At 46.7% G+C, this 115343-nt stretch carries 84 protein-coding genes and 1 pseudogene; 48 read left to right on the top strand and 37 right to left on the bottom strand.

Translation table 11 applies throughout. From position 1 onward, the window contains the following. Window positions 1–213: 213 nt before the first annotated feature. Window positions 214–4269 (bottom strand): hybrid sensor histidine kinase/response regulator transcription factor, encoded by a 4056-nt coding sequence (locus CFT61_RS02470; RefSeq protein ID WP_089542905.1) that lies wholly within the window; start codon window positions 4267–4269, stop codon window positions 214–216. A gap of 248 nt (window positions 4270–4517) precedes the next feature. Here CFT61_RS02470 and CFT61_RS02465 point away from each other — a divergent pair, with 248 nt between their 5' ends. After that, a complete protein-coding gene (locus CFT61_RS02465; protein ID WP_142990533.1) occupies window positions 4518–5255 on the top strand; it encodes a hypothetical protein in 738 nt (245 codons plus the stop codon). A gap of 98 nt (window positions 5256–5353) precedes the next feature. Here the strand turns inward: CFT61_RS02465 and CFT61_RS02460 are convergent, their stop codons facing one another. Continuing rightward, window positions 5354–5605 carry a type B 50S ribosomal protein L31 gene (locus CFT61_RS02460; protein WP_089542903.1) on the bottom strand — a complete coding sequence of 84 codons (252 nt, stop codon included), beginning with the start codon at window positions 5603–5605 and terminating at the stop codon, window positions 5354–5356. A gap of 385 nt (window positions 5606–5990) precedes the next feature. Between CFT61_RS02460 and CFT61_RS02455 the strand changes: the two genes are divergently transcribed. The 3 genes from CFT61_RS02455 to udk are packed head-to-tail and all read left to right on the top strand — an operon-like array spanning window position 5991 to window position 8262. Continuing rightward, window positions 5991–7055 (top strand): endonuclease/exonuclease/phosphatase family protein, encoded by a 1065-nt coding sequence (locus CFT61_RS02455; RefSeq protein WP_089542902.1) that lies wholly within the window; start codon window positions 5991–5993, stop codon window positions 7053–7055. A 2-nt stretch (window positions 7056–7057) separates the two neighbouring features. Then, window positions 7058–7633 (top strand): uracil-DNA glycosylase family protein, encoded by a 576-nt coding sequence (locus CFT61_RS02450; RefSeq protein WP_089542901.1) that lies wholly within the window; start codon window positions 7058–7060, stop codon window positions 7631–7633. 5 nt (window positions 7634–7638) lie between these two features. Then, on the top strand, window positions 7639–8262 hold the full coding sequence (gene udk / locus CFT61_RS02445; protein ID WP_089542900.1) for a uridine kinase: 624 nt from the start codon (window positions 7639–7641) through the stop codon (window positions 8260–8262). A gap of 92 nt (window positions 8263–8354) precedes the next feature. On the opposite strand, the gene CFT61_RS02440 is transcribed toward udk, so the two are convergent. After that, window positions 8355–8960: a DUF308 domain-containing protein gene (locus CFT61_RS02440; RefSeq protein WP_089542899.1), complete on the bottom strand. Its 606-nt coding sequence runs from the start codon at window positions 8958–8960 to the stop codon at window positions 8355–8357. A 225-nt stretch (window positions 8961–9185) separates the two neighbouring features. On the opposite strand from CFT61_RS02440, the gene CFT61_RS02435 reads away from it, so the two are divergent. Together CFT61_RS02435 and CFT61_RS02430 are read left to right on the top strand one after the other, a co-directional pair. Beyond that, window positions 9186–9764 carry a histidine phosphatase family protein gene (locus tag CFT61_RS02435; protein WP_089542898.1) on the top strand — a complete coding sequence of 193 codons (579 nt, stop codon included), beginning with the start codon at window positions 9186–9188 and terminating at the stop codon, window positions 9762–9764. Between the two features lie 23 nt (window positions 9765–9787). Then, the gene (locus CFT61_RS02430; RefSeq protein WP_089542897.1) at window positions 9788–10540 is read left to right on the top strand and encodes an SDR family oxidoreductase; all 753 of its coding nucleotides are present in this window, start codon (window positions 9788–9790) and stop codon (window positions 10538–10540) included. A gap of 50 nt (window positions 10541–10590) precedes the next feature. Here CFT61_RS02430 and CFT61_RS02425 read toward each other — a convergent pair whose 3' ends face one another. Further along, window positions 10591–12207, bottom strand: a complete 1617-nt coding sequence (locus tag CFT61_RS02425) for a DUF6377 domain-containing protein (protein WP_089542896.1) — start codon at window positions 12205–12207, stop codon at window positions 10591–10593. Window positions 12208–12832: 625 nt separating this feature from the next. Between CFT61_RS02425 and rfbD the strand changes: the two genes are divergently transcribed. The 8 genes from rfbD (at window position 12833) to CFT61_RS02385 (ending at window position 23026) form a co-directional block, all read left to right on the top strand. Further along, window positions 12833–13705, top strand: coding sequence for a dTDP-4-dehydrorhamnose reductase (rfbD, locus tag CFT61_RS02420; protein ID WP_089542895.1), 873 nt, complete (start codon window positions 12833–12835; stop codon window positions 13703–13705). Between the two features lie 23 nt (window positions 13706–13728). After that, window positions 13729–14862: a dTDP-glucose 4,6-dehydratase gene (locus CFT61_RS02415; RefSeq protein WP_089542894.1), complete on the top strand. Its 1134-nt coding sequence runs from the start codon at window positions 13729–13731 to the stop codon at window positions 14860–14862. Window positions 14863–15058: 196 nt separating this feature from the next. Continuing rightward, window positions 15059–16021, top strand: a complete 963-nt coding sequence (locus CFT61_RS02410; RefSeq protein ID WP_228115568.1) for a PCMD domain-containing protein — start codon at window positions 15059–15061, stop codon at window positions 16019–16021. Window positions 16022–16083: 62 nt separating this feature from the next. Beyond that, complete coding sequence (locus CFT61_RS02405; RefSeq protein WP_089542892.1) at window positions 16084–17253, top strand: BamA/TamA family outer membrane protein; 1170 nt, start codon at window positions 16084–16086, stop codon at window positions 17251–17253. A 69-nt stretch (window positions 17254–17322) separates the two neighbouring features. Then, on the top strand, window positions 17323–19053 hold the full coding sequence (locus CFT61_RS02400; protein ID WP_089542891.1) for a phosphoethanolamine transferase: 1731 nt from the start codon (window positions 17323–17325) through the stop codon (window positions 19051–19053). 144 nt (window positions 19054–19197) lie between these two features. Next, window positions 19198–20727 (top strand): carbon-nitrogen hydrolase family protein, encoded by a 1530-nt coding sequence (locus CFT61_RS02395; protein WP_089542890.1) that lies wholly within the window; start codon window positions 19198–19200, stop codon window positions 20725–20727. 66 nt (window positions 20728–20793) lie between these two features. Next, window positions 20794–21870: an o-succinylbenzoate synthase gene (locus CFT61_RS02390; protein ID WP_089542889.1), complete on the top strand. Its 1077-nt coding sequence runs from the start codon at window positions 20794–20796 to the stop codon at window positions 21868–21870. 103 nt (window positions 21871–21973) lie between these two features. Further along, on the top strand, window positions 21974–23026 hold the full coding sequence (locus CFT61_RS02385; RefSeq protein ID WP_089542888.1) for an AMP-binding protein: 1053 nt from the start codon (window positions 21974–21976) through the stop codon (window positions 23024–23026). A 39-nt stretch (window positions 23027–23065) separates the two neighbouring features. Here the strand turns inward: CFT61_RS02385 and aroB are convergent, their stop codons facing one another. Next, entirely contained in the window at window positions 23066–24112 is a 1047-nt protein-coding gene (gene aroB, locus CFT61_RS02380) for a 3-dehydroquinate synthase (RefSeq protein WP_089542887.1), read from the bottom strand. Window positions 24113–24388: 276 nt separating this feature from the next. Between aroB and CFT61_RS02375 the strand changes: the two genes are divergently transcribed. Then, window positions 24389–27340 carry a TonB-dependent receptor gene (locus CFT61_RS02375; RefSeq protein WP_089542886.1) on the top strand — a complete coding sequence of 984 codons (2952 nt, stop codon included), beginning with the start codon at window positions 24389–24391 and terminating at the stop codon, window positions 27338–27340. A 144-nt stretch (window positions 27341–27484) separates the two neighbouring features. Here the strand turns inward: CFT61_RS02375 and CFT61_RS02370 are convergent, their stop codons facing one another. The 4 genes from CFT61_RS02370 to CFT61_RS02355 all read right to left on the bottom strand — a co-directional run bounded on the left by CFT61_RS02370 (window position 27485) and on the right by CFT61_RS02355 (window position 29991). Then, window positions 27485–28051: a porin family protein gene (locus CFT61_RS02370; protein ID WP_089542885.1), complete on the bottom strand. Its 567-nt coding sequence runs from the start codon at window positions 28049–28051 to the stop codon at window positions 27485–27487. A gap of 284 nt (window positions 28052–28335) precedes the next feature. Further along, window positions 28336–28758 (bottom strand): RNA-binding S4 domain-containing protein, encoded by a 423-nt coding sequence (locus CFT61_RS02365; RefSeq protein WP_089542884.1) that lies wholly within the window; start codon window positions 28756–28758, stop codon window positions 28336–28338. 2 nt (window positions 28759–28760) lie between these two features. Next, window positions 28761–29333: an aminoacyl-tRNA hydrolase gene (gene pth, locus CFT61_RS02360; protein ID WP_089542883.1), complete on the bottom strand. Its 573-nt coding sequence runs from the start codon at window positions 29331–29333 to the stop codon at window positions 28761–28763. Between the two features lie 49 nt (window positions 29334–29382). Beyond that, a complete protein-coding gene (locus tag CFT61_RS02355) occupies window positions 29383–29991 on the bottom strand; it encodes a 50S ribosomal protein L25/general stress protein Ctc (protein WP_089542882.1) in 609 nt (202 codons plus the stop codon). 310 nt (window positions 29992–30301) lie between these two features. Between CFT61_RS02355 and nusB the strand changes: the two genes are divergently transcribed. The 5 genes from nusB to CFT61_RS02330 all read left to right on the top strand — a co-directional run bounded on the left by nusB (window position 30302) and on the right by CFT61_RS02330 (window position 33812). After that, entirely contained in the window at window positions 30302–31300 is a 999-nt protein-coding gene (gene nusB / locus CFT61_RS02350) for a transcription antitermination factor NusB (protein ID WP_089542881.1), read from the top strand. Window positions 31301–31413: 113 nt separating this feature from the next. Continuing rightward, window positions 31414–31731 (top strand): preprotein translocase subunit YajC, encoded by a 318-nt coding sequence (yajC, locus tag CFT61_RS02345; RefSeq protein ID WP_089542880.1) that lies wholly within the window; start codon window positions 31414–31416, stop codon window positions 31729–31731. Between the two features lie 18 nt (window positions 31732–31749). Further along, complete coding sequence (locus CFT61_RS02340) at window positions 31750–32718, top strand: CdaR family protein (RefSeq protein ID WP_089542879.1); 969 nt, start codon at window positions 31750–31752, stop codon at window positions 32716–32718. Between the two features lie 33 nt (window positions 32719–32751). Then, complete coding sequence (gene coaE / locus CFT61_RS02335) at window positions 32752–33327, top strand: dephospho-CoA kinase (protein WP_089542878.1); 576 nt, start codon at window positions 32752–32754, stop codon at window positions 33325–33327. Window positions 33328–33362: 35 nt separating this feature from the next. After that, window positions 33363–33812 carry a DUF5606 family protein gene (locus CFT61_RS02330; protein WP_089542877.1) on the top strand — a complete coding sequence of 150 codons (450 nt, stop codon included), beginning with the start codon at window positions 33363–33365 and terminating at the stop codon, window positions 33810–33812. Window positions 33813–33893: 81 nt separating this feature from the next. Here CFT61_RS02330 and CFT61_RS02325 read toward each other — a convergent pair whose 3' ends face one another. Further along, the gene (locus tag CFT61_RS02325; protein WP_089542876.1) at window positions 33894–35237 is read right to left on the bottom strand and encodes an MATE family efflux transporter; all 1344 of its coding nucleotides are present in this window, start codon (window positions 35235–35237) and stop codon (window positions 33894–33896) included. A gap of 351 nt (window positions 35238–35588) precedes the next feature. Here CFT61_RS02325 and CFT61_RS02320 point away from each other — a divergent pair, with 351 nt between their 5' ends. The 6 genes from CFT61_RS02320 to CFT61_RS02295 all read left to right on the top strand — a co-directional run bounded on the left by CFT61_RS02320 (window position 35589) and on the right by CFT61_RS02295 (window position 44049). Further along, window positions 35589–36908: an ATP-binding protein gene (locus tag CFT61_RS02320; protein WP_089542875.1), complete on the top strand. Its 1320-nt coding sequence runs from the start codon at window positions 35589–35591 to the stop codon at window positions 36906–36908. A 442-nt stretch (window positions 36909–37350) separates the two neighbouring features. Continuing rightward, window positions 37351–38463, top strand: a complete 1113-nt coding sequence (locus CFT61_RS02315) for a Fic family protein (RefSeq protein ID WP_254918822.1) — start codon at window positions 37351–37353, stop codon at window positions 38461–38463. Window positions 38464–38811: 348 nt separating this feature from the next. Next, entirely contained in the window at window positions 38812–41583 is a 2772-nt protein-coding gene (locus CFT61_RS02310; RefSeq protein ID WP_089542874.1) for a DUF3427 domain-containing protein, read from the top strand. Between the two features lie 45 nt (window positions 41584–41628). Next, window positions 41629–42021, top strand: a complete 393-nt coding sequence (locus tag CFT61_RS02305) for a (deoxy)nucleoside triphosphate pyrophosphohydrolase (RefSeq protein WP_089542873.1) — start codon at window positions 41629–41631, stop codon at window positions 42019–42021. A 19-nt stretch (window positions 42022–42040) separates the two neighbouring features. Then, window positions 42041–42814, top strand: a complete 774-nt coding sequence (locus CFT61_RS02300) for an HNH endonuclease (protein WP_089542872.1) — start codon at window positions 42041–42043, stop codon at window positions 42812–42814. Window positions 42815–43542: 728 nt separating this feature from the next. After that, complete coding sequence (locus tag CFT61_RS02295) at window positions 43543–44049, top strand: very short patch repair endonuclease (RefSeq protein WP_089542871.1); 507 nt, start codon at window positions 43543–43545, stop codon at window positions 44047–44049. A 96-nt stretch (window positions 44050–44145) separates the two neighbouring features. On the opposite strand, the gene CFT61_RS02290 is transcribed toward CFT61_RS02295, so the two are convergent. Next, entirely contained in the window at window positions 44146–44898 is a 753-nt protein-coding gene (locus tag CFT61_RS02290; RefSeq protein WP_089542870.1) for a NigD1/NigD2 family lipoprotein, read from the bottom strand. A gap of 196 nt (window positions 44899–45094) precedes the next feature. Between CFT61_RS02290 and CFT61_RS02285 the strand changes: the two genes are divergently transcribed. Beyond that, a complete protein-coding gene (locus tag CFT61_RS02285) occupies window positions 45095–46231 on the top strand; it encodes a metallophosphoesterase (protein ID WP_089542869.1) in 1137 nt (378 codons plus the stop codon). Between the two features lie 342 nt (window positions 46232–46573). Continuing rightward, window positions 46574–47179: an epoxyqueuosine reductase QueH gene (locus CFT61_RS02280; protein ID WP_089542868.1), complete on the top strand. Its 606-nt coding sequence runs from the start codon at window positions 46574–46576 to the stop codon at window positions 47177–47179. A 48-nt stretch (window positions 47180–47227) separates the two neighbouring features. Here the strand turns inward: CFT61_RS02280 and CFT61_RS02275 are convergent, their stop codons facing one another. From CFT61_RS02275 to CFT61_RS16775, 8 genes are all read right to left on the bottom strand, one after another. Beyond that, complete coding sequence (locus tag CFT61_RS02275; protein WP_089542867.1) at window positions 47228–48892, bottom strand: formate--tetrahydrofolate ligase; 1665 nt, start codon at window positions 48890–48892, stop codon at window positions 47228–47230. 298 nt (window positions 48893–49190) lie between these two features. Then, complete coding sequence (locus tag CFT61_RS02270; protein WP_089542866.1) at window positions 49191–51557, bottom strand: beta-galactosidase; 2367 nt, start codon at window positions 51555–51557, stop codon at window positions 49191–49193. Window positions 51558–51676: 119 nt separating this feature from the next. Continuing rightward, window positions 51677–53236, bottom strand: coding sequence for a glycoside hydrolase (locus CFT61_RS02265; RefSeq protein ID WP_176425479.1), 1560 nt, complete (start codon window positions 53234–53236; stop codon window positions 51677–51679). Window positions 53237–53304: 68 nt separating this feature from the next. Continuing rightward, entirely contained in the window at window positions 53305–55059 is a 1755-nt protein-coding gene (locus tag CFT61_RS02260) for a glycoside hydrolase (protein WP_089542864.1), read from the bottom strand. Between the two features lie 99 nt (window positions 55060–55158). Further along, window positions 55159–56775: a RagB/SusD family nutrient uptake outer membrane protein gene (locus CFT61_RS02255; protein ID WP_089542863.1), complete on the bottom strand. Its 1617-nt coding sequence runs from the start codon at window positions 56773–56775 to the stop codon at window positions 55159–55161. A 57-nt stretch (window positions 56776–56832) separates the two neighbouring features. Beyond that, window positions 56833–59850, bottom strand: coding sequence for a SusC/RagA family TonB-linked outer membrane protein (locus CFT61_RS02250; RefSeq protein ID WP_089542862.1), 3018 nt, complete (start codon window positions 59848–59850; stop codon window positions 56833–56835). 50 nt (window positions 59851–59900) lie between these two features. Next, complete coding sequence (locus CFT61_RS02245; RefSeq protein WP_234699086.1) at window positions 59901–61367, bottom strand: hypothetical protein; 1467 nt, start codon at window positions 61365–61367, stop codon at window positions 59901–59903. A 91-nt stretch (window positions 61368–61458) separates the two neighbouring features. Continuing rightward, complete coding sequence (locus CFT61_RS16775; RefSeq protein WP_089542860.1) at window positions 61459–61638, bottom strand: hypothetical protein; 180 nt, start codon at window positions 61636–61638, stop codon at window positions 61459–61461. A gap of 15 nt (window positions 61639–61653) precedes the next feature. On the opposite strand from CFT61_RS16775, the gene CFT61_RS02235 reads away from it, so the two are divergent. From CFT61_RS02235 to CFT61_RS02220, 4 genes are all read left to right on the top strand, one after another. After that, on the top strand, window positions 61654–65709 hold the full coding sequence (locus CFT61_RS02235; protein ID WP_254918821.1) for a hybrid sensor histidine kinase/response regulator transcription factor: 4056 nt from the start codon (window positions 61654–61656) through the stop codon (window positions 65707–65709). Between the two features lie 423 nt (window positions 65710–66132). Beyond that, window positions 66133–68379, top strand: a complete 2247-nt coding sequence (gene pflB / locus CFT61_RS02230; protein ID WP_089542971.1) for a formate C-acetyltransferase — start codon at window positions 66133–66135, stop codon at window positions 68377–68379. A gap of 76 nt (window positions 68380–68455) precedes the next feature. Next, window positions 68456–69187: a pyruvate formate-lyase-activating protein gene (pflA, locus tag CFT61_RS02225; protein ID WP_089542859.1), complete on the top strand. Its 732-nt coding sequence runs from the start codon at window positions 68456–68458 to the stop codon at window positions 69185–69187. 374 nt (window positions 69188–69561) lie between these two features. After that, window positions 69562–70431: a GIN domain-containing protein gene (locus CFT61_RS02220; protein ID WP_089542858.1), complete on the top strand. Its 870-nt coding sequence runs from the start codon at window positions 69562–69564 to the stop codon at window positions 70429–70431. Between the two features lie 149 nt (window positions 70432–70580). On the opposite strand, the gene CFT61_RS02215 is transcribed toward CFT61_RS02220, so the two are convergent. From CFT61_RS02215 to pyrB, 4 genes are all read right to left on the bottom strand, one after another. Continuing rightward, window positions 70581–71327, bottom strand: a complete 747-nt coding sequence (locus tag CFT61_RS02215; RefSeq protein WP_089542857.1) for a DUF5020 family protein — start codon at window positions 71325–71327, stop codon at window positions 70581–70583. 175 nt (window positions 71328–71502) lie between these two features. Then, window positions 71503–72783: a serine hydroxymethyltransferase gene (gene glyA, locus CFT61_RS02210; RefSeq protein ID WP_089542856.1), complete on the bottom strand. Its 1281-nt coding sequence runs from the start codon at window positions 72781–72783 to the stop codon at window positions 71503–71505. 25 nt (window positions 72784–72808) lie between these two features. After that, window positions 72809–73273: an aspartate carbamoyltransferase regulatory subunit gene (pyrI, locus tag CFT61_RS02205; RefSeq protein WP_089542855.1), complete on the bottom strand. Its 465-nt coding sequence runs from the start codon at window positions 73271–73273 to the stop codon at window positions 72809–72811. Window positions 73274–73303: 30 nt separating this feature from the next. Next, window positions 73304–74251 (bottom strand): aspartate carbamoyltransferase, encoded by a 948-nt coding sequence (pyrB, locus tag CFT61_RS02200; RefSeq protein ID WP_089542854.1) that lies wholly within the window; start codon window positions 74249–74251, stop codon window positions 73304–73306. Window positions 74252–74367: 116 nt separating this feature from the next. Here pyrB and CFT61_RS02195 point away from each other — a divergent pair, with 116 nt between their 5' ends. From CFT61_RS02195 to CFT61_RS02180, 4 genes are all read left to right on the top strand, one after another. Continuing rightward, the gene (locus CFT61_RS02195; protein ID WP_089542853.1) at window positions 74368–76698 is read left to right on the top strand and encodes a penicillin-binding protein 1A; all 2331 of its coding nucleotides are present in this window, start codon (window positions 74368–74370) and stop codon (window positions 76696–76698) included. A gap of 215 nt (window positions 76699–76913) precedes the next feature. After that, window positions 76914–79382: a phenylalanine--tRNA ligase subunit beta gene (gene pheT / locus CFT61_RS02190; RefSeq protein WP_089542852.1), complete on the top strand. Its 2469-nt coding sequence runs from the start codon at window positions 76914–76916 to the stop codon at window positions 79380–79382. 73 nt (window positions 79383–79455) lie between these two features. Next, entirely contained in the window at window positions 79456–80199 is a 744-nt protein-coding gene (locus CFT61_RS02185; RefSeq protein ID WP_089542851.1) for a YebC/PmpR family DNA-binding transcriptional regulator, read from the top strand. Window positions 80200–80201: 2 nt separating this feature from the next. Further along, the gene (locus CFT61_RS02180; RefSeq protein ID WP_089542850.1) at window positions 80202–80480 is read left to right on the top strand and encodes a TIGR03905 family TSCPD domain-containing protein; all 279 of its coding nucleotides are present in this window, start codon (window positions 80202–80204) and stop codon (window positions 80478–80480) included. Between the two features lie 45 nt (window positions 80481–80525). Here the strand turns inward: CFT61_RS02180 and CFT61_RS02175 are convergent, their stop codons facing one another. Continuing rightward, window positions 80526–80912 (bottom strand): hypothetical protein, encoded by a 387-nt coding sequence (locus CFT61_RS02175; protein ID WP_089542849.1) that lies wholly within the window; start codon window positions 80910–80912, stop codon window positions 80526–80528. Window positions 80913–80982: 70 nt separating this feature from the next. Here CFT61_RS02175 and lepA point away from each other — a divergent pair, with 70 nt between their 5' ends. Both lepA and CFT61_RS02165 read left to right on the top strand, forming a co-directional pair. Then, window positions 80983–82776, top strand: coding sequence for a translation elongation factor 4 (gene lepA, locus CFT61_RS02170; protein ID WP_089542848.1), 1794 nt, complete (start codon window positions 80983–80985; stop codon window positions 82774–82776). A 45-nt stretch (window positions 82777–82821) separates the two neighbouring features. Then, window positions 82822–83421 carry a Crp/Fnr family transcriptional regulator gene (locus tag CFT61_RS02165; protein WP_089542847.1) on the top strand — a complete coding sequence of 200 codons (600 nt, stop codon included), beginning with the start codon at window positions 82822–82824 and terminating at the stop codon, window positions 83419–83421. 96 nt (window positions 83422–83517) lie between these two features. Here CFT61_RS02165 and CFT61_RS02160 read toward each other — a convergent pair whose 3' ends face one another. The 4 genes from CFT61_RS02160 to CFT61_RS02145 all read right to left on the bottom strand — a co-directional run bounded on the left by CFT61_RS02160 (window position 83518) and on the right by CFT61_RS02145 (window position 89625). Next, window positions 83518–85182, bottom strand: a complete 1665-nt coding sequence (locus CFT61_RS02160; protein ID WP_089542846.1) for an AMP-binding protein — start codon at window positions 85180–85182, stop codon at window positions 83518–83520. An 85-nt stretch (window positions 85183–85267) separates the two neighbouring features. Beyond that, the gene (locus tag CFT61_RS02155) at window positions 85268–86935 is read right to left on the bottom strand and encodes an AMP-binding protein (RefSeq protein WP_089542845.1); all 1668 of its coding nucleotides are present in this window, start codon (window positions 86933–86935) and stop codon (window positions 85268–85270) included. Window positions 86936–87147: 212 nt separating this feature from the next. Then, entirely contained in the window at window positions 87148–88395 is a 1248-nt protein-coding gene (locus tag CFT61_RS02150) for an ABC transporter permease (protein WP_089542844.1), read from the bottom strand. Window positions 88396–88413: 18 nt separating this feature from the next. Further along, entirely contained in the window at window positions 88414–89625 is a 1212-nt protein-coding gene (locus tag CFT61_RS02145; RefSeq protein WP_089542970.1) for a pyridoxal phosphate-dependent aminotransferase, read from the bottom strand. Window positions 89626–89959: 334 nt separating this feature from the next. Between CFT61_RS02145 and CFT61_RS02140 the strand changes: the two genes are divergently transcribed. Further along, window positions 89960–90463: a DUF4494 domain-containing protein gene (locus CFT61_RS02140; protein WP_089542843.1), complete on the top strand. Its 504-nt coding sequence runs from the start codon at window positions 89960–89962 to the stop codon at window positions 90461–90463. Window positions 90464–90481: 18 nt separating this feature from the next. Further along, window positions 90482–91153 (top strand): YggS family pyridoxal phosphate-dependent enzyme, encoded by a 672-nt coding sequence (locus CFT61_RS02135; RefSeq protein ID WP_089542842.1) that lies wholly within the window; start codon window positions 90482–90484, stop codon window positions 91151–91153. A gap of 187 nt (window positions 91154–91340) precedes the next feature. Here the strand turns inward: CFT61_RS02135 and CFT61_RS02130 are convergent, their stop codons facing one another. The 6 genes from CFT61_RS02130 to CFT61_RS02105 all read right to left on the bottom strand — a co-directional run bounded on the left by CFT61_RS02130 (window position 91341) and on the right by CFT61_RS02105 (window position 98280). Further along, window positions 91341–93188 carry a M6 family metalloprotease domain-containing protein gene (locus tag CFT61_RS02130; RefSeq protein ID WP_176425472.1) on the bottom strand — a complete coding sequence of 616 codons (1848 nt, stop codon included), beginning with the start codon at window positions 93186–93188 and terminating at the stop codon, window positions 91341–91343. Between the two features lie 34 nt (window positions 93189–93222). Further along, entirely contained in the window at window positions 93223–94086 is an 864-nt protein-coding gene (locus CFT61_RS02125) for an EFR1 family ferrodoxin (RefSeq protein WP_089542840.1), read from the bottom strand. A 7-nt stretch (window positions 94087–94093) separates the two neighbouring features. Further along, window positions 94094–94477: a DUF1573 domain-containing protein gene (locus tag CFT61_RS02120; protein WP_089542839.1), complete on the bottom strand. Its 384-nt coding sequence runs from the start codon at window positions 94475–94477 to the stop codon at window positions 94094–94096. 115 nt (window positions 94478–94592) lie between these two features. Next, entirely contained in the window at window positions 94593–97448 is a 2856-nt protein-coding gene (uvrA, locus tag CFT61_RS02115; RefSeq protein WP_089542838.1) for an excinuclease ABC subunit UvrA, read from the bottom strand. A 24-nt stretch (window positions 97449–97472) separates the two neighbouring features. Continuing rightward, window positions 97473–97943 carry a 23S rRNA (pseudouridine(1915)-N(3))-methyltransferase RlmH gene (gene rlmH, locus CFT61_RS02110; RefSeq protein WP_089542837.1) on the bottom strand — a complete coding sequence of 157 codons (471 nt, stop codon included), beginning with the start codon at window positions 97941–97943 and terminating at the stop codon, window positions 97473–97475. Between the two features lie 25 nt (window positions 97944–97968). After that, entirely contained in the window at window positions 97969–98280 is a 312-nt protein-coding gene (locus tag CFT61_RS02105; protein ID WP_089542836.1) for a DUF4491 family protein, read from the bottom strand. Window positions 98281–98456: 176 nt separating this feature from the next. Between CFT61_RS02105 and CFT61_RS02100 the strand changes: the two genes are divergently transcribed. The 3 genes from CFT61_RS02100 (at window position 98457) to CFT61_RS02090 (ending at window position 104427) form a co-directional block, all read left to right on the top strand. Further along, window positions 98457–100208: a phospho-sugar mutase gene (locus tag CFT61_RS02100; RefSeq protein WP_089542835.1), complete on the top strand. Its 1752-nt coding sequence runs from the start codon at window positions 98457–98459 to the stop codon at window positions 100206–100208. Window positions 100209–100372: 164 nt separating this feature from the next. Then, window positions 100373–102814, top strand: a complete 2442-nt coding sequence (locus CFT61_RS02095) for a DUF3943 domain-containing protein (RefSeq protein ID WP_089542834.1) — start codon at window positions 100373–100375, stop codon at window positions 102812–102814. 173 nt (window positions 102815–102987) lie between these two features. Then, entirely contained in the window at window positions 102988–104427 is a 1440-nt protein-coding gene (locus CFT61_RS02090; RefSeq protein ID WP_089542833.1) for an amidophosphoribosyltransferase, read from the top strand. Window positions 104428–104516: 89 nt separating this feature from the next. Here the strand turns inward: CFT61_RS02090 and uvrA (CFT61_RS02085) are convergent, their stop codons facing one another. Further along, complete coding sequence (gene uvrA / locus CFT61_RS02085) at window positions 104517–107345, bottom strand: excinuclease ABC subunit UvrA (protein WP_089542832.1); 2829 nt, start codon at window positions 107343–107345, stop codon at window positions 104517–104519. 18 nt (window positions 107346–107363) lie between these two features. Further along, window positions 107364–107672 (bottom strand): annotated as a pseudogene (locus tag CFT61_RS02080) (gliding motility-associated C-terminal domain-containing protein); the annotation flags it as partial. 246 nt (window positions 107673–107918) lie between these two features. On the opposite strand from CFT61_RS02080, the gene CFT61_RS02075 reads away from it, so the two are divergent. The 4 genes from CFT61_RS02075 (at window position 107919) to CFT61_RS02060 (ending at window position 112307) form a co-directional block, all read left to right on the top strand. Beyond that, entirely contained in the window at window positions 107919–109325 is a 1407-nt protein-coding gene (locus CFT61_RS02075) for a LysM peptidoglycan-binding domain-containing protein (protein ID WP_089542830.1), read from the top strand. Between the two features lie 47 nt (window positions 109326–109372). Then, window positions 109373–110143 carry a porin family protein gene (locus tag CFT61_RS02070; RefSeq protein WP_089542829.1) on the top strand — a complete coding sequence of 257 codons (771 nt, stop codon included), beginning with the start codon at window positions 109373–109375 and terminating at the stop codon, window positions 110141–110143. A gap of 40 nt (window positions 110144–110183) precedes the next feature. Next, entirely contained in the window at window positions 110184–111563 is a 1380-nt protein-coding gene (locus CFT61_RS02065) for an MFS transporter (protein WP_089542828.1), read from the top strand. 69 nt (window positions 111564–111632) lie between these two features. Further along, window positions 111633–112307: a hypothetical protein gene (locus CFT61_RS02060; RefSeq protein ID WP_089542827.1), complete on the top strand. Its 675-nt coding sequence runs from the start codon at window positions 111633–111635 to the stop codon at window positions 112305–112307. A gap of 276 nt (window positions 112308–112583) precedes the next feature. On the opposite strand, the gene CFT61_RS02055 is transcribed toward CFT61_RS02060, so the two are convergent. Then, complete coding sequence (locus CFT61_RS02055) at window positions 112584–113459, bottom strand: sigma-70 family RNA polymerase sigma factor (RefSeq protein ID WP_089542826.1); 876 nt, start codon at window positions 113457–113459, stop codon at window positions 112584–112586. 300 nt (window positions 113460–113759) lie between these two features. Here CFT61_RS02055 and CFT61_RS02050 point away from each other — a divergent pair, with 300 nt between their 5' ends. After that, complete coding sequence (locus CFT61_RS02050; protein ID WP_089542825.1) at window positions 113760–115286, top strand: peptide MFS transporter; 1527 nt, start codon at window positions 113760–113762, stop codon at window positions 115284–115286. The last annotated feature ends 57 nt before the right edge of the window (window positions 115287–115343 follow it).

The following is a 115343-nucleotide window of genomic DNA, read 5'->3' as shown; positions in this document are numbered from 1 at the left end:
CACATTTTTTCGTTAAGTTGTATCATATACAACATTAATTTTTATGTATTTCGTCTTAAAAAGTATTAAATGCCCTGTTTTTGCTCTCTTTTTGCCATCTTGGGGCGGTTTTTGGGATGTTTATACGCTTTTTTTTACCGAATAAACACAAAAATAGGCAGAACAAAATGTTCTGCCTATTCTATAGATTTATAGAAGACAATTTCCAGTCTTTTATTCCTTGGTTCGTTCGCGATATTCGCTAGGAACAATACCCAGTTCTTTCTTGAATACCTTGGAGAAGTACTTAGGGTCGCTGAATCCTACTTCGAAAGCGATGCTGGTAAGCGGATCATTGGTCTGCTGCAGCAATTCGCAGGCTCTCATGATTCGGATATGGCGCACGAAGTCGATTGGTGTCATACCTACAGCCTGCTTGATCTTGTTGTAGAGTACACTTCGGCTCATACCGATGGCATCTGCGATGTCGTCTATCTTCAGGTCTGGACTGCCCATATTGTCGGTCACGTACTTCAGGATCCTACCCATGGTCTTGTCGTTGATTTGACTTTCCATGAATGCATAGCTCTTCAGTTCCGACTTTTTCTCCTCTGCCAGTCTTTCCTTTTCCTGAATATCGAAGTTCAGCTCACTGAGCGTCTTTCTTGGCTCTGTAGCTGGTTGGAAGATTTCTGCTGCTTCGGCATTTCCTGAATTTTCAGTCTTTCCAGCATATCCTACTTTTCCGTTCTGCTTCATCATCTTGGCTATGTCTGTCTGCGTAGCCTTGCGTTTGTTGATGGCAGCCTCGATACGTCCTATCAGGTAGGAGGTAGAGAATGGTTTCGTAAGATAGCCATCCACTCCCTGTTCGAATCCCTTCAACTGGTCTTCCACACTGGCTTTTGCCGAGAGGATGATGATAGGTATATGCGAGATGGTACGGTCTTGCTTGATTTCACGTATCATTGTGATACCATCCATCACAGGCATGGTTACATCGGTGAGGATAAAGTCTGGCATCTCTGTGCGAGCCTTATAAAGACCCACCTTGCCGTTTTCTGCCAGGAGCACATTGTACTTTTCTTCGAGTACGCTGCTGAGATATAGGCGCAGGTCGGAGTTGTCTTCCACAACAAGAATGGTGAGATTCTTGCTTGGTTTGTTAGAGGCTGTACCCTTCTGTTTTTCCTCCTCTTCGTGCTTTGCCTTTTCTTTCTTCTTTTCTTCTTCCAACTCCTTCAGGTACTTGGATACGGTGGTGTCGTCTATTTCGCCTTCAACTTTTTCCATCTCATTGCCTTCCTCATTGACGTTTTCGTTGAGTCCGCCGTTGACCAGGAAGTTGGCATTGTCGTCGAACCTCAGTACCTTGTTGAGCATATTCAGCATTTCTCTTGAGTTCTTCAGGGCAATGACGAGCATTTCCCTACTGTTTCGGGTGATACCATGCTCGGTTTCCAGAACGTGTTGCAGCGGTCCGCCAATCAGGGTCAGCGGGGTGCGCAACTTATGACTGGCATTGCTGAAGAAGTCGTTCTTCATCAGACTCATTTCGTGCTCCAGCTTTTCACGCTGCTTCCTGTTATAGGAGTAGAATATACTTGCCACTACCGCAGCGAGCAATAGCAGCAGGGTGAGTCTGCCCCAGACACTTTCCCAGAAAGTAGGACGTACCTCGATAGGAAGTTCTGCAATGTACTTGCTCCATATACCATGGGAGTTGGTGGCTGATACCTTGAGAATATAGTCTCCCTGTGAGATTCGGTTGAAGCCGATAGTGTTGCTGCTACCATTGTCAATCCATTTTCCAGGAGGAGTATGTCCCTCCAGGCGATAGCGGTATTTCACCTGATACTTACGTGAATAATCGAGCGAAGCGAAGCTGATGGTCAGGTTTCGTTTGTTGGCTGGAATCACGATCTTCTCGCTATGCAGGATAGGGATAGACTCGCTTTCGCCGGTAAAGTGCAGCGAAGTGAAGATGATATGAGCCTGGTATTGACTCTTCTTCAGGGTTGCTGGATTGAAGGTCAGCCATCCGAATGGGGTTCCTACGGAAATGTCGTTCGTGGCTGGATCGTGGGTAGGGCGAGCCCCGGTGAAGGAGATGTTGTAATCGAAGTCGTTCGGACCGAAGACGGTGGTCTTTCCTGTCTTCAGATTACATTTGTTGATACTCGACTCACGGATCACCCATAGGTTGCCCTCGTTATCTTCTATCATGCTTTGCACGATACCCTCATTATAGTTGATGTTCTTGAAATACTTTGTCTTCAAGTTGTCCTGCAGCAGTTTCTTGGTGACGATACTTTCCAGGATTCCTCCTAACTGAGAGATGTAGGTCTTGCCATTGCTATGCTCTATGATAAAGTTGACATCGTTGGCTGCCAATGATGTGGTATCGTTGGGAATATAGCAGGTTTGATAGAACTTGATCTGTTGCGGATTCCTGAAGTTATCGCCGAATGTAATGAGACCGTCTGTGGTACCTACCAGAATTTCTCCTGTAGGGGTACAGAAAATGCGTCGTATATCGGCAAAACTATTCTTAGGCCATGGCAAGCCAAAGTTCCTGTTGTAGAAGAACAGACCTGTTTCGCCTTCTTGGGTAAGAGCCAGTCCGCCACCATGTGTGGCTACCCATATTCTTCCATGGCGGTCAGCTACCACATCATAAATGTCGTTGTGCGGTAACGATGCCTTGTTGGCTGGATTGTGCTCGTAATGGCTTACGCCTTCATGCGACCGGACATAGAGTCCGTCGCCTTTGGTTCCTATCCACATCCTGCCCCGTGTATCACTGAAGATTGAATATACTGGATATGGACAGAAAGGCACCTGGTTAGGTACAATCTGACCGCCTGGAGCCAGATAACCTACGGTTTGATACTTGCTGTCAGTTACTTGCACGACACCATTCGCATAACCGGTCCAATGGTATCCTTCTGGAGTATTGCAGAGTGCACGTACTTCTGCTTCTCCATTCTCCAGTTTGTTTAAGCGATACGTATGGTTCTTGAAGGCTACCTGGGTAAGATCGTGGGTACCTGCTATCCAGAGGATTCCCTGGTCGGAAAGGAAATGCTTTCCGATTTTAGGCACGCGGTAGTTGCCTGAAGAGTTGCTCCTCAGGAGATAAGGTACCAGTTTGCTGGCTTTGCGGTCGAAGTAGCTGAAGGTACCTCCATTCGGCACAATCCATAGAGTCTTGTTTTCATCTTGGGTGATGAAGAAATTGTCGGAGGTGGTGCGGTCCATAGGATCCTGTTGGTCGGCAAACAGCCATTGCTTGGCTGAAGTCTTTGGATTTACCAGGGTTACACCCATACCATCCGTAAATACCCATACCATATCGAAATCATCCGTATAGATATTCTTCACCTCAGCCAGGGGCTGGCTTGGACTTTGTACATTGATGATTTCAGTTTTGAAGGTGCGTGGATTGTAGATGATCATTCCCAGGTTAGTAGCTATCAGGAGCTGATAGCCCGTGTTCTTGAGCTGATTGATGCGGGTTACTCCGGCTGGGAGTGGTATCATATTCAGCTTGTTGTTCTCATCGAATACGGCGAGGCGTCCATCTTGGGTGGCAAGAAAGATATTATCGCCCACTTCTCTTATCCATTTGAAGGGGATGGGGGTGCTGAATTGAGAGTGGTAGATGGTGGTTCCCTTGTCGGTGAGAATCCATTCGCGTTTTTTCTGATCTGCCCAGATATGCCATACGTTTCCGCTTCGGAGTCCGTCTTGTCCTACCTTGATCAGCTCCGGAATATTTCCTTCTCTCTGGAGTCCCTTGATACGTATCAGATAATCGCCAGACTTGGTCGTTACCCAGGTGTTGCCCTGTTTGATAGGGTATATCTTATCTACTCGCAGGTCGATGTTATATAATTTATTGATGTTGTCACCTACGGGAACGAAAGTACACAATATGGTCTCATAGGCATAGAGGTGTCTGCCCGCAGTGATACACCACACGTTGTTTCTGCTTGTGGCATAAATATCCATGAAGCGGTTGGTTGAAAGAAGATCGATATCGTCTGCCTCATCACGGAAGGTATGGAAGGAGTTTCCATCATAATAGGATATTCCATTCCAGGTGCTGAACCACATCAGGCGGTCGGGTGTCTGTGCTATGTCGGAAATCGTGTTGGCGGCAAGTCCGTCGATGATGGAGAATTTGCGAACATCGCAGTAGGGGAGTCCCATAACCTGCAGTGAGGTTATGAGTATGAGGAGTATGCTATAAATGGCTCTCTTAATCATATTATCTGTTTTTGGCATTCTATTCGTCAGTCCTTGGTTGGTAAATATGCATAAATATTGATGCAAAGATAGTGTATTTTTTTGAGAATGACAAGGTTTTGTAGGGAAAAACTGTTATATAATAGGGATTTTCCCCTAGATTATTCCTCTTTTCCCTTTGCTAGGTGTAAAAATTGCCTTATCTTTGCACCATCATTCAAGGAACCAGATCTGTTAAAGGTCTGAGCTCTGTACGGATATTAACAATAAAATAAAAATCTTACGATATGAGAAAAATGAGACTTTTCGTGATGCTGATGGCGATAGCTGCGGTATCCTTTACGTTTACCAGTTGCGATGATGATCCTTGGGATGATGATTATTGGGATGATCCTTATGGATGGTACGATGATTACAACCATGGTGGCTGGGGATGGAACCAGGATTATTGGTATGAAGGTTCACAGGGCTCACATGATGATGATCTGGTCGATGAGGCGATGACCTTGGTTGGTGAGTGGTATGGTCAGGTGAAGTATTCCTATATCCAGGATGATGGTATGTCAAGAGGCTATGATGAGTTTTATGCCAATATGATATTCTATCAGAGCGGAAACCAGAGCGATGCCCTGAGTGGAAGTGGTGTGGAGATAGATGAGGTTCATGATAATCAGGGAAATGTTACCGATCAGCAGACCCTGAAATTCTCCTGGTATATCGATAACAATGGCGATATCTACCTGAAGTATGCCAGTGGTGCCACCTTCGTATTGGATGCAGGTGCTAGCCAGTACGGTTTCCGTCTCGGTGTCGAGAAGGGCAATAATTATAAAACCTTCTATGGTTATATGATTGGTACCGGTAAGGTGAAGGGTGACATCATCTACTTCGATTTATCTGAGGTTTCTACTATCGGTTATGCCAAGAAGCTTACACGTTCTGCATCAGCTGTAACTTCATTCGGCAGTGGAGCAACCATGAAGCCAATGGCTGGTACGGTGAAGCAATTGAACAAGAGAAGATAGGTTTATAAAAAAAGTGCATTCCTACGTATATGCAACTACGTTGGAATGCACTTTCTATCTTTCGATATTATATATCCTTATTAAAAAAGGTATATATATTACTTCTTCAACTTAGCGTAACGGCTCATGAAGCGGTCAACGCGACCAGCAGTATCAACGAGCTTGCTCTTACCTGTGTAGAATGGGTGAGAGGTGCTAGAGATTTCAATCTTAACAACTGGATAAGTCTCGCCCTCGAACTCTACAGTGTCGTTAGTCTTGCATGTTGACTGAGAGAGGAACATATCGCCGTTAGACATATCCTTAAATACTACAGGACGATAGTTCTCTGGATGAATACCTTTTTTCATTTTTCTTTTATTTATTATTAATTTGTTAAAAAATAGACGTTATGGGGACGCTTTCACATCATTTCATGTCCCTCTTCAGGGCATGCCCATTATAGCCTTTACCTAATTCAGGGTGCAAAGTTACTGCTTTTTCCTGAAATCACCAAATATTTCCCGGTGTTTTTTAGAAATATTGGGGATTTAGATGTCTGTGTATATATAAATATGGTGGAAAATGATCTTTTAGAGTGGTAAAAAGAGGACTGGATGTGTTAAAAATGAATGAAAACTCAAAATTTTATTCCCATTTATGGTGATAATTGTAATTTATGCGGTATCTTTGCATATTAGTTTGAGAACATCAGACGATGTATCATATAGTTATAACTTTAAAGCGAGAAAAAGAATGAAAAGACAAATGCTATTATTGGCAGCCCTGCTCATGGTTGGCTTGGGTGCTTGGGCGCAGAAAGCGGAGCAGAAATTCAACCCTAAAAAGTTCCAGGTTTTTGCCGTTGGCTTCTACAACCAGGAGAACCTCTTTGATACCTGTCATGATGTTGGCAAGAATGATTATGAGTATCTGCCTGCTAAAGGATGGGATAGCGAGAAATATACGAGTAAGTTGAAGAATATGTCTCGAACTCTTGCTGATATGGGTACGGATGTGCTGCCTGATGCAGGTTGTGCCTTCATCGGTCTTGCCGAGGTTGAGAATGCCAACGTACTGAGAGACCTTACTGCCCAGCCGCCTTTGAAGGCTCGCAATATGCAGTTCTGCCATATCGAAGGTCCGGATAAGCGAGGCATCGACTGTGCACTGCTTTATAATCCGGCTCTTTTTACGGTGAAGAATGTGAAGCTGGTTCCTTATGTGCAGGAGTTGGCAAAGGATTCTGCCTTTTATACCCGTGGTTTCCTTACGGTGAGAGGTGAGATGGCGGGGGATGATGTGGCGGTCATCGTTTGTCACTGGCCAAGTCGTTTCTCCGATTCCTTCTATCGTGAGAGTGGCGCCCGTCAGACCAAGGCTGTGAAAGATTCCCTGCTTCGCCTGAATCCAGAGATGAAGGTGTTTGTGATGGGAGATATGAACGATGATCCTACCAACAAGAGTATGCATGAAGTTCTTCGTGCCCAACCGGAAATATCAGAAGTAGGTGAGGGAGATATGTATAATCCTTGGTATAACATCCTGGCAAAGGAAGAAAAGGGAACCCTTTACTACAGAGGAAAATGGAATCTCTTCGACCAGATAGTGCTGACTCCTAATCTTCTGAACAGGGATGGAAAGAAGAAGGGCTATCACAGTCTGAAGTACTGGAATCATCAGGTGTTCCGCAGAGATTATCTCATCCAGCAGGAGGGTCGCTATCAGGGAGCGCCGTTGCGTACCAAGGCTGGCGGTAAATGGCTGAATGGATACAGCGACCACTTGCCGGTAGTACTGTATCTGGTAAAAAAGAAGTAGAAATGATAGAGTCTCATCCTTTTGAACCATGGTTGCCGGGCAATGCCAGGTTGCTGATGCTCGGAACCTTTCCGCCGGCAGAAAAGCGCTGGTGTATGCCCTGGTATTATCCTAATTTCCAGAATGATATGTGGCGAATCTTCGGTATCATCTACTTTGATGACAAGTTTCATTTCGTAGATGTGGAGCACAAGACTTATCGCCTGGATGCCATCAAGGAGTTCCTGATGCAGAAGGGGGTGGCTATCTATGATACTGCCCAGCAGGTGATCCGTACCAAGAATACGGCATCTGACAAAGACTTGCAGGTGGTTCAGCCTTCCGACCTGGACGGCATGCTCCGTTCCCTGCCTGATTGCACGGCGGTACTTACTGCCGGACAGCTGGCAACCAAAGTCTTCTCCGATCACTTCGGTATCAGGGAAAAGCCGGAGATGGGAGGATTTGTGGAGTTTGAATTCGAAAACCGCAAGTTCCGTCTCTATCGTATGCCTAGCAGCAGTAGGGCTTATCCGATGGCTGTAGAGAAGAAGGCGGAGTATTATCGGAAAATGTTTAATGATATATTGGAAAAATAAGAGATATGGCAGAAAATAAAGTAACAGTGATCGGTATCGCTGGTGGTACCGGATGCGGTAAGACTACCGTAGTCAAGAGATTGGTGGAAGCTTTGCCTCCTCATTTCGTGGCAGTTGTTCCTCTGGATTCTTATTATAATGATACGACGAATATGACGGAGGAGGAGCGTAGGGCGATCAACTTCGATCATCCGGATGCCTTCGATTGGAAGTTGCTTCATCAGCAGCTTGCCGACCTTCGTGCCGGTAAGGCAATCGAGCAGCCTACCTACAGTTATCTGAAGTGTAACCGCGAGAAGGAAACGATTCATGTAGAACCTAAGCCAGTGATAATCATAGAGGGAATTATGACTTTGGTGGATAAGGAATTACGTGATTTGATGGACTTGAAGGTGTTTGTGGATACAGATGCCGATGAGCGCCTGATCCGTAACATCCAGCGTGATACCATCGATCGGGGGCGTACGGTTTCCATGGTGGTAGATCGTTATCTGAAGGTGCTCAAGCCAATGCACGAACAGTTTATCGAACCTACCAAGCGCTATGCAGACATCATCATTCCTCAGGGAGGAGAGAATGCTACCGGTATTGGTATTCTCTGCAGATATGTAGAGGGATTGGTAGATTAAAACCATAAAAGCTTCTATCATTCGGATATGAATCCCATGATAGAAGCTTTTTTCGTATTATCTCTTTTTTCGTATTATCTTTTTTTTTCGTATTATCTCTTTTGTATTTCCTGTGTCTTATGCCATCTGCGTCGGTTGTTGGAAACCTTCAGGGCATTGACGGCTTCTACTACACCATATACCAGCATTGCCCATCCGATAACGAGTAATGGAGCTGAGGCAATGGATGATGGGCTGAAGAGGGTGAACAGACCCAACAGCAGCAGGAGTGTAGGCATCAGCCAATATACGATACCCACTCTGCCCATCTTGGCAGCAGATACCAGAGTAGCCATTTGGGTTAGAGCGCCCATAATCAGTATTGCCGAGAGAATGAACATCAGCCAGGCAATGAATACATTTGGCATCAGTGCCAGTACCAGGCCGAAGATGAGTGAACCGAATCCTACAAGAGGAAAGTTAGGGCGCATACCTATGATTTGGTTGCCTTGTGCATCATAGAGATACTGTCCCTTCATTTTCTCTGCATTTCGCTTGGCACTCATATAACTGAGTAACGAGAATACGCCTGAGAGGAAAAACAACACACCGATGGCAATGGTAATCCAGGTGACTGTCTGTTCTCTGTATTGTATGAGTAGAGCACCTACAATGATGGCGCATAAGGCTCGAAATAATGAACTTTGTATTACTTTCATATCAATTGATTTAAAATGTTGTGTTGCAATATTGCGTTTCCTTTTCCTGAAAAGTATTTCCTTTCTATTGCAAAAGTACGAAAGATTTTTGATACCACAAGTTTTTTCTCCCGCTTTTATATCATATTTAACGCAATTTATTCCTTCATTTCAATTATTATCAGTAATTTTGTAAGCAAAAATAAAATAGATGGGTGAATGCCCATCTGATGATAAATATTCAATATGACAAAGCTATATTTAGTTCGACATGGTGAGACCATGGATAATGCCGCCCAGATTATGCAGGGGCAGACTCCAGGCAGGCTGAATGACGTGGGCATTCAGCAGGCTGAAGAAGTGGCAAGGAAAATGGCAAGTGACCACATTGACGTCTTCGTTTCGAGCGATCTTTATCGCAGTATGCAGACTTGTGCCATCATTGCCCGTCCCCATTTGGAGGCAGAAATGCACTTGAAGGGAACTGCAGATGCTTCTGCATTCTTGACGGAAGATGATATTCTCCAGAGAATAGAGACGACTCCTTTAATCAGAGAACGTGACTGGGGAGATTTTACGGGTAAGTTCATTCCTTCTCTTCCCAAAGACCCGAAGGATTGGCCGGACAATATCGAATCTCTGGAGCGGATGAAGTCGAGGGCGCAGAACTTCCTCACTTGGTTGAAGGTGGTATATCCTGATAAGACGATACTCGCAGTAGGTCATGGTATCATCAACAAGGCGATTCAGAGTGTGTATTACAAACGCCCGATGAATCAGATAGAGAAAATGGCGAATGCCGAGGTCAGGGTTCTCATTCTATAGACTAATCATAAAAATCAAAGTATATGAAAATTGCTCTTATCACAGGTGCAACCAGCGGAATTGGCGAGGGTTGTGCACGCCGCTTTGCAAGAGGTGGCTACGATTTGATCATTACGGGTAGAAACACCGGTAAACTGGAAATTCTCAAGAAAGAGTTGGAGGCAGAGGGGGTACAGGTCCTTGCTCTGGCTTTTGATGTGCGTAACCGTGAAGCGGCAAGAAAGGCTGTGGATTATATTCCGCAGGATTGGCGCAATATTGATGTGCTGATCAATAATGCAGGCTTGGCTCGTGGTCTGGAACCTGAGTATCAGGGTAGTTTCGAGGATTGGGATCAGATGATTGATACTAATATCAAGGGACTCCTCACCATGACTCGTCTGATAGTTCCTGGTATGGTGAGACGTAATCATGGACACATTATTAATATTGGTAGTGTGGCTGGTGATGCGGCTTACGCTGGTGGCAATGTATATTGTGCTACCAAGGCTGCCGTCAAGGCAATCACCGATGGCTTGCGTATTGATGTGGCTCATACCAAGGTGCGTGTTACCAATGTCAAGCCCGGCTTGGTGGAGACGAATTTCTCTAATGTCCGTTTCCATGGAGATAATCAGCGTGCTGCCAGTGTTTATCAGGGTATCGAACCATTGAATGGTGATGATATTGCGGATGTGGCTTTCTATGCTGCCAGTGCTCCGGAGCATGTGCAGATTGCAGAAGTCCTGGTTCTTGCTACCCATCAGGCTAATGGAACCGTTATCCATCGTGACTAATCTTTTATAAGTAAGTTCCGTACGCCCTCAGGGCGTGCGGAACTTACTTATTATATAATGTGGCAGAGTCGGTTGATATCCGACTCGAAGGTTTCCCTGTTGATCGCCTTGGCTCTCATTCCCGACTTGTAATTGTAGATGGTTTGGGTAGAGTAGTACAGCAGGGTTGCTATTTCCTGGCTATCCGTTACGCCCAGTCTCATCAGAGCATAGATTCTTACTTCGGTTGTCAGCTCCGTAGGAGATGGCAGCACAATATGGTGCTCTGGCTTGAGAAGCGTATTCAGTTCCTGGACGAAATTCGGATACAATTCCATGAAAGCCTTGTCGAAACGGATGTAGAACATTGACGATTCCTCTTCTGCCAGCTTGAAGCTGTTGATGCTCTTCAGTAAGTCGTCTGTCTGCTTGGCTTTTACCTTTCTGCTCACCAGTTTTCTGTAGTCATCCAACTTGCGGATATACAGGGCGCTGATATCCATGAAGAGGCTCATATAGGTTTCGCGTCGCTTGTTGGTATCCATCAGTCGCTGGTTGAGCTCTGCCAACTGCTTGTTCTGTGCCGCAATCTCCTTTCGGTTTTTCTTCAAACTGTTTTTCTGTTTGGTATTCACCACTGTAAGAATCAGGATGATGGTTAAGATGACGCAGGCACAGATGAATCCAATCTCCATACGGGTACGGGAGCGTTCTGCAGCCTCCTGGTTGCTTGTAACAATCACTGGCAGGATGTTTGAAATCTCTATCATACGGAGACGGTTGTTGAAAAACTGGGCATCCTCCATGGAATGTTGGATATATCGGGTGGCACGCTTGCTGTCGTCTTTGTCCGTTTCGTAGAGAAAATAGGCAAGTTTTTGGAGGGCTGTTGTCTCCTTGAGTTGGCAAATTCCATCAGACTCACTTGCCTCTACCAGATACTTCACATACAGATCATACTGTTCGAGGTCTCTGTAGTAACGGGCTATGCCGTATGCTGCCATAGGATGCAGTCGATCGTTTTTAGCCGTCATCTTTAAAGCTTTGAGATAACAGTCCAATACACTTCTGTGTGTAGGCGAGCTGAGAAATAAATATTCTCCCTTCAGATACTGGTAATATGCCGACTTCTTGCCTTTTTCATTGAAGTTTTCAAGCAAAATTCCCATATAATACTTCTTCTTGGCTTTGAAGTCGTTTGCAAATTCCGATTTGGCTGCGTAAGATTGCCAGTAATTGAACAGCCAGGCATAGGTGAAGTAGTAATACAGCTTCTGTTCGTAGGGCATTTGCTTAGGGTCGAGTGTCTCCAGAATGCCTTCCGCCTTGGCATAGAATCCTCCCACCGACAGCACGGATGCCCGGTGTATCTTGAAGTGAGTAATATAAAAGGTGTTATGGGTAGCTTCTGCCAGTTGGAGCCCTTTGCTCACATAGGCACATGATGAGTCGTAGCGATAGTTACTATAGGCACGATAGAGACTGTCGAGGTAGCATAACCTTTCTTCGGCAGTGATTGCATCGCCTGCCTGTCGTCTCAGTCGTTTGAGCTCCTTCTCTTTCTGTTGCTGGTAGTAGCTGTCCATTTCGATAGCATGGTCAACCCGCTCCAATAGCTTTTCCATATCGGTCTTGCCATAGGAGAGAAGTGGTATCATGATGAATAGTAAAAGTATGTACTGCTTCATTTTCTATACTATTTTTATCCTTTTGTACGATTTTTATTGTTTACGCTGCAAAGATATAGAAAAGATTTCTAATAAAAGCATTTACTTTGATAAAAATGCTTAAATGGGTTAAAATACTGATAATCGGTAGGTTATATACCTAGCAAATCTACATTCTATTTACTATACGCCTACTAGGGTGTACAGATAGCCAAAAAAGTACGTATCTTTGCAGCGGAATTCAAAAAAGCAGTAAAAATGACTTTGGTTTAAAAACCACTTCAAGTCTTCTAAAGTTTAAAGGTATATAAATATTCCTTTTGTTGATTTAGTATGTTGATTTAAATAACAGTATTAGTTTCTTAGGGGAAAGATTGATTGAAATAGGAAGCCTGCTTGATTGAATCTATTTGCTTTCAAAAAAGCAGCAATGCTTTACTATTATGTTTAGGAAAGACTCGTCGTTTTCTTGTGAAAGAAGGCGGCGGGCTTTTTGTTTTTACAGGGTTGTACTTCCTTAAAGTATAATTTATGTTACTATGAATCTTTTTGTCTTCATAAAAGTTGTGTAGCTCGGAATAATTCATTATCTTTGCCACATATTATATATATAATGTATTATCATTAACTAGTATCACAGCAAAATATGAATATATTAGTTACAGGCGCTAATGGTCAGCTCGGCCATGAAATGCAGATTTGCGCCAAAAACAGCAATCACAAGTTTGTCTTCACCGATGTAGCTGAAGGCTATGAGAAATTGGATATTACTAACCTCGACGCTATCCGCGAAAAGGTGAAGGAAAATGATATCCAGGTTATCGTTAACTGCGCTGCCTATACCAACGTGGATAAGGCGGAGAGCGATTTCGACCTCGCCAACCTGCTCAACAATACGGCAGCAGGCAACTTGGCTCAGGCGATGAAGGAAGTGGATGGAACCCTGATTCATGTGAGCACAGACTATGTGTTCCAGGGCGACAAGAACATCCCTTGCAAGGAAGACTGGGAAACCAATCCGCTCGGCGTATATGGCAAAACCAAGCTCGCCGGAGAAAAAAGCATCGAGGCTACCGGCTGCAAGCACATCATCATCCGTACGGCATGGCTCTACTCGCAGTGGGGTAAGAATTTCGTGAAGACGATGCAGAACCTCACGGCAAGTCACGACACCCTGAAGGTGGTATTTGACCAGGTGGGTACTCCTACCTATGCCGGCGATCTGGCTGCTGTCATCTCTCACATCATTGAGACCAACCAGCTCGACAAGACTGGCATCTATCATTTCTCTAACGAGGGTGTATGCTCTTGGTTCGATTTTGCCAAGATCATCTGCGAGCTCAGCGGAAACACCTGCGATATCCAGCCTTGCTACAGCGAGGAGTTCCCAAGCCCAGTGAAGCGTCCTCACTTCTCTGTGCTCGACAAGAGCAAGCTGAAGCAGACCTTCGGATTCAAGGTGCCATACTGGACAGACAGTTTGAAGAAATGTATCGCCGAATTGGCGGAAGCAAAATAATTATAATATAAAAAAGAATTGAAATGAAGAATATCATTATCACGGGCGGTGCTGGTTTCATCGGCTCACACGTAGTAAGACTTTTCGTGAACAAATATCCTGAGTATCACATCATCAACCTCGACAAGTTGACATACGCAGGTAACCTGGCTAACCTCAAGGACATTGAGGACAAGCCTAACTATACTTTCGTTAAGGGCGATATCTGCGATTTCGACCTGATGCTGAAGCTGATGCAGGACTACAAGGTGGATGGCATCATCCATCTCGCTGCCGAGAGTCATGTAGATAGAAGTATCAAGGATCCTTTCACTTTTGCTCATACCAACGTGATGGGTACCCTGTCTCTGCTCCAGGCTGCCAAGATTTACTGGGAGAGTCTTCCTGAGGGATATGAGGGCAAGCGTTTCTACCACATCTCTACCGATGAGGTTTACGGTGCATTGCAGATGACTCATCCTGAGGGCGTTCCTGCTTCTTTCACCACCAAGGCATCCAGCGGTAAGAACCACGAGGCTTACGGCGAGGAGTTCTTCCTGGAGACTACCAAGTATAATCCTCACTCTCCATACTCTGCATCTAAGGCAAGCTCAGACCACTTCGTGCGTGCTTTCCACGATACATACGGTATGCCAACCATCGTGACCAACTGTTCTAACAACTATGGTCCATACCAGTTCCCAGAGAAGTTGATTCCGCTGTTCATCAACAACATCCGTCATCGCAAGCCATTGCCTGTATATGGTAAGGGTGAGAATGTGCGCGACTGGTTGTATGTAGTAGATCATGCCCGTGCCATCGATATGATTTTCCACAGGGGTAAGATTGCCGAGACTTACAACATCGGCGGTTTCAACGAGTGGAAGAACATTGATATCATCAAGGTGGTCATCAAGACTGTTGACCGTCTGCTCGGCAGAAAGGAAGGCGAGGATATGGATCTCATCACTTACGTAACTGACAGAAAGGGTCACGATATGCGTTATGCCATCGACTCTCGCAAGCTTCAGAAGGAACTCGGTTGGGAGCCATCACTCCAGTTTGAGGAGGGTATCGAGGAGACCGTAAAATGGTATCTCGATAACCAGGAATGGATGGACAACGTTACCTCTGGCGATTACCAGAAGTACTATGACAACATGTATTCTAACCGTTAATAGACACCCTGTAAGAGCAAAAGCTTTCACTATCCCAAGCTTTTGCTCTTGCGGGGCTTTTTTTTGTTTTTCATCGATTAAAATCCCCTAAATATATTATTATTTCTTAATAATTCATTTTTTAGTACTTTGAAAACCCGAAAGTACGAAAAGTTTTTCTATCTTTGCAGCATCTAGAAAGATAAAAGTAATAGATATGAAAAAACAAGTAATTTTCGGCATTGCATTAGCGCTTGCTATTTTGTCATGCCTTCCTATGCAGGGACAGGAAAAAGTGGTTCCTCTGAAATATGGAAACATGGACCACTGGGTAATCAGAAATATCAAAGAGTCGGCTATCATTGGTGGTAATCAGAAAACCATTTATGCCGTAGGACCTAATATGACTATCCATGGCAATACTCCATATACCAATAAGGGTGGGTCTCCTTGGGGCTCATCCAATGTTCTTGCACATGTTTCCGGCATTTACAAGACCAATAATTCGGTTTATCGCGACAGGCACGGCAGTGGCTATTGCGCCAAACTGGAGACTCATATAGAAAAGGTAAAGGTGTTGGGACTTATCAATATCAAGGTACTTGCAGCTGGTTCCCTTTTCCTGGGAAATGTTCGTGAACCGATCACCAGTACCAAGGATGGTCCAAAGGCTATCAACTGGGGTATTCCGTTTACGGCTCGTCCTAAGGCTTTGCGTTTCGATTACAAGACCTCCCTTCCTAATGTTGCCAACCGTATCAAACAGAATGGATTCAGTGGTGCCTCTACTGTGGCTGGAAGAGACCATGCCATCGTGGTGCTCTATCTTCAGAAGCGTCACGAGGATGCCAAGGGTAATATCACAGCCAAGCGAGTGGGTACGATGGTGGTACGATACGGCAAGAGTACGAATGGATGGGTGGAAGATGCAACCTATACCATCCACTATGGTGATATCCGTCACATGGCTGGCTACCATGCCGCAACGATGGGACTCCGTTCTACCGATTATGCCCGCAACAGCAAGGGTAAGAGTGTGCCCGTAAGAGAAGTGGGATGGGCTGCTGCCGATGAAACGCCTACTCATCTCATTCTCCAGTTCTCTTCTTCGGATGGCGGTGCCTATATCGGAACACCAGGCAACACCTTGTGGATAGATAATGTGTCACTGGTATATTAATAATGTGTCACAGGTTTATTAGTGAATGACGAAAAAAGAATCAACAGGAAAATATTGACTTTATGAAGCATATTCTAATCATACTTTTTGCGATGATGGCATTGAGCAGCTATGCCTCGGAGCCAATTTCTTCAGATACTCTCTCTTCTGAGAAGGTGGATACAGCCCAGCAGGTCAAGAAATCGTGGATGACGCGATTCCTAGACTACTTCAATGATGCCAACAAGAACAAGCAGCATAAGCGGTTCGACTTCAGCGTAATCGGAGGTCCTCACTATGCTTCTGATACCAAGTTTGGTTTGGGAATGGTGGCTGCAGGACTTTACCGCACCGATCCTAACGATAGCATCTTGCCGCCTTCCAATGTATCGCTTTTCGGTGATGTCAGTTCGGTGGGCTTCTATATGTTGGGTGTTCGGGGTAATCATATAGCTCCTGCCGGTCGTTACCGCATTGATTATCATCTCTATTTCTATTCATTCCCTTCCGATTTCTGGGGAATCGGTTACGAGATGGGCGATAACGATGACAACAAGAGTGATATGAAGCGTTGGCAGGCTCAGGCAGAAGCCAGTTTTCTGTTCAGGGTAGCCGATAACTTCTATGTGGGACCAATGGCAGCTTACGACTATGTGATAGGCAAGCAGATAGAGCGCCCGGAATTGCTGCAGGGGATGGATAAGCATACCTGGAATGTAGGAGCGGGCGTATCTCTGGTTTATGACAACCGGGATAATCTTACCAATCCGCACCGGGGTATCTATCTGAATCTGAAGCAGATGTTCCGACCAAAATTTATGGGTAATGATTATGCTTTCAGTACGACTCACTTCCGTTTTGATGCCTATCAGCGACTGGGCAAGGGAACGATTCTTGCCGAGGATTTCGGAGCCAATCTCAATTTCGGCAATCCTTCATGGGGTATGATGGCGGAACTGGGAGGTACCAGTTCGATGCGCGGCTATTACGAGGGCCGCTATCGTGACAAGCATTCACTGGAGGCTACCGTGGAGTTGCGCCAGCATGTCTGGAAGCGAAATGGTATTGTGGTCTGGGCTGGAGCAGGTACAGTTTTCCCTAAGTTCTCTGCGTTGCGAAGCAGACAGATTCTGCCGAATGCGGGAGTAGGCTATCGCTGGGAGTTCAAGAAGAATGTGAATGTACGATTGGATTATGGATTTGGTAAGTCGGGACAGTCTGGCTTCCTCTTCAATATCAACGAGGCATTTTGATGAGACTTTTTCATGATGCATTCACGATGCTTTCACGATATGCTCTATATATATAATAAGGTGTAGTCTATGAATCATTCTATATGTAATACTATATATAATAAGGTGTCTTCGGGTACCTTCCTTTACTGGTATGCGGTGGTGTCATTGCTGCTGCCCAACATCGCCCTGTGCTTTACCGAAAGATTGTCTTTCTGGGCAGGCGCAGCCAATGTGCTGTTGCCCCTGGCTCTGTATATGTGGTTCTTTTCCGTAGCCAGATGTCCGGGCAAGATGGTATGGTGGGCATTTCTCTTTGTCTTTTTCGCAGCCTTCCAGCTGGTGTTGCTCTATCTCTTCGGTACAGGAGTGATAGCGGTGGATATGTTCCTGAATCTCGTGACTACCAATCCGGGAGAGGTGATGGAACTGCTGGACAATCTGGTACCTGCCGTGGTAGGTGTTTTTGTGATTTATCTTCCCTTGCTCATCCTGGCTGTCATCCATGTCAGGAAGAAGCATCAGATATCTGTCTCTTTTCAGCATCACGTTCGCAAATGGCTGATGGAGGTGGGGGCTATCGGCCTCTTCTGTCTGCTGGCATGCTATGTGGTGGTGGATGATTACCGGATGCGCAATCAGCTCTATCCTGTCAACGTCTGCTACAATCTCTATCTGGCTTTCGAGCGCAATGCGGCATCGGAAAATTACAGGGAGGCAAGCAGGGATTTCAAGTTTGATGCCAGGAGCGAGCACGATGCTGAGGCTCCAGAGGTGTATGTGATGGTGGTGGGTGAGACGGCGAGAGCCCACAACTTCAGTCTCTATGGCTATCCTCGTGATACCAATCCTCTGCTTTCCAAAACGCAGGGTATTATGGCTTTCCCTGATGCAACCACGCAGAGCAACACCACCCACAAGAGTGTTCCGATGCTTCTGTCTGCTGCATCGGCAGAGGATTTTGAGCGCCTTTTTCATGAGAAAGGCATTCTGGCAGCCTTCAGGGAAGCCGGATTCCATACCGTGTTTATCAGCAACCAGTTGCCCAATCATTCGTTTATCGATTTTCTGGGAGAACAGGCTGATGAGCATTACTTTCTGAAGAAGGAAGAATCTGCCCAGGGCAGTCACTATGATGAGGATTTGTTGCAGAAACTGGATGAGATATTGCCCAAGGCTGATGCTTCCTCGTCTGCCCATTACCATTATCGCAAGCTCTTCGTCGTTCTTCATACCTATGGTTCTCACTTCAATTATCAAGAGCGTTATCCCCGTAGTTTCGCTTATTTCAAGCCCGATAGCAGGAGTGAGGCAAAGTCGGAGAATCGGCGTGACCTCCTGAATGCCTATGATAATACCATCCGATATACCGATTATATCCTGCATGGTATCATTGAACGTCTGCAGAAATGGGAGGGGATACAGACTAAGACGGATGGGGTATATGGTCAGCCTATATCAGCGATGCTCTATACCAGCGATCATGGAGAGAATATTTTCGATGATGAGCGCTGCCTCTTCCTTCATGCTGCCCCGAAGGCTTCGGATTACGAACTGCATGTGCCTTTCATCATCTGGACTTCGCAAGGCTTTGATAAGAAATATCCGAAGGTAGTGAAAGCTCTGGCGGATAACCGTACCAAGCAGGTTCAGACGAGTCTTTCGGCATTCCATACCATGTTGGGCATCGGTGGCATTCAGACCCATTATCGTCAGGATGAATACTCGGTGGCAAGTGATAAATATCATCCGGTAAAGTTGCTCTATCTCGATGATCATGACGAGGCAATACCGCAGGAAGATGCCAAGTTTTTGCGTTAAATTCTAAGCCAAAAGGCTTTCTTACAGCAAAATACATGAAAAGAGTTTTCGTAAATATCAATTATTTGCGAAAACTCTTTGTCGTATCTATAATTTGCTGTATCTTTGCACCCGGATTTAGATAATAATAAAAATACAGTTGTTATGGAACCAACTCGAAAAATCGAAAAGGTGAGCATGCGCAACCTCCACATGGAGGATTATGACCAGCTCGCCAAGTCGTTTAAGCGTATTTACGCAGACTCAGATGTATTCTGGACAAAAGAACAGATTAAGAAACTCATTACTATCTTTCCTGAGGGACAGGTGGTTATCATCGTGGATGATAAGATTGTGGGCTGTGCGCTCTCTATCATTGTCAACTATAATATGGTGAAAGGCGACCATACCTATGCTCAGGTGACAGGTAATGAAACCTTCAATACCCACGATCCTAATGGAAACATCCTTTACGGCATCGAGGTGTTTATCCACCCAGACTATCGTGGCTTGCGATTGGCTCGCCGTATGTATGAGTATCGCAAGGAACTCTGCGAGAAGCTCAACCTGAAGGCGATCATGTTTGGTGGTCGTATTCCAAACTATCATAAGTATGCCGACAAGATGCGCCCTAAGGAGTACATCGAGCACGTAAGAAACCGTGAGATTTACGACCCGGTTCTTACCTTCCAGCTTTCCAACGACTTCCACGTTCGCCGTGTCATCCGCAACTATCTTCCTAGTGACGAGGAGAGCGAACACTGCGCAACCCTCTTGCAGTGGGATAATATCTACTATCAGCCACCTACGGATTCCTATGTAGATAGAAAACCAACCGTGCGAATCGGTCTGGTACAGTGGCAGATGCGTCCATACGCTTCGGTAGACGACCTTTTTGAGCAGGTAGAGTTCTTCGTGGATTCCGTGAGCGATTACAAGAGCGATTTTATCCTCTTCCCAGAGTATTTCAATGCGCCATTGATGGCGAGATTCAACGATTTGGGTGAGGCACAGAGCATCCGCATGATGGCTCAATATACCGATGAGATTCGTGACCGATTCCGTGAACTTGCCATCAGCTACAACATCAATATCATCACGGGTAGTATGCCTTATCTCAAGGATGATTCCCTCTACAATGTCGGTTTCCTTTGCCGTAGAGATGGTAGCGTGGATATGTACGAGAAGATTCACGTAACTCCTGATGAGCAGAAGTGCTGGGGCTTGAGCGGTGGTAGCCATATCCAGACCTTTGATACTGATTGTGGTAAGATTGGTATCGTGATCTGCTATGATGTGGAGTTCCCTGAACTTTCTCGTCTGATGGCAGAGGATGGTATGCAGATCCTCTTCGTTCCATTCATGACCGATACGCAGAATGCTTACTCTAGAGTAAGAGTCTGTGCACAGGCACGTGCTATTGAGAACGAATGCTATGTAGCCATTGCTGGTAGTGTGGGTAACCTGCCACGTGTTCACAACATGGATATCCAATATGCCCAGAGTGCTGTATTCACTCCTTGCGACTTTGCCTTCCCTAACGATGGCAAGCGTTCGGAGGCAACACCTAATACCGAGATGATTCTTGTATCAGATGTTGACTTGAATCTCTTGAATGAGCTTCATACCTACGGTGCCGTTCGAAATCTTCGTGACCGTCGCAAAGACTTGTACGACTTGAAACAGAAAAAGTAAGTTAAGTGAAGAGTGAAGAACGAAGAGTGAAGAATTCAATTGTATTGATATATAGATATATAAAGAATGTATAAGATAGACATCTCGGAGCGCACGCTCCACTTCAAGCAGCCGGCAGGCACGTCTCGTGGCGTATATACCACGAGACATAGTTATTATCTCACCCTTACATCGGATGAATTACCGGGAGTGGAGGGAGTGGGTGAGTGTGCTACGCTCCCTGATCTCAGTTGCGATGCCAAACCGGAATATGCTGTCACCCTTCGACAGGTATGTCAGATGGTGGAGCAGATGGGACGCATCCCATACGATATGATTCGTGCTTACCCTAGCATCACCTTCGGATTGGAGACAGCCTTTGCCTCTCTCTTCGATGCAGCGAAGAAGCAGGGATTTCCTATTTCTGTTCCTACAGGAATGGAGAACCTGGTAGATCTCTTCGACTCTCCTTTCGGAAAAGGAGAAGAGGGTATCACCATTAACGGACTGGTATGGATGGGTACTTATGAGGAGATGCTGGCACGACTGGAGGAGAAGCTCCAGGCGGGTTTCCATTGTGTGAAACTGAAGATTGGTGCCATTGATTTCTTCAAGGAACTCGATCTGATTAAGCGCATTCGTGATGTCTATACCCAGAAACAGGTAGAACTGAGAGTGGATGCCAATGGTGGTTTTCTGCCAGAGAATGCCATGAGCCAGTTGGAGGCTTTGGCTAAGTATGATATCCATTCCATTGAGCAGCCTATCAAGCAGCATCAGTGGCCTAAGATGGCGCAGCTCTGTAGAGAAACTCCGCTTCCTATCGCCCTGGATGAGGAGTTGATTGGTGTGAATGTCAGAAGTATGAAGGAGGCATTGCTCGATACCATTCGTCCACAGTATATCATCCTGAAGCCTTCGCTCCATGGTGGTATCTATGGTTGCAACGAGTGGATCCAGTTGGCCAGCCAGCGTGGTATTGGCAGTTGGATTACCTCGGCATTGGAGAGTAACATCGGACTGAATGCCATCGCACATTATGCAGCCAAGGTATATGGTCCGAATGTAGAGATGCCTCAGGGCTTAGGCACCGGTCAGCTCTTTACTGATAACATCCCAATGCCATTGGAAATCCGGGGGGATAAACTCTTTGTTGTAAAATAATATAATATTTTACCCCTATTTGTTTCGGCGGATTTGTAATCCGCCGCATCATTGGGTAACTATTGCGGATTTGTAATCCGCTAAGCAGGGTATAATTTAAATTATGACTTTAGAAGATTTCCTTTCTGAATGGAATAACGATAGTGACCGGGTGCTGGTGCATACCAGTGGCTCCACGGGAAAGCCCAAGCCGATGATGGTGGAGAAGAAGCGAATGCTCAACTCCGCCCGCATTACTTGTGATTTCCTGGGTTTGAAGCCTGGTGATAGCGCTCTGCTCTGTATGTCGCTTGATTATATCGCAGGTAAGATGGTGGTGGTGCGCAGTATTGAGCGCCATCTCCATCTTATTTCTGTTTCTCCTAGTGGTCATCCGCTGAAGGATATAAATTTGAAAGATGTAAATGGAAAAGATGTAAATGGGGAAATCACTTTTGCTGCCATGGTTCCGATGCAGGTGTATAACACCCTGCAGGTTCCTGAGGAGCGGGAGCGACTCACTCATATCCGCCATCTGATTATCGGAGGTGGAGCCATCGATGCATCCTTGGAAAAGGAACTCCAGGCTCTTCCTGGCAATATCGCTATCTGGAGCACCTACGGCATGACCGAAACCTTATCTCATATCGCCTTGCGAAGAATCAATGGCGCTGAGGCTAGCGAATGGTATCAGCCTTTTGATAGCGTGAAAATCAGTCAGACCGAAGAAGGCTGTCTCGTCATCGATGCCCCTCTTGTCTGTGCCGAAACCCTGGTAACGAATGATATTGTGGAAATAGAATCCTATATATATAATAAGGTGGAAAAAACTCGTTTCCGCATCAAGGGCAGGAAAGATAATGTGATCTGCAGTGGCGGTATCAAGATACAGATAGAAGAAGTAGAAGAATTTCTGAAACCTCATTTGGAAAAGCCTTTCATGATAGCCAAGAAGAAAGATGAGAAGTTTGGAGAAATTGCCGTTCTCCTGACTGAGGATGAGGATCTCAAAAAAGTAGAGGCGACTATCCGCCGCCTCTTATCTGGTAAATCAGATGATTCAAACAAATCATCTGAATCTAAAAGTCATAAATATTGGATTCCAAGGGAATACCTTCATGTAGATCATCTTCCGCTTACCGAAACTGGAAAGCCGAAGCGCTGCTGTTTGGCATAAAGATACAATAATGGCGGGTTGATAGCCCGCCATATTATATTATCCTTCTCTGAAGAAGTCGAGTGCTTCCTTGATTTCTTCTGTTGTAGCGGTCTGGTTGATGCGGATGTCTCCGATGGCTCCCATCATGGTGAAGTTGATGATGCCATTCTGGTTCTTCTTGTCGTGCTGCATCAGCTCTATCAGCTCGTCGTAGTCATCGCAGGTGATGTTCAGCGTACCGTAGTTCTCCTTGATGAAGGTCACGGTCTGGCGCATCTTCTCTGTTGGGAATCCTGTCTTTGCCACACTGAGATAAAGCTCAGGGATGAGACCGAATGCCACGGCATAACCATGAAGGATTGGCTTGCGCTTCAGCGCCCAGCTCTCGAAGGCATGACCGAAGGTATGTCCCAGGTTCAGTGCCTTGCGGATGCCCTTCTCATGAGGATCCTGTTCTACGATGCGCTCCTTTACCTTCACGCTGTCGCCCACCATGCGCTGCAACTGCTTCAGGTCTGGGTTGGCAAGGTCGAAGCTTACCAGCTCTTCCCACATTGCCTCGGTAGAAATCAAGCCGTGCTTCAGCATCTCGGCATAACCCGAACAGATGTTCTCGGCATCCAGGGTCTTCAGGAACTCGGTGTCGAGAATTACGAACTTAGAATCGTTGAAAACACCCACCTCATTCTTCAAACCTCCGAAGTTGATGCCGGTCTTTCCACCCACAGATGCATCTACCATCGCCAGCAGGGTAGTAGGAATATTGATGAAGTTGATGCCGCGCTTGAAGGTGCTGGCAGCAAAACCGCCGAGGTCGGTTACCATACCGCCTCCGAGGTTGATCATGCAAGAGTGACGTGAAGCGCCACCTTCCTGCAGTCCCTTCCATACCATCATCAGACTTTCGATGTCCTTATGACTGTCGCTAGCCGGAATCGTTATCACCTTGGCTTCCTTCATGCAGTAGAATTTCTGCAAAACCGGAAGGCACTTTTCCAGTGTGGTAGTATCTGTAAGCACAAACAGCTTGTCGTGCTCGCATTCTGAGAGAGCGCTTACCAGTTCGTTCTCCAGATGGGTTGATATGATTACTCTCTGATCCATAACATATATACTTTTAAAAGAAACTGACTTTCTGAGTCACCTTTTGTGGGCAACTCATTGTAAATTCACTTGCAAAGGTACGTTAAATCAGAGACAAAACAAAATAAAAAGCACTTTTTTATCTATAAAAGTTTAAACCTTGATATATTTTATGCGTCAAAAGAAGCAGAATGCCCCAAAAAGAGCAGCTGTTTTTTACAATTGTGCTTTTATCGGGTCTAATCATATAAGTAAGTCAAATATATAAGTAAGAAATAATAATAACGTCTATAATTAATGAAAAGATCTATTCTGATGATGCTTCTGGTGTTCGTAACCATGGCATCTTTTGCTCAGGATCGCTTGATTACCGGTGTGATTACCGACCGTGATACCAAGGATCCCGTAGAACAGGTAACGATTCAGTTACTCAAGACCGACAGTACCTATGTGTCGGGTGCTCTCAGCAATGAGCAGGGCCTCTTTCATATCAAGGCTCCTGCCAATGGCAAGTATTTACTTAAAATGTCGAGTGTAGGTTACAAGACTACCGTAAAGCGTATCGAGATTTCTGATGACAAGAATCTAGCGATGGGCAATGTGGTTCTCGGTGCAGATGCCATCATGCTGAAGGGTGCCGTGGTGACCGCCATGGCTCAGAAGGTGAACCTGAAGGAGGATACCTTCGTCTATAATTCGGCTGCTTACCGCACACCGGAAGGTTCGGTGGTTGAGGAGCTGGTGAAGCGCCTGCCGGGTGCTGAGGTAAGCGACGATGGTACCATCAAGATTAATGGTAAGGAAGTGAAAAAGATTCTCGTGGATGGTAAGGAGTTTATGACGGGCGATACTAAGACTGCCCTGAAGAACCTGCCTACCAGCATCATCGACAAGATCAAGGCTTACGATGAGAAGAGTGATCTCTCTAAGGTAACAGGTATTGATGATGGCGAGGAACAGACCGTGCTCGACTTCGGTGTGAAGAAGGGTATGAACAAGGGCTTGATTTCCAACATCGACCTGGGTGTAGGCAACAAGAGCCGCTACAATATGCGTGGTATGGGTGGTTATTTCAATGACAACAACCGATTCATGCTCTTTGCCAATGCCAATAATACCAGCGACCGTGGATTCGGTGGCGGTGGACCCGGTAGAGGATTCGGCGGTGCCAATGGCTTGAATGCCAGCAAGATGATAGCTGCCAACTACAACTATGAGTTGAAGAACAAGTTCAAGTTTAATACCTCTCTCCGCTGGAATCACAGCGATGGCGATGTATGGAGCAGTCGTTCCAGCGAGAACTTCATGGGTAGCAGCAGCTCTTTCAGCAATAGCCTGAGCCAGAGTTTCTCTCGCAGCAACAGTTGGAATGGCAACATCCGATTGGAGTGGATGCCTGATTCCATGACCAATATCCTCTTCCGTCCTTCCATTTCCTGGAGTACCAGCGATGGATTGAGTGGCAGCCAGTCGGCTTCTTACAACAAGGATCCTTATACCATTACCTCCAAAGACCCTCTTTCTGAGGAAGGTATTGAGGAGTTGGACAAGGCGGATGCCATGGTGAACAGCCAGTTGACCAATGGCATCACCTATTCTGATAATAACAATATCAACGGTATGTTGCAGATCAACCGCAAGTTGGGCAACAAGGGACGTAACATCACCTTCCGTGTAGATGCCAAATATACTGATAATGACAGCAAGAGCATCTCGCTCAACAATGCCAAGCTCTATCTCGTACAGACGGCAGAGGGTAAGGATTCTACTTATCAGACCAACCGCTATAACCTGACTCCTTCGAAGAATTATAGTTATGCGGGACAGTTGACCTATAGTGAGCCACTCTGGAAGGCAACCTTCCTGCAGTTCAGCTATAAGTTTACTTACAGCTACTCCAAGAGCGACCGCAGCACCTACGATTTCAGCAAGTATGCGATGAGTGGCGATCAGAAGTACCGTGGTTGGGATAGCTACTTGAATCCGTTCGCTGGTCAGCTCAATGATTACAAGGATGATGAGCTGAGCCGTTTCTCAGAGTATCGCAACTACAATCATGATATCCAGGTGATGATGCGATTCATCCGTCAGAAGTACAACCTGAACTTCGGTGTGATGGTTCAGCCACAGCAGTCTAAGTATATCCAGGATTATCAGGGAGTGCATGTAGATACGGTTCGCAATGTGGTGAATGTGAGTCCAACCCTCGATTTCCGCTATCGCTTCTCCAAGATGAGCAACCTGCGAATCAACTATCGTGGTACCACTTCTCAGCCAAGCATCTCGCAGTTGCTTGATATCACCGACAACAGCGACCCGCTGAACATCTCGATGGGTAACCCTGGCTTGAAGCCATCGTTCACCCAGAACTTCCGATTGTTCTACAACAACTTCGTGCAGAACCACAACAAGGGTATCATGACATTCGTCAACTTCTCTACCACCAACAATAGCATCAGCAATAAGGTGACCTATGATGAGACGACTGGTGGAAGAATTACCCGTCCGGAGAATATCAATGGTAACTGGAATGTGATGGGAGCCTTCATGTTCAACTGCTCTATCGACAGTGCAGGAGTCTGGAACCTGAATACCGATACCAATTTGGGTTACAACAACTACGTGAGCTATCTGAGTCTTGACAAGCAGTCAGATTCCCAGAAGAATACCACCCGAAGCACCACTTGGAGAGAACGCCTCTCTTTCAGTTATCGCAACGATTGGTTGGAGCTCTCGCTCGATGGAACATTGAATTATAACCATGCCAAGAACAAGTTGCAGCCAAACAGCAACCTTGATACCTGGCAGTTCTCTTATGGACCAAGCATGACGCTTACAGCTCCTTGGGGAACCAGCTTGAACTCAAGCCTCTCTATCAGCAGTCGCCGTGGCTATAACGACAGCAGTATGAATACTGATGAGTTTGTATGGAATGCCCAGCTCTCTCAGGGTTTCCTGAAGGGCAAGCCATTGACCATCATGCTCCAGTTCTACGATATCCTTCGTCAGCAGAGCACCTTCTCTCGTGCCATTTCTGCTACATCCCGTACGGATACGGAGTATAATGCTATCAACAGCTATGCGATGCTTCATGTGGTATATCGCTTGAATCTCTTCGGAGGCAAGCAGGCACGTCAGGGTGGTCCTGGTGGTCCTGGCGGTCCTGGTGGTCCTGGTGGCCGACCTGATTTCCGTGGTCGTCCATTCAATGGCGGTCATCCTGGAGGTGGTCCTGGTAGAATGTTCTAACGGAATGTTTGGATAAAGATAGATTTTCAGGGTAAAATTCAAATAGGTATGACAAAAGAAATCCCCGCTCTTCATGATGAGGAGCGGGGATTATTCTTTTCTATGTTAAATAGCGAAGGGGAATCGCTATCTTCATTTCCCTGATTAGAGAGTGAACTTGTAACCTACAGTAATCTGGATTACGTTGTTGTAGTGATCGTAGTTATCTGCAAGCTTAGTTACACCGATGTTGTAACGAGCATCGAAAACGATACCCTGGTACTCGTAAGAGAGACCTACTGGGATAGAGAGATCTACGGTCTTTGCGTCGTCCATATCATCCTTATTTACCAAGAAGCCTGGCTGCAAACCAGCCTTGAGAGCAAGACCAGCTACTGGGTAGTAGTTCAAAGTGATAGGCACATTGATGTAGCCTGGATTCCACTTAAAGTCATTCTTGATAGTTCCGCTTCCGATAGGAGTGTCAATATCTACATCCTTTCCCTTGAAGCCCTGTACAGAATAGAGTGCACCTACAGCGATACCGAAGTTGTCTGCAGCCTGATACTGCAACTCAGCACCAGCTGCGAAACCAGCCTTCCAGTCGTTATCACCGATTGTAGCAACGTTCAAACCTACCTTAGGCTGGAGAGTTGTTGTACCTGCAGCCTGCTGTGCGAAAGCACCTACTGAAGACAGCACCATAGCTGCCATTACAAATAATTTTTTCATAATCTCTAAATTATAAAATTAATAGTATGTTAATACTCACGATTGAGTAAGTTGGTAATCAGCTTATACTCTGATACCATAAATAACTGGTTGCAAAGATATAGGTTTTCTCTATTCGCTCCAAACTTTTTAAGCTTTATTTTCCATCATATTACAAAATGTAGCATACTTGTTCCCATATCGTATGTTTTTAGAAATTATTATCCCCTTTTTCTTGCAAAGTATCGGTTTTTATGGAAAAGAAAAAAGAGGATATAACTGATGCTATATCCTCTTTTGGTTATTTATGAATCTTCTTCGTCCCAGTCTTCTTCATCAAATCCAAACATGGCTGGATCAACGAAGGCATCCAGGGCACGGCGTTCTTTCTTGGTTGGGCGACCAGTGCCTCTTGCTCTATCTACGAATCCGCTGATGCGACTCATCTCCAGCAGTTCATACTGCTTAGGATCGGTCACGTTCTTATAGACTCCGAAGAGCATTTTGGCTCCTACACGCTGCTCTATGCAATCGAGCACCTCAAAAGAGTAGGTGATAGGGGCTTTCTTCACGCTCACCACGTCGCCACGCTTAATGATGAAGGAGGGTTTACGGGTTACGCCGCCTACAGTTACTCTGCCATTCTTGCAGGCATCGGCAGCAATGCTGCGAGTCTTGTAAATGCGGGCTGCCCAAAGCCACTTGTCTATTCTTGCAGATTCTTTCATGATTATTTCTTTCCTAGCTTGTTGTACTGGTTCATGGTGATATCAATACCAGCCAATACGAAGCTCTTGATAATCTCCACACCCAGGTCGATGGCAGGCTGAAGCTGCTTCATGTCTTCCTCGGTATATTTGCCAAGTACCCAGTCTATCTGTCCGCCACGAGGATAATCGTTGCCGATACCCATACGGAGTCGGGCGTAGTTCTGACCGATAAGCTGCTGGATATGTCCCAAGCCGTTGTGACCACCATTGCTTCCGTTAGCCTTCAGGCGGAAAGCGCCGAGAGGCAGGGCGAGCTCATCACTGATTACCAGGAGTCGGCTCTGGTCAATCTTTTCCTGATTCAGCCAATATCTCACGGCATTACCACTCAGGTTCATGAAGGTGGTAGGCTTCAGCAGGATAATCTTTCTTCCCTTGAGCGTAGTTTGGGCAATGTATCCGTATCGCTTATCCTCAAAATGAATATTGGACGCTTTAGCAAAAGCGTCCAATACCATAAATCCTGTGTTGTGCCTGGTATCAGCGTATTCGTCGCCAGGATTACCAAGCCCACAAATCAAATATTTATCCAATGTTTGATAATGCTTTACTCAGGTTCGTAAAATCTTTGAAGACTATCGATTAAGCCTCCTCCTCCTCAGTAGCAGCCTGTGCAGCGAGCTGAGCGTTACGTGTCATCTTGATAGAGCAAACTACAACAGCCTTGCTTGTAGCCAACTCGAGACCCTCGAATGAGAGGTCACCTACCTTGATGCTCTTACCAATCTTCAACTCTGTAACGTCGATATCGAGGTGCTCAGGAATAACCTGGTAAGGAGCTGTAACGTTGATCTTACGGATAGAGAGGTTCATACGACCACCATCACGTACACCCTGTGCAAGACCTACCAACTTAACTGGGATACCGATAGTGATAGGCTTCTGATCGTTCACCTCGTAGAAGTCAACGTGCAGAGGAGCATCTGTTGTTGGGTGGAACTGGATCTCCTTCATGATAGCTGTGTGGCTCTCACCATCGATGATGAGGTTGATTACATATACATGAGGAGTGTAGATGATCTTACGCAACTCTGTGAATGGAACTGCGAATGACATAGCCTCAGGAGCACCGTTTGCATCCTTCTTCTCACCATAAAGGTTACATGGGATGAAACCTTCCTTACGCAATGACTTAGAAGCTTTCTTGCCAAGGTCTGTACGCTTCTGACCTGTTACATTAATCTCTTTCATTTGTGTTACTCTAAATTAAGTTGTTAAAAAAATAATTTTGCCTTAACTCGCCATCACACGGATTAGCTTTGTTTGAAGCATGCCTCGCGAGTGTTTCTCGTAAAGCGGGTGCAAAATTACTACTTTTATTTGGAATATGCAAATTTCTGGGCGATATTTTCTCCAAAATGCCCGTTAAATATCTAAAACTCATCTCCTAACCTTAAAAAAATAGAAATTATTGCCCCTTTTCTTGCATATTATATATTAAATATGTAAATTTGCACTGTTTTAGGTAATTATATAAATAAATCTTTTAAATTATTAGAGAATGATTAATAGGGATTTGATAAGACGTAAGATTGTGCAGTTAACCTACGCATACTATCAGAACAGCAATCATAATATTGATAGTGCTGAAAAGGAGCTGTTGTTTGCTCTTTCTAAGTCGTATGACTTGTACAACTATATGTTGCAACTCATTGTAGCTCTTACCCAGGAGGCACAGAAGCGCTATGAGGTAGAGGTGGCTCGTGCTCAGCGTGAGGGCGCTCCAGAGCCTTCTTCAAGATTCGCATACAATAGATTTGCTGTGCAGTTGGAAGAGAACAAGATGCTCGCCGACTGGGCTGATGTGAAGAAGTCTTCTTGGGAAGAGGATATCGAAACAGTACGCAAGATTTATACTGCCATCGTCTCCAGCGATCTCTATGCCAGTTATATTGACGGTTCCATGACCAAGGATCATGAGGAGGAACTTACCGATTATGCATACGACCGCGAGTTCTGGCGCCGTGCTTACAAGACCTTCATTCTGAACAATGATGATCTCGATGCTTTGCTCGAGGAGAAGAGCCTCTACTGGAATGATGACAAGGATATCATCGATACCTTCGTGCTGAAGACCATCAAGCGCTTCGAGCCAACCAGCAAGGCAGATCAGGAATTGCTTCCGGAATATAAGGATGAAGAGGACCGCGACTTTGCCCGCAAGCTCTTCCGTGCTACATTGCTCAACTGCGATGCTTATCAGCACTATATCGGCGATGCTTGCCGCAACTGGGATTTCAACCGCCTGGCTTATATGGATGTAGTAGTCATGCAGATTGCCATTGCCGAGCTGATGACTTTCCCTGGCATTCCTGCTACGGTTACCATCAATGAGTATGTAGATCTTGCCAAGCTCTATAGTACTCCTCGCAGTGGTGGCTATGTAAACGGCATGCTCGATACCATCGCCCGCTTCCTCATCTCTCGTGGCTTGATCCAGAAGGAGTTGCCTGAGCGCAAGGGTGGTCATCATGGTTCTCATGGACATAAGGAAGGCTAATCTGTAGAGAGTACTTATATATAATGTACGCGCGTACATTATATATATGAATACTTTCGATCATATATAGTGATATTCAAGAATAAACAACATTAATCAATTAGAATAAAGACATGACAAATTTAGTATTGCAGGCTGCTGCTGGTGGTAGCAGTATGAGTTTCCTCATTATGATGGTAGCTATCTTCGCTATCATGTGGTTCTTCATGATTCGTCCTCAGCAGAAGAAGCAGAAAGAGATACGTAAGTTCCAGAATTCTTTGGCAGAGGGTACAAAGGTGGTTACTGGCGGTGGTGTGTATGGCACAGTTAAGCGCATAGATCTCCAGGCTAATACAGTAGATGTAGAGATTGCACGTGGTGTTGTCATCACTGTAGCTAAGGGTTACGTATTCGCAGACGCAGCTAGCCAGACTCCTAACGCACAGTAGTCTATTCATAGGATTCTGATGCATAGTATTCGGAATATATTGAAGGCTGTCAGAAACTTCCTGTTCAGTGGCCTGAATAAGGAGTTTCTGATTTTTTTGTTCTTTCTCGCTCTCAGTGGCGCCTTCTGGTTGATGATGACGCTCAATGAGACCATGGAGAGGGAATATAAGATTCCTATGCGCCTGGTGGGAACACCACGTAATGCGGTAATAACAGGAGATTTGCCTGATACTGTGCGTATTACGGTGCGTGATAAGGGATTCACCCTGATAACCTATGCTTTCCGTCCGCTTAATTTCAAGTTTAACAACTATGCAGATGAAACAGAGGGACAGGGTGTGATTCCGGTAGCTGATGTACAGAAGCAGATTCTCTCGCAGCTCTATGGTTCTAGCAAACTCCTGCAGGTAAAGCCGGGCAAGTTTGATTTCTACTTCACCTATGGTGCTTCCAAGAAGGTGCCGGTGGTGTTCAGGGGAAAGATTACGACCAGCAAGAGATATTATCTGGCGCATACCGAGTTTTTCCCTTCTATGGTTACCGTATATGCCAACAAGCGACAGCTCGATGAGGTCAAGTCTGTAGAGATCGTACCTTTCTATTACCGCAATCTCCAGGATACCATCCGGGAAAATGTGCGCATCAAGAAGATTCGAGGCGTGAAGGTAATGCCTGATATGGTTCGACTGGCTGTATATCCGGATGTTCTGACCGAGGAAATGGTGGATGTTCCGATTACGGCTATCAATATGCCGCCCGATAAGGTACTCAGAACTTTCCCGTCCAAGGTGTCGGTGAAGTTCACCATCGGAGCTAGTCTCTTCAGAACCATCAAGCCTAGCCAGTTTACGGTGGTAGTGGATTATAATGAAATCGCTGCCAATCCTTCAGATAAGTGTACCCTGCAGCTGCGTAGTGTGCCTCGTTCGGTAAGCAAGGCATCGCTGGAAATGGAAACGGTGGATTATCTGCTGGAACAGCAATGATGATTGATAATTGATAATTTACAATTCATTGTTATGAAGATAGCTATAACGGGGGGCATAGGTAGCGGAAAGAGCTATGTGTGCAGAATCCTGGAGAAGCACGGCATCAGGGTTTACGACTGCGATGCCGGGGCTAAGCGGTTGATGAGGCAGGATGCTGACTTGCAGGCGGGCTTGAAGAAGTTGGTCGGCGAGGAGGTGTACAGTGCTGATGGTATCTTGCAGAAACCGGTGCTTGCCCAGTTTATCCTGACAGGCGAGGCAAACAAGCAGGCGGTAAACGATGTGGTGCATCCCGCAGTGGCTCGTGATTTCGAGCAGAGCGACTGTGAGTGGATGGAGAGTGCCATCCTCTTTGATAGTGGGTTCCATCGTCGTACCCATTTCGATAAGGTGGTATGTGTCTCGGCTCCCGTTGCCGTTCGTCTGCAGCGCATCATGCAGCGCGATCATATCTCTCAGCAGAAGGCGCAGCAGTGGATAGATGCCGTGATGCCGCAGGAAGAGCTGATAGCCCGTTCGGATTATGAAATCGTGAATGATGGGGTGAGTGATGTAGAAGCGCAGGTAGTGCATCTGCTCGATTTGCTCAATCTATCAGATAATTGATCATATTAAAAAATAAAAATAGATTATAATAGACAATGGAAACAATTCTTTCAATTGCAGGCAAACCAGGCCTTTACAAATTGGTATCAAGAGGTAACAGAACTCTTATCGTTGAGACTCTCGACGAAACTCACAAGCGTGTGCCAGCTTTCGCTACAGACCGTGTAACCAGCCTTGGTGACATCGCTATGTACACAGATGCAGACGAGGTGCCATTGTGGGAGGTACTCGACAGCGTAAGCAAGAAGGAAGAGGGCAAGCCAAGTTCTTTCAACTACAAGAAGGCTCCTGCTGCTGAGCTTCACGATTACTTCGCTGAGGTTCTTCCTAACTACGATCGCGACCGTGTACACGACAGCGACATCAAGAAGCTCCTCCAGTGGTACAACATCCTCGCTAAGTATGGTATCACAGATTTCAAGGCTACTCTTGCTCCAACAGAGGGTGAGAATGTAGATGATCGTGCTGAGCAGACCGCTGAGTAAGAGTCATGGGTATATAAAAGTCGCCCTGAAAGGGCAAAAGCTTTCAATTTCAAAGCTTTTGCCCTTTCAGGGCGACTTGGTTTATTTATTTTTTTCTATCTTTTTCAATTCCTTCTCAAATCTTCTCCGATACATTTCGCCGGCAATGGTCAAACCGAACGGGAAGGCAATCCAGATGCCCAGCAATCCCATGCCGCAAGGGAAACCGAGGGTATAACCCAATGGCAATGAGATGACGAAATAGGCGATGAAGGCATAGAGCACCATCGGTTTCACGCAGGCAATGCCTCGAAGCGCATTGGCAAAGGTGTATTGCAGACCATCGCCAAACTGATAAACCATCATCAGGATAATCAGCGTAGCTACATACGCCTGTACCTCTACGTTATCATTAAACCATCCACCTATCTGGTGGCGGAGCAGAAGTACCGGCAGACCCATGCAGAGCGAGAACAGCAGGTTCAGTCGGAATCCGTCGTAGGCATTGAGGTGAACGGCGGCATAGTCTTTCTGCCCCATAAAGTGGCTCACACGGATGGCCATGGCTGCAGCCATACCCGAAAGCACGAGGTAGAAGAGCTGCGAAATGGTAATCATTACCTGGTGAGCTGCCAATGGAATGGTGCCGAGCCAGCCTACCATCACGCAACTCAGCGTAAAGGCAGCCGATTCCATACCTAGCTGAAGAGCCACCGGCCAGCCCAGTCGGTTCATCTCCTTGAAATCCTTCCTGTTTACGCAACTGTGTACAATGTCATAACTGTAGGTTCTGAATTTCCTGCAGGTCACTACTATTCCAACCATCGCCAGTGCCATCAGGATTCTACTTGCCAGGGTAGAGATTCCGGCTCCGAGCAATCCCAGTTCCGGGAAGCCAGCCACACCGTAGATGAGCACCCAGTTGCCCAGGATGTTCACGATGTTACCGCCTATCATCGCCCACATTGCCACCTTGGTCTGTCCGATTCCGTCGAGGAATTGCTTCATGGTATAGAAGATGCCCATAAAGAGCACCGATGCCAGATTCACCAGAAAGTAAGGGCGGATAAGCTCCAGCAGTTCCTCCGGCTGTCCGATATGTGCCAGATTGAGATAGAGCAGGATGAGGGCAAGGGTGAAGATGCCTCCCGTCAGCATGTTGGCAAGGAAGGAGTTGCGCACCTTCTGACCGATGACGTCGGTGCGTTCCTCTCCGTAGAGTCTGCCGATGATAGGAGTGAGGCCGTAGGTGAATCCCATATAGGATACAAAAACGAGACCGAAGATATTGTTTACCAGTCCTGCTGCCGCCAGTTCGGGGGTACTGTGATGACCGATCATCAGCGTGTCGGCGAATCCCAGGATGATGGTTCCCAGTTGTCCGATGATGATAGGAAAACCTATCGAGAGCAGTTCGCGGTAATGATGTTTCTTGTGCATTGTCATTGCTGTACTATGGTTGTTTATATTGCTTTTTAATTACTAATCTTTTTCTTGATGTTCTGAACTTCCGTTTGGATGTGCAAAGTTACAGCTTTATTCAGTAACTACCAAATTTTTCATTCAGAAAATTATTTTTTCCCTTGAAGTACCAATTATGAGTTGGTTTGTCCTTGACGAAATATTTGTATTCGAAACCGCTGTTTCGGAAACATCAATAATGTTCAAACAAATAAAAAAGCTTAAATTGATAAGCAAATATGCTGATATTCAGTTTTTTTTATTAACTTTGCATTCGAAACCGCTATTTCGGAAACGGCGGTTTCGAAAATAACATTAAAAAAGAAACTATAAAAAATGAAGTTCTTCGGAAGACAAAACGAAATAAAAGAATTGCAAGAGATAAGAAATCTATCTTTGCAAACGGCTCGTTTTACAATCGTAACAGGACGCCGACGTAGCGGAAAGACATCCTTATTGATAAAAGCATACGAGGATGTTCAGGATATGCTATACTTCTTTGTTGCAAGAAAATCAGAAGCAGAACTCTGCAAAGATTTTATTGAAGAGATGACGAACAAACTTCAGCTTCCTATCCTCGGCGAAGTTACACGCTTTGCAGATATCTTTAAATATCTGCTTCAACTATCTAAGATTCGTCCAATCACTCTCGTCATTGACGAATTTCAAGATTTCAAGCGGGTTAATCCATCTATCTTTTCAGATATGCAAAAGATATGGGATCTAAACAAACAGGAAGCTCATATTAATCTCGTGGTTTGCGGTTCTGTTTATTCACTTATGAACATCATCTTTAAAAACAACAAGCAACCACTTTATGGTAGGCAGACTGGAGAAATAAAAGTCACTCCATTTCCTCCTTCTGTTGTCAAGGAAATTCTCTCTACATATAATTTAGCCTATACCAACGAAGATCTACTGGCTCTCTACAGTTATACAGGCGGAGTAGCAGAATATGTGGAAATGATGATGGATGCAGGAGCCACAACCAAGGAACAGATGACAGAGAAGTTTGTTGCAAAAAACTCTTATTTCATATACGAAGGAAAAAATATGCTGATAGAAGAATTTGGCAAAGACTATGCCCGTTATTTTGAAATATTGCAACTTATCGCATCAGGCTACACAACCCGTGGTGAAATAGAAAGTATTATGAAAATAGAACTCTCAGGCTATCTCACTAAACTGGAGAACGACTATTGCTTGATTTCCCGTTATACACCGATGTTTCAAAAGACCAATCGCAACATTCGCTATCAGATAGAAGACAACTTCCTTCGCGTCTGGTTTCGCTACATCTACAAATATGGATACATGATAGAGGTTGGCGCCAATAAAAAACTAAAGATGGTCATGGACAAGAGCTACACCACATACACCGGCAAGGTTCTGGAAAGATATTTCATAGCAAAGATGATAGAAAGTGAAGAATATACCCAGATTGCTTCCTGGTGGGACAGAAAGGGAGAGAATGAAATCGATATTATTGCTGCCGATGAACTGGAGCAAAAAGTCATTTTCTATGAGGTGAAACGCCAAGCTAAGGATATAAATCTCGGTATTTTAAAAGATAAAGCCGAGCATTTCTTTCAGGCAACAGGAAAATTCAAGAATTTCAATATCGGATACCAGGGGTTGTCGATGGAGGACATGTAAAATTGTGTGGTATTTATTCCACGATTATGGATATTAATTATAAGAATGTATCTTCTTGATTGCAAGGATGTTTCTTTCTGGGTTCAAGAATATATCTTTTGGAGTACAAGCAAGTATCGTTTGGGCTACAAGCATATATCTTTCGGGGTTCAAGGAAGTATCTTCTTGAACGTTGTTACTAGGCTCAGCAGACGTGCTGAGCCTAGTCGGCAGGTCTGCTGACTGCAGTCAGCACGTCTACTGAGCCTAGTGGCAACACCTTTAAAGCGTACGACTATACACCTCTTAGTTGTACGACTATATATGACTTTCTCATCCTTTTGTTGCTATTCTCCGCAAATTTGCGGAGAATAAGCCAAATAATCTCCGCAAAACTTGCAATATTCGATAAAAATGTCTATTTTTGCAGGTACATTTAAAATGAAAGATTAAAAATGCGGCAATGATGAGAGGAACAAAATATATTTGGCAGCAAGAAGGTTGGCCCCACATGCAATGGGATGATACCAGTTTCAGCAATATCTTGGCAGAAATCAATCTGTTAAGAGGCAAATTGCTGGGTAGAGTTTCTATGTTCGGTTTTGAAGAACAGAACCTGTCTATGTTGGAGTCTATGACTCAGGAAATTGTACACTCTGCAAAAATTGAAGGTGAGGAATTGAATAGAGATAGTGTCCGCTCGTCTGTAGCCCGTCAATTAGGACTGGAGTATGAAGGTTTGAAAAACTCCGATCATTATACAGAAGGAGTGGTACAGGTAATGATAGATGCAGTGCAGCATTATGATATGCCGTTGGATGCCGAGCGTTTATTCTCATGGCATGCAGCTCTGTTTCCTACTGGAAGAAGTGGCATCCATAAAATTCTGGTGGGCGATTGGCGACAGGGTGAAGAGCCTATGCAGGTGGTTTCAGGACCATTAGGTCATGAGAAGATACATTATGAAGCTCCGGCAAGCAAGGATGTACCAGATATAATGTCAGATTTTCTCCGCTGGTTTGATTCTGAGAATACGCTTGACCCGTTGGTAAAGACAGCCGTGATGCACCTTTGGTTTGTGACGATTCATCCATTTGATGATGGTAATGGTCGTATTTGCAGAACGTTGACGGAATTGTTGTTATCCCGTGCCGATCAGACCTCCCAGCGATACTACAGTCTTTCTTCTGAAATTCTGAATCATCGTAAAGATTATTATCAATATTTGGAGCAGGCACAGAAGGGAGGTCTTGACGTGACACCTTGGATTCGATGGTTTTTACAGACATTGAAGTTAGCGTTGGAAGCAGCTTTTGAGAAAACTGAAGGAGTGTTACGCAAGTCCAGATTTTGGGATACGCATCGTTCTGTTTCCATCAACGAGCGTCAGCGTAAGGTTCTCAATATGCTTTTTGATGGTTTCGAAGGGAAGCTGAATTCTTCCAAATGGTATAAGATTAATCATTGCTCTCAAGATACCGCCAATCGTGATATCAGGGATTTGATAGCCAAGGGTATATTAAAACCAACGGGAGAAGGTGGAAGAAGCACCAATTATGAGTTGGTTTCTCTCTGAATTTTCGATAAAATAGCTTATATTAAATCAGATACTTAGCCTGTGTGTGGCATTAGTGGCATTAAAATAGAAAAAACATTTTGGTTTATGTTTTCCGTCAGGCGTCCTAGCGGATTTGCAATCCGCTATAGAAAATGTTCGACCGATAAAACCTGGGGATTTGTAATCCCCATCCAACCATAGTGAAAGGATTGGTTACGTTGTCGTAAGTAGTTTCAAGAATTTTTTTAGCTTGAAAACCAGAGAAAAAAGGAAAAAAATATCGTGATACATCAGAAAACATTAGAAACAGTGAAGTAACTGGATTCTTTTTTGTACTTTTGCACGTGAAAATAAAAAGCGGGGCTTATGGAATCGAGATTTTTAACCAATTATACAGAGACAACCTTCTTGTCAACCATTCAGATGAACTTGCGTCGCTGCAAGGCTTTTGATTTCTCAGTCAGCTTTATCAAGAAAGCCGGCCTGGTACTCCTGTCTAAAGATATCAAAGCAGCTGTAGAGCGTGGAGCCAAAGGAAGAATCATCACTTCTACTTATCAGAACTTCACGGACGTAGAATCTTTGAACTTTTTCATGAGCCTGACCCGATATCCCAATTTTGAATGCCATCTGGATGATGAATGCTTCCATGATGAGAAAAACTATTCTACCAATGGATTCCACTCTAAGGGCTATCTCTTCGAGATGGAAGATGGAATCGAGATGGTTGTGGGTTCATCTAATATCACCCGCTATGCTTTGTTGAAAAACATAGAGTGGGATTTGGTTGTAAACTGCGACCGTGATACCGAGGCTTATCTTGATGCAATGAATGAGTTTGAAAATCTTTGGAACCAGACTTATGAATTATCACAGGATAGAATCAAGGATTACTCTACAAAACTCAGTTTTGCGATAGAGCGTTGGGATATGGATTACGATATGGCGAATTCCGATATCAAGCCTAACTATATGCAACGCAAAGCGCTTCGAGAATTGAATCGTTACCGTGCCATCGGACAGGAGAGGGCTTTGGTGATTTCTGCTACAGGTTCCGGAAAGACATATCTGGCAGCATTTGATGCGCTCAATTTCAATCCCGACAGGTTACTCTATATTGTGCATGAGGGTTCTATCTTAAAGAAATCCTTAGAGACATTCCAAAAGGTATTTGGTGGCTCTAAAACTTGCGGCTTGTATAATGCGGAAGCAAAGGAAACAGAAGAAGATTTCCTGTTTTCTACCAATGTATCTATGTGTCGCTCACTCGAACTCTTTGATAAGAAGGAATTCGATTATATCATCATTGATGAGTGTCATCATGCTGTTGCGGACAGTTATCGGAAAATCATCGACTATTTTGAGCCGGAGTTCCTGCTGGGCTTGACAGCCACAGAGAACCGTATGGATAATCAGGATGTAGTAGAGATTTTCGGCAATAATATCCCATACGAGTTGCGACTTCGTGATGCCATCATCAATGATCTGATTGTGCCATTCCATTATTTCGGCATTCGTGACGAACTGGTTGATTATGGCTTGACAGCTTCAGGAGAACGCCGTTTGATTTCGCAGATTTCTACACCGGAAAACTGTGAGTTTATCCATCAACAGATTGAAAAATATCGTATGGAAGGACAGAAACTGAAGGCTCTGGCTTTCTGTAGAAACATCCAGCATGCTAGAATGATGGCTGATAATCTGGGTGATTATTATCATACAGCTTTCTTGAGTGGTAAGAACAAGACCGGTGAACGTATTCGTGCTTATAATGATTTGCAAGATGAAAACCGGGATTTGGAAATCCTGTTTGCTGTAGATATCCTGAACGAGGGTGTGGATATTCCTGGTGTCAACATGGTGCTTTTCCTGCGCCCAACGGAATCGAGTACCATCTTCTTACAGCAATTGGGTCGAGGACTTCGTAAGTATGCCAACAAGCCTTATGTTACGATACTCGATTTCATCGGCAACAGCTATAAGCGTAGCGTTCATATAGCCTTGGCGCTTGGTAGTCTTTCCCGCAATTCCATCTTGGAAAAGAAACTCTTGAAGTTTATGGTAAGGAATGATTTCAAGAGTTTGGGTCTGGATGATTATGGCGTTGAGATACACATCGATGACCTTTCTAAGGAAGAAATCATCGACAAGATAGAGAGTGAGAATTTCAATCGCATCAACTATCTGAAGATGGATTATCTGAATTTCAAGGCATATCTGAAGACTCCGTCTTATCCATCGCACATGGATTATATGAATAGTGATTATGCTCCTAATCTCTTGAAATTCATGAAGATAAAGATTGGTTCCAAGAAAACCAATTCTTATTATGGCTTCTTGAAGGGTATAGAGGAAGAGGATTTGCCTGTATTCTCAGAAGAGCAGATAGCTTGCATCAACTATCTTTCAAGTCTTTTGCCTTTGGTAAGAGAACACGAGTATTTGGTAATCAAGAATTTACTGAACGGAGAGACTACGTTATCGCATATAGAAGCCAATATCCAGGAGGAAATTCCTGGTTTCAAGCATGAGCAACTGGAGCACGCTTTGCGATTCCTGGAAGATGGAAATGCGGTGATGATAAAAGAGGGTGAAGTGCATTTGTGTGGTGAAAGAGAACAGGAATATGAGGCATATCTGCAAGATTTGCTCAACTATGGGCTGACGCAATATGAGGCAAGGTATGCTGACACAAAAGACGATTTTCTGTTGTGGCAGGATTATCGCCAGGATCAGGTGCTCTTGAAAATATTGGAGAATCCGAAGCACAATCAGTATGGCACATACTATAAAAATGGCAATATGTATGTCTTTGCTGGTTTAAAGAAGGATGCTTCTCTGGATGATCATTTGAAGTATAATGACAAGTTCTTATCTCCAGATGTTTTCCAATGGGAAAGTATTGCCCGTATTTCTGCCAAGGATGAGGCTTTGCAGCGGGCAGCCAAAAGGGTATTGGTATTTGTGAGAAAGGTGAGTGCCGAGAATGGTATTACTCTGCCATATACCTATATCGGAACTGGTCATTTGGAGAATCCAAGAAAGGATGCAACGACGAATGGTTCCATATTGTATGATATTCACATGGATAATCCGTTGCCGCAGGAATTGCAGGAAGATTTCCAATGGATGGAGTAAATGATATTTTAAATCGAGTAGATGATATTTTAAGTTGATAAGACAATGAAACATTATAATGTGGTAGCAGCCGTTGTTTGCCACAATGGCAAGTACCTCTGCATGCAGAAAGGCAAGACGAAGTTTGAATATACCAGCTATAAATGGGAGTTTCCTGGTGGCAAGATAGAACCTGGTGAAACTCCTCAACAGGCGTTGGCTCGTGAGTTGATGGAGGAGATGGAATATCCTGTTGAAGTAGGAGAGGAGTTGGTAACTGTGAATCACGAGTATCCTGATTTTTCGATAACTATGACTGCCTTTCTGTGTACGCCAAAAGGCGATGCTAATGGGTTCAGGAGGCGTGAGCACGCTGATAGCAAGTGGTGCAGCGCAGATGAGATGATGTGGCTCGACTGGGCTGCAGCGGATGTTGGGGTAGTGGAAAGTATCTTATAATATTAAACGCAAGTTGATTATGAAAAAAGGAACACCTTGGACAAGAGATGAGTACATTGTAGTACTGAATCTCTATTATAAACTTCCATTTGGAAAACTCAATCGAGGAACCAAAGAAGTGAAGGCGTTAGCTGCATTGATGGGTAGAACAAATAATTCTGTCGCTATGCGGTTATGTAATTTTGCGGCTTGTGATCCATATATCATCTCAACTGGACGTCATGGTCTGGAGGCTGGTAAAATACAATGTCAGCCCTATTGGGATGAATTTTATAATGATCGTGAAACCTTACTCTTTGAGAGTGAGAAGATCCTGGCAAAACTTGAAAATTCGTCTATTGAAGAAAAGTTTGTAGCTGAGTTAAAAGATATAGAAAATTTGCAGGGAGAAGACAAGGTTAGAGCAGTAAAAACAAGGGTAAATCAGTCGGTATTTCGTTCTATTATCCTCTCAAATTATTTAGGGAAATGTGCTCTTACGGGGATAGATGTTCCCGAACTTCTAGTGGCAAGCCATATCAAGCCTTGGGCTGTGGATGAAAAGGAGCGATTGAATCCTTCAAACGGAATTTGTTTGTCCTCGCTTTATGATAGTGCTTTTGATAAAGGTTTGATAGGTTTCGATCAAGAATATAAGGTTATTCTTTCGCCACGTATTTTGGAGCAAGAAAGTAAGGGCTATTTTGAAAAATATTTTGGTAGTATAAATCACAGGCAATTAGTGCTACCTGCTGAACATATGCCAGATAAAACCTTTTTGGAATGGCATATGGATGCAATCTTTCAAAGGTAGTAAGTGTATAGACTAAACATATGAAGCTTTTGCCCTTGCAGGGCGCAAGGCTGATTGCTCTTATACCCAGGGTGTTACCCTGGGCTAGGAGTTTCTGCCCCTTCAGGGCGTGTGGGGGGCATGGTATCTAAAGTACTGCTGCACAGACCTTGCGGAACCAGTCGAGTAACCCATCAGCTACCCCCGTATCCTGATGTTCTCTGTGAACTTGTCTATCAGTATTGCCGGCGGCAATCTCCCATTCTGATGACGGGTGACACCTGTGACACCTGTTTTCTAAAACTTTCTCTCACGCGGGCGGGCAGGAAAAATTTTCCAGAAAGGTTTCCCGCCCGCCTACGTGAGAGAGATTTCAAGAAAAGCCTGTCACTGGTGTCATCTTGTCACCCGAAAGTAAGTCTCATTCCAGCATCCTAAGTAAGTCACTTAGGTATCGTAAGTAAGTCACTTAGGCATCGTAAGTAAGTCACTTATGGGTCGTAAGTAAGTTACTTCTTCAGAAAAAGACGTGAAAATCAGTGAGAAACCGTGAGAAACCGTGAATGGCGGATTCTGAATGTTGTATCTTTGCATTGTGATGTTTTCCACGAGTCTGACTGGGGTTAGCCGATGGCTTACTTTTATGCAAGTTTTTGGGGGATTTCTTTTGTAGTTTCATGAGAAAAGATTAATTTTGTATCGAATAGTGTGATTAGATTTAGAAAAAGATGTCTTAATAAATAAAGCGTATGCCAGATAAAATGACCATAGAGCAGCGCCACCATAATATGGCGGCAATCAGAGGCAAGGATACCAAACCGGAGATTCTTGTCAGGAAGTTCCTGTGGGCTAGGGGATTCAGGTATCGGCTCAATCATCCACGGTTGCCGGGAAAACCGGATATTGTGCTCAGAAAGTATCGTACCTGCATTCTGGTGAATGGATGCTTCTGGCATGGACATGAAGGGTGCAAGTATTATGTGGTGCCGAAATCGAATACCCAGTTCTGGCAGGATAAGATCAGGAGAAACCGGGAGAGGGACCATGAGGTACTGCATCGGTTGGCAGAAATGGGATGGCATACCATCGTCATCTGGGAATGTGAACTGAAACCAGCTGTCAGGGAGAAGACGCTGGAGTCGCTTGCCTTTACGTTGAACCATATCTTCCTGGAAGATCATCATATCAGGAGATATGAATTGCCGGAAGAAAAGCCGGCAATGGTGGCGGAGCCGGATCCAAGGCATCGTGAATAGTACCCTCTCTGTTTTTGCTTCGATAGTATAAAAAATCCCCTGATGGATTCTCTGAAGAGAAGCATCAGGGGATAGGCGTTTTACTTTATCAATCTTTTACTTTATAGCCTTACCTGTCTGGCTGTAGCCGTCCAGCTGCTTGGCATTGGTGATTGCCTTGCGTGAACAGTAGTTGAAATCTACCTTCTTGTCACCATTGCTCGACTTCCAGCGGATGGTGAGCTTCACAGTCTTGCCATTGGTATCTGGCAGGGCATCGTTGAGGTTGAAGGCTACCAGAGCATCGCCTACACGATACTTGGCATCACCATTCTGATTGTGACGAAGCTCTACCTCGTATGGATTCTCTGGGTTTACACCGGTGAGAAGGTTGATGATGTGTGGCTTCTGACCGCCCCAGAGAGCACGGAAGCGGAGAGTGAGATAACCATCCTCGGCTACTGTTACCCAATCGCGAACGATATCTACCTCATCATTGCCATACTTCGCATCGTTCTCTGCCGGAGTAGAGAGATAAGGTGCTGGCTTCTTGGTGAGAATGCTGTCAATCCAGTTGACATTTACTACCTGAGAATACTTGTCGCTCTTCTCGTCGGTAGCTGTATAGTTGACGAGTGCTCTAACCTCCTTGCCATCAAAGACTGGAGTCTTAAGGTTCTTGGCGAGCAATGTGGTGTTGTCATCCAACTGCAGATAGCAGGCATCTGCATTCTGCTTGACTGTTACTAGGGCATTAGGTAAAACCTGATCCCAGTTGGTATCATCATCAGAATCACACGACTGAAAGGTGAATGCTGACATCAGCAGGGCTACTGCGAGCCCGATTTTCTTGAAATTGATCTTTCTCATAACTTTTTCTTTTTAAATCTTTCTGTCTATAAAATGCCCGAAGATGCGAAATCTTGCTTCTGATTTGGCAAAAGAAAGTTAAATGTAATTTTGAGATTCCCATTTATTTTGTAGTGTCTTCAATTTACATTACCTTTGCAGAAAGTTGTTGCGCCCTGACTGGGGATGCAGCGAATAGCTTAATAGAAATAGGTAGATGAATAAGGTTATCAAGAAGTTTTTCAGATCACTTATGTATATAGTAGGCATCGGAGCTATGACACTGGTGCCCGATGCCTGGCTGTGGCATATCGGAGTGGGGGAGTGGCCTCTGCCGCTAGCCATCCTCTGGTGGATTCCCTCTCTGCTCATCATCCTGGCTGAGGTGGGACTGCAGTTGGGCAAGTTTCATCGCACATCGGTGAGAGTGCTTTTCTCTCTCATTCTTTTCTCTGTGATGCCGAAGGTGGTATTCATCCTCTTCGAATTCTTCATGCCTTGGTTCTTCGCCATCCTGCCTGCCCTGGCGGTGATGGGATGGTTCCTCTATGGATTCGTGGAGGGATGGAAGCGACTGGAGGTGAAATACGTGACTTATTCTTCTGCCGATCTGCCTCCTTACTTCGATGGCTATAAGATTCTGCATTTTACGGATCTGCATCTCGGTACCTTTCCGAAGGGTGCCGACTTCGTGAGAAAGGTGGTGGAAAGAGCCAATGCCGAGGGGGTGGAGATGATGCTCTTTACCGGCGACCTGGTGAACAATGCTGCCGATGAGGTGGAACCTTATGTGGAAGATCTGAAGAAGCTGCATGCTCCTGATGGTATCTTCTCGGTTTGGGGTAACCACGATTACTGCGAATATAATACCAACCATAGTCTGAGTGCCTTGAGAAAGAACCGCCGACTCCTCTTCCAGTTGCAGAATGAGATGGGATGGCATCAGCTGATGAACGAGCATTTTACGGTATCGCACGGTATGGCTTCGATAGAAATCATCGGTGTGGAGAATGCCGGACAGCCTCCGTTTACCAATCGCAGTAACCTGAAGAAGGCGATGAAGGGAGTGGCGAAGGATGCTTTCAAGATAGTGCTTACCCACGATCCGCACCATTGGAGAAGGGAAGTACAGAAGACCGGAGCTCATCTGACCCTGGCGGGACATACCCACGCCGGACAGTTGAAGATAGGTAACTTCACTCCTGCCCACATGGCTTTCAAGGAGTGGGGTGGAGAATACTGGCTGGGCAGGCAGCTGCTCTATGTTTCTGCCGGATTGGGCGGATCATTCCCTTTCCGACTGGGTGCCTGGCCGGAGATGACGGTCATCACCCTGAAGCGTGACTTGGGTTAGAAAACAGACTGGTAGTCAGACATCTCACAGTTCCCGAAGAATTGAATAAAAACGTTAATTTGCTGATGCAAACTGTTAAGTTTTGGTTAAAAAATCGATATTTATTCATTTAGACGAAAAATTATCGCTTAAAAATTTGGTAACTCAAAAATTAATCGTATCTTTGCATCAGTTTTCGCATATATTTGGGCAAATGGGGGGTGTCGAGAGACTGTACTCCATTTGTTTTTTTTGCCCAAAAAGCGAAATCCCGCTTTTTCCGCTCACTTTATCATTAGAAATAAGCAAGGTATTCGCTAAGAATACTCATCATAAAATTCAAAGTTTAAAGTTCAAGGTAAAATGAAGATTCCCGTAGAAGAACAATATAAATTCGTGAAACTTACTCTCCCGGATGGAAGCAAGGCTGAAGGAATGTCGGTGTTGCTGCATGCCTGTTGTGCACCCTGTTCATCGGCTATCGTAGAGTGTATGCTTCGCAATGGCATGAAGCCAACCGTGTATTTCAGTAACAGCAATATCTATCCGCAGCAGGAGTTCGATATCCGCAAACACGAGTTGATGAGATTTCTGGAGGCGCAGCAGGTGCCTTATGTAGAGGATGAGTACGACCATGAGGAGTGGTTGGCTACCATCAGGGGATTGGAGAAGGAACCGGAGCGGGGAAGCCGCTGCTCGGTGTGTTTCCGATATCGTCTGACCCATGCTGCCAGGTATGCCCAGGAACATGGATTCCATCTGCTTACCACCACGCTGGCTTCATCGAGATGGAAGAACATCAAGCAGATAGATGCCGCAGGACATATTGCGGTAGAAGGATGCCCGGATGTAGAGTGGTGGGATATGAACTGGAGAAAGGGCGGTTTGCAGAACCGCCGAGGAGAATTGCTGAAACAGAATGAATTCTATAACCAGCTATATTGCGGTTGTGAATTCAGCATGAGATAAGATTAAAAAAGGCTGCTTCCCGAAGCGGGAAGCAGCCTTTTTTCGTATTTATGAAAGACCTGTAATCTCACCATTCACCACATCGATGCGCTCAGCCTGTGGGCTCTTTGGCAAACCTGGCATACGCATGATAGGACCCGCGATGACTACGATCATCTCGGCGCCCATATTCACGGTGATGTCGCGAACGTGGAGTTCGAAGCCTTCTGTAGGACCGTATGCCTTGGCATCGGTAGAGAAGCTATACTGAGTCTTGGCGATACAGATAGGGAACTTCTCGGCACCCAACTTCTTAATTTCCTCGATCATAGACTTGGCAGAATCGCTCAAGGTTACGCTGCCGGCACCATAGAGGTTGAAGGCTACATCCTCAATCTTCTTCTCTACAGGCTCATCGTCATCGTAAGTGAAGTAGAGAGGAGCAGATGGATGCTCATCGATGGTCTTCACAACGAGCTCTGCCAACTCCATTGCACCCTTGCCACCTTCGGCGAAGGCACTGTTGACAGCGAATCCGCAGCCCATCTCCTCGCAGTGCTTGCGCAATACCTCGATTTCTTCATCGGTATCAGTAGCAAACTTATTGAAGGCGATGACTACAGTCTGACCAAAGCTCTGCAGGTTCTTCACATGCTTGTCGAGGTTCCAATAGCCAGCTTCCATACCAGCTACGTTTGGCTTCTTGATGTCTTCCTGAGCTACGCCACCATGCATCTTCAATGCCTGGAGAGTAACGACGAGAACGGTAAGGTCTGGCTGCAAACCAGTCTTGCGGCACTTGATGTTGTAGAACTTCTCTGCGCCGAGATCAGCACCGAATCCTGCCTCAGTGATGGCATAGTCGCCATATTCGAGAGCTGCTGCTGTAGCCATCACAGAGTTACAGCCATGAGCGATGTTGGCGAAAGGACCGCAGTGAACAAAAGCAGGAGTTCCCTCTGTGGTCTGAACCAGGTTTGGCTTCAGGGCATCGAGGAGGAGGGCAACAATACTGCCACCTACACCCATATCCTTGACGGTGAATGGCTTGTCATCCTCAGTGATACCCAGGAGAATATTGTCGATGCGACGGCGGAGGTCGTCAACACTTGTTGCGAAACACATGATAGCCATGATTTCTGAAGCTGGAGTGATATCGAATCCTGCCTCTGTCTCGATACCGTTCTTATCACCGATACCGGTGATGATGCGGCGGAGACCACGGTCATTCACATCCATCACGCGGCGCCAGAGAATCTTCTTGAGCTTGAAGCCTTCAGCTTCGTGCTGGAAACGGTAGTTATCGAGCAGGGCAGCAATCATGTTGTTAGCCTCTGTGATAGCGTGGAAGTCGCCAGTGAAGTGAAGATTGATCTTATCCATAGGCAATACCTGGGCATAACCGCCGCCGGCAGCACCACCCTTCATGCCGAAGCAAGGTCCGAGAGATGGTTCACGCAGGGCAACGACAGCTTTCTTGCCAATCTTCTGCATACCGAGGGCGAGACCTACAGATACGGTGGTCTTGCCATTGCCTGCCTTGGTAGGGCTGATAGCAGTGACGAGGATGAGATGATGGTTCTTAAACTTGTTGGTGTCGATCTTGTCCGTAGTAATCTTAGCGATGTAACGGCCGTAGTTCTCTACTTGGTCTTCATGGATTCCAAGTTCAGCTGCAACCTCATTGATGGGGCGCAATTTTACTGATTTAGCTATTTCAATATCTGTCAACATAAAAAATGTATTTGTATTTTGCTGCAAAGATACGCAAAAGTATTCACATAATGGCATATCAATGTATAAAAAAAACAAAAAGAGGGGGAGAAGGAATTTATTATATACTAAAAAAGGAGTTTTAATATATACGAAATAAGGAGTTTTTATATATACGAAAAAAGAGGCAGATTCACATCTACCTCTTTTTTGCAATCTAACTAACTTTCTATTCTCCAATAGAAATACTACATTTTAAACTATATGTGTTAATTATCCACAGTCAGCCTGTGGCTGACCAAACCTATGAACTATCTTTTTATTTTCTAACGTAGAGCTTAAAGCCCTTGACGCTGCCCGGTGCACCCTGCTCGGCACGTGGCAAGTACTCGAAGGCTGAGATGGTTACCTCCTTGCCCATATCCACGATTCCCAGATGTGGGAAGTTTGCGCCCTTCTCGGTCTGCCAGTAGGTGCTCTCCTGGAGGTCGAACATCTTGTCGAGAGTTGAGTTACCCTTCTCGCTGTCAGCGTAGTAAGCCACCCAGTTGTTGCGGTCGATGCGGTTGCCCTGTGCATCCTGGAGATAAACCTCGGCGATGGCAATCTGACTGTCACCACTCTGGCTGCTCTCTGCCTGGATGGCGAAGTAGCGACCGGTTACAGGCTTGTCGAGCTTGATGGTCTGCCAGCCGTTGCCAGCCTTGAACTCGTCCTTCAATACTGGAATCTCTGAATTGAGATCCATGCGATGACCTGGCTCGTTGTGCTTGTTGCTCTTTTCGAGATTCAGCTTGTCGAGCTCCGGATGATCCTGGCAGAAAGCGGTAGGAGCCACGGTAGAACCTGGCTTTCCTGCTTCACCCTTAGGACCTACAACGTCGAGAACAATCACCTCGTTCTTGCCCTTCTTCAACCAGCAGCCTGGAAGATATAAGGTCTGCTGAGGACCAATCTGCCAGAAGCGGCCGAGGGCATGCCCGTTGACATAAACCTGACCCTTGCCGAATGCCTCCATATTAATAAAGGTGTCGCCCACCTTCTTCAGGTTGAAGTAGCCGCGATAGTAACCCGCTTTGGTCTGGAGACCGCGCATCTTGTTGGTTGGCATGGCGAGTGCATTCACAGCTGTCTGGTAATCATCAGCGATGCTGCTGTTGTTCCATCGGGTAGGGGTGAGGGCAAGTTCGCAATCCTCTTTCTGTGTAGTGAGGGTTACGTTGCCGATGATACCCTTGTAGTCCTTGATGGCACGACCGAAGTTGATTCTTCCCATACCTTCTACCACGATGGTGAGCTGTGCACCCTGTGGCATGGCTGGCAATTCGAGTGATTTCTCATTCTTCACACGGTCTATCTTGCCTACATATTTTCCGTTCACATATACCTGGGCAAAGTCGTGGAACTCGCCGGTCAGGGTTGATGTACTTTCGATGGCAGGAACCTGGGTTTCATAAACCATGGTACCCCATCCCATGTCCATATCCTCGAAACTCAGTGGAGCATGGGTTTCCTTCGCCTTTCCGATACCATAGCTCAATGGCTTGTATTCGGTAAACTTGAACTCTGGCACCTTGATGATCTGCATCGGAGCCTTAGGCACGGCTGGCAACTTCTTGCCGTCGTTGTATTTCGCCATCATCTTCTGGAGTTCATAGAACTTAGGAGTAGCCAATCCCCATTCGTTGATAGGGGCATCGTAATCGTATGAGGTTACGTCTGGCTGGAAACCAGGAGAGTTGGCACCTGCCCAATGGCCGAAGCTGGTTCCGCCGTGGGTCATATAGAGAGAGAAGCTGATGCCTTTGCTCAGCATCTCGTCCATTCCTTCTACCATATCCTTGGCAGGACGGGTCTCGTGGCGTGCTCCCCACTTGTCGAACCAGCCGCTCCAGAACTCTGAGCACATCTTAGGAGCATTCGGACGAACCTCGCCGAGACGCTTAAACTGCTGGTCGATATTGGCACCTGTACCGAAGTTCATGGTCCAGGTCAGGTCATCGAGACCATTGTTCAGGAAGTTGGATGACCAGTCGCACTGGAAGAGGCTCACCTTGTCGAATCCGCTCTTGCGGACGATGTCGCGGATGGCACTTACGTATGGCTTGTCCTTGCCGTAAGAACCATATTCGTTCTCCACCTGAACCATGATGATAGGACCGCCGTTCTGGATGGTGAGTGGAGCCAGCTGCTTGCCCACTTCCTTCTCGAAGATTTCTACTCGCTGCATGAAGTAAGGATCCTGCTCACGCAGACGGATATCCTTCTTCTTGAGGAGCCACCAAGGCAGACCACCCATTTCCCATTCAGCACAAACGTATGGACCCGGGCGAACGATGACATACATGCCGTTCTTCTGAGCGAGGCGGCAGAAAGCAGCCACATCGTTGTTGCCTGTGAAGTCGAATTTGCCTTCCTCCTGCTCATGGATATTCCAGAACACATAGAGGCAGACGGTATTCATGCCAAGAGCCTTGCACATCTTGATGCGATGCTCCCAATAGGCACGAGGAATACGAGGGTAGTGCAACTCGGCAGCCTTAACCACGAAAGGTTTGCCATTGAGAAGGAATGTCTTGTCGCCGGTAGTGAAGGTGCCACCTTTTTGTGCCGCCATCATCTGAGCCGGTGCCAGTGCCAATAGTGAGGCAAAGGCTAATGTCTTGATTGAAGTTGTTACTGTCATTATACTTATTTTTTTAGTATTCTTGATAAAACATTTGCAAAGATAACGGAAAATCTCCTTTATGAAGGATAAAAATCGTTCAATAAAGGGGATTTTTCGTTAAAAAGGGACTATTTCAATCATTTTTGCATAAAAGTCGTAATGCTTCGTGGAGCCAACTGCGTGGTCCCATCGCAACTTCCAACAGGCGCTAAACTCTCGGCAGAGATGTCACTGGTACGATACATCTGCCAGCTTTTCTGCTCATGATTATCGAGTTGGAAGTTGACAGGCTTCACATCCTCAGAATAGTTGATTGCCACAATCACCCATTTGCCGTCGGCATTCTGATAGGCAGAACACATTACTCCGTAAGGGTCGTTGTAGCCTTCCTCTATCTGCTTTCCGTCGGCAGAAGTTGTAGCGATATCGAAACGCTGGGCACCTGGACGGATAAAGCGAGAGTAGTTGCCGAGTGCCCACATCAACTTGGAATCTACTGCCCAGCCGCTCTTCCATCCATCCTTGCTGTAGATGCGGATGAGTCCATCGCGGTAGTCACCGCCTGCAGAACGCCACCAGCTCCAGCTCTCGGCATTGGCATATACCAGGTCATGATGGATGACACGAGCCACATAGAGGGCTGTCTTCATCGAGAAGTCGTAAGGAGTTCCGCCGCCAATCTCCTCGTCGTTGCCCATGATGCAGAGTTCTGTTTGCCAGAACTTGATGTTCTTCTGCTTACATGCTTCCCTAATCTTCATTCTGATTTCTCTCATGTATGGAATTGGGGTATTGGTCCAGTAGCTGTGAGCACCGATGAGAGGGGGGAGTTGCTTGGTCTTGCCCAGATAGGTCTGCGTACTGTCCTTGGTGAAGAAGGAGTTGATTTCGTAGCCTCGCTGCCAGTCGGCCATATGGGTGCCAAGCATGCAGCGATAGTCACTCGACTCATTGATGAGAATCTCGGTGTTGAGCTTGTTTTTTACCAATGCCTTGCTTACTTCCTTTGCCACCTTGGCAAACTCGCGGTTGGTGGCTGGGGTTCCTTCCTGCTTCGGTCCTGTCCAGTTCCAATGTCCATCCGGCTCGTTGATAGGGCTGATGTAGTTGAAGTGGATGCCATCGTGCTCTTCGATGCCTTTGAGAGATGTGGCGATGAACTTTCCGAATTTGCCGTAGCAATCATCCTTCAGATTGATGGTGCCGCCGCGTCCTGTGTTGGTTGCGAGTCCGTTCTTGGTATAGAACACGGGTGCTGAGTTACAGAAGGCGAGGAAATAAGGCACACCTCTCTGCTTGGCGAGCTTGAGGAACTTGCGCTGTCCAGCCTGTTTGCTCCAGTCGTAGGTGCCGTCAGCATTGAGAAAGCATTGGGTTCTTGTGCCCGGCTGAATCTGCGAAGCCTCTCCCTGTTCCTCGCTTCCGGCTCCCAGATTGAATCGCCAGATAGACAAGCCGATGCCTTTAGGTTTGCCTAAGGCATCATTCTCGGTAGAGAAGAGCCAGTCGGCAATCTGCTGCTGCTGTTTCTCTGACCATAGACCGAGAAACTGCATACTCCATGCATCGCTGGCACCGAAGTGCTGGATGTGCTGCTCCGGGCTTTGGGTAAGGATGGTATAACGGGTTGTTCCTTCCTGTGCTGCCTGCATGTTGATGCTGGCGATGAGCAATGCAGATAAAGCACCGTATTTCATATAATTATGTGCCATAATAGAATTTTTGTTTGATGAGTTGTTCAAAAGGCAGATGGATGCCCTTGCTGTTATTTTATCACGAATTTCTTTCCGTTTTGGATATAGATACCCTTGGCGAGTCCTTCTGTAGAATCTGCATGTTTGCGAACCAATTTGCCCTCGATGCTGTAGATGTCATTGCTACCAGCCTTATCTGCCTTGATATGGCTAATGCCAGTATTGGTGGCATCTTCGAAATCAATCACGATGGTTACAACGCTCTTGGTTGGGATGGCAATCAGCTTATCCAGACTGAAACTGCTCTTGATGTGCTTCAGGTTTTCTTTCGCAGATGTGCGGTAAACGTTGATATCCTTGGCTGCCTTCTGTCCCTCAATGTTGATGCGTACACTGTTTTGTGATGCCATCATGTTTACATATACCAAAACGATTCGTTTGCCATCTGGAGAAAGATAGGCAGATCCCAGAAGCTTATTGAGATCTTCTTCCTTATTGGTGATATGGTCGATACGCTTGTAACCAGGGCGGATGAAACGGCTGTAGTTGCCGAGTACCCAGAGGTTACTGTTGTCGGTGATGGTACCGCCGTTCTGGATATCACCATAGCTCTCGTTGTTGTTATCGCCATGAGCATTCATTCGCAAGAGATAGAAGCGGTTCTTCTGTCCCCATTTCTCTTGTGCGAAAGAGGTCCAGTAGCTCCATGATGCCATATTGCCGTAGGTGAGATCGCAGTGGATAAGCTTACCCATATAGAGCGAGATGTCCATATAGCTGGCTGCATCGTAACTGGAAGGGAAACCTGCTGAAGTGGATGGCTCCTTATCGAGCATGCTCCATTCGGTTTGATATACATCGAGATTGTATTTCTGAGCCTTGTTCCATACGTTCTGGCGGATGTCCTTCAGGTCGGCATTCGTGCCGAAGGTCCAGTAGCTATGACCAGCGATGGCTCTTTTCAGGTTTTTCAAGTCGCCGATGTAGGTGCTGCTGTTGCTGGTATTGAAGAAAGCCTCTATCTGGTTGTTGGCTCTCTTCTCGGTTCCGTCTTGATAGAGTGCCTTCCATTGGCAGGCTTCCGGCAGGAGTATCTGGGCAGAGAGTCCCTGATCGGTAATGCTTTTGTCCAACTCTCGGGCGAGCTTGGCGATGCAGTCGTTGGTCCATGGTGAACCTTCCTGACCTTCAGTCCAATCGTATTGTGGCTCGTTTACTGGGTCGATGAGGGTTATGTTGTAGCCTTCGTCGGTGAAGTGCTTGGTTGTGGTCGTAAGGAATTTGGCAAAGTCGGCATAGTGATTGTCTGCGAGATTGCTTCCGCTCACACCCTTGTTGGCGCATGCCTTGCCGTTTTTGGTAAACTGTACTGGGGCTGAATTGGAGAAGAGCAGAAAATGATCTACTCCATATTTCTTGGCTTGCTGCATGAAGTATTGTTGACCTGCCGACTTGGTCCAGTCGTAGTTGCCATTGGCATCTAGATAGCAGTAGCCACGTCGGGTGATGTCTTCGATGCCGCTTTGGCTGCCTTGTTCTGCTGAACCGGCCCCCAGGTTTACGCGCCACATTGAGAGACCGATGCCTTCTGGGTTACCATCGGCATCCATTTCCTGGCTGAAGAGCCATTTTGCCGATTTCTCTTTTTCTGCATCACTGAAATATTTGCCCACAAAATCGGCTGTCCAACAGTCGCTTGATCCGAAGTCTGCTATGGTCTGATAGCAGATGTTGGGATTTACGGTGACCGTATATGATGATTGCGCATGTAAGTTGGCTGTCATCATCAAGGCAGCTGTGAGGCTGAAGATGGATGATGTTTTCATTTGCTGAGGCTTTATATATATAATAAGGTGTATGGATATCAATGTTTCTATGAAAAAAAAGAGGCAGGACAAGAAATTTGTCCTGCCCCCTTTGATATTTTAGTTGTAACCTTCGTTCTGCTTGATGGTTCCGTTACTCATGGTAATTTCTGAGTTAGGGATGGCGAAGAGAAGGTCACGAGGTGCCTGGAAGTTGATACCCTCGTTGCTGTTCTCCTGCTGGTTGGTGGTCTCGTATGGGTCGGTAGATTCCTCCATGTTGTACTTCACGAAAGTACCATTAGGACCGAATACGTGTTCCATCATTGTCTTTCCATCATCCATCTTCCAGCGGCGCAGGTCGTCGAGGCGGGTTCCCTCAAGTGCCAGCTCCAGACGGCGCTCGGTGCGGATAGCATCACGAAGGGCTGTGCCTGTGGCGGTAACTTCTGGAAGTTGAACACGCTGGCGTACCTTGTTGAGTGCCCACTGTGCCTCACTGTCGTGGTTGAGAGCATTCTCTGTCTCTGCATACATCAGCAATACCTCTGCATAGCGGAGCAAGCGGATGTTCAATGGATTGTGAGGTGCATCGTATGGACTAGGGCGCCTGTTCACTGGGATGAAGAGCTTCATGTTGCAACGGCCAGACTTATGCTTGCTGGCTGAAATCACGTATGGGTTGTCCTCATTCCATGTTGGATCACCAGGAACATCTGTCTGTCCATCGTGAAGGATGGTATAGCGAAGTCGAATCTCGTCTCCTGCATCCTTGAAAGCCTTTTCCAGGTTGCTGGTAGGAAGACCCCATGACCAACCAGCGTCGTCACGTGAACCAACCAAGACAGAGTAGCGCTCACCCAGAGAATACTGGGTATCTTCACTGGTCTGAATCTCGAAGAGACTCTCCTTGCCATTGTTGTAGTCGATGTTCCAAACCTGGCTAAAGTCATCCATCAGTTCATATTCCGGTGTTCCGCTGGCATGAGAGCCACGGCAGGTGAGTTCCTGCAGGATAGGCTCAGCTTCAGCATACTTACCCTGGTAGAGATATGCCTTTGCCAACATACCTTTGGCAGCACCGCTGGTAGCACGACCGATGTCGTTGGCAGATAACTCTGCCTTCTTTGGAAGATCGGCGAGGGCATCCTTGAAGTCCTGCTCAATCTGAGCGTAGGTTTCTGCTGTGGTAGCTCGAGTGATACCCTGAACCTCAGAAGGCATCTTGAGTGACATTACCAATGGTACACCGCCAAAGTTCTTCACCAGTTCGAAGTAGTAGAAACCGCGGAGGAACTTAGCCTCGGCAATCAGGCGCTTCTGATACTTCTCGTCGTTGAATTTCAGTTGTGCAATCTTTTCGATGGCGATGTTGCACTGGGTGATACCCTTGTAGCGATACTGCCAGAAGTTCTGTACGGCATTACCCAAGTCAATGGTGTTGCCGGTAAACATGGCTGCTACTCTATATTCACCCGGGTCCTGTGTGGTGTTACCCATCCAGCAATCATCGGTGGTAATGTTGCAGAGGTTGTAGAATTTGTAAATCTGCCACCAGTCATCACATGCGATGAAGTTGTAGCAACCGGTAATCTGCTTTTCGCATTCTTCCTCGGTGGTGAAGTAGTTCTCCATATCCTGCTGACCGCGGATAGGCTCCTCAAGGAAGTCGGAGCAAGATGTCAAGCCCATGGTCAGGGCAGAAGCCAAGGTCAAACCTATGATATATCTTTTCATAATCTTGTTTCTTATTTTAATGATTACATATATTATAATAATGTATATTCCCTGCGATTAGAAGCTCATGTTCAAACCGAAGAGGAAGGTACGTGGGTTAGGATAACCTGTGTAGTCGATACCTGCCTCTGTTACACTGCTACCCATTGATGCTGCTTCTGGATCTGCACCAGAGTAGTTGGTGATGGTAAAGAGGTTCTGAGCTGAGAATGACAGACGCAAGTTCAGCTTGTTGTTGAACCACTGCTTAGGCAAGGTGTAACCAATCTGGAGCAACTTGCAGCGGAAGTAAGAACCATCCTCTACGAAGAAGTCGCTTACTCGCTTGTAGTTCATGTTGGAATCGTTGACAGAGAGGCGAGGGAATTCTGCACCTGTGTTGTCGGCTCTCCAGGTCTTGTCGTAAGTACCGGCATATACATTCTGACCGTCGGTTCCTGCATAGCGACCGATGTTCTTGTTGAAGATGTCGTTGCCGAAGGTTCCGTAGAAGTTGGCTACGAGGTCGAAGCCCTTGTATGCCGCATTCAGGTTCAAACCTACCATAAGGTCTGGGAATGGATTACCGATATGAGTCTTATCGTTGCTGTCGATGACGCCATCATTATTCAAATCCACGAAGCGGAGGTCACCAGGCTTGGCACTTGGCTGCAATGACTCGCCATGCTCGTTGGTGTATGACTTCACCTCTGTCTCGTTCTGGAAGATACCTGCTGTCTTGTAACCCCAGAACTGGCTGAGAGATTCGCCCTCGGCATTGCGAACGATGTAGTCGCCACTGAATCCACCTGTCCAGATGTAGTCGCCATTCAGTTTCACAGCCTTGTTCTTTACCTGAGAAAGGTTCAGACCTACGCCGTAGGTGAAGTCCTGGATTTGGTCGTTCCAATTGATGCCAAGTTCCCAACCTGTTGCCTTCATCTTACCTACGTTTTCCCACATCTGTCCGTTCCACATTGGGTAACCGAGGATGAGGAGGTTGTCTTTCTTCATCAGCATATCGTGAGATGTCTTCTCGAAGTAATCCGCTGTAATCTTCAGACGGCTCTGGAGAAGAGCGAGGTCAAGACCCACGTTCCAGTCCTCCACGGTTTCCCACTTCAGGTTAGAGTTTCCGATACCGCTCACGGTAGAACCGATGATGCGGTTTGGAGTTCCACCGAATACATAGGTTGTTGTACCGATAGAGCTGAGATATGCCGAGTTGTCGATGTTCTGGTTACCAACCTTACCCCAACCAGCACGGATCTTGATGTCATCAAACACCTTCTGGTTCTTCATGAACTCCTCGCCGGTAAGGCGATAAGCTCCAGATACAGATGGGAAGGTAGCCCACTTGTTGTCCTTGGAGAACTTGGAAGAACCATCCACACGGATAGATGCTGTGAGGTAGTACTTCTCTGCGTAGTTGTACATCACACGTCCCAGGTAAGATACCAGCGAAGTGAAGCTGTCGGTACCCGTAGCTGCTGGGTTCTTGGTTCCTGAGCTAGGGTAGCGCAGAGACTCATCATTATTTGGGATGTTCTCTGAGTAAGCATTAGCCCAGTAGTCCTGGAAGCGCTCCATAGTGTAACCGCCCATCAAGTTGATGTTGTGTTTCTTGTTGAGGGTTGTCATGTAGTTCACGGTGTTGGTCCAGTTCCAGTCCACCCAGTTCTCCATCTTTCTGGTAGCGTTGTTGTTCTGGTTCTGCTCCAAGTTGTCGATGAAGAAGTTTACGTTGAATGAATCGGTTCTGCGGAAGCGGGCATTCAAGCCGAATGCTGATTTGATGGTAAGTCCCTTGATTGGGGTGAGACTTACGTATGGAGTTGCGAGCAATCCATATTCGCTAGCACCAGAGTCCATACGTGCCATAGAAGCCACTGGGTTCCATTCCTGGTTGTTGTGCGAACGGTCATAGTTGCTGTATGGATTGCTGGTCCATTCGCTTTTTGGTCGCATCACTGGAGTAGTTGGATCCATCGCCATGATGGCACTCATCAGTCCTGGGGTGTCATCCCACTGCTCGTAGCGAGGAGTGAAGTCAACACCAGCCTTGACAATCTTATTGAAATTGTATTCGGTGGAGAAACGTGCAGAGAGTTTCTGCCACTGACCTACCTTGTACTGAGAGTCCTGCTTGTAGTAACCGATGCTTCCAGAGTAAATCATCTTGTCGTTACCGCCAGAGAATGAAAGGTCATAGTTCTGCTGTACGGCTACATCATTGATACATTCTTTCCACCAGTCGGTATAGGTGTCAGCGCTTCCCTTGAAAGGAGAAACGTTGCCATCGTTGGTATAACGAGTATCAAACACTTTCTTGTATTCCTGAGAGTCTGCCATATTCTGCTTCTTCAATGTTTGGAGACCTACGGTGGCTGTTACATTGAATTTGGCATCACCCTTCTTACCTTTCTTGGTGGTGATCAAAATCACACCATTCGAAGCACGGGTACCATAGATAGCTGATGCAGAGGCATCCTTCAATACCTGCATGCTCTCGATGTCGTTCTGGTTGAGGAAGTTGATGTTGGTACCTACAGGCATACCATCTACAACGTAGAGAGGATCAGAACCATTCACGGTAGTGACACCACGGATGATGACACGAGGAGAAGCACCAGGACCACCGGCGCCACTGATCTGTACACCGTTCACCTGACCCTGGAGGGCATTCATTACGTTACCGGTAGAGAGCTTTTCCAGCTTATCACCCTTGATGGCTGAAATGGAACTGGTGAGGTCGCCCTTCTTTACCTGACCGTAACCGATGACTACCACCTCGTTCAGGTCGTTGGCATCGTCCTTCAATACGAAGTTGATCTGTGAACGGTTGCCGATTTTCTCTTCCTGGTTTGCCATACCTACGTATGAGATAACGAGGGTAGCGTTCTTGTCGGCATCGATGGTATAATGACCATCTAGGTCGGTAACAGCACCTTTGCTGCTACCTTTCACCTTGATGTATGCTCCAATAACTGGTTCGTTGTTGCTGTCCACGACAGTACCCGTCACTTTCACGCTCTGAGCGTTCATATTGAGGGCAAAACTGGTTGCCATGGCTGCTATGATATATTTCTTGTTCATATTACAATGTTTCTAATATTCTAGATGACTGTTCTTTCACACGTGTTATACTATTTGATAGGGATGATGCGAGAACGCAAGAGAGCGTAGTCGAACTCGAAGAGATACTTTCCTGTAGCAGGAACCTTTACCTTCTTCATGTTGTCACCGCCGTTGAGCTTGTTGGCCTCGTTCTCATCCGAACCATCGAAGCGCCAGTAAGGCTCTGGCCACCAACCCCACCAGTGAGTCTGGCTGATGGTGAATTCGATTTCATCACCTGCCTTGAGGTTCATTTCGCGATAGAGGCGATATGGGTTGTTCTCGTCCTGATTCAAGATGAATGCACCTGCGTTCTGATTGGTTGTCCATTCGCCGGCTCCCTCTGGCAAGTAACCCTTACCAGCCAGACAAATCTGTGCAGGCTGTGCGCCAGAACCGTCGTTGAAGTCAATCGTGGTAGAACCGTTGAGGGTCATCTTCTTGGTTGTAGGGGTATATTCCTCTACCTTGTATTCACCTGTGATGATGTTGAAGTTGATTTCGTAGTAACCCACCTTTTCCAAGATGATAGGCTTTGCATCGCTAGCCTTGCGGGTGAGCAAACCTGTCTTCTCGTCAACACCGAAGCAGAGAGGAACGAAATCGGTCTTCTGTGGAATGAAACGTATGCCTGTGCCTGGCTTCTGGTTGTAGTAGCGGGCACGATACTGGAATTCGCCTACGTGATCAACTAGCATTGGTACACCATAAACATCGCTTGTCAGTTCTGCTGCTGAGTTGACGTCTGCAAGATACATCTTCTCAAAGTCAACCAAGTCGCTGACGATGATGGTGCTCTTCTGCTCGGTCATGTTGTCCATACTGTCATACACCTTGATGCTCATCTCGTAATCGGCATCTTCTGATGGGAATGTATATTCCTCGCTGTATTCGTACTCGGTACCAGAGAGTGTTACCTCGTCGTGCTTGTTGATGCCAGGAATATCAATGACCAACTTCTTCAACGACTTGTTGTCGGATACGGCAACATTGAGCAGGAATGTTGGGTCTTCCTTCATCACGTTCACCTTATTAGATGGTGCTACTGTGAATACCGGGAAGGTAAAGTCGCCGTCACCTTTGATGGTGATGTTGGCTGTTGATACTTTTCCCACCACGTCTTCAACGGTCACTTCCAATGGGAAGCTGGAGTTGTCGGTCCAGTCGTCTGCAGGAGTATAAGCATAGTCGAGATTATACTCATGGAGCAGGGAATCTTTGTAGATGTCGAGCAGGTTGATGGTCTTGTCGAGGAGCATTCCCTCGTTCTTGAGTCGGATAGACTTGATACCGTCGGCATCGCTAATCTTACCTGTAATGTTGAAGGTACGTCCTGGTTCTGCATGAATCAGGTCTGATGTTAATGAAATCGTTGGATTCTGACCATCCACTGTAGGATAATCATCATCGCTACTGCATGCCTGGAATGTGAATCCACCCAAAGCAATTGCAGCCCATAAAAGGGCATTCTTTAGATTAAATGGTTGATGTGCCATAAGACATTCTTTTTAGTTCTTTATATTTGTTGTTTTGTTTATTATGCGTTAGTTGAGTAACTTTGCGTTAGTTGAACAACTTTCGTGTTGTTTATTCGGTTGCAAATGTACGGTGATTATTGAGAATCGATGGAGAAAAATCATTCAAATGGGGGTATAAATCGTGCAGTGAAGGATTTGTGCCTCTGTTTTTCTCTTTTTTTTGCTTGTTTTTGCCCGATTTTTGGCGTTTTTTTGTTAATTTTGCAGCAAATTGAAAATTAAAAACCATATACCTTCGATGAATATGATAGAAATAAAAAAGACACTTTGGGTGGTCTTCATCTGTTTGATGGGGCATATTGTTGCCTTGGCTCAGAAGTATCAGGTAAGACCATTGGACCTGGAGCAGGGCTTATCGTGCAATTATGTTGTAAGCATAGCGCAAGATAAATATGGCTTTCTTTGGTTTGCTACCGAAGAAGGATTGAATCGGTTTGATGGTAATAGCTTCTTTACCTATTACAAGCAAAGAGACAGAAAGGGCATCTCCAGCAGTGAATTGAACTGTGTGATTGATGATGCCAAGGAACCAGTAGTCTGGATTGGAACCAAGAATGATGGTCTCAATTCCTTCAATTATCAAACAGAAGAATGGCATAGCTACAAGCATGACGGCAAGAATCCTTCCAGCATCGCAACGAATGATATTACGCATATCACACCCTCTGCCAATGGTAAACTCTGGATTACCACCTATTGGAAAGGTGTAGAACTGTTTGATCCCGAAACCGGCAGGTTTGTGCATTTTGATAAAGATAGAGTGCAAGGTTTGCCTGATAATCAATTGTGGTGTGTGCTCGATTTGGGAAATGGCAATCTTTTGGTGGGACATGTCAAGAGTGGATTATCCATCATAGATACCCAACATTTAACTGCCCGGAATTTTAAGCACAACGCCAAAGACATCTACTCTATTTCGGGTAATGAGGTGATTTGTCTGTATCGCGACAAAAAAGGAACGATATGGATCGGTACTAATGTGGGTATAGATATCTACGACCCACTTAGCCAGCGATTTCTGCATGTGGCGGATCAAACCATCAAGAATCATCGTATTTTTGATTTCTGTGAATTGCCGAATGGTAATATGCTTGTAGCAACCGAGCAGATGGGTATAGCTGTATTGGATGTTGTCAACAAATCATTTACTGCAAGTACTCAGATTCCATGTTCTTTCATCAGCGAGGGGTTGGAAGAATTTAATCTTACGGGTAATAGTGTGCGAAGCCTATTGCTAGATAAATATAATAATGTATGGGCAGGATTTTATGGTAGCGGCATCAATTTCCTGACTCAATCTGTTGCGCCATTCAGTACCATCCGGGCTGGTCTTCCTGATCAGCTGGAACGACTTACAGAGAAATCTGTGATGGGATTGGTTTTCGATAAGAATGGGCAACTATGGGTAGGTACTGATGGTAAAGGACTGAATGTCTTCTCGCCAGAAAGAAAACGATTGGCTACCTATGAACGTGAAGGTGGCAGTATCGTGGCAGCTGCAACTCGAGATAGCTATGGTAATTTGTGGTTTGGATCTTTCTATCAGGGTGCTACCGTAAAGATGGGGGGGAAAGGTTTTCGCAAGGTTTTGCCAGATGCGCATGAAGATGTCAGATGTTTCTATGAAGATGACAAGCAGCAGATGTGGATAGGTACCGCTCATGGCATCTATGTGGTTGATATCAAGCGAATGAAGGTGGTAAATAATTATCATCTTGGCAATGATATGGTACGTGCCATCTGTATGGATGCACAGCATAGAGTCTGGGTGGGCTATTTCGGCTTTGGCATTGAGGTGTTTTCGCCTCAAATGAAGCGGATCAAGTCGTTTAATTCAACTAAGGGTGAAAAGGAATATATTCCTTCCAATGCGGTGAATCATCTGATGCGTGATTCCCAAGGTCGTATTTGGGCAGCTACCAACGAGGGAGCCATCTGCTTTGATGTAAAGCATCAGGATAGACACGTGATTTATGACCAGAGACAGGGAATGAGCAATATCCATGTGCGTGCCATTATAGAAGATGAGATGCACAACATCTGGATGAGCACCAATCGTGGTATCAGTTGCTTAAAGGCAGGACAAGCTGGTAGGTTTATCAATTTTAATGAGAAAGATAATGTCGTTAAGTCTAATTTCAACGATGGTAGTGTGGCTCGTTCCGAACAGGGTATTATCTATTTTGGTTCGGCTCAGGGATTATGCTGTTTCCAGCCAAGACAAGTCTTGTCTGTCAGTCGGGCTCCTGAACCGATAATTACTTCGTTGCGGCTGATTCGTGGAATAGAGCAAACTGATAGTGTCATCAATCTTGCCATACGCAACCATATCTCGTTGGCGTATGATGAAAATTCCTTTGCGGTAAATTTTACCGTGCGGAACTTTGCCATGGAGAACCATGTGGAGTATAGCTATATGCTCTCTGGTTTGCAGAATGATTGGATTACTGCTCAGTATGGAACGATTACTTTACGCGATATTCCACCAGGAACCTATCAGTTGCAGGTACGAGCTCGCTTTCATAACCAGCCATGGTCTTCTGAAATAGCCGAGTTTACCATCATCGTTCGGCCTCCGTTCTGGCTTTCATGGTGGGCTAAGTTGTGCTATACCTTATTCGTTTTGGCGATAGTGTATCTGGCTTTGAGAATATATCAGCGTCATCTCCGCTTGAAATTCGAGTTGAAAGCAGAAAAGGTGCACCATGAGAAGGAACAGAAACTCAACGAGGAACGCCTGCGCTTCTTTACCAATATCACTCACGAACTTCGCACGCCACTTACGCTGATTCTCGGTCCGCTCGATGACATCTCGCATTCGTCGGATATTACGAAGGCCGTGAAGCATAAGCTGGCGGTGATACATCAGAGTGCGGTGAGATTGAACGAACTGATTACGCAGATATTGGAATTCAGAAAGACTGAGACCGACAACCGTCAGCTTCGTGTGGTGAAGGCAAACGTGGTGGATGCCGTGCATGAGGTTTCTTTGAAGTACGAGGAATTGGCACAGAAGCCTGACGTAGCCATCAAGTTTGTGGCTCCAGAGAATCCGATCATGATGTATATCGACAAGGAGGTCATCGCCATTATCTTGGATAATCTGGTATCGAATGCCATCAAATATACCGATCAGGGTAATATTGATATCAGTGTGGAGCGTCGTCGCAGCGGGGAACGTCATCTGGTAGATATCACGGTGAGTGATACGGGCCATGGCATCTCTGCAAAGGCATTGCCGCATATTTTCGATCGCTATTATCAGGAGAATGGAACCCATCAGGCTTCCGGCACAGGTATTGGTCTCTCGCTGGTCAAGAAGTTGGTGACCTTGCATCATGGTGAGGTGAAGGTAGAAAGCAATCTGGAGCAGGGTACCAGTTTCATCGTCACTCTGGATGAGAATGAAATTTATCCCGATGCCTTGCGAGGTGATGAGAATGCTTCTGCTAAATTGCAGGGTAATGATGCTGCATCTGGTGTCCTCAATTTGGAGGAAGCTGTGCTCAGTGTAGAGAATGGCAAGCCGTTGCTCCTCGTGGTAGAGGACAATAGGGAGATACTCGACTATGTGGCAGAATCGTTTATTGACGAGTTTGATGTGTTGAAGGCTGGTGATGGTCGGGAAGGATTGGCTTTGGCATTGGATAAGGTGCCTGATGTAATCATTTCAGATGTCATGATGCCAAATATGGATGGCAATGCTATGTGCAGGGCCTTGAAGAAAGATATACGCACGAGTCATATTCCTATCATTCTTCTTACGGCGAAGGATTCTTTCGAAGCCAAGGAGAAGGGCTATGACTCGGGTGCCGATTCGTATATCACCAAACCTTTCACGCATTCGCTCTTGCGTAGCCGAATCCTTAACCTCTTGCAGCAGCGTCGGCGTGACAAGATGCTGATACAGGAATCGAAGGAAACCAATTTGGCACAGAAGAAAGAGCAGTTGAGGGAATCGCTCAATAAGGTAGATCAGGAATTCTTTGACAAGTTGAATAAGCTGATAGAAGAGAATATCAGTGGTGATGTGGATGTTAACTTGATTGCCAGTAACTTGGCGGTAAGTACCAGTACGCTCTATCGCAAGATGAAGGCGCTCACGGGTATATCTACCAACGAATATATCCGCAAGTATAAGATGCAGTATGCCGAGCATTTGCTTCTGGAGGGTAAGTATAGCATCAGTGAGATCTCCTTTATGGTAGGTATGAATAGCGTGGCTTATTTCCGCCGGTGTTTCAAGGCTGAATATGGGGAGATTCCTTCTGAATATCTCAAGAAATTGCAGAAAATGTAATATTGGTATGGCACAAATATCTTGATTTGCGCTGGTTGAATACTCAATAATAGGGATTTTAAGAGAATGGGAAGAAAATCTTTGGTTTTCCTTCTCTATTCTCGTTTTATTATCGTATCTTTGCACTCGAAATCAAATTATAACAGGAATGATCAAGTCAACGACGATAAATATAGGCTATCAGACCAAGAAAGATAATGCTGGTGGGAATGGACTCATCGGTAACATCAACGTACAGACACCTTGCGGACAAGGTGTATAAAAACCCGGGCACAAACGTGTTCGGGCTTTTTTATCCCCCCATATATAATAAGGTGGAAATTGCCTATATATAAAAGGTGGAAATTGACTGGTTTAGAAGAATGACAGTGTGTACAATTATATATATTTATTAACTTATAAAATAAAGGATAAACGAAAATGATGAAAACAGAATGGAGAGGTTTTAAGGGAAACCAGTGGCAGAGTGAAGTGAATCTTCGTGACTTCGTTCAGAACAACTACACTAGCTACGACGGCGATGAGTCGTTCCTGGCAGAACCTACTCAGGCTACCAACACCCTTTGGGGTATGTTGAAGGAACTCCAGAAAGAGGAGCGTGCCAAGGGTGGTGTGCTCGATATGGAGACCGAGGTGGTTTCAGGATTGACAGCTTATGGTGCCGCTTATATCGGCGAGGGTACTAAGGAGTTGGAGAAGGTTGTTGGTTTGCAGACCGACAAGCCTTTGAAGCGTGCCTTCATGCCATATGGTGGTATCAAGATGGCAGAGCAGGCTTGTACTACATACGGCTACCAGCCATCAGAGAAGCTTCATGAGATTTTCCATAAGTATTGCAAAACTCACAACGACGGCGTGTTTGATGCTTATACTCCAGAGATGAAACTCGTGCGCCATAACCACATCCTCACTGGTCTGCCTGATACATACGGTCGTGGCCGTATCGTAGGTGACTACCGTCGTGTGGCTCTCTATGGTATCGACTTCCTCATCAAGGAGAAGCAGAACGACCTCGCTAACATGGGTGACCGTGAGATGATCGACGAGGTGATCCGTCTTCGTGAAGAGGTGTCTATGCAGATCAAGGCGCTCAAGGGCTTGAAGGAGATGGCTCAGTTGTATGGCTACGATATCAGCCAGCCAGCTAAGAACGCTCGTGAGGCTGTACAGTGGTTGTACTTCGGTTACCTCGGAGCTGTGAAGACTCAGAATGGTGCTGCGATGTCTGTAGGTCGTATCTCTACCTTCCTCGATATCTATATCCAGCGCGACTTGAACGAGGGTACTCTTACCGAGGATGAGGCTCAGGAGCTTATCGACCACTTGGTTATGAAGTTCCGTATGGTGAAGTTCGCTCGTATCCCTTCTTACAATGAGCTCTTTACAGGTGACCCTGTATGGGCTACTCTCGAAGTAGGTGGTATGGGTCAGGATGGCCGCTCAATGGTTACTAAGAACGACTTCCGTTTCCTCCACACATTGGAGAACATGGGTCCTTCACCAGAGCCAAACCTCACTGTACTCTATAGCTCTCGCTTGCCAAAGTCATTCAAGCACTACGCTTCTCTGATTTCTGTAAAGACAAGCTCTATCCAGTATGAGAACGACGATGTAATGCGCCCAGTTTGGGGTGACGACTATAGCATCTGCTGCTGTGTATCTGCTACACAGACAGGTAAGGAGATGCAGTTCTTCGGTGCACGTGCCAACTTGGCTAAGTGCTTGACCTACGCTGTTTCTGGCGGTGTTGACTCAAAGACACGCGAGCAGTGCGGTCCTAAGTATCGCGCCGTTGAGGGTGATGTATTGACATACGAGGAGTTCATGCCACGTTTCATGGATATGATGGACTGGTTGGCTGGCGTTTATGTGAAGACATTGAACCTCATCCACTACATGCACGATAAGTACTTCTACGAGGCAGCAGAGTTGGCGCTCATCGACACAGATGTTCGTCGTACTTTCGCTACAGGTATCGCTGGTTTCAGCCACGTGGTTGACTCTATCTCAGCTATCAAGTATGCCAAGGTAAATATCGTCCGTGATGAGACCGGTTTCCCTCTCAGTTTCAAGACCGAGGGTGACTTCCCACGTTACGGTAACGATGATGAGCGTGCTGATGAGATTGCAGTATGGTTGCTCAAGACCTTCATGAACATGATCAAGAAGCATCATACATACCGCAATTCTGAGCCAACTACATCTATCCTGACTATCACATCAAATGTAGTATACGGTAAGTACACCAGCAACATGCCTGATGGTCGTCCAGCCGGTGCTCCTTTGGCTCCTGGTGCTAACCCATCTTACGGTGCAGAGAAGAACGGTCTTTTGGCTTCATTGAACTCAGTAGCTAAGTTGCCATACGAGTATGCTCTCGATGGTATCTCTAATACTCAGACCATCAGTCCTGGTGCTCTCGGCCACAACGATGAGGAGCGTGCCCAGACATTGGTAGGTGTATTGGATGGTTACTTCAACCAGGGTTCTCACCACCTGAACGTGAACGTATTCGGTATCGACAAGCTCAAGGATGCGATGGAGCACCCAGAGAAGGAAGAGTATCAGAACTTCACCATCCGTGTAAGTGGTTACGCTGTTAAGTTCATCGACTTGACACGCGAGCAGCAGCTCGACGTAATCGCTCGTCAGGCTCACGAGAGACTCTAATCAATTAGAAGAATAAATATTGCCCGCTAGATTTTCTTTCCGAGGATATTTAGCGGGCATTTTTAGCTTAATTGTTATGCATAAAGGATTTGTACACAGCATAGAGAGCTTTGGTTCAGTAGATGGACCAGGCATCCGATTTTTGATTTTTCTGCAGGGGTGTCCCATGCGCTGCCAGTTCTGCCACAACCCGGATTCTTGGAAGACGGGAGTGGGAGAGGAATGGACAGCTGATGACCTTCTGGACAAGGCAGAGCGATTCAAAAGTTATTGGGGAGACAAGGGTGGCATCACCGTGAGCGGTGGAGAAGCCCTGATGCAGATAGACTTTCTCATCGAACTGTTTGAGAAAGCCCATCAGCGTGGCATCAATACCTGTCTTGATACATCAGCCCAGCCTTTCAGAAGAGATGGAAAGATTTTTGAGAAATTTGAGCGTCTGATGGCCGTTACCGATACGGTTCTTCTGGATATCAAGCATATCAATGATGAAGAGCATCGTAAGTTGACGCTTCATAGCAATAAGAACATACTCGATTGTGCCCGCTATCTCAGCGAGATCCACAAGCCTGTATGGATTCGCCACGTCCTTATTCCAGGTATTACCGACAAGGATGAATACCTGGAAGAGTTGAGAGACTTCCTCTCTACGCTCAGCAATATCCAGCGCATAGATGTATTGCCTTATCATACGATGGGCATCTACAAATATGAGAAGCTGGGAATCCCTTATCCGCTAGATGGCATAGAACCTCCTGGCAGAGATCGTGTGGCTCATGCCGAATCTATATTGCAGAAGGCATTATAGACTTTTGTATTGAGTGCTATGGAGTTACCTTTTGTTAGCGATAATGGAGTTGTGAAAAAGTCTAAAATCCAGGCATGTTCCTTATGGTATCATATATGTTTCAAAAGTATGCGACGTAGGCTTATGCCTTACTTGACGATGAATTAAGCCTTACTTGCTGTTCAAAAGAGCCTAACGTAACATTCAATTAAGCCTAACGTAAACCTTAATTGAGGCTTAATTGGATGGTAAGTAAGGCTCTTTTGCAAGGCATTTGTGGCTCTATTGCAAGGTAATTGTGGCTCTTTTTGCAATCTTTTTGGGCTTTTTTGCAACCTTTCGGGTTTCTTTTGCGTCTAAGCATCAGAATATAGAAAATTTAAAATCGAAAGAGTATGAAAACAATGAGTATTTGGGTTGCTTCGGCAACTTTGTTTCTTGCCTCTATGGGCATCTGTTCCTGCAGTATGGGTTCTACTACCTCTTCTGAAATGAGAGGAAGCCTGGAGTTTACGCAGGATGATTTGAGAGAGAAGCCTTTCAAGGCTATCGACGTGGATATGGTTGCCAGTGTCTATTATACACAGAACGACGGCGATGAATGCAGCGTTCGACTGGATTACTCTGCCATCAAGGATGCTGAGTTCGTTCAGAAACTTAAGGAGAAAATCAAGGTGGTGTATCGAGACGGCGAAGTGAAGATCGGTCTCACGGGAAGACTCAAGGTACCTGCCAGCTGTAATTCTGAAAAAAACAGATTGAAGATTTATATCACCAGTCCTGACCTGGTGAAGATTACCCAGGAAGGGGTAGGCTCGTTCTATGCCAAGTCTGTCAACAGCGACCGCCTGGAAATCGATAACGAGGGCGTAGGCTCTGTCAGCATCAAGCAGATTCTTGCCAACAGACTGGATGTAACCAACGAGGGTGTAGGCTCTGTCAGCATCGATGATGCCAAGGGCGACGTGATGAAGATTGACAACGAAGGTGTAGGCTCCGTAAAGGTTGGCAATGTGGCGATGAGCGACCTGAAGGTGGATAACGAGGGTGTAGGCTCCGTTACGCTCGATTTCTTCAAGGGCGGAAATCTGAAGATCAACAATGATGGCGTGGGTAAGGTAAGCGCCAAGGTTGACTGCCAGGTTCTGAATGTTGATCTGGATGGTGTTGGCGGCGTGCATCTGAGCGGTGTTGCAGGCAAATACACCCGTCATAAGGATGGTGTTGGAAGCATCTCTGACGGAGGACTGAAGGTCGGTAGATAATCTGACTTTCAAAAACAAAAAATGCATGCTGGAGATGCTTAACATACTTGTTATATTTTTCTTTTATATATTTTCTTTTTAATATATATAATTAATACTAAGCATCTCTAGCTTGCACAAAAATCTGCAGAATTGTCAAGAAGCAGTCCTTAGAAGTCCCACTTCACACCCAGGCAAGGGCGAACCTTTGCTCCATCGGTGCTGCCGAAGTTATTGGTAATCTCTACCTCACCACCCAGGCTCAGGTTCTCGCAGCCGAAGTGCTGGCCTACCTTGTACCACAGCTGTGGCTCGGTGATGAATACCGTGTGGCGGGTCTTAGCCTTGCCGTCGCCATCTACGGTTCCGTGGGTTTCCCACCAGAAATCAGCGAAGCCGTCAAACTTCAGTCCCTTTACGCCGAAAAGGTCGTTGCAGGTCCATACGGCTGTCAACTGCATCGGAACATTCTGGTCGGTCTTGCGGATGGTCTTATAGAGAACGTCCAGATTCAGGGTGTTCTTGTAGGTAGCATCGTGAATCAGATACTCCACACCGAAGAGCCAGGCATTGTTGATAGGGTAGTTCTTGGTGATACCGCCATTGTACTCTACGTGCAGGCTCCAGTTTTTCATGCTGCTGTTCTGCCAGAAGTTCAAGGCACGTGAAATCTCGGTATAGGTGCCGCCCTGTGCTACGTTTGGACTGTTAGGGTCCATCTTGTCGTAGTTGAAGTCGTGGTCAACGAAGAAGTAGGTGCTTCCCCATTTGTCCTGCTTGAACATCTCCAAAGTCAGGGTTACATACTTACGGTCGTTACCGAAATCATAAAGAATCTGTGCGTTGGTCTGTGCAAGAGTCTTGCTTGCTGGAAGCAATGCCAATGCCATCAGCAGGAGGCTTTTTAATTTTCTCATAACAATGTTTTCTTGTTTTTGATGATGAAGTTTAAAATATGATTTGAAACTGAAAAATAAAATATGATACGGAATTAAAAAAGACTGCGAACTTGATACCCGCAGTCTTTTTTGTATATATATATCAAATTGAATTTTCCTTTGCTTAGATATAAATCCAATCTTTTTCCTTTGCTTAGTAAGCGAAGAGAGGATAATCCTTCATAGTCTCGTTTACCTTCTCACGAACGCGGGCGATGACCTTCTCATCCTCTGGTGAATTCAATACTTCCTCGATGAGCTCTGCGATGAGATGCATCATATCCTCCTTGGCGCCACGGGTTGTCATGGCAGCTGTGCCCAGGCGGATACCTGAAGTCTGGAAGGCAGAACGTGAATCGAATGGAACCATGTTCTTGTTTACGGTGATATCTGCTGCAACAAGCGCATTCTCAGCTACTTTACCAGTGAGGTCTGGATATTTGCTTCGGAGGTCAACGAGCATGGAGTGGTTGTCTGTACCACCGCTTACGATGCTGAAGCCGCGACCCATCAGATCGTCAGCAAAAACGGCTGCGTTCTTCTTCACCTGCATGGCATACTCCTTCCAGGATGGCTGCAGATTCTCGTTGAAGGCAACAGCCTTGGCAGCGATGACGTGCTCCAGCGGACCGCCCTGCTGACCAGGGAATACGGCAGAATTCAAGAGCATGCTCATCTTCTTTACCTCACCCTTCTTGGTAGTTAATCCCCATGGGTTGTCAAAATCCTTACCCATCAGAATGATACCGCCACGAGGACCACGGAGAGTCTTGTGGGTAGTAGAAGTAACGATGTGGGCATACTTCAATGGGTTGTCGAGCAGACCGGCTGCAATCAGACCTGCAGGGTGAGCCATATCAATCATCAGGAGGGCACCTACCTCATCCGCAATCTTGCGCATGCGGGCATAATCCCACTCACGGCTGTAGGCACTACCACCACCGATAATCAGCTTAGGCTTGTGCTCCAGAGCCAGCTTCTCCATCTCGTCGTAATCCACACGACCCGTCTCCTTGTTCAGGTTGTAGCCGATAGGATTGTAGAGAATACCAGAAGTATTGACGTGGCTGCCATGAGAAAGGTGACCGCCGTGATCGAGGTTCAATCCCATAAAAGTATCACCCGGTTTCAGTACGGCGAGCAATACGGCAGCGTTAGCCTGAGCACCAGAGTGAGGCTGCACGTTGGCATACTCAGCACCAAAGACTTTCTTCACGCGTTCGATGGCAAGGTTCTCTACGATATCTACCACCTGGCATCCACCATAGTAGCGCTTGCCAGGCAGACCCTCTGCATACTTGTTGGTAAGGTAAGAACCCATAGCGTTCATCACCTCGTCACTCACGAAATTCTCAGAAGCAATCAGCTCCATGCCTTTCAGCTGACGCTGATGTTCTCTTTCGATTAAGTCGAAAATCTCTTGATCTTTAACCATTCTTATTTATTTTATGTGATTGATGCTACTTACAAAGCTCCACTTTGCCCAGTTGCTGCTCCTTGTCGCAGTAATGACAGCGTACGATACCGAGTACCTTATCTACGGTGTGGAAGAGGGTCTGCATAGGCTCGTTGTTGGTGATACACTTAGGGTTGTTGCACTTTACGATGCCCCTGAGCGTATCTGGAGTTTCTACGGTCTTCTTCTCCACGATCTCGTAGTCTTTGATGATACTCAGTCCGATGTTAGGAGCCACCACAGAGAGGCGGTTGATTTCCTCATCGGTAAAGTACTTGTTGGCAACCTTGATGATGCCCTTCTTGCCGATCTTCTTGGAAGGCAAGTTGTAGCCGATGGTAACAGGAGTGTCCATCTTCTCCAACTGGAGCAGGTTGACTACCTGATAGGTTTTCTCGGCTGGTATATGGTCGATTACGGTACCGTTCTCGATAGCCGCAACTACTAATTGACTTTTATTGTTTCCCATAATTAATCACTAATAAATAATCACTAAACACTACTCAATAATGGTCTTGTCATTCTTCACATCCTCCAGAGTGATACCGAGGCAGTGGCAGAAGATAGCCTCACGGGCATAGAGACCGTTCTGAGCCTGCTGGATGTAGTATGCATGTGGATCATCATCTACATCGTATGCAATCTCGTTGACACGTGGCAGTGGGTGCATGATCTTCATGTTCTCCTTAGCCTTGCAGAGCATGTCGCGCTTCAGGATATACACGTTCTTCACACGCTCGTACTCCATCAGGTCGCTGAAACGCTCCTTCTGTACACGGGTCATGTAGAGAATATCGGCGTCGGCAATCACATCCTCGTTGAAATCCTCGTGCTCCACGTACTTGATGTTGTGCTCCTTGCAGTAGAGTTTGTACTCTTCTGGCATGGCAAGCTCCTTAGGTGCGATGAAGTGGAAGGTAGGATTGAAGTGGCGCATAGCGGTGATAAGTGAGTGAACGGTGCGGCCATACTTGAGGTCACCCACAAGATAGATGTTCAAGTTCTCCAGTGTTCCCTGGGTCTTGAAGATAGAGTAGAGGTCGAGCAAGCACTGGGATGGATGCATGTGGGCACCATCTCCGGCATTGACGATAGGCACTGGAGCTACCTCACTGGCATACTGGGCTGCACCCTCGATGAAGTGGCGCATGGTGATGACGTCGGCGTAGTTGCTCACCATGAGAATGGTGTCCTTCAGCGTTTCGCCCTTGGTAGTGCTGGATGTCTTGGCATCAGAGAAGCCGATGACACGTGCGCCAAGGCGATTGGCAGCTGTCTGGAAACTGAGTTGGGTACGAGTAGATGGTTCGAAGAAAAGGGTCGCTACGACCTTTCCCTTCAACAACTCCCTGTTGGGATGTTTTTCAAACTCTTGCGCCATTTCGAGGAGGTACATGATTTTCTCCTTCGAGAGGTCAGCAATCGTCACAAAATTATGTTTTTCCATACGAATTTTGATTGAATGTTCTGAAATCGCCCCCAAAGTTACATATAATTTTTGATTTATGTGCGAGATTTCAAAACTTTTTAGTAATTTTGCACAAAATAAATGAAGAAATAGAGATGAGAAAACATTTTATCTATACGTTATGGGGCATTTTTGCCACCTTTGTCGTGTCGGCTATGCTGGCCTTCTTTGCCATCTGGAACGGATGGATCGGTTACATGCCGGACATCGAGGATCTGCAGAATCCTATCAGCAGATTCGCCACTCAGGTGTATTCGTCTGATGGAAAGGTGCTGGGTACATGGAACCTGAATAAGGAGAACCGTATCGTGATACCTTACAAGAAGATGTCACCTTATTTAATAAAGGCACTGGTTGCCACGGAGGATGAACGATTCTATGAGCATTCGGGCATCGACTTCCGTGCGCTCGGCCGTGCCATCGTGAAGCGTGGACTCCTCGGGCAGACCAATGCCGGAGGTGGATCTACCATCACCCAGCAGCTTGCCAAGCAGCTCTATTCCGAAAAGGCATCGAGCACCCTGGAGCGACTGCTGCAGAAACCGATAGAGTGGGTCATCGCCATCAAGCTGGAGCGATACTATACCAAGCAGGAAATCCTGGCACTCTATCTCAACTACTTCGACTTCCTGCACAATGCCGTGGGTATCAAGACGGCAGCGAATACCTATTTTAATAAGGAACCGAAGGATCTTACCCTCACCGAGGCGGCTACGCTCATCGGTCTCTGCAAGAATCCATCGCTCTTCAACCCTGTGCGCTATCCGGAGCGTGCCCGCGACAGAAGAAACGTGGTGCTCTCGCAGATGGTGAAGGCGGGCTATCTGGATCATGCTGAATACAGCCAGTATTCGGCAGAACCGCTCACGCTCAATTTCCACCGTACCGACCATAAGGATGGTTCGGCTACCTACCTGCGCGAATATCTGCGCAAGTATCTGATGGCTACCCGTCCGGAAAGAAAGGATTATGCATCGTGGAACTATGCTCAGTTTGTTGCCGATTCCATCCTCTGGAATACTGATCCTCTGTATGGATGGTGCAACAAGAACTTCAAGAAGGATGGTTCTCCATATAATGTATATAGCGATGGATTGAAGGTGTTTACCACTGTGGACAGCCGTATGCAGCGATATGCCGAAGAGGCTGTGTATCAGCACGTGGCACGCTATCTGCAGCCAGCCTTCAGCAAGGAGATTTCAAACAAGCCAAGTTCGCCATACAGCGACAAGCTGACCCCTAAGCAGATCAAGGCTATCCTGAACCGCAGCGTTACCCAGTGCGAGCGCTACCGACAGATGAAGGAGGCGGGATGCTCGGCAGAAGAGATTCACGATACCTTCCGCAAGAAGATTCCGATGACCGTGTTTACCTATCATGGCGACATCGATACGCTGATGAGTCCGCTCGATTCCATCCGCTATTATAAGACCTTCCTGCGCAGCGGATTCATGAGCATGGATCCTAAGACGGGTGCCGTGAAGGCATACGTGGGTGGATTGGACTATACCCACTTCATGTATGATATGGTAAGTCTGGGAAGAAGACAGGTGGGTTCTACCATCAAGCCATTCCTCTATAGTCTGGCGATGGAAAACGGTTTCTCGCCTTGCGATAAGGCACCTAACCGCCAGCAGACCTATATGGTGGCTGGCAGACCATGGACGCCTAGAAATGCCAACCATTCGAGATACGGCCAGATGGTTCCGCTGAGCTGGGGATTGGCACAGAGTAACAACTGGATCAGTGCCTATCTGATGAGTAAGCTGAACCCATCGCAGTTTGTCCAGCTGCTGCATGACTATGGTATCAACAACCCTGATATTCATGCATCTCTGAGCTTGTGTCTCGGACCGTGCGAGGTAAGCGTGAGCGAGATGGTGAGCGCCTATACAGCCTTTGCCAACCATGGTATCCGTACGGCTCCGATGTTCGTGAGCCGCATCGAGGATAACGAGGGTAACACCATCGCCACCTTCCAGCCACGAATGAACGAGGTGATCAGTGCCGACAATGCCATGAAGATGCTCACCATGATGATGGGCGTAGTGGATAATGGTACGGCAGGAAGACTGCGCTACCGTTATAAGCTGGAGGGACAGATTGGTGCCAAGACGGGTACCACCAATAACAACAGTGATGGATGGTTTATCGGCTTTACTCCGCAGCTGGTAAGTGGCTGCTGGGTAGGCGGTGAGGATCGCGATATCCACTTCGATTCCATGAGTATGGGTCAGGGTGCCACCATGGCGCTTCCTATCTGGGCTATCTTCATGAAGAAGGTGTATGCCGATGTCTCGCTGGGCTACAGTCCGGAGGTGAAGTTTGATATCCCTGCCGATTACAACCCATGCTACCATGTGGGCAGCGGTGGCGAGCAAGACTCCTTTGAGCAGGTGAATGCCATCGACGAAGTATTCGAATAATTCCTCGGGAAGTGCTCCTGATGCCGTCATCAAAAGACTATCCGCCATTTTTGCACTCATTTCTTTTAAATAGTGCAAAAATGGCGGATGTTTTTTGCTTATCTCCATTATTTTTTGTATTTTTGCAAAGTTTTAGGGCTCTTGTGCCACAAATGCGTGATGACGAGGAGGTTCCCAAACGCTTGATAAAGAGAAAATAATAAAAAAACATTATAATGAACGTTTCATACAAATGGCTTAAAGAATACGTCGATTTCGACCTGACACCACAGGAGACTGCCGATGCGCTGACCTCTTGCGGACTCGAAGTGGACGCTTTGGAGGAAGTACAGTCTATCAAGGGTGGACTGAAAGGTCTTTACGTAGGTAAAGTGTTGACATGCGAGGCGCATCCTAACAGCGATCACCTCCACGTAACAACCGTTGACCTGGGCAAGGGTGAGCCACAGCAGATTGTCTGCGGTGCGCCTAACGTGGCTGCCGGTCAGAAAGTAATCGTTGCCGACCTGGGCTGTGTGCTCTACGACGGCGACCAGAGTTTTACCATCAAGAAGAGCAAGCTCCTCGGTGTAGAGAGCTTGGGTATGATCTGTGCTGAGGATGAGATTGGCGTGGGTACATCTCACGACGGTATCATCGTGCTCCCAGAGGATGCTCCAGTGGGTCAGCCTGCTGCCGAGTACTATCACCTGGAGAGCGACTGGCTCATCGAGATTGATATCACAGCCAACCGTGCCGATGCACTCGGCCACTGGGGTGTGGCCCGCGACCTCTATGCCTGGTTGAAGCAGAATGGTTATGAGACCAGTCTGCATCGCCCATCTTGCGATGAATTCGTAGTAGATAACGAGGATCTTCCTATCGATGTAGAGATTGAGAACACCGAGGCTTGCAAGCGCTATGCCTGCGTTAGCATCACCGACTGCGAGGTGAAGGAGAGCCCAAAGTGGTTGCAGGACAAGCTGAACATCATCGGCCTCAGACCAATCAACAATATCGTGGATATCACCAACTACATCATGATGGCATACGGCCAGCCATTGCACTGCTTCGATGCCGACATGGTTACCGGTCATAAGATTGTAGTCCGCACCCAGCCAGAGGGCACCAAGTTCGTGACCCTGGATGGCGAGGAGCACACCCTGGGTGAGCACGACCTGAGCATCTGCAATGCTGAGGAGCCAATGTGTATCGCCGGTATCTTCGGCGGTAAGGGTTCCGGTACTTACGAGACCACCAAGAGCGTGGTTCTGGAGAGTGCTTACTTCCACCCAACATGGATCCGCAAGAGCGCTCGCCGTCATGGTTTGAGCACAGATGCCAGCTACCGTTTTGAGCGTGGCGTAGATCCTAACGGACAGATTTATGCATTGAAGCAGGCTGCTATCCTCTGCAAGCAGTTGGCAGGCGGCAAGATTTCCATGCAGATCAAGGATGTATATCCAGAGCCAATGCAGGATTTCCCAGTTCGCCTGAACTATGAGTATGCTCACCGCCTCATCGGTAAGGAGATTGGTGCTGAGACCATCAAGAATATCGCCACATCTCTGGAGATGAAGATCGTGAAGGAGGATGCTGAGGGCATCGACCTCCTGGTTCCTGCTTATCGCGTGGATGTTCAGCGTCCTTGCGATGTGGTAGAGGATATCCTCCGTATCTATGGATATAATAATGTGGAGATTCCTACCCAGCTGAAGAGTTCTTTGACTGTTCAGGGTGATGAGGACAAGGCTTATCACAGCCAGAACCTCGTGGCTGAGCAGTTGGTAGGCGAGGGCTTCATGGAGATTCTCAACAACTCTCTGAGCAAGACCAGCTACTATACCGACCTGGAGCTGAACAAGTATCCTTTGGAGAGCGTAGTGAAGGTGATGAACCCATTGAGTGCTGATCTCGGCGTGATGCGCCAGACCATGCTCTTCGGCGGTTTGGAGAGCGTAGCCCGTAACATCAACCACAAGAGCCAGAACCTGAAGTTCTTCGAGGTGGGTAATACCTATTTATATAATAAGGAGAAGTGGAGCGAGGAGAGTCCTATCAAGGCTTACTCTCAGGAGGCTCACATGTCACTCTTCATCACCGGTAAGCGAGTAGAGGGCAGTTGGGCTCATGCAGATGAGCAGAGCAATATCTACGAGCTGAAGGCAGTGGTAGAGAATATCCTCCGCCGTGTGGGTATGCCACAGAACAACCTCGTAATCAAGCACAGCGACAACAACATCTTTGCCAAGGGCGTGAACTACGAGACCCGTGCCGGCAAGGTATTGGTAGAGATGGGTATCCTGAGCCACAAGCTGAAGAAGGCATTCGACATCGAGCAGGATGTATTCTATGCTGATGTTCACTGGGATAACCTGGTGAAGACCGTGAAGAAGGTGAACCTTACTTACACAGATATCAGCAAGTATCCATCTGTGAGCCGCGACCTTGCGCTGCTCGTTGACAAGAACGTGGAGTTTGCACAGATTGAGCAGATTGCCCATCAGACAGAGAAGAAGCTCCTGAAGAGCGTGGTACTCTTCGACGTATATGAGGGTAAGAATCTGCCAGAGGGCAAGAAGAGCTATGCCGTAAACTTCATCCTGCAGGATGAGGAGAAGACATTGAATGACAAGCAGATTGATGCCATCATGAAGAAGCTCATTGCCAACCTCACAGGTAAGCTCAACGCAGAACTGAGATAATGCAGAATGCGATTGACGCAGAATTGAGATAATATTATAAACAAAAACGATAAACATTTAAAATTTTATTCCAATGGGAAGAGCATTTGAATATCGTAAAGCTACAAAGCTGAAAAGATGGGGCCACATGGCCAAGACATTTACTAAGTTGGGTAAGCAGATTGCTATTGCTGTGAAGGCAGGCGGTCCAGAACCAGAGAACAACCCATCATTGCGTGCTATCATCGCTAACTGTAAGCGTGAGAACATGCCTAAGGATAACATCGCTCGTGCCATCAAGAACGCTTGTGGCAAGGATACCAGCGATTACAAGGAGGTGACATACGAGGGATATGGCCCTCACGGAGTTGCTGTGTTCGTTGATACATTGACAGATAACACAACTCGTACAGTGGCTGACGTTCGTTCTATCTTCAACAAGTTCAGCGGTAACCTGGGTACAACAGGTTCTTTGTCTTTCCTCTTTGACCACAAGGCTGTGTTCACATTCAAGAAGAAGGAAGGTCTGGATATGGACGAGATGATTCTCGACCTGATTGACTACGGTGTAGAGGACGAGTTCGATGAGGATGAGGAGAACAACGAAATCACTATCTACGGTGCTCCTACAAGCTTCGGCGAGATTCAGAAGCACCTGGAGGCTGAGGGCTTCGAGGTAACTGGTGCTGAGTTCACCTACATTCCTAACGATTTGAAGGATGTTACTGCTGAGGAGCGCGAGACTATCGACAAGATGGTTGAGAAGTTGGAGGAGTTTGACGATGTTCAGACTGTCTATACCAACATGAAGCCTGAGATTCCTGCAGACGCAGAATAATTATGTTGCAGCAAGAGAAACAGGATAAGTTGACCAAGGTTACTTATCAGACTCATGGTACCTGCTCTAAGTACATCTGTATCAGTGTTGATGAGGATGGAAAAGTGCAGGATGCCCAGTTCATCGGCGGTTGCGATGGTAATACCAAGGGTGTTTGTGCCTTGATTCAGGGCATGAAGGCAAAGGAGGTCATCGCCCGACTGAAGGGTATCACTTGTGGTAACAAGCCTACAAGCTGTCCTGACCAGCTGGCTACAGCCTTGCAGGAAATGGGATATTAATACAATAAAGAGGGTGTGTCATCAATCCATGACACACCCTCTTTTCTAATACTTGAAGACATCATCCAGCAAAATCTCCTTCGGATTCTTAGCTGAATAATAAACGAAGCGGAAGGTGAAGTGGGCATCCTTGTAAACCTTCAGACCTGGGTTGTTGTCCAATGCCTCTTTCTGAAGTTTGTGGAGCTTATCCTTGTTGGCATCAATCGCCTTCTTGTTGTCCGCTTTGTTGCGAAGAGTCATGTAATAAGAGAACACGCGGGTGTTCTTGTCAAACACGGCACTGTCTGTTCTGCTGTCATTTACGTATGGGGTAGGGCAGTATTTCTCTGTGTATTCCTTAGCCTCACGAACCGCCTTATCTTCCAGATTTTCAGTGCAAGATACGACCAAACTAGCTAAAAATAGGGTATAAATTGCTTTTTTCATCATTATTATATATTTTTTTTGCAAAGATACGAAAAAAAATACTATCTTTGCACTCCAAAGAGAGAAAAATTGTATGGAGAATATAAATAAGATAAGAAATTTCTGCATTATTGCACATATTGACCATGGTAAAAGTACTTTGGCAGACCGATTGTTAGAGAAAACTCAGACCATCAAGATTACTGAGGGTCAGATGCTTGATGATATGGACCTGGAGAGAGAGCGTGGTATCACCATCAAGAGCCATGCCATCCAGATGGAATACAAGGCAAAGGATGGAGACACTTACATCCTCAACCTCATTGATACTCCGGGACACGTCGATTTCTCATACGAGGTTTCTCGTTCCATCGCAGCGTGCGAGGGAGCGCTCTTGGTTGTGGATGCCACCCAGGGTGTCCAGGCCCAGACTATCTCTAACCTCTATATGGCTATTGAGCATGACCTGGAGATTATTCCGGTCATCAACAAGATAGATATGCCTTCGGCTATGCCGGAGGAAGTGGAAGATGAGATTGTGGATCTCATCGGTTGCAAGCACGAGGATATCCTCCGTGCATCCGGTAAGACCGGCGAGGGTGTCGAGGATGTTCTGGAAGCGGTGGTAAACCGTGTTCCGGCTCCTAAGGGAGATGACAAGGCACCACTCCAGGCTTTGATCTTCGACTCTGTATTCAACTCATTCCGTGGTATCATCGCCTACTTCAAGATTGAGAACGGTGTAATCCGCAAGGGCGACAAGGTGAAGTTCTTCAACACCGGAATGGAATATGATGCAGATGAGATTGGCGTACTGAAGATGGATATGATTCCCCGCAAGGAATTGGGGACCGGTGAGGTAGGTTACATCATCTCGGGTATCAAGAATGCTACCGAGGTAAAGGTGGGTGATACCATTACCCACATCGCACGTCCTTGTGAAAAGGCGATTGCAGGATTCCAGGAAGTGAAGCCTATGGTCTTTGCCGGCGTTTATCCTATCGATCCTAGCGATTACGAGAATCTGCGTGCCTCATTGGAGAAGCTGCAGCTCAACGATGCTTCGCTCACCTTCTCGCCTGAGAGTTCGGTAGCTCTGGGCTTCGGTTTCCGATGCGGATTCCTCGGTCTGCTCCACATGGAGATTGTACAGGAGCGTCTGGACCGTGAGTTCAATATGGATGTCATCACCACCGTTCCTAACGTATCCTATATGGTATATGACAAGCAAGGTGGTGTGAAAGAGGTACATAACCCATCGGGACTGCCAGATCCAACGCTCATCGACCATATCGAGGAGCCGTATATCCGAGCTACCATCATCACGGCTACCAATTTTATCGGTCCTATCATGAAGCTCTGTCTCGACAAGCGTGGTGAGCTTATCAATCAGGAATACGTGAGCGGTAACCGTGTGGAGCTGCATTTCATGCTGCCATTGGGCGAGATTGTGATCGATTTCTACGATAAGCTGAAGAGTATTTCCAAGGGATATGCTTCGTTCGACTATCATATCGATTCCTTCCGTCATTCCGACCTGGTGAAGCTGGATATCCTCTTGAATGGAGAGCCGGTGGATGCCCTGAGTACTTTGACCCATCGCGACAACTCTGTGAGCTTCGGTCGCAGAATGTGCGAGAAGCTGAAGGATCTGATTCCACGTCAGCAGTTTGATATTGCCATTCAGGCTGCTATCGGTGCGAAAATCGTAGCCCGTGAAACTGTGAAGCAGGTGCGCAAGGATGTTACTGCCAAGTGTTATGGTGGTGACGTGAGCCGTAAGCGTAAGTTGCTGGAGAAGCAGAAGAAGGGTAAGAAGCGTATGAAGCAGATTGGTAACGTAGAGGTGCCACAGAAGGCATTCCTTGCGGTGCTGAAGCTTGACTAAGAGATTCGACGATATAAATTTTAATAACTAGGAGGAACTTGAATTATGAGTGATTTTAAGGTTATCACCCCTAAACGTGACATAGCCAGAGAGCTTGCGCGTAGGTATAGTACGATGACTCATGACGAGTTGGATGTACTGGAATCAATCCTGGAGCCAATCAAGTATGGCAAGGGCGAAAAGATTCTGGTAGAGGGTGAGGTGTGCAGAAACATTTCTTACATAGAGAAGGGATTGGTGCGCCAATTTTATACCAAGTATGATAAGGAGGTAACAGAACACTTAGGTGTTGACCATTCTATCTTCATGTGTATTGAGAGTCTTTTCAAGGAAACCCCTTCCTACCTCCAGGTTGAGGCTTTGGAGCCTACCTTGGTGTATGCTTTGCCGAAGGCGAAGCTCGAGGCAGCTGCCATGAGAAATGTGAACATCCAGATGCTTTACCGTAAGATTCTGGAAGAGAGTTTGATTCAGTCGCAGGTACATGCCGACCTGATGCGATTCGAAACTGCGCCTAATAAGTATAAGCGTTTGTGCGAGCTGAATCCGCAGGTGGTGCTCCGTGCGCCGCTTACTTATATCGCCAGTTATCTGCAGATGACGCCTGAGACGCTGTCTCGTATCCGATCAAACACTTTGTTGTAATGATAATCATAAAAAAATGGTGTAACTTCTTTTTGGGAAGCTACACCATTTTTTTGTATTTGTATCTCTTTTATTCCTTTATCAGGAGTTTTCTTATTATTCTGCTGTATAGAGGAATCGCTTGATACTCTTCTTAGGAGTCTTCTCAAATTCCTCATCGTGGATGCGGATCTCGCTTACCTTGCTGTAGGCTGGAACCATCGTGTTGAGCTCCTGACGGTTCTGCTCCATAATCTCTTCCAGTTCGCTTCTGCCCAGGTTCAGAGACTGAGCCTCGTCGAAGTCTGGATAAACCAGAGCCACCAGCTTGTCGCCCTTCTGAATTACCACGCTCTCTGCAACGAGGGCGAGAGAATTGAGCTTATCCTCGATTTCCTCAGGATAGATGTTCTGACCGCTGGCGCCGAGCAGCATGTTCTTGCTGCGGCCCTTGATGAATACATTGCCGTCGCCATCCATCGTTCCGAGGTCGCCGGAATGATACCATCCGTTCTCGTCGATGGTCTGCTTGGTAGCCTCCTCATTCTTGTAGTAACCCAGCATCACGTTAGGACCCTTGGCAAGGATTTCGCCAGGTACGTTCTCCGGATCCGGACTGTCGATGCGAACCATCATGTGGAGCGCTGCCTTACCGCAAGAGCCCGGAACGAAGTTCTTGTAATCTTCGTAGCAGATGATAGGCGCACATTCTGTAGCACCATAACCCACTGTATATTTGAAGCCCACGCCGTGGAGGAATCTTTCAACTTCCTGGTTGAACGCAGCGCCGCCGATAATCACCTCATAGAAGTTGCCACCGAAGGCATTGCTTACCTGGTCGCAGATCTTCTCCTTCACCTTCTTGCTGATGACAGGCATGTGGAGGAGCATGCGCATACGGTTGTTCTGAATCTTAGGGAATACCTTCTTGCGGATAATCTTCTCGATAACCAGAGGCACAGCGATGATAACTGCTGGCTTGATGCGTCCGAATGCCTCGGCAATGATGGCTGGGCTAGGGATGCGGGTGAGATAGAAGATGTGGCAGCCCTTGATGAACTCGAAGATAAACTCGAATGCCATGCCATACATGTGTGCCATCGGCAGGATACTGATGATAGAATCTCCAGCCTTGATCTTCTTGCCCAATACATTCTCGGCAAAGTCGGCATTGCTCCACAGGGCACGGTATGGAACCATCACACCCTTGGAGAAACCGGTAGTACCACTGGTATAGTTGATCATAGCCAACTCGTTAGGATCCTGGTCGATATAGTAGTTGACGTGGTTCTTGCGGAAGTACTTAGGATACTTGATGCCGAACATCTCGTTGAGGTGCTCGCGGGCGTAGGTCAACTTGTCGGTACGTGAAACCACGAGCGAGTAATCTGGAATGTAGATGATACCTTCCAGCCCCGGCATCTTGGTTGCATCTACCTGTGTAGCAACAACGTCGCCCACGAAGAGCAGCTTGGCATCGCTGTGGTTCACGATGTTGTGAATCTGGTCTGGCATGAACTCATGCAGGATAGGTACGGCGATGGCACCATAGGTTAGGGTAGCGAGGAAAGCCACTGCCCAATTGGCACTGTTTCTACCGCAAAGGGCAATCTTGTCGCCCTTTACTACGCCGGAGTTCTCAAACATAATGTGCAGCTTCTCAATCTTGCGTGCTACATCGTGATACTGCAAGGTAGCTCCCTTGTAGTCGGTCAAGGCATCCTGATCCCAATGGTCTATGATGCTCTGCTGGATAAGTGCGTTAAAGCTAGGAATTTCCATATTCTTATTATTTAACGATTTTTCTAAGTTCATATTTTTCTCGTACTTAAAGTCTCTATCTCTGGATTACGCTTTATTTCACGTATTATATCACGTCCTGGTAGAGGTAACGCTTGATAGACTTCTTGGCTGTCTTTTCGAATTCGGTGTCGTGCAGCTGGATGCGTGATATCTTTGCAAAGCTAGGCATCTGCATATTCAGTTCCTTTCGGTTCTGCTCCATGATGTTGGCGAGGTCTTCGTCTGAGAATCCCAGTTCCTGGCTCTCTTCTATCTCCGGATGAACGAGTGCCACGAGCTTGTCGTCCTTCTGCAGCACGATGCTCTCGTTGACCATAGCCATGGAGTTGAGCTTATCCTCAATCTCCTCCGGATAGATGTTCTGTCCGTTAGGACCGAGCAGCATGTTCTTGCTTCTACCTCTTACGAAGAAATGTCCGTCGGCACTCATCGTTGCCAGGTCGCCGGTATGGAACCATCCATCTTCATCAATCACGGCATCGGTAGCCTCCTGGTTCTTGTAGTAGCCCTTCATCACATTGATGCCGCGGCAAACCAGTTCGCCTGCCACGTTTTCTGGGTCATCGCTCAATACCTTTACCTCCATGTGCTTCACGGCAACACCACAGCTGCCTGCCACATAGTTGTCCTGATGGGCAAAGGTGATGAGCGGAGCGGTTTCCGTAGTACCGTAACCCATGGCGATAGGGAAGCCGATGCTGATGAAGAAGTTCTCTATCTCCTTGTTGAGTGGAGCACCACCCACAACCACCTCGTAAGGACGCTCGCCGAACTTGCGCAGTACAAACTCGCGAACCTTCTCCTTGATGCGCTTGTTGATGACAGGCATGTTCATCAGCAGTCGGGCACGGTTGGTCTGGATATGTGGGAACACTTCTTTTCTCACGATCTTATCTACCACGAGTGGTACGGCAAAGATGATGTCTGGCTTGATTTCTGCCAGCGCCTCAGAGATGAGCGTAGGGCTCGGAAGGCGGGTGAGGAAGAAGATATGGTTACCCATCGCCATATTGTAGATGAACTCGGTCATGAGTCCATACATGTGAGCCATCGGAAGGGTAGAGAGGATGTTGCAGTTCTTGCCGATCTTGGGACTTACCGTATCCATCAGATAATCGAGATTACCCCAGAGGGCTCTGTATGGCAACATCACACCCTTGGAGAAACCTGTAGTTCCGCTGGTGTAGTTGATCATCGCCAGTTCTTCCGGATCATCCACATGATATTTCACATGCTCAGGGCGGAAGTACTTGGGATATTTATGACCAAACATTGCGTTGAGATGCTCGCGGGCGTAAGTCAGTTTCTCTGAACGGGAAATGACGAGTGAATTATCCGGCAGATAGATGATGCCTTCCAGTGTAGGCATTTCATCGGGAGTAATCTGCGTAGCCACCACATCACCCACAAACAGGAGCTTGCTCTCGCTATGGTTCACGATGTTGTGAATCTGCTCTGGTTTGAATTCGTTCTGTATAGGTACGACGATTGCACCATAGGTGATAATAGCCAGGAAAGCTACTGCCCACTGGCTACTATTTCTACCGCAGACGGCAATCTTGTCGCCCTTCTTCACATCGCTGTTTTCAAACAGGATGTGCAGTTTCTCTATCTTTCTGGCAACATCGTGGTACTGGAGTGTAGCGCCCTTGTAATCGGTGAGCGCATCCAAGTGCCAATTCTTGATGATGCTTCTCTCAATATACGAGTTAAAACTTGGTATTGAATTCATTGCACAATTAACAAAATTTTGTGCAAAGATACAGAAAATACTGCACACCGCAAAATAAAATGTGCATTATTTTATAGATTAGCGTAAAATATTTTAGAAACTAGGTAAAAATATATAGTTTTATCCCATTATTGCCATTTACTGGTGGCAATAATGGGATAATTTTACACTTATTCATCTATCGTGAATCATTTATTCATCAGCCGTGAATCTTATTCGTATCTCATCGATTTGGCTGGATGAATATGAGAGATGAGGTAACTTGGCGCTACCAGCATGAAGATGCTGATGAGGAGGGTGGCTACGTTAAGTGCCACGATAAAGAGCCAGTTGAACTCCACCGGTACCGTACTTACGTAGTAAGTTTGGGCATCGAGCTTCACCATTCCCGTGAAATGCTGCAGGGCAAGAAGTCCCAGTCCGATGACATTGCCCAGTAACATTCCCTTGCCGATGATGAATACGGCAAACCAGAGGAAGGTGTGGCGGATGGTCTTGTTGCGGGCACCCAGGGCTTTCATCACTCCAATCATCGAAGTGCGCTCCAGGATGATGATGAGCAATCCGCTGATCATCGTTACGCCTGCCACGATGAGCATCAGTCCCAGGATAATCCATACATTCAGGTCCATCAGGCTGAGCCATTGGAAGATGTTCGGATTCAGCTCCTTGATGGTGGCGCTGCTGTAGGTTTCTCCGTAATGATCTACGGTACGGTTCACCTTATTGATAACATAGTCTTCCGTCTCGTTGAGCTTGTCGAAGTCCTTCACGGTCAGCTCGGCACCGCTTGCCTGGTCATCCTCCCATCCATTCAGCTTCACGGCTGTATAGAGGTCGGTATAGACCATCAGTTCATCATACTTCTTGAGATTGGTCTCGTAGATGCCCGCGATGGTAAACCGGCGCATTCTCACGCCCTGGTTGTCGATGAAGTAGGCGAAGATGCGCTCGCCGTTCTTCAGCTTCAACTTGTCTGCCATCAGCTTGGAAATCAGAATCTGGTTATGGCTGGCTTTGTCATCAAACTTCGGTATGCTTCCTTCCACCATGTTCTGATGGATGAAGGTAGAATCGAAATCCGGTCCCACACCCTTGAGCACTACGCCCAGGAAATCGTTGTCGGTCTTGAGGATTCCTTCTTTCATGGCAAAGCGCTGCACATGTTTCACGCCCGGAATCTTCTGGAGCACCTTCACCATCGAGTCGTTCATCACCACCGGATACTGGTTCTGCTGCTGCAGGGTCATGAAGTCGGCCACCTGAATATGGCTTCCGAAGCCAATCACCTTGTCGCGGATGGTGTGCTTGAATCCCAGCACCACGCATACCGACATGACCATGATGGCGAGTCCGATGGCAACACCGGCTGTGGCAATATGAATAGCAGGGCGAGAAACCTTACGTTTGTCGCCCTGATCACGATATAATCTCTTTGCTATAAACAGAGGAAAATTCATATTTCGTTCTTCACTTTCTTATAGTCCTTCATCCTCCACTCTTCCCGGATAAGCCTCGAGTGCCTTGGCAAGAACAATCAATGCGCGGTTCAGGTCGTCCTTCTTCAAAACGTACGCCATACGCACCTGGTTGCGGCCGGCACCCGGAGTGGTATAGAAACCGGAGGCTGGAGCCATCATCACGGTCTCGCCCTCATATTCAAACTCTTCCAGACACCAGCGGCAGAACTTGTCTGAGTCGTCGATAGGCAACTTGGCTACGGTATAGAAGGCACCCATTGGGATAGGAGAGTAAACACCCGGAATACGGTTGAGGCCGTCGATCAGACACTTGCGTCGTTCTACGTACTCATCATATACATCGCGATAGTACTCCTCGGGTGCATCGAGTGAAGCCTCGGCAACAATCTGACCGATCAGTGGAGGAGAGAGGCGAGCCTGACAGAACTTCATCACCGCCTTGCGGATCTCGGCATTCTTGGTAATCAGGGCACCCACACGGATACCACACTCGCTGTATCGCTTGGATACAGAGTCGATGAGCACGGTATTCTGCTCGATACCCTCCAGGTGCATCGCACTGATGTAAGGGCTGCCGGTATAGATATACTCGCGGTAAACCTCATCAGAGAAGAGGTAGAGATCGTACTTCTTCACCAGGTCGCGAATCTGGTTCATCTCTCTGCGGGTATAGAGATAACCGGTAGGGTTGTTCGGGTTACAGATCAGGATGGCACGGGTGCGCTCATTGATGAGTTCCTCAAACTTCTCCACCTTAGGCAGGGAGAAACCTTCCTCGATGGTAGTGGCGATGGTACGGATCTTGGCACCCGCCGAGATGGCGAACGCCATATAGTTAGCGTATGCAGGTTCTGGCACGATGATCTCGTCTCCAGGGTTCAAGCAACTCATGAACGAGAAGAGCACAGCCTCAGAACCTCCCGATGTGATGATGATATCATCGGCAGTTACGTTGATATTGAATTTCTTGTAATAATCTACTAGCTTCTCACGATAACTGAGATAGCCCTGACTTGGAGAATACTCCAAGATGGTGCGGTCGATGTGTTTCAGCGCATCGAGACCACACTGTGGAGTAGGCAGGTCAGGCTGACCAATATTGAGGTGATATACCTTTACTCCACGTTTCTTTGCTGCGGCAGCCAGTGGAGCCAACTTTCTGATAGGTGACTCTGGCATTTCAAGACCGCGTACAGATATTTCTGGCATCTTTTCTAAATAATTCTTTCTGTTATTAACCCTAGCAAGCAGTTTCCTCTTCCAGGCACGGTACTTACCCAGCCTTATCAGATGAAACAATATCTCGCAAATCGACTGCAAAGATACGTAATTTCATTGAAAATACGTAATAGATTGGGTTAAAATTTGATTTTTTAGTAAAAAACTCTTTATTCTGTTGTTCTTCTCCATTCTTTTTTATAACTTTGCATCATCTTTCGGCGCTTTCACCCTGCCTATCATATAATAGGTGGAAAGGGAAAAGGTGGTCAGGAAAAGGATAATAAAACAAAGATTTTAAACATTAGTAAAAGGAAAAGAAATTATGAGAAGTAGAACAAGCACTTGGTTTGAGACAAAGGTTAAATATCAGAAGACAATGGAGGATGGTTCAGAAAAGGTGGTTTCTGAAGCATACGTGGTTGATGCCCTGAGTTTCACCGAGGCAGAGAGCGCTATTATCGACGAGATGTCTGTCTATGTAAGCGGCGAGTTGAAGGTCAGCGGTATCGGTAAGGCTTGCTATGGAGAGATCTTCTTCAGCGATATTGATGATGATGACAAGTGGTACAAGGCTAAGCTCCAGTTCATCACCATCGATGAAAAGTCTGAAAAGGAGAAGCGCTCTAACGTTACATATCTCGTACAGGCTAAGTCTTTGGCTCGTGCACTCCGCTATATCGACGAGGTGATGGGCAAGACCATGATCGACTATGATGTAGTAGGCTTGAACGAGACCAAGCTGATGGATGTTTTCGAGCACCACGCTCCTGGCGACAAGAAGGAGGAGAAGAACGACGTACCTGAGTACGAGCAGCAGAATCAGTAAAGAGAGGGAGGAAGAACTATGTATGATGTAAAAGGAAATCTTCATGAAGTGTTGGGCAGCTTGCCTGCAGGGGTTAGCCTTGTAGCCATCAGCAAGTTTCATCCCAACGAGTTTATTGAGGCGGCGTATGCCGAGGGGCAGCGCATCTTTGGCGAGAGCCATGAGCAGGAACTCGCCAAGAAGGTGGCTTCCCTGCCTAAGGATATCCAGTGGCATTTCATCGGTCATCTGCAGACTAACAAGGTGAAGTACATTGCTCCTTATATCTCTATGATTGAGTCGGTGGATAGCCTGAAGCTCCTGAAGGAGATTAATAAGCAGGCTGCCAAGCACGACCGTGTGGTGAAGGTGTTGCTGGAGCTGCATATTGCCGAGGAAGATACCAAGTCGGGGCTTTCTATCGATGCCTGCCGTGAACTCCTGGAGTCTGGCGAGTGGAGAGAGATGCCTCATGTGCAGATATGCGGCTTGATGATGATGGCATCGAATACCGATGATGAACAGCAGATTGCCTCTGAATTTGATGAGGCTGCCAAGTTCTTCGATGAGGTAAAGGCAAAGTATTTCGCCGATGATGATGCCTTCTGCGAGCGCAGCTGGGGTATGAGCCACGACTATCATATCGCTGTCAAGCACGGCAGTACGATGGTGCGTGTGGGTACTACCATCTTCGGTCCTAGAATCTATTAAAAGGATATGAAAAATCCCTAGACGATTGCTTGATATCGCCTAGGGATTTGTTTTTATCCTTAATGATAATCTATGTTCAGCAGTGTTGAACCTATGTTCAGCACTGCTGAACTTAAGTTCAACACTGTTGAACATACATTCAACGTCGCTGAACGTAGCTTTCTATTCATAGCGGAAGTTTTTCCTCTTAGTATATTACCTTCTTTCCCTTATTGGTGATGTAAAGATGTCCCTTGAGAGGGGTGGCAATCTTCCTGCCTTCCAGGTCGAAGTATTCGGTTGGGGTGGAGGTTGCATCCTTGTCAAGAAGGGTGTTCTTGATACCCGTAGCCTTGAAATCCTTGAGATAGTCGAAGCTGACGATGCCGGTAGCCTCATCCTTTGCGATGTTGTAGAGTGGACGGGTAGTCATCGTGCTCCAGTTGAACTTCACTTCTGTCAGACTGTTGATGTCGCTTCCATCCTTTCCGATTCCATAGGCAGGGAATGGGTCGTTTGCGCAGTTCTCCCAGTATTCGTCTATAGTATATTTTTTGTTACCAACATTTGCCTGGTTGATGATCAGACCATCAGCTGGAACGATGGTTACTCTAGGAATACCGATGGTGTCGTTAGGGTTGTCCGTGAGGTGTACCTGGTCGATATCGCCGTAATCGATGCGCCATACCAGCAGTCCATAGCCTAGAAGATGCTTGTACCAACCTTCGTTTCTGATGTTCTGGAGGAGAAGAAATTCACCCTTGGCTCTTTCCTTTAATTCCTTCTTTTTCTTATCACTAAGTTTGGTTGAAGAGTAATTCTCGTTGATGCGGAAATTATCTTTGTTCACATCAGCCTCTATCTTGTAAGCTTTTGATGCTAAGTCGTATGGTTCCAGGGTATATTGTCCTGCCTGTGTTCCATCGAGCGTGATAGGGGTAGCCCATCCCATCAGCATCTTTTGCCATGGTGTATAAGGGGTAGGACAGTAACCATCGTATGTATATTCGCCTGCATCCATCAGATCCCAGAACTCAGGAGACTGGTTGTCGGCATCCTTATACTCGGTATCATAATGATCAGGCAAGCCCATGGTATGAGAGAACTCGTGACAAAAGAGTCCGATGCCATTGATGGAAGGAATTTTTGAATCAGGCGAACCGTTCAACTCGTTATTGATACCAAAACGACAGACTCTGCATCCGTTGAAAATCAGGTACTTCAGTGGTGAAATCTCTTTGCCGTTCTCATCATATTTATAGAAATTATCGGTACCCGACTTAGGCCAGAGATAGTCGTCGGAATTGCCGCTGATACTCTGCGAATAGCCGGCATAGATGATGTAAACCAAATCTACGAACTTGTCGCCATCGGAATCATATTTAGAGAAATCAATCTTGTCGGCAACCTTGTTGCAGGCCTCACTGATCATCTGCTTGAAATTCTTATCTGTACCATTTTGAACATTTTTATCATCTGCTCCATAGTATGCAGATTTCTGACTGACAGTAACTGGACCTACGATGTCGAACTGTGGGGTGAATTGCCCCATGCTGCATTCCTTGAAATACTCCTTTACCGAACCGTAGTTGACATCTTCCTGGTTGAATACCGAAACATCCTGACTAGGTACTGCTGTGCCGAAATCGGCATTGAGGTAATGGTTGAAGGTGGCAACGGGGTCGCTGCTCTTGAATTTTACATCCTGGAACTGTACCAGGATAACCAGCGCCTTAGGCGAACCGGTATGAGGAAAATAAGATGGATATGTTGATCCAATGCCGCTTGCTCTAGTCTTGAGGGTATTGATAACTGTAGCTTTTCGGGCATTGAGCGTCTCGGTAGAGATGATTTCGTATTTCCCGTTATCACTCTTCTTCAGCGGAGTGCCGTCGAGAAGCGAGTAATACGAAAAATGCTCATCTCCATGGAGAGTTGCTGATACGATGGTACCATCTACCAATTGTAATTGGGTGATACCTGGTTTCGCCTTGACTGCAAACATGGTAGTGGCAGACATCAAAGCGAGTGTTAGGCATAGGATAATCTTTTTCATCATTATTATGGATTAGTTACTGATATTATGGATTCTATTTGAAATAGTATTGTCCCTTCTTCTGAGTCTGTTTTCCAAACTCGATGGCGTGATGCGGACAATGGTGATAGCAGGTAAAGCAGGTGAGGCAATCCTTATGGTGCAGCCAGACTGGATATTCGCCATGTCCGCCCTTGATATCACCTACCGGACATACGTTGGCACAGATGCCGCACTTCACGCAACGGTCTTTCTCTACGTGGAAACGCTTGTCGGTGATGAGCACATTCTCGAAGAAACCACCCACCACCTTGGTGAAGAACCATGGGATAGGGCCTTTGACCAATCGGTTGATGCCTTCCTTGCGGTCGAAGATTTCCTCACAGACAACGGCAAGTTCCTGTGCAGCATTCTCCTTCTTTCGGTTTTCACGCTCCTTCGGATCCACATCCATGAACGGCAGACCGATGTACGATTCCGGCATGATGAGAGAGTAGGAGGATGAAACCTCCGTAATGCCCAGAGCCTGAAGCGATGGGTTCTGGGAAATCACCTCGTTGAGATTCTCTATGGTTAGTCCGATGCTGTCGCCTGCCGTGCAGACGCAATAGGCGAAGGGGCGATTCTTCAGACAGTCATCGGCTTTCGCCTTGTTTCCGCCAGAGGCATCAGATGGTTCTCTCTGAATCTTCATCTTGCAGATAAATTCCCTTACCAGTTTCGGCACACGCCAGCCATGTACGGGGAAAACGAATCCGAGCCGTTCATTCTCTTTCAGAATAAACGGCTCGGCTAAGTTATGGCTTGAATCATCTGCCCTCATGTAAGGAGCGATGGATATCAAGTCTTCACGAGTAGCCGCCGCCAGTTTCGACGCCGCCCACTTGGTATTTCCTGTTCCAGAAAAATAAAATATCATATCAAGCTTACTTCTTCTCGTTCATCACGCCCTCTATATAGATGCGAGACATCTCTACATTGCCATTGGTGCGAACGGTGATGCTCTTCTTGAAATGACCAGGGAACATACCCTTGCCATTGTAGGTAACACTGATCTGTCCCTTCTGACCTGGAGCGATTGGCTGCTTGGTATAAGATGGCACGGTGCAACCGCAGCTAGCGATAGCCTGGTTGATGACGAGAGGCTTGTTACCCACATTGGTGAAGGTGAATACAGCCTTCTGCACAGGAGCGGTCTCTTCGAAGGTACCGAAGTTGTGCACTACCTTTTCAAACTTGATTTCTGCCTGAGCTGAGGCTGTTGCTACCATAGCTACGAGCATCGTCAAAGCCAATATGATTCTTTTCATCTTTATATCCTTTCTTTATTAAATTTACTTATTGATGTACCTTATTATATATTAATTATATGCTAATTGGATGCAAAAGTACATATAAAGTTTATTATAGCGCTACTTTTTTACATTATTTTATATAATTCTTAAGAAATTTACCAGTTAAGCTGGTTTTGCATGCGGCAACTTCCTCTGGAGTACCGGCTATCACGAGGTTACCGCCCTTGTCGCCACCCTCTGGTCCGAGGTCGATGATATGGTCGGCACACTTGATGACATCCAGGTTATGTTCGATAACTACCAAGGAATGACCTCGTTCTATCAGCGCCTGGAAAGCATGGAGCAGACGCTTGATATCATGGAAGTGCAGACCGGTGGTTGGCTCATCGAAGATGAAGAGTGTAGGCGACTGGTCTTCCTTGCCGATAAAGTAGGCGAGTTTCACACGCTGGTTCTCACCGCCGGAGAGGGTGCTGGAGTTCTGGCCGAGCTTGATATAGCCCAATCCAACCTCCTGCAGAGGTTTGAGTTTGCTGACGATGATGCGGCAGGCATCGAAATCGCCCACATGGTGCTGGAGTCTTTCATCGCTGAAGAACTCTATCGCCTCGTTCACGGTCATATTCAGCACATCATTGATGTTCTTTCCTCCGTAGTGTACCTCCAGGATATCGTGCTTGAACCGCTTGCCCTTGCATGCCTCGCAGGTAAGGGTGAGGTCAGCCATAAACTGCATCTCGATGGTTACGTATCCTGCTCCCTTGCATTCCTCGCATCGTCCGCCCTCGGTATTGAAGGAGAAGAATTGTGGGGTGAATCCCATCTGCTTGGCGAGTGGCTGGTTGGCAAAGAGGGTGCGGATGGCATCGTATGCCTTCAGATAGGTAGCAGGGTTGCTGCGGGTACTCTTGCCGATAGGGTTCTGATCTACAAACTCCACGTGCTTGATGGCATCCACATCGCCTTCCAGCGAACTGTATTCGCCAGGGGCATCTGCTACCAGGTCTAGATGGCGGCGGAGGGCTGGATAGAGGATTCCCTTGATGAGGGAACTCTTGCCCGAACCGGATACGCCGGTGATGACGGTGAAGATGTTGAGCGGAATCCTTACATCAATGCCGCGGAGATTGTTCATTCGGGCTCCCTTAATCTCGATGGCCCTGTTCCATGCACGATGACTGGCAGGAACGGCAATCTCCTCCTTGTGAGTGAGATACTGGATGGTATGGCTCTCCGGGAATTTCTCCAGAAGGGCTTTCTGCTGCTCTGGGTCGGTGGATGAGTATTCGGATGACGGACCGGCATATACCAGTCTTCCACCCAGTCTTCCTGCATCCGGACCGATATCGATAAGGTAATCGGCAGCACGCATGATTTCTTCATCATGCTCTACCACAACCACGGTGTTGCCCAGTTGCTGCAGCTCTCTCAGTACCTTGATGAGTCGGTCGGTATCTCGGCTATGGAGTCCGATACTTGGCTCATCGAGGATATACACGCTGCCTACCAGCGAAGAACCGAGGCTGGTGGTCAGGTTGATGCGCTGGCTCTCTCCTCCGGAAAGGGAGTTGGAGAGACGGTTGAGGGTGAGGTAGCCAAGTCCCACATCCAGAAGGAATTGCAGGCGGTGGGTAACCTCGGTCAAAAGTCGCTTGCCCACTTCCCGCTCATGCTCTGTCAGCTCCAGCTTCTGGAACCATGCGCTGAGATTGGTAATCGACATATCTACCAGCTCGGTGATGCTCTTTCCGCCAATCTTCACATAGTTGGCTTCCTTCTTGAGTCGTGTGCCATGGCAATCCGGACAGATGGTCTTGCCTCGGAATCGGCTCAGCATCACACGGTATTGTATCTTGTACTGGTTCTCCTTCACCATTCTGAAGAATTCGTCGATGCTCACCCGGTCGTGCGGGTCACGCTTCTTGTCCGAAGGCAATCCATGCCAGAGCCAGTCTTTCTCCTTCTGGGTGAGCTCGTAGTAAGGCTTGAAGATCGGGAAGTTGTATGGCTCCGCACGTCGGATGAATTCCTTGAGCCACATACCCATCTTTTCTCCACGCCAGCATACCACGCATCCATCGTAGAGGCTCATGGAAGTGTTAGGGATGACGAGCTTCTCGTCGATGCCTATCACGCTTCCGAATCCCTCGCAGGTAGGGCAGGCACCCAATGGGGAATTGAAGGCAAACATGTTGTCGGTTGGTTCCTCGAAGGTGATGCCGTCGGCTTCGAACCGGGTAGAGAAATCATAGCTGATATTGCTTGGCAGGAAGAGGAGACGGCAGGCACCGTCGCCCTCATAGAAAGCAGTCTCGGCAGAATCTATGAGGCGGCTGATGTCGTCCTTCTCATCGCTTACCGAAGCACGGTCGATGACGAGGAAGATATCCTCCGGCTTGGCATCGCCCTGGAAATCGTCGATGCGGATGAATTCACCTTTCACCAGAATGCGTGCGTATCCCTCCTGAAGATACATCTCCAGTTGCTTTTCCAGGCTTCTGCCTTCTACGATATGTAAAGGGGCAAGGATTACAAACTTGGTGCCCTTGGAAAACTGTCGGGTGCAGGCAAGCACATCCTCGGTAGTATGGCGCTTTACTTCCTGTCCGCTGATAGGCGAATAGGTTTTGCCGATACGGGCGAAGAGCAGGCGCAGGTATTCGTAGATTTCCGTGCTGGTGCCCACGGTGGAACGTGGGTTGCGGGAAATCACCTTCTGCTCGATGGCGATGGCAGGAGGTAATCCCTTGATGAAATCACATTCCGGTTTGCTCATTCTGCCCAGAAACTGGCGGGCATACGAAGACAGCGACTCCACATACCGGCGCTGTCCCTCGGCATATAAGGTATCGAAAGCCAATGAAGACTTGCCCGACCCGGAGACTCCCGTAATGGCAACAAACTTGCCTTGCGGTATCTTCACGTCGATGTTCTTCAGGTTGTTGGCTCTCGCCCCCTTGATCTCTATATATTTTTCTTTCCCCATTTTCTTTTTTTTACCTTTTTACCCTTACTCGTGATGATAAGGCTCACCTTTTATAATAGTACATGCGCGATAGAGTGCCTCGGTAAAGATGAGGCGTACCATCTGATGCGAGAAGGTCATCTTGGAAAGGGAGATCTTCTCGTTGGCGCGGTCATATACAGCCTGCGAGAATCCGTAGGGACCCCCGATGACAAATACGAGTCTTCTGGCTGTAGCCTGCTTGCGCTCTATCCATTTGGCAAACTCGATGCTTCGGAACTCCAGTCCGTGCTCATCCATCAGCACCACGGTGTCAGAAGGCTGAATCAGTTTCAGAATCAGTTCTCCCTCCCGTTCCTTCTGCTGCTGTTCGCTGAGACTCTTGGTGTTCTTGAGCTCCGGAATCGTTGTTATATTGAAGGGCATATAGTGGGTGATGCGCTCGGCATAATCCTTGATGCCCGCAATAAAATGCTTGTTTACGGTCTTGCCGACCAATATCAGTTCAGTTTTCATCTTCTAAATGGTAAGCTATAAACGATTAACTTTTATAGTATCCTTTCTTTTCCAGCTTCGGGTTCTTAGGAAACCATCCCTTCTCGCAGCGTTCTTTCTGTTCGAAGAGTTCCCCGATGCTCCAGAGACAGGAAGCACCCAACACACCGAGAAGGGCAGAGTAGAGAACATTCGCAACCAGGAAGGCTGCACCCACGCTGATAATACCCGCAACCAGGAACACCCACCAGTAGCGGGTGCCCGTATGATATTCTACCTTGATGACAATAGGGTGGAAGAGTCCTATTATTAAAAAGGTGGAAACGGCGATGATGACGCCAGTATAATATAATTCCATAAGCCTCTTTTTTATTACTTTTTTGTTTCAATGTGCAAAAATACAAAAAAAACTCCAATCTTGTTTGGTTTCTCGAATATTTTATATATCTTTGTAGGCAAAAAGAGAAATATTGTGCTGTTTTCGGGCACAACCCTCTAAATAGAATATTATTAATAACAAAATAGAATCAAACTATGGCTAATAACGCAGAATTGATTAAGCAGTGTGAAGAAAGAGCACAGCAGTGGCTCACACCTGCTTTTGATGAAGAAACTCGTAACGAAGTAAAGGCAATGCTCGAGGCTGAGGATAAGTCAGCACTCGTAGATGCTTTCTATCAGAACCTGGAGTTCGGTACTGGTGGTTTGCGCGGTATTATGGGCGCAGGTACCAACCGAATGAACAAATATATCGTTGGTATGGCTACACAGGGCTTTGCTAACTACATCCTCAAGGCTTTCCCAGGTGAGGAGAACCTTTCTGTTGTTGTAGGCCATGACTGCCGTAACAACTCTCGTCTCTTCGCAGAGACTGTTGCTGCCATCTTCTCTGCTAATGGTATCAAGGCTTATCTCTTCGAGAGCCTCCGCCCAACACCAGAGATTTCCTTCGCTATCCGCGAGCTCGGTGCCAAGGCTGGTGTCAACGTTACTGCTTCTCACAACCCTAAGGAGTACAATGGCTACAAGGCTTACTGGAGCGATGGTGCTCAGGTTCTGGCTCCACACGATACTGGTATCATTGAGGAGGTGAACAAGGTTACTATCGACCAGGTGAAGTTTGAGGCTAACTGGGATAAGATTCAGATCATCGGTGGTGAGATGGATTACGACTACATGACAGCCGTTCATTCTGCTATGATTGACCAGGATGTCATCAACCGTCAGAAAGACCTCAACATCGTTTATTCAGCTATGCACGGTACAGGTCGTGTCATCGTACCTCTCTGCTTGCGTTCTTGGGGCTTCCAGAACATCAATGTAGTTCCTGAGCAGATGGTTGTAGATGGCAACTTCCCTACAGTGGTTTCTCCTAACCCAGAGAATGCTGAGGCTATGACTCTCGGTATGAAGCTCGGTACAAAGTTGAACGCTGACCTCGTAGTTGCTACTGACCCTGATGCTGACCGCCTCGCTATCGTTTGCCGCGATGACAAGGGCGAGTGGATGATCATCAACGGTAACCAGACAGCCATGATGTTCTGCTACTATATCATTGAGAACAAGAAGAAGTTGGGTAAGTTGAAGCCAACAGACTTCCTCGTAAAGACCATCGTTACAACAGAGGTGATTGCTGAGATTGCCAAGAAGAATAACGTAGAGTTGCGCGACTGCTACACTGGTTTCAAGTGGATTGCACGCGAGATTGCTATCTCTGAGGGCAAGCAGCAGTACATCGGTGGTGGTGAGGAGAGCTTCGGCTTCCTGCCATACGACAAGGTACGTGATAAGGATGCTCCAGCATCTATCTGCTTGATTTGTGAGATTGCTGCCTGGGCTAAGGATCAGGGCAAGACACTCTACGATCTCCTGATGCAGATCTATGCAGAGTATGGCTTCAGTAAGGAGTTTACAGTAAACGTGGTTCGCCCAGGTAAGACTGGTGCTGACGAGATCAAGCAGATGATGGCAGACTTCCGTGCTAACCCTCCAAAGGAGTTGGGTGGCAGCAAGATTGTTACCTGGAAGGACTACCAGAGCTTGGAGGCTAAGCATGCTGACGGCAGTGTAGAGAAGCTCGATATGCCTACAACAAGCAATGTACTCCAGTGGTTCTGCGATGACAATACCAAGGTAAGCGTTCGCCCTTCTGGTACAGAGCCTAAGATCAAGTTCTATATTGAGGTAAAGGATCCTTCATTCAAGTGCGCTGGCTGCTACAACCGCTGCACAGCTGCTGCAATGGATAAGATCGAGGCTATCAAGAAGAGCTTGAACCTGGATTAATAAAAGCAATTGAACTTTATATGAATGTGTGGGGGAGAAGTCTTCGCCTGCACATTCCTCTGAAAGATATTTTTTTGATGCATTATTTAGCTCCAATATTAAATAATGCAATTTCTCGGCGAGAAGTCATCCTGACTTCTCGCCATTTTGAATTTGATAGGTATATGGAAAATAAGAGAAAGATCATAGCCCTTTTGATGGGACTTTCGCTAGGAGGTCAGTCTGTCTATGCCCAAGGGGATAGTTGTGGCAACGTGTCTCTGTTTTGCTCGCCCGATACACTCAGGGGTGCCCAGATAGGTGCCTTTTCCAGTGTGGTTCGCCAGCAGATGCGTGGTGTGAGCCTGGCTGGTATCATCAATTCGGTGGGCGATGATATGCGCGGTGTGCAGGTTTCGGGTGTTTCCAATGTGGTGAAGGGTGGCAATGGCGTGCAGTTGTCTTTATTTAATAATGTATCCAGTTCTCCGTTCCGCGGCGTGCAGCTGAGTGGACTTTCCAATATTTCCATGGGTATGAAGAGAGGCTTGCAGATTGCAGCAGCCAATGTCAGCTCTTCCTATATGCGTGGCATGCAGTTGGGCGGTTACAATTATGCTGATACCCTGAATGGTTCTCAGATTGGTTTGTTTAATGTGTGCCTTAACCATCCTCGTGGTGTGCAGATAGGTGTCATCAACTATAGCCGGGATACCGTAGCCCATAAGATAGGACTGGTGAATGTGAACCCAAAGACGCGTATCGACTATATGTTTTATGGCGGTTCTGCTACCAAAGCCAATCTTGCCGTAAGATTCCGCAACCGGAGTACGTATAATATCCTGGGTATCGGAACCCATTATTTCGGATTGGATGAGAAGTTTTCGGGTGCCTTGTTCTATCGCATCGGTCAGTATTTCCAGTTATCGCCTAAGTTCTCCCTGAGTGGTGATCTGGGTTTCTATCACGTTGAATCGTTTCAGGAACATTCGCAGGATAAGCCTGAACGGCTCTATTCGCTGCAGGCTCGCATCAATGCCGACTATCAGTTGGGCAGATACACCAGTGCCTTTGCCTCTGTGGGTTATGGGGATACCCATTATTATCATGGTGGCAGGTATCGCCGTCGTGCCATTGTAGAAGCAGGTTTGGCTGTGCGCCTCCAGCGCACTTCATCTTTAGGAAATGTGTCTGGCAGGAAGGAGAATGAATATGATATGGAGGCATGGAAGGAAGGAACCATTTTTGCCTTCGATGATCCGGAGCGACAGAAGAAGCATCCTTGGAAGGCTGCCTTGGAAGCTTTTGCCATCAATGTGGGTGTGCAATGCTTCGACCAGTTTGTGATGAACGAGGAGTTTGCCAAGATTTCCTTCCATAGCATCAAGCACAATATAGAAACGGGTTTTGTTTGGGATAACGACCAGTTCTCTACCAATCTGTTTGCCCATCCCTACCATGGCGGACTCTATTTCAATGCTGCAAGAAGTCATGGCATGAATTTCTGGGAATCGGTGCCATACTCTTTCTGTGGAAGTTTGATGTGGGAGACTACCTGCGAGATAGAACCGCCTGCCATCAACGACCTGATGGCTACTACTTTTGGTGGTATTGCCATCGGAGAGGTGACGCATCGTGTGAGCAATCTGGTATTTGATGACCGCCTGTCTGGTTTTCCTCGTTTCATGCGAGAGTTCCTGGGAACCCTCATCTGTCCGATCAAGGGGTTGAATCGAATCTTGAGTGGCGATGCCTGGCGGGTGAGAGGCAAATATTATAAATATCACGATTACCAGCGCAGTCCTGTCAGTTTCTTTGCATCGGCAGGTTACAGATACCTCGCAGACAACAATACGCTGTTCCGTGGTGAGGGCAATCCATACGTCCGTTTCAATCTGGTTTATGGCGATCCGTTTGATGGCGAAACCACCAAGCCATACGACTACTTCACATTGGATGCCACTTTCGGCCTGAGCAGCAACCAGCCTCTGATTACCGGTCTGCATCTTCTGGGAAGATTGTGGAGTGTACCGGTGGAGGTGAGCAAGGGCACGGAGATGGAGTTCGGTATCTTCCAGCACTTCAACTATTACGATTCGCAGCCGGTGAAGGATGGTACCAGTCTGGTGCCTTACCGCATATCCGAGGCAGCCTCTTTCGGTCCGGGCATCATCTACCGCTTCCCTCAGGTGGGCAATCTCACCAGGTTTGAGCAGCGTGTCTTCCTGGATGGTATCCTGCTGGGTGGAAGTCTGACCGATTATTATAATGTGATAGACCGCGACTACAACATGGGTAGCGGTTATAGCGTGAAGGCTATCAGTTTCATGGAGTTCGGCAAGGTAGCTACCTTCCAGATAGGTGCCGACTATTATCGCATCTTTACCTGGAAGGGATATGAGGGAAAGGATCTGGCAACGACCGATCCGCTCTATCTCAATGCCCAGGGCGACAAGGGAAATGCATCTCTGCTGGTGCTGAATGCCCGCTTCAGTCTGGCATTGTCCAATCGGCTGAACCTGGACTTCAACGTGTCCAACTATTGGCGTGATACCCATTACTCATATCATGACGATGTGAAGTCTAAAACCTTTGATATGAGCCTGGGTTTGCAATACAAGTTCTAGGAAGCAGTCGTCTTATTAGTAGATATTTAGCCGATTTTTAGCAGAAATTAGGGGTGCAAAGGGAAACGATATACATAAAAATGTAGAAAAATCGCAAAAAGTTTTGCATATTTTCTGGATTTATATTACCTTTGCACCCATATTTCAAACATAAAACATAGAATTATACTCTTATGGGAGGCATTTTCGGAACTATTTCCAAGAAAAGCTGTGTCGCAGATCTTTTCTACGGCACCGACTACAACTCACATCTCGGTACACGCCGAGGCGGTTTGGCAACCTACAGTAGTGAGAAGGGCTTCGTGCGCTCTATCCACAACTTAGAAAGTTCTTATTTTAGAACGAAGTTTGAACCTACACTCGACAAATTCGAGGGTGCGACATCAGGTATCGGTGTGATTAGCGATACAGATGCGCAGCCATTGATCATGAATTCTCATCTTGGTCGCTTTGCCATTTGCACAGTAGCCAAGATATTAAATAAGGATGAACTTACTCAGCATCTGTTGGATAAGAATATGCACTTTGCAGAGATGTCTTCAGGAAGTACCAACCCAACCGAGTTGGTGGCTCTTCTCATCATCCAGGGCAAGAATTTCCGCGAGGGAATCGAGAACGTGTTCCATCATATCAAGGGTTCCTGCACCATGATGATCCTTACAGAGGATGGTATCATCTGTGCCCGCGACAGTTGGGGACGTACACCTCTTATTATAGGTAAGAAGGAGGGAGCTTATGCAGCTTCCAGTGAGACCACTTCATTCCCTAACCTTGACTTCGAGACTGCACACGAGGTAGGTCCTGGCGAAATCGTGAAGATTACTGCTGAGGGTATGGAGCAGATTCGTCCTGCCAATAAGAAAATGCAGGTTTGTTCTTTCCTCTGGGTATATTATGGATTCCCAACTTCTACCTATGAGGGCAAGAATGTAGAGGAAGCCCGCTTTAGCAATGGCTTCAATCTTGCCAAGACAGATGATGTAGAGGTAGATTGCTGCAGCGGTATTCCTGATTCTGGTACAGGTATGGCGATGGGATATGCTGCCGGTAAGGGCGTGCCTTACCAGCGTTGTATTGCCAAATATACTCCTACCTGGCCTCGAAGCTTTACACCTAGCAACCAGAGTATGCGCTCTCTGGTAGCCAAGATGAAGCTGATTCCTAACAAGGCTATGTTGAAGGGTAAGCGTGTGTTGTTCTGCGATGACAGTATCGTGCGCGGTACCCAGCTCCGCGACAATGTGAAGGTGCTTTTCGATCAGGCTGGTCTGAAGGAATGCCACATGCGTATCGCTTGTCCTCCATTGGTTTATGGCTGTCCTTTCATCAACTTTACTTCTTCCAAGAGTGACATGGAGTTGATTACCCGCAGAATCATCGAGAAGTTTGAGGGCGATGCCAACAAGAATCTGGAGAAGTATGCTACCACAGGTTCTCCTGAATATCAGAGAATGGTGGATGAGATTGCCAACCAGCTTGGATTGACTACACTGAAGTTCAATACCATTGAGCAGCTCGTGGAAGCTATCGGTTTGCCTAAGTGCCAGGTATGTACCCACTGCTTTGATGGCAGCAGTGCTTATACTTTGAATGAATTCGCAGACGAAGATTAAAATATAAAATCCCGATTTCCTGAACTTTGCATCAGATAAGCAAAGTCTTGGAAATCGGGATTCTTTTATCTCTTGCCGGCAAAGAATGGTTATTTCTTCTTCAGCAAGGGGGCTAGGAATTTGTAAGTATAGCCTATCTTGCTCTTTGCCATCTCTTCCGGTGTGCCGGCAAAGAGAAGCTGACCTCCACCTCGTCCACCTTCGGGACCCATGTCAATGAGCCAGTCGGCTAGCTTGATGACATCCAGGTTGTGCTCGATGATAATCACCGTATTGCCTCTATCTACCAGTTTCTGAAGCACATCCATCAGAATGCGGATGTCTTCGAAATGAAGACCGGTGGTTGGCTCATCCAGGATATAGAGCGTCTTGCCGGTATCACGTTTGGATAGTTCGGTAGCAAGTTTCACTCGCTGACTTTCTCCGCCCGAAAGGGTAGTTGAACTCTGACCCAACTTGATGTAACCCAATCCAACACTCTGTAATGCCTTGATCTTGTTGAGAATCTGAGGTACGTTCTCAAAAAACTCTACTGCCTGGTTGATGGTCATGTCCAGTACATCGGCGATGCTCTTTCCCTTGTATCTTACCTCCAGCGTTTCACGGTTGTAGCGCTTGCCGTGGCATACCTCACAAGGTACATAGACATCTGGCAGGAAGTTCATCTCAATGGTCTTGTATCCATTTCCGCCACACGCTTCGCATCTGCCACCCTTCACGTTGAAGGAGAATCTACCTGGCTTGTAACCACGGATCTTGGCTTCTGGAAGTCCCACAAACAGCGAGCGGATGTCGCTGAACACACCTGTGTAGGTGGCAGGATTACTGCGAGGGGTTCTGCCGATCGGACTTTGATCTACATTCACTACCTTGTCGATATTCTCAATGCCTTCGATGCTGTCGTATGGCATCGGCTTCTTCAGGGAACGGTAGAAGTGCTGGGAGAGGATAGGCTGCAGGGTTTCATTGATCAGGGTAGATTTACCCGATCCGCTGACTCCCGTTACAACGATGAGCTTGCCGAGCGGAAACTCTACATCTACTCCCTTCAGGTTGTTGCCCCTGGCTCCACGGATGGTGATGCTCTTGCCGTTTCCTTTGCGGCGATGCTCAGGAATCTCTATTGCCATCTTGCCATTCAGATACTGGGCGGTGATGGTGTCAGTCTTCAGCATCTCTTTCGGAGTACCCTGGAAAACCACTTCGCCTCCCTTTCTGCCTGCCTTCGGACCGATATCTACAATCCAGTCGGCAGCTCGCATCATATCCTCATCATGTTCTACTACGATGACGGTATTACCCAGGTCGCGCAATTCCTTCAGGCTGTTGATGAGTCGCTCGTTGTCTCGCTGGTGCAGACCGATACTTGGCTCATCGAGGATGTAGAGCACATTGACAAGCTGACTGCCTATCTGGGTAGCAAGACGGATGCGCTGGCTTTCACCACCAGAGAGTGATGCCGACTGTCGATTGAGTGAGAGATAGTTCAGACCCACATCGAGGAGGAAGTTGACACGTGATCGCAACTCCTTGATGATTTCGTGAGCCACCTTTGCCTTCATGGAAGGGAGGTGAGCTTCCACCTGTTCGAGCCAGTTGCGCAGTTCGTCGATGTCGAGGTTGGCAACTTCCGATATATTCTTGTCCCAGATACGGAAGGCGAGCGATTCCTTCTTGAGTCGCTGTCCATGGCACTCCGGACATTCGATGGTAGATATAAACTGGTCAGCCCATTTCTTTCCTGCAGCACTCTCGTCATTCTCTATCACCTTCTGCAGATAGTCGATGATGCCATCGTATGCGCAGAAGTAATCCGAAGAGGTATGCACCTTTTCTTTACCGATCTTTACGTTTTCCAGTGATCCATAGAGGATTTCCTGCATGGCATCTCCCGGAATCTCTGCGATAGGAGTCTTGAGTTTCAGGTCATATTTCTCGAGCAAAGACTCAATCTGCCAGAAAATCATCTGGTTCTTGTATTTGCCGAGAGGGGCGATTCCACCTTCGTAGATGCTCAGGCTGTCATCCGGAATCACCTTCTTGATATCTATCTGGTTTACCTTTCCCAGACCCTTGCAGTGAGGGCAGGCACCTTCAGGCGAATTGAACGAGAACATATTAGGTGCCGGATCCTGGTAGGCTATACCGGTAACTGGATCCATCAGGCGTTTTGAGAAGTTCTTACCCGTCTTTTCCCCTTTCTCTATCACCATCACCATGCCATCGCCCTGCTTCATGGCGGTAGCTACGCTCTTGCGGATGCGTTCCTCATCGGCTTCCTTCACCACGAGCTTGTCGATGACAACTTCTATGTTGTGCATCTTGTATCGGTCGAGCTTCATTCCGCTTACCACTTCCTGGATTTCTCCATCCACACGTACATAGAGATAACCTTTGCGGCGCATACTCTCGAAGAGTTCGCGATAATGTCCCTTGCGCTGGCGAATCAGAGGAGCCAGCAGGAAGATGGCCTTTCCGGCATATTCATCGAGAATCATATCGATGACCTGTTCTTCGGTGTATTTCACCATCTCTTCGCCGCTGCGGTAGCTGTAGGCTGTACCGGCACGGGCAAAGAGCAGACGGAGATAATCGTAAATCTCGGTAGTGGTACCAACGGTAGAACGAGGGTTCTTGTTGGTGGTCTTCTGCTCGATGCTGATGACCGGACTCAGACCGGTAATCTTATCAACGTCCGGGCGCTCCATATTGCCCAGGAAGTTGCGGGCATAGGCAGAGAACGTCTCGATATAGCGGCGCTGACCCTCGGCAAAGATGGTATCGAAAGCCAACGACGACTTGCCCGAACCCGAAAGTCCGGTTATCACGGTGAGGGAGTCGCGTGGAATCTCAACATCAATGTTCTTGAGGTTGTGTACTCTGGCGCCCCATACATTTATCTTTTCTTCTGAATTCATATTCTAATTTCCGCTCACTTAATTGTTACTGTATTGTTCTGCTGTATAGCCTCTGAGCAGGTTGACATCTCTTTTAATCTGATAGGTCTTGCCATCTGCTCCTTTTGCCTTGACCAGACAGAAATAGACCCCCTCCTTAACCGGCTTTCCCTTGTATGTTCCATCCCATCCCGTGGCAGGGTCGCTCCACTCAAAGAGTTTCTGTCCCCACCTATTATATATATAGGCGCGAAACTCCTTGATGTTCTGGTAACCCTCCTTGGGCTTGTAGATGTCGTTGATGCCATCTCCGTTTGGCGAGAATGCGTTCGGCATCAGAAGGACACTGGTCTGCGTGCCTTCCTCATCTCCGATTTCTTCCTGTGCCATCAATGGAGGGGTAAAAAGTGCCAATAAGGCACCAAGTAATCCTATTTTTTGTCTCATTTTGCAAATTATTTGTGCAAAGATAATAAAAAGCTGAGAGATATTGCGCTAGATGCGAGATTTTTTGTATTTTTGCAGGAGAAAACTTTAAATCATGTCGGTTACGGCAAGATTTTAGGATCATATAAACATTAAAAACAGGAAGATATGAAAAGAAACATAAGATATTTCTTGATGATTGTGGGGCTCATGCTCAGTGTTGGTATCTTTGCTCAGACAACGAAATGGCGTGACATTTACACAGTGAAGAAAAAGGATACTATTTTTGGTATTGCCAATAAGTATGGATTGAGTCTGCCGGAACTGATGGAGGCAAACCCTGAGATGAAGCAGGAAGGTTACATGCTCCAGAAGGGAACTACCCTCTTTATTCCTTTTGCCAGCGACCAGCAGAATCCTAATGCGCCTAAAAAGGCACAGAAGGAGGATAAGAATGCTGTTGCTTCCAGCAAACCGGCTGTAGCTGGAACCGCTGCCGCTCAGCAGAAGGTGGCGGCTAGTGATGCGGTGAAGATTGGCGTGATGTTGCCTTTGCATGATGTGGATGGTGATGGCAAGCGTATGGTGGAGTATTATCGTGGACTCCTGATGGCTTGCAATTATCTGAAGAAGAAGGGCATCTCTACCGATGTCCATGCATGGAACGTGCCGATAGATGCTGATATCCGTGCCACCTTGTTGCAGGAGGGTGCCAATACGTGTGATATCATCTTTGGCCCGCTTTATACCAAGCAGGTGGCTCCGCTTGCCGGCTTCTGCAAGACCTATGGCATCAAGCTCGTGATTCCTTTCTCCATCAGCGGTGACGATGTGGAGCGCAACAAGGAAATCTTCCAGGTATATCAGAGTCCTGAAACATTGAACGAATGCACCATCAAGGCTTTCCTGAACAGATTTACCAATGTGCATCCAATCTTTGTAGATTGCAATGATTCTACTTCTCGTAAGGGAGCTTTCACTTTCGGACTTCGCAAGGAGTTGGAGAAGAGAAACATCAACTATAGTATCACCAATGTGAGCTCAAGCATCGACCAGTTTGCCAAGGCTTTCCTGCCAAGCAAGCAGAATGTGGTAATCCTGAATACGGGCCGTTCGCCACAGTTGACAGCCGTGCTCAATAAATTGGATGAGTTTGACAGCAAGTATCCGGGTGCATCTATCTCTCTCTTCGGCTATACAGAGTGGTTAATGTACGCCAAGTACAATCTGGAGCGATTCTATAAGTACGATACTTATATCCCTTCTACCTTCTATTACAATCCGGTAGCCGAAAGAACGCAGAACCTGGAGAAGGCGTACGAGGGATGGTTCCATCAGCCGATGATGATTGCGCAGCCTCGCTTCGCCATCACGGGTTATGATCATGGTATGTTCTTCATCCAGGGTATCAAGAAGAAGGGCAAGGAGTTTACGGGTGAACGCCAGCAAGTGAACTATCAGCCTGTGCAGACTCCATTGCATTTCGTGAAAACGACAAAGGGTGGATACAAGAACAAGAACTTCCAGTTGATTCACTATACCTTCAATCACCAGATTGAATCAGTGAACTACTAGGACCGGTAGTTTTTTATAGTTAATCGTTTATAGTAAGAAAAGAAAGAATGAATAAAGTCAAGATAGGGGCGCTGTTGATGGGACTTCTCCTTTGGGGAGGACTCTCGGCGCAGGCCCAGATAGGTGAGCATCGCAACGATTTTTCCATCGGATTCAACGGTGGCTATGTGCTCAGCTCTGTAGGATTCGAACCGGAGGTTCAGCAAAAACAGCATGGAGGTATGACTGCCGGACTCTCGATGAAATATACTTGCGAGAAGTACTTCAAGACCATCTGTTCCATCTATGCAGAGGTCAACTATGCCAAGGTGGGATGGAAAGAGGATATTCTCGACATCGACAACCAGCCTGTCATCATCACCGAAACCAAGCAGCCGATGGCTTACAGCCGTACCATCAATTATATCCAGGTACCTGTTTTCGCTCACTTGGCTTGGGGTAGGGAAGAGAGAGGCTTGAACATCTTCGTAAATGCCGGTCCGCAGTTCGGACTCTACCTTAACGATTCTCAGACTACCAACTTCGACGTGAAGAATATGCCTAAGACAGATAATGACCGGGTAAGTATGGTAGTGGCACAAGATACGATGGCGGTAGAGAATAAGCTGGATTATGGTATCGCCCTGGGTTTGGGTGCAGAGTATAGCATCCCGAAAGTGGGACATTTTCTGGCTGAGGCTCGCTATTATTATGGATTGGGCAATATCTATGGTTCATCCAAACGAGATTATTTCGGAAAAAGTAACTACGGACAGATTGTGTTCAAGGTATCTTATCTCTTTGATATTTCAAGAACGAAGAACGTGAAGAGAAAGTAACTTCCGGCGATGGTTATGGAAAAATAAGTAATAATATAAAATGAGTACAACAGAAAAAATTCAGATGAAATTGAGCGACTCGAAGTCAGCTCGCTGGACCGCCCTCTTCATCGTGAGCGTCACGATGATGTTCGGTTACTTTTTTACAGATGTAATGTCTCCACTGGAGCCTCTCTTGACAGCTGCCAAGGGGGCTGAGAATGGTCTCGGACTCGGATGGAGTTCGGATGAGTACGGCTTCTTCTCAGGAGCCTACGGATACTTCAATGTGTTCCTTCTGCTCCTCTTCTTTGGTGGTCTTATCCTCGATAAGTTTGGCATCCGTTTCACTGGTATCCTCTCTACTGTTTTGATGTTTGGTGGAGCCTTGGTGAAATGGTATGCTGTAGGTCATGAGTTTGGCGGTTCGGTAGTAGTACCATTCTTCGGTACTTATAGTACACAGGTAGTGATAGCTGCACTTGGCTTTGCCATCTATGGCGTGGGCTGCGAGATATGCGGTATCACAGTGAGCAAGGTCATTGTGAAATGGTTTACGGGTCATGAGTTGGCTCTGGCAATGGGAGTGCAGGTGGCTACAGCTCGTTTGGGAACTGCCGCTGCCTTGGGCTATTCTCTTCCTTTTGCAAAGGCAATGGGCGGTGTGTCTGCTTCTATTGCTTTGGGTGCAGCTTTGCTTTGCGCTGGTGTACTGGTTTATCTGGTTTATTGCGTGATGGACAAGAAGGAGGATGCTTCTGCAGAAGCTGTGGCTACTGAGCCGGAAGAAGGTTTCAAGTTTTCAGACTTGGGTGGTCTGTTCAAGACAACTGGTTTCTGGTATGTGGCATTCCTTTGCCTGATGTTCTATGCCGGTGTATTCCCATTCCTGAAGTTTGCCACCAAGTTGATGATTTTCAAGTATGGTGTCGATGCCAATTTGGCAGGTCTGATTCCTGCGATGTTGCCATTCGGTACCATCTTCCTTACACCAATCTTCGGTAGCGTATATGACAAGTATGGCAAGGGTGCCACGCTGATGATTATCGGCAGTTGTCTCCTGACTCTGGTACACGTAGTATTTGCCCTTCCACTCAACTCATGGGTGCTTGCCGTCGTGATGATGCTCATCCTTGGCGTAGCTTTTGGATTGGTACCATCAGCAATGTGGCCTTCTGTGCCAAAGATCATCCCAATGAAACTCTTAGGAACTGCATACGCCCTTATCTTCTATATCCAGAATATCGGACTGGCTCTTATTCCTGTATGGATCGGTAAGGTGAATCAGGCTAACACGGGTGCCGATGGTGTCATCGACTATACAGAGACGATGACCATATTTGCAGCCTTTGGTGTGGTTGCTATTGTCATCTCCTTCCTCCTCTTGCTGGAAGATAAGAGAAAGGGCTATGGATTGCAGCAGCCTAACGTGAAGAAATAATACTAACAGGAGATTTCCCTTTCAAGTTCACAGGGGGAATCTCCATAAACAAAAAGAAAGGAAATAACCATGAACGCTACACCTGAATCATTGATTAAGGAATATGCTGACCCTATTGAGCAGCAGGAAATAGACAAGTTTATCTGTTCTGAAATGAGCAGGCAGATTCACCGATATATCAAGGGTATGTCGGGAACCAAACAGGCTATGCTCAAGTTTGAGGAAAAGCTGGCGAGCCTCTCTGTCACAGAGAAAGAGAAGGCGATTGCCAAGTATATTGATTTGAATCGCAAGGCTTTGGATGGACTGGATCTGAAGATGATTCTCGTCCGTTCGGTGGCTAACTACTGTGATACCTTCCAGTATATGCTCGACTTTGTGAACGACAAGCGTAAGATGGTGTTCTATTATCATCGCTTGAAGGAGAAGTATATCCGTTACCATGAGGTCTTCGAGGAAAACGGCAAATTTGGCATGAAAGATCATCAGGGCAACGTGATGCTTCAGCCTGTCTATGATTTCCTCCGCACTTGCTATATCTATAATGATGACCTGAGCATCATGCCGGTTATTGCAGAGAAGAATGGCAAGATGGGACTCGTGATGCCTGACGGTAAGGATACCATCGTGGCTGATTTCCTTTATGATGAAATCTGTCTGAGAGATGAGTATCCATATTTCGAGGCGGTGAGAGACGGAGTAAACGGATTGATTGATAAGTTCGGAAACTTCGTTAACAATTAATTGTGAATAAAGCTTTTGCCCTTTCAGGGCGACAGGTTAGCGCCTATGACAACCCAGGGTGTTGCCCTGGGCTAGGAGCTTTTGCCCTTTCAGGGCGTGTGTGTAAAAAGAGAAAGGGCAATCAGATTGGGATGAACCAACTGATTGCCCTTTTTGTTTCAGTTGTGGGTAACACAACTGAGCTTTATTTATTTTTCTCTCGTCTTCGATATGGATTGAATTCCTGTTTCAGAATTCAGAATTTCTGTTTCTTAATTCTTGGTTTCTGTTTCAGAATTATCCCAGGTATTTCATCAAGATCTTGATCTTTCCGCTTTCACGGAGCTTGATGATACTCTTCTCGCGAATCTGGCGTACACGCTCACGGGTGAGGTTGAATTCGCTTCCGATTTCTTCCAATCCCTTCTCGTGGCAACCGATGCCATAGCAGTAGCAGAGAATCTTGCGCTCGCGTTCCTTCAATACTGTTGCCAATACGCGCTGGAGCTCGCTCGCCATAGACTCGAAGTCAACACCCTTGTCGGTACGGCTATCATCACCTGAAGCCATCACATCTACCATCGCATTGTCATCGTCATCACTACCGAATGGAGCATCGATACTCATGTGGTGGTTGTCTGCCTTGATGGTCTGGTCAATCTTGCTTTCCTCCATCTTGGTAATCTGTGCCAACTCTGCAACAGAAGGCTTGCGCTGGTTTTCCTGCTCGAACTTGCTGATTTCGGCGCTGATCTTGCTCAATGCACCTACCTGGTTCAAAGGCAGGCGAACGATACGGCTCTGCTCAGCGATAGCCTGGAGGATGCTCTGGCGAATCCACCATACTGCGTATGAGATGAACTTAAAACCACGAGTTTCATCAAATTTCTCTGCAGCCTTTACCAAACCGATGTTTCCCTCGTCGATGAGGTCTGTCAGACCCAAACCCTGATGCTGGTATTGTTTAGCAACAGATACAACGAATCGGAGGTTTGCCTTGACCAGTTTTTCCTTGGCACGCTCACCCTCACGACCGCCTTTGCGAATCTTTTGGGCCAGCTCAATCTCCTCATCAATAGAGACCATAGGTTCTCTACCAATCTCCACCAAGTACTTGTCGAGTGCTTCACTGGAACGATTGGTTATACTCTTGCTAATCTTAAGTTGTCTCATAAATATCCTTTTACCTTTCTTTTTTGTTTTAATCCAATATTTATACTGTCGGAATCCACCTTTACGGTTTCGGGCTGCAAAGGTACAAAAAAAAACGCAATCTTGTTGTAATAGAAATGGAAAACTTTTGCATTATTTGTCTGTTTTTTAGAAATTTAGACGTTTTTGAATATAAAAATGGTATTTGATATAACGATTTTTAGGCATTGAGTTTGAAATATGGAATAATTTGTGTATCTTTGCACAGAATTTGCGAGAAAAGAATAACTAAATAATAAAATTATAAAATAACAGAAAATTATGTTTGAAAATCAACCAAAAGGTCTGTGGGCCTTAGCTTTGGCTAACACGGGTGAGCGTTTCGGTTACTATACCATGCTTGCAGTGTTCTTGCTCTATTTGCAGGCTAACTTCGGTTTTGAAACCGGATTGGCAAGTACAATTTACTCTACCTTCCTGATGATGGTTTATTTCCTCCCTATCATCGGCGGTATCGCAGCCGACAAGTTTGGCTTTGGACGTATGGTTACCACGGGTATCTTCATTATGTTCATCGGCTACCTGGTGCTTTCGCTTCCTCTTGGCAAGGACACCGTTGCCATTGCTGCCATGGGCATTTCGCTTATCCTCATCGCTTTGGGTACCGGCTTGTTCAAAGGTAACCTGCAGGTGATGGTAGGTCGTCTCTACGACGAGCCACAGTATGCCAGCAACCGTGATTCCGGTTTCTCTCTCTTCTATATGGCTATCAACATTGGCGCCATGTTCGCTCCTACAGCAGCCATCAAGATTATGAAGTGGGCGCAGGAGAGTCTGAGTGTATCTGTAGAGGATTCATACCATTTTGCATTCGCTGTGGCATGTGCTTCGCTTATCATTAGTATCGCCATCTACTATGCCTTCAGCTTTACATACAAGCACGTGCTTGCTTCTGAGACCAAGGGTAAGGGCGACAAGACTCCGGTTAAGGAGACTAATGAGCTTTCCAAGGCTGAGACCAAGGAGCGCATCATCTGCCTCTGTCTCGTATTTGCTGTGGTTATCTTCTTCTGGATGGCTTTCCACCAGAATGGTAATACATTGACACTCTTTGCCCGCGACTATACTCAGAAGACATCTGAGGGCTTGCAGTCAATGGCATTCGACGTGACCAACCTCGTAGCCTGCATCTTCGTGGTTTACGGTTGCTTCGGTCTGGCACAGAGCAAGACTGGCAAGGGTAAGGGCATCTCTCTTGGTGTCATTGTTGCTGCCATCGCTTTCCTCTTCTACAAGTACAGCAACCTTGAAGGTGCCGTAGATGTTGAGGCTCCTATCTTCCAGCAGTTCAACCCATGCTATGTAGTGGCATTGACCCCAGTGAGCGTTGCTTTGTTCTCATGGCTTCACAAGATTGGCAAGGAGCCTACATCGCCAGAGAAGATTGGTTTGGGTATGCTCGTTGCAGCTCTCGGTTTCGTATGGATGGCTGTAGGTTCTATGGGGCTGGAGCTTCCTTTGGCACAGGGCAATCCTGCTACAGAGGGAACACGTGTAAGTGCTAACCTCCTCATCTCTACCTATCTCATCCTTACATTCGCAGAGCTTCTGCTTTCTCCAATCGGTATTTCGTTTGTATCGAAGGTAGCTCCTCCAAAGTATGCTGGTTTGATGATGGGTCTCTGGTTTGGTGCAACAGCCATCGGTAACCAGTTGGTTATGATTCCTGGCATCATGTGGGGTCAGAACTTCAACCTCGTAACAATCTGGGGTGTTCTTGCCGGCATCTGTCTGGTATCTGCAGCCTTCATCTTCTCAATCATCAAGAAGTTGAATCGCGTAAGCTAAATCATAGAATTATAATACAAAAAAGGCTTGCTTCAATTTTTCGAAGCAAGCCGTTTT

The organism is Segatella copri (assembly GCF_002224675.1).
Classification (GTDB): domain Bacteria; phylum Bacteroidota; class Bacteroidia; order Bacteroidales; family Bacteroidaceae; genus Prevotella; species Prevotella copri_U.
The sequence above is the reverse complement of the archived record's forward strand: the minus strand, read 5'-3'. Positions and strand labels throughout refer to the sequence as shown.

Excerpts from the sequence above, each read along its gene's own strand:
- CFT61_RS02470 (WP_089542905.1), bottom strand. The coding sequence starts at position 4,269 with ATGCCAAAAACAGATAATATGATTAAGAGAGCCATTTATAGCATACTC.
- CFT61_RS02465 (WP_142990533.1), top strand. The coding sequence starts at position 4,518 with ATGAGAAAAATGAGACTTTTCGTGATGCTGATGGCGATAGCTGCGGTA.
- CFT61_RS02460 (WP_089542903.1), bottom strand. The coding sequence starts at position 5,605 with ATGAAAAAAGGTATTCATCCAGAGAACTATCGTCCTGTAGTATTTAAG.
- CFT61_RS02455 (WP_089542902.1), top strand. The coding sequence starts at position 5,991 with ATGAAAAGACAAATGCTATTATTGGCAGCCCTGCTCATGGTTGGCTTG.
- CFT61_RS02450 (WP_089542901.1), top strand. The coding sequence starts at position 7,058 with ATGATAGAGTCTCATCCTTTTGAACCATGGTTGCCGGGCAATGCCAGG.
- udk (WP_089542900.1), top strand. The coding sequence starts at position 7,639 with ATGGCAGAAAATAAAGTAACAGTGATCGGTATCGCTGGTGGTACCGGA.
- CFT61_RS02440 (WP_089542899.1), bottom strand. The coding sequence starts at position 8,960 with ATGAAAGTAATACAAAGTTCATTATTTCGAGCCTTATGCGCCATCATT.
- CFT61_RS02435 (WP_089542898.1), top strand. The coding sequence starts at position 9,186 with ATGACAAAGCTATATTTAGTTCGACATGGTGAGACCATGGATAATGCC.
- CFT61_RS02430 (WP_089542897.1), top strand. The coding sequence starts at position 9,788 with ATGAAAATTGCTCTTATCACAGGTGCAACCAGCGGAATTGGCGAGGGT.
- CFT61_RS02425 (WP_089542896.1), bottom strand. The coding sequence starts at position 12,207 with ATGAAGCAGTACATACTTTTACTATTCATCATGATACCACTTCTCTCC.
- rfbD (WP_089542895.1), top strand. The coding sequence starts at position 12,833 with ATGAATATATTAGTTACAGGCGCTAATGGTCAGCTCGGCCATGAAATG.
- CFT61_RS02415 (WP_089542894.1), top strand. The coding sequence starts at position 13,729 with ATGAAGAATATCATTATCACGGGCGGTGCTGGTTTCATCGGCTCACAC.
- CFT61_RS02410 (WP_228115568.1), top strand. The coding sequence starts at position 15,059 with ATGAAAAAACAAGTAATTTTCGGCATTGCATTAGCGCTTGCTATTTTG.
- CFT61_RS02405 (WP_089542892.1), top strand. The coding sequence starts at position 16,084 with ATGAAGCATATTCTAATCATACTTTTTGCGATGATGGCATTGAGCAGC.
- CFT61_RS02400 (WP_089542891.1), top strand. The coding sequence starts at position 17,323 with ATGAATCATTCTATATGTAATACTATATATAATAAGGTGTCTTCGGGT.
- CFT61_RS02395 (WP_089542890.1), top strand. The coding sequence starts at position 19,198 with ATGGAACCAACTCGAAAAATCGAAAAGGTGAGCATGCGCAACCTCCAC.
- CFT61_RS02390 (WP_089542889.1), top strand. The coding sequence starts at position 20,794 with ATGTATAAGATAGACATCTCGGAGCGCACGCTCCACTTCAAGCAGCCG.
- CFT61_RS02385 (WP_089542888.1), top strand. The coding sequence starts at position 21,974 with ATGACTTTAGAAGATTTCCTTTCTGAATGGAATAACGATAGTGACCGG.
- aroB (WP_089542887.1), bottom strand. The coding sequence starts at position 24,112 with ATGGATCAGAGAGTAATCATATCAACCCATCTGGAGAACGAACTGGTA.
- CFT61_RS02375 (WP_089542886.1), top strand. The coding sequence starts at position 24,389 with ATGAAAAGATCTATTCTGATGATGCTTCTGGTGTTCGTAACCATGGCA.
- CFT61_RS02370 (WP_089542885.1), bottom strand. The coding sequence starts at position 28,051 with ATGAAAAAATTATTTGTAATGGCAGCTATGGTGCTGTCTTCAGTAGGT.
- CFT61_RS02365 (WP_089542884.1), bottom strand. The coding sequence starts at position 28,758 with ATGAAAGAATCTGCAAGAATAGACAAGTGGCTTTGGGCAGCCCGCATT.
- CFT61_RS02355 (WP_089542882.1), bottom strand. The coding sequence starts at position 29,991 with ATGAAAGAGATTAATGTAACAGGTCAGAAGCGTACAGACCTTGGCAAG.
- nusB (WP_089542881.1), top strand. The coding sequence starts at position 30,302 with ATGATTAATAGGGATTTGATAAGACGTAAGATTGTGCAGTTAACCTAC.
- yajC (WP_089542880.1), top strand. The coding sequence starts at position 31,414 with ATGACAAATTTAGTATTGCAGGCTGCTGCTGGTGGTAGCAGTATGAGT.
- CFT61_RS02340 (WP_089542879.1), top strand. The coding sequence starts at position 31,750 with ATGCATAGTATTCGGAATATATTGAAGGCTGTCAGAAACTTCCTGTTC.
- coaE (WP_089542878.1), top strand. The coding sequence starts at position 32,752 with ATGAAGATAGCTATAACGGGGGGCATAGGTAGCGGAAAGAGCTATGTG.
- CFT61_RS02330 (WP_089542877.1), top strand. The coding sequence starts at position 33,363 with ATGGAAACAATTCTTTCAATTGCAGGCAAACCAGGCCTTTACAAATTG.
- CFT61_RS02325 (WP_089542876.1), bottom strand. The coding sequence starts at position 35,237 with ATGACAATGCACAAGAAACATCATTACCGCGAACTGCTCTCGATAGGT.
- CFT61_RS02320 (WP_089542875.1), top strand. The coding sequence starts at position 35,589 with ATGAAGTTCTTCGGAAGACAAAACGAAATAAAAGAATTGCAAGAGATA.
- CFT61_RS02315 (WP_254918822.1), top strand. The coding sequence starts at position 37,351 with ATGATGAGAGGAACAAAATATATTTGGCAGCAAGAAGGTTGGCCCCAC.
- CFT61_RS02310 (WP_089542874.1), top strand. The coding sequence starts at position 38,812 with ATGGAATCGAGATTTTTAACCAATTATACAGAGACAACCTTCTTGTCA.
- CFT61_RS02305 (WP_089542873.1), top strand. The coding sequence starts at position 41,629 with ATGAAACATTATAATGTGGTAGCAGCCGTTGTTTGCCACAATGGCAAG.
- CFT61_RS02300 (WP_089542872.1), top strand. The coding sequence starts at position 42,041 with ATGAAAAAAGGAACACCTTGGACAAGAGATGAGTACATTGTAGTACTG.
- CFT61_RS02295 (WP_089542871.1), top strand. The coding sequence starts at position 43,543 with ATGCCAGATAAAATGACCATAGAGCAGCGCCACCATAATATGGCGGCA.
- CFT61_RS02290 (WP_089542870.1), bottom strand. The coding sequence starts at position 44,898 with ATGAGAAAGATCAATTTCAAGAAAATCGGGCTCGCAGTAGCCCTGCTG.
- CFT61_RS02285 (WP_089542869.1), top strand. The coding sequence starts at position 45,095 with ATGAATAAGGTTATCAAGAAGTTTTTCAGATCACTTATGTATATAGTA.
- CFT61_RS02280 (WP_089542868.1), top strand. The coding sequence starts at position 46,574 with ATGAAGATTCCCGTAGAAGAACAATATAAATTCGTGAAACTTACTCTC.
- CFT61_RS02275 (WP_089542867.1), bottom strand. The coding sequence starts at position 48,892 with ATGTTGACAGATATTGAAATAGCTAAATCAGTAAAATTGCGCCCCATC.
- CFT61_RS02270 (WP_089542866.1), bottom strand. The coding sequence starts at position 51,557 with ATGACAGTAACAACTTCAATCAAGACATTAGCCTTTGCCTCACTATTG.
- CFT61_RS02265 (WP_176425479.1), bottom strand. The coding sequence starts at position 53,236 with ATGAAATACGGTGCTTTATCTGCATTGCTCATCGCCAGCATCAACATG.
- CFT61_RS02260 (WP_089542864.1), bottom strand. The coding sequence starts at position 55,059 with ATGAAAACATCATCCATCTTCAGCCTCACAGCTGCCTTGATGATGACA.
- CFT61_RS02255 (WP_089542863.1), bottom strand. The coding sequence starts at position 56,775 with ATGAAAAGATATATCATAGGTTTGACCTTGGCTTCTGCCCTGACCATG.
- CFT61_RS02250 (WP_089542862.1), bottom strand. The coding sequence starts at position 59,850 with ATGAACAAGAAATATATCATAGCAGCCATGGCAACCAGTTTTGCCCTC.
- CFT61_RS02245 (WP_234699086.1), bottom strand. The coding sequence starts at position 61,367 with ATGGCACATCAACCATTTAATCTAAAGAATGCCCTTTTATGGGCTGCA.
- CFT61_RS16775 (WP_089542860.1), bottom strand. The coding sequence starts at position 61,638 with ATGGTTTTTAATTTTCAATTTGCTGCAAAATTAACAAAAAAACGCCAA.
- CFT61_RS02235 (WP_254918821.1), top strand. The coding sequence starts at position 61,654 with ATGATAGAAATAAAAAAGACACTTTGGGTGGTCTTCATCTGTTTGATG.
- pflB (WP_089542971.1), top strand. The coding sequence starts at position 66,133 with ATGAAAACAGAATGGAGAGGTTTTAAGGGAAACCAGTGGCAGAGTGAA.
- pflA (WP_089542859.1), top strand. The coding sequence starts at position 68,456 with ATGCATAAAGGATTTGTACACAGCATAGAGAGCTTTGGTTCAGTAGAT.
- CFT61_RS02220 (WP_089542858.1), top strand. The coding sequence starts at position 69,562 with ATGAAAACAATGAGTATTTGGGTTGCTTCGGCAACTTTGTTTCTTGCC.
- CFT61_RS02215 (WP_089542857.1), bottom strand. The coding sequence starts at position 71,327 with ATGAGAAAATTAAAAAGCCTCCTGCTGATGGCATTGGCATTGCTTCCA.
- glyA (WP_089542856.1), bottom strand. The coding sequence starts at position 72,783 with ATGGTTAAAGATCAAGAGATTTTCGACTTAATCGAAAGAGAACATCAG.
- pyrI (WP_089542855.1), bottom strand. The coding sequence starts at position 73,273 with ATGGGAAACAATAAAAGTCAATTAGTAGTTGCGGCTATCGAGAACGGT.
- pyrB (WP_089542854.1), bottom strand. The coding sequence starts at position 74,251 with ATGGAAAAACATAATTTTGTGACGATTGCTGACCTCTCGAAGGAGAAA.
- CFT61_RS02195 (WP_089542853.1), top strand. The coding sequence starts at position 74,368 with ATGAGAAAACATTTTATCTATACGTTATGGGGCATTTTTGCCACCTTT.
- pheT (WP_089542852.1), top strand. The coding sequence starts at position 76,914 with ATGAACGTTTCATACAAATGGCTTAAAGAATACGTCGATTTCGACCTG.
- CFT61_RS02185 (WP_089542851.1), top strand. The coding sequence starts at position 79,456 with ATGGGAAGAGCATTTGAATATCGTAAAGCTACAAAGCTGAAAAGATGG.
- CFT61_RS02180 (WP_089542850.1), top strand. The coding sequence starts at position 80,202 with ATGTTGCAGCAAGAGAAACAGGATAAGTTGACCAAGGTTACTTATCAG.
- CFT61_RS02175 (WP_089542849.1), bottom strand. The coding sequence starts at position 80,912 with ATGATGAAAAAAGCAATTTATACCCTATTTTTAGCTAGTTTGGTCGTA.
- lepA (WP_089542848.1), top strand. The coding sequence starts at position 80,983 with ATGGAGAATATAAATAAGATAAGAAATTTCTGCATTATTGCACATATT.
- CFT61_RS02165 (WP_089542847.1), top strand. The coding sequence starts at position 82,822 with ATGAGTGATTTTAAGGTTATCACCCCTAAACGTGACATAGCCAGAGAG.
- CFT61_RS02160 (WP_089542846.1), bottom strand. The coding sequence starts at position 85,182 with ATGGAAATTCCTAGCTTTAACGCACTTATCCAGCAGAGCATCATAGAC.
- CFT61_RS02155 (WP_089542845.1), bottom strand. The coding sequence starts at position 86,935 with ATGAATTCAATACCAAGTTTTAACTCGTATATTGAGAGAAGCATCATC.
- CFT61_RS02150 (WP_089542844.1), bottom strand. The coding sequence starts at position 88,395 with ATGAATTTTCCTCTGTTTATAGCAAAGAGATTATATCGTGATCAGGGC.
- CFT61_RS02145 (WP_089542970.1), bottom strand. The coding sequence starts at position 89,625 with ATGCCAGAAATATCTGTACGCGGTCTTGAAATGCCAGAGTCACCTATC.
- CFT61_RS02140 (WP_089542843.1), top strand. The coding sequence starts at position 89,960 with ATGAGAAGTAGAACAAGCACTTGGTTTGAGACAAAGGTTAAATATCAG.
- CFT61_RS02135 (WP_089542842.1), top strand. The coding sequence starts at position 90,482 with ATGTATGATGTAAAAGGAAATCTTCATGAAGTGTTGGGCAGCTTGCCT.
- CFT61_RS02130 (WP_176425472.1), bottom strand. The coding sequence starts at position 93,188 with ATGAAAAAGATTATCCTATGCCTAACACTCGCTTTGATGTCTGCCACT.
- CFT61_RS02125 (WP_089542840.1), bottom strand. The coding sequence starts at position 94,086 with ATGATATTTTATTTTTCTGGAACAGGAAATACCAAGTGGGCGGCGTCG.
- CFT61_RS02120 (WP_089542839.1), bottom strand. The coding sequence starts at position 94,477 with ATGAAAAGAATCATATTGGCTTTGACGATGCTCGTAGCTATGGTAGCA.
- uvrA (WP_089542838.1), bottom strand. The coding sequence starts at position 97,448 with ATGGGGAAAGAAAAATATATAGAGATCAAGGGGGCGAGAGCCAACAAC.
- rlmH (WP_089542837.1), bottom strand. The coding sequence starts at position 97,943 with ATGAAAACTGAACTGATATTGGTCGGCAAGACCGTAAACAAGCATTTT.
- CFT61_RS02105 (WP_089542836.1), bottom strand. The coding sequence starts at position 98,280 with ATGGAATTATATTATACTGGCGTCATCATCGCCGTTTCCACCTTTTTA.
- CFT61_RS02100 (WP_089542835.1), top strand. The coding sequence starts at position 98,457 with ATGGCTAATAACGCAGAATTGATTAAGCAGTGTGAAGAAAGAGCACAG.
- CFT61_RS02095 (WP_089542834.1), top strand. The coding sequence starts at position 100,373 with ATGGAAAATAAGAGAAAGATCATAGCCCTTTTGATGGGACTTTCGCTA.
- CFT61_RS02090 (WP_089542833.1), top strand. The coding sequence starts at position 102,988 with ATGGGAGGCATTTTCGGAACTATTTCCAAGAAAAGCTGTGTCGCAGAT.
- uvrA (WP_089542832.1), bottom strand. The coding sequence starts at position 107,345 with ATGAATTCAGAAGAAAAGATAAATGTATGGGGCGCCAGAGTACACAAC.
- CFT61_RS02075 (WP_089542830.1), top strand. The coding sequence starts at position 107,919 with ATGAAAAGAAACATAAGATATTTCTTGATGATTGTGGGGCTCATGCTC.
- CFT61_RS02070 (WP_089542829.1), top strand. The coding sequence starts at position 109,373 with ATGAATAAAGTCAAGATAGGGGCGCTGTTGATGGGACTTCTCCTTTGG.
- CFT61_RS02065 (WP_089542828.1), top strand. The coding sequence starts at position 110,184 with ATGAGTACAACAGAAAAAATTCAGATGAAATTGAGCGACTCGAAGTCA.
- CFT61_RS02060 (WP_089542827.1), top strand. The coding sequence starts at position 111,633 with ATGAACGCTACACCTGAATCATTGATTAAGGAATATGCTGACCCTATT.
- CFT61_RS02055 (WP_089542826.1), bottom strand. The coding sequence starts at position 113,459 with ATGAGACAACTTAAGATTAGCAAGAGTATAACCAATCGTTCCAGTGAA.
- CFT61_RS02050 (WP_089542825.1), top strand. The coding sequence starts at position 113,760 with ATGTTTGAAAATCAACCAAAAGGTCTGTGGGCCTTAGCTTTGGCTAAC.